Below are 111,606 nucleotides of genomic sequence, written 5' to 3'. Positions count from 1 at the left end.
GACATGAGCACGGTCGATGTGGAAACCGTGGACCATGTCCGTGCTGCATTTTCAAAGCGCGGCATCGCTTTCGGCGATGCCCCCGTGGGGCGGCTGGCCCTGCATGCCGACCGGGGCGAATCGCTGTTCATGCTGGGCATCGAAGAGCGCCATCTCGCCGCGGTGCAGCCCGTGCTGCGCAAGATGGGCACGACCGTCCACCACTGCGGCGGCCCGGGCAGCGGCACGCGCACCAAGCTCATCAACAACATGATGGTGCTGTGCTATTGCCAGATCAATTCCGAGGCGCTGGTGCTTGCGAAATCGCTGGGCCTGGACATCGCCAAGACCCTGGAGGTGCTGGTCAACACCACGGCCAGCAATGGCCAGCTCAAGGAAAAGTGGCCGAACAAGGTCCTGGCCAGCGACTTGTCGCCGGGCTTCGACATCGCGCTGGGCTACAAGGACATCTCGCTGGCCTCCCAGGCCGGTGCGGCCGCCCAGGTGGCGCTGCCGGTGTGCGATGCCACGCGCAACATCTTCAGGATGGCCCTGGCGGCCGGCAGGGCGGGGCAGGACACCTCCTGCCTCACCGACTTCTGGGCCGGCATCAACGCCGTCGAAAAGATCAGGCTCTGAGCCTGCACCGACCGAGGAGACACAACCATGCACCATCACCACAGGCGGACGTTCCTGCGGACTGCACTGGCCACGGGTGCGGCCCTGGCATCGGCCGGCGCGCTGGCCGCGGGCTATCCGGACAGGCCCGTGACCATCCTCGTGGGCTTTTCCGCAGGCGGGCCCACGGACATCGTCGCGCGGGTCCTGGCGGAAAGGCTCACGCAGAAATTCGGGCAGAGCTTCATCGTGGACAACCGTCCCGGCGCCAGCGGCGCCGTGGCCGCCAACCTGGTCAGGAAGGCCGCGCCCGACGGCTACACGCTGATGATCGGCAGCAGCAGCACGCTGTCCATCATTCCGGCCATCCACAAGGGCATCCAGTACGACGCGATCAAGGACTTCACATCGATCGCGCTGGTGGCCAGCTATCCCTATTACCTGGCGGTGCCTGCCGCGTCCCGGTTCAGGACCTATGGCGACCTGATCGCCTACGGCCGGGGAAAGGAACACCAGCTGACCTATGCCTCGGCGGGCAATGGGGCGGTCAATCACCTGGCCGGCGAATGGTTCAAGAGCGGAGCCCGCATCCATGCGCTGCATGTGCCCTACAAGGGCGATTCCGCCGCCATCGGCGACCTGATCGCGGGGCGCGTGGATTTCGCCTTTCTGGCCGGCGTGGTGGCACTGCCCCAGGCCCAGGCCGGCAAGCTGCGCATCCTGGCATCGGCCAGCGCCTCGCCGGACCGCGGCAGCCCCGGTATCGCGGTGATCGGGCAAAAGGAGTTTCCGGGTTTTGCGGCAGAACCGTGGAATGGGCTGATGGGGCCGGCCGGCATGTCCCCCGATGTCGTGCGGACCCTGAATGCGGCGGTCAACGAGATCATGGGCAGCGCCGAGGTCAAGGCCAAGCTGCTTTCGCTGGACCAGTACCCATTCACCGGCACGCCCGACCAGTTCAAGGAATACATCCAGCAGCAGTCCGCGCACTGGGCGGGAATCATCCAGACCACCCACATCGTTCTCGAATGATGGAGCAAGCGCCCATGGAGTATTCCCAATTCATCGACGGCCGGTTTTGCAGCGGAACGGGCGAGCCGGTCCTCGAGGTCATTTCTGCATCCACCGGCCAGTGCCTGGGCCGCCATGCCCATGCCAGCCCCGGCGACGTGGAGCAGGCCATGCGCTGCGCGCTGCGGGCCTTCCAGTCCTGGCGGCACAGCGGTGCCACCGAGCGCTCGGCGCTGTTGCGTGCCATCGCCGCCGAGATGCGTGCGGGCCGCGAGGCCATGGCGCGCCAGATCACGCTGGAGCTGGGAAAGCCCCTGGCCGAAGCGGACAAGGAGGTCGATGTGGCCGCCGAGATGTTCGAGTGGGCGGCCGAGGAGGCGCGGCGGCTGTATGGCCGGGTGATTCCCGCGCGCTCGCCGGGCATCCGGCAGATCGTGCAGCTGGAGCCGCGCGGCGTGGTCGCCGGCTTTGCCGGCTGGAATGCGCCGGCCATCACGCCGGCGCGCAAGATCAGCGCCGCGCTGGCGGCCGGTTGCGCCATCGTGCTCAAGCCGTCCGAGGAGACGGCCGGCGTGGCCTTGCTCATCGCGCGGGCCATGCAGCGCGCCGGGACACCGGCCGGCCTTGTGAACATGGTCTTTGGCGATCCTGCCGGGATCGCGCAGCAGCTGTGCGCGGCCGAGGCCATCGCCATGGTCACCTTCACGGGCGCGACCTCGGTGGGCCGGCAACTGGGCGCCATGGCGGCCGCCCACATGAAGAAGGCCACGCTGGAGCTGGGCGGCCATGCGCCGGTCATCGTCTGGGACGATGCGGACCTGGACCGTGTGGCGGCCGCCACCGTGGCGGCCAAGTTCCGCAACGCGGGCCAGGTCTGCACCTCACCCACGCGTTTCCTGGTCCATGAAAGCGTCTACGGGGCATTCTGCGACCGGTTCGTCGCGCACGCGGCCCGGCTGCGCGTGGGCGATCCGTTCGAGCCCTCCTGCCAGATGGGGCCGCTCAAGAACCCGCGGCGGCGCAGCGCCATCGCCGGGCTGGTGGCCAATGCCCGGGACGCGGGTGCCGGCCTGCTGCTGGGCGGCCAGGCCATCGAGGGCCCGGGCTTCTTCTACGAGCCCACGGTGCTGGCCGTGCGCGACAAGCGTGCCGAGGTCTCGCGCCTGGAGCCTTTCGGGCCGGTGGCGCTGATGATCCCCGTCCGTGATGCCGACGAGGCGCTGCACGAGGCCAACAGCCTGCCCTTCGGCCTGGCCGCCTATGCCTTCACCGAACACATGCAGCTGGCCCACCGCTTCGCCAGCGAGATCGACAGCGGCGTGGTTTGCATCAACGAGCTGCAGGCCTCGCTGCCCGAGACGCCCTTTGGCGGCAGCAAGGACAGCGGCCTGGGCTCGGAAGGCGGCATCGAGGGGCTGCGTGAGTTCCTGAAGGTCAAGTGCGTGCGCCAAGGAGGTCTGGCATGACGGTTCTGGGTTTCATCGGCGTGGGCGTCATGGGCGCGGGCATGTGTGCCCATCTCGCACGCAAATCAGGGGCCCGCGTGCTGGCCGCCGACCGCTGCATGGACGGCATCCACGCGCTGGCGGGCGAGGGCGTGCAGGCCAGCAGCCTCGCGCAGATCGCCCGCGAGGCGCAGACCGTGTTCCTGTCGCTGCCGTCCATAGCCCAGGTCGAGTCCGTCTGCCTGGGCGAGGACGGGCTGGCGGCCCATGCGGGCGCGCTGCGGACCATCGTGGACATGGGTACCAGCGACGTGGAGCGCACGCGGGCGCTGGCGCGGCAACTGGCACAGCGCGGCATCGACCTGGTCGATGCACCCGTGGCGCGCAGCCGCGAGGCGGCGGCCCACGGCACGCTGCTGATCACGGTGGGCGCCGAGCCCGCGCAGTTCGAGGCCTTGAAGCCCTGGCTGGCCTGCATGGGCAGCGATGTGCTGCACTGCGGCCCCGTGGGCTGCGGCCAGGTGGTGAAGATCATGAACAACATGGTGCTGCTCGACACCGTGCATGCCCTGGCCCAGGCCTTTGCCATCGCCGAGCGCGCGGGCGTCTCGCGCGCGCTGCTGGGGCAGGCGCTGGAGCTGGGCTCGGCCGCGTCGTTCGCGCTCAGGCTCACGGGTGCCAACCACCTGGCCAGGGATGTGTTTCCCGAGAAGATGTTCTCGGCCGCCTATGCGCTCAAGGACATGGGGCTGGCCCTGTCCCTGTCCGATGCCGTGGGGCTGCCCAACGAGATCTCGCAATCGACGGCCGCCCAGCTGCAGCGCTGCGTGGAGGCCGGCTACGCGCACAGCTACTACCCCGTCATGGTCCGCGTGATTGCGGGCCAGGGGCAGGAGACCGCATGAGCACCCCCATCCCCATCCCCGGCATCGACCCCTGGCTGCAGCACCGGGGCCGCCATGTGAATGGGGTCTTCATGCTGCAAAGCGGGGACGACGAGCTGCTGGTGGAGCTGCGCGATGGCCGCATCCACGCCCTGGCCCGGGGCCCCTTCGTCATGCCGCGCTGGACCTTCCGGCTCAGGGCCGATGCGCAGGCCCACGGCCCGCGATGAGGACCGATGGGAGACGCTGTGGCACTACATGCAGGCAGGGCCGGGCGTGTTCCAGGGCGATCTGCACTTCTACAAGGCCGAGGGCGACCTGCGCGAACGGGTGCAGGACATCGATACGCGCCAATGCCCGCTGCACCTGCTCACGGGCGAGTTCGACTACTCCTGCACGCCTGAGGACTCGCGCCAGCTCGCCGAGCGCATACCGGGGGCGGAACTGACCCTCATGAAGGGCCTGGGCCACTTTCCCATGAGCGAGGCACCGGACGCCTTCATCGCCCACCTGCTGCCGGTCCTGGACCGGATCATGGCCTGAACCGGCCGCCATCCCTCGCACAAGGAGACGGACATGAAACTCACGCATGCAGCAGCGATGGCCCTGGCCCTCGCAGGGGCGCAGGCGCCGGTCTGCGCGCAATCTGGCGCACCCCGGATCTCGGACGGCGTGGTGCGCATCGGCGTGCTCACCGACATCAACGGCCCGGTCATGGACAACGTGGGCAAGGGCTCGATCACGGCCACGGAACTGGCGGTCGAGGAGTTCGGGGGCAAGGTCCTGGGCATGCCCATCGAGATCGTGTCGGCCGACCACCAGAACAAGGCCGACATCGCCTCCACCCGCACGCGCGAATGGTTCGACCGCGACAAGGTCGATGCCGTGACCGAGCTGGGCAACAGCGCGGTGGCGCTGGCCGCCATGCGCATCGCCCAGGAAAAGGGCCGCATGTCCATCGTCACGGGCGCGGGCGCGCAGCGCATCAGCAACGAGGACTGCTCGCCCAACAATCTGCACTGGGTCTACGACACCTATGCGCTGGCCAAGGTGGGCACACGCTCGCTGGTGCGCAAGTAGGGCGGGGCAGGGCGGCCATGGAACCTGAATACGAGGTCTTTGCCATCCGCTACGCCAGCGTGCTGCGCGCGCGGCAAAGCAACTTCATCGACCCCGTGGAGGGGGATCCGCACGCGCCAATGGCGCTGGATTTCTTCGTCTGGCTGGTGCGTGGCCATGCGCAGCTGCTGCTGGTGGACACGGGCTTCAGCCCGGCGGCGGCGCTGGCGCGGGACCGCGGTTTCCTGCGCCCCGTGGCCGAGTCGCTGCGCACTTTGGGCGTGGAGCCGGGGCAGGTCGCGGATCTGGCCATCACCCACCTGCACTACGACCACGCCGGCGGTGTCGACCAGTACCCGCAGGCGCGCATCTGGCTGCAGGAGCGCGAAATGCAGTACGCCACGGGCCGCTGCATGTGCGAGCGCAGCGCCCGCCACTTCTTCGAGGTGGACGACATCGCCGTGGTGCTGCGGCGCATCCATGCCGGCCAGGTGCTGCTGGTCGACGGCCGGCACGAGATCGCGCCCGGCATCGAGCTGCACCGCGTCGGCGGCCATACCGACGGCCTGCAGGTGGTGCGCGTGCACACGCGCAAGGGCTGGGTCGTGCTGGCCTCGGGCGCGGCGCACTACGACGAGAACCTGCGGCGGCGCAATCCCTTCCCCGCCCTGCACAGCCGGCCCGACATGGAGCGCGGCTACGCGCTCATCGAAAGCCTGGCCGATGGCGCGGACCGCATCGTGCCCGGCCACGATCCGCTGGTGTGCCAGCGGTTCGAGCGGGTGGGGGGCGGGGATTCGCAGGTGTTCCGGATCGCGTGAGGCTGCTGCGCCAGCGCACTGGCAGGAGCTCGGCCATGTGCCTAAAATCGAGGCACGCCATCACGCAAGACCACCATGTCCGCTGCCTCGCTCATTGCCACCCACATGAATGCGCCCTATGGGCGCGTCCTGAGTGCGCAGGACGTGGTGGTCTCTTTGCAGCAAGGCCATCTGTCAGCCGCCTGCGGCGATGCGAACGACATCCTGGCGATGCTGTTCACCGAGGTCGATCCCAGCCTGATCCTGCAATGCGCGGCGCAGGAAAATGTCCCCTTGGCATCGGTGAACCGGCTCTATGAAGAAACCTTGTGCCTGGGGGGCATGAAGTCTGCTGCATGGGAGCAGACCGTGGGGGCCCTGGATTGAAGCCGGTCACGGCCGCCGACGTCCTGCGGCACAAGCACAGCGGCTCCTGGCGTGAACTGGAGCGTGTGGCACGCCTAGCCAACGAACGGGCCGCCAAGATGGCCAACACGGCTTTTCATCCCGCGCTTGGAGGGGGCACGCGCCTCATGCTGGCCATGGAGCACCGGATCAGCGATGACGTGGACTTGTTTTTCCATGATCCTCAATGGCTCGGCTATCTCACGCCCAGGCTGAACGATGCCATCGAGGATCTGGTGTCCGCCTACCACGAAGGCACTTCTTCGCTGAAGCTGGAGCTGGAGCTGGCGCAAGGGGAGATCGACTACATCGTCAGCACTTCACTGTTGGGTCTGCCCGAAGAGCACTCCTCTGATAGCTGCTTCGCGTTGGAGCCCGTCGCGGAAGTGCTGGCGAAAAAGCTGTTCTACCGTGGAGGCACGCTCACAGCGCGTGATCTGTTCGACTGGCGCATGGTCGAATTGCACCTGCCCCAGGCGGAACTCCATCTGGAAAAAATGGCCCTGGTCCTGGGGGACCGGCTCGATGGCATCGCCAGCGCGCTGCAGGCCTTGAGCCATGTGGCTGCGGACAATGCGCGCTGGACGGGCATTCGCACGCCATACCGCCTCGGTTTGCACGAGACCGTGGCCTGGGCGCAGGGGCGCGTGACCCATTTCAGATCAATCGTTGCCGACAACGGCTAGATGGCCTCCAGAAAGGATCTCACCAGCAGGCTGTCCCCGCGCTCGCGCATGCAGTAGACATAGGTCGTGGTACTGGCCGGGTCGCCCGCGATGCGCAGCGGGCGAAAGCGCGGGTCGGGAATGAATTCCGCCTCGGACACGGCACCCAGGCCCAGGCCGCGCGCCACGGCTTCGCGGATGGCTTCGCGGCTGCCGATCTCCAGGTCGGTGCGCGGCTGGATGCTTGCGGCCTGCAGCACGGCCTCCAGCGCGGTGCGGGTGGTGGAGCCATGCTCCCGCAGCAGCAGGGGCTGGCCCCGCAGCTCCTCCAGGGCGATCTCGCTGCGCTGCGCGAACGGATGGGCCACATGGGCGAACAGGATGATGGCGTGGCGCGCGTATTCCCGGGCCATCAGCTCGGGCCGCTCGTGCAGGCCGGCCAGCACGGCCACGTCGGTGGCATAGCGCTCCAGGTCGGACAGCACCTGTTGTGAATTGCCCATGCGAATCGACAGCCGCATGCCCGGGTGCCGGCTCCGGTAGGCGGCCACCATCTCGATCACATGGAACGGCCCGACGGCGCCGATCTTGAGCTCACCCTGGTGCAACTGGCCCGAGTCGCGCAGGAAGAACTCGGCCTCGGCTTCCAGCGCCATGATCTTCTGCGCCATGGCCAGCAGCCTGGTTCCCGCGCCCGTCAGCGTCATGCGGTAGCCACGGCGGTGGAACAGCTCGACCCGGCTTTGCCGTTCCAGCGTGGCGATCTGGGTGGAGATGGTGGGCTGGCTCACGCCCAGCGCGCGGGCGGCGGCGCTGAGACTGCCATGGTGGGCGACGGCGGCGAAGGCGCGGTAGCGGGCATTGCTCACGGGAGGTTTCTTCTCAAGGTTTCATCTATGGAAGCTGTGCCATCTGATTCTGGAACTTTCACATGGCAGAAATATGTCGTTCCTAGCATTCACCCATCGCACGGCATTGGGCTGGTGCGCCTGTTCGGATGCAAAGGAACCACTCCATGAAGATGACCCGCAAGACCTGGCTGCGCAGCGCCGCGGCCCTCGCCCTGGCCGCCACGGCACCGGCTTTTGCCCAGAGCGGCGAGCTGCGCGTGGGCCTGATCCCTTCCGAGGACGCGCAGGCCATGATCCGTGCCAGCCAGCAGGTCATGGACCAGCTGGCCGCCAGGACCGGCATGAAGGTGCGGCCCTTCGTGGCCAATGACTACAACGGCGTGATCGAGGCGCTGCGCTCGAACAAGATCGACATCGCCTTCCTGGGACCCTTCTCCTATGTGCTGGCCAGCCAGGTGGCGGGCGCCGAGGCCTTTGCCGTGGCCGTGACCCGAAAGACCGGCACCAGCGCCTACCGCAGCCTGGTCATCTCGCGCAAGGACAAGGGGCCGGCCGGCGTGGCCGATCTCCAGGGCCGCAGCTTTGCCTTCGTGGACCCGACATCGGCTTCGGGCCATCTGTTTCCCAAGGCCGGCCTGATGGCCGAGGGCTTCGATACCGACAAGGGGTTCTCGCGCGTGATCTTCTCGGGCTCCCACGACGCCAGCATCATGGCCGTGGCCAACGGCAAGGTGGATGCGGCGGCCGTGGCCGACCGGATCCTGGACTCCGCCGTGGGCAAGGGCCTGGTCAGGCGCGAGGATTTCCAGATCGTCTGGCGCTCGCAACCCATCCCTGAATCACCCATGACCTGGCGCAGGAACCTGGACGCGGCCACCAAGCAGAAGGTGGCCGCTGCCCTGGCCGAGATCAAGGGCCTGCCCTGGGGCGACCAGGGCGTGCTGGACGGCTTCGCGCCCACGGACGACAAGGCCTATGACGTGGTGCGCGAGACGGCCCGCGCGCTCAAGCTGGACCTGGGAAGCATGAAATGATCCACATCCGCCAATTGCGCAAGCGCTATGGCAGCAACCAGGTGCTGCACGGCATCGACCTCGATGTGCGGCCCGGCGAATTCGTGGCCCTGCTGGGGTTGTCGGGTGCGGGCAAGTCCACGCTGCTGCGCTGCATCAACGGGCTGGCGCGGGCCGACAGCGGCACGCTGCAGGTCGGCGGCATGGACCTGATGGCGGGCGGTGCGGGCCGGCGCCGCGAACTGGCCCGCCACGTGGCCATGGTCTTCCAGCACCACCACCTGGTGCCGCGCCTGTCGGTGCGCAAGAACGTGCTGACCGGGCGCCTGGGCCAGACGGGCACGCTGGCCTCGGTGCTGCAACTGTTCCGCGACAGCGATATCCGCCTGGCCGACCAGTGCCTGGAGCGCGTGGGCCTGGCCCACAAGGCGCTGGAGCGCACCGAGGCGCTGTCGGGCGGCCAGATGCAGCGCGTGGGCATTGCCCGTGCCCTGGCACAGCAGCCCCAGGTCATCCTGGCCGACGAACCCGTGGCCAGCCTGGACCCCAAGACCGCGCGCAGCGTGCTGCAGTACCTGCGCGAGGCCACGCGTGAGCTGGGCATCGCCGTGGTCTGCAACCTGCACCAGGTCGACTACGCCAGGGAGTTCGGCGACCGCGTGCTGGGCCTGGCCCAGGGGCGCATGGTCTATGACGGGGTACCCGAAGGCCTGGACGAGGCCGCGCTGGGCGCCATCTACCACCCGGCACCCCTTGCACAGGCAGAAGGCTGCGGGCCGCTCGATATTCAGGCGCCGGCGCGCGCCTCCTGGATGCAGGCCGGCGCGCCGGCGGGGGGACTGTGATGGCCATGGCGCAAGACAACGCCCCGGTGCGCGACGGCTGGCACTGGACGGCACCGCGCCCCGCGGGCGCCATGGGCTGGCTGGGCCATGTGGCCGCGGCCCTGGCCATCGCCTGGGTGCTGCACTGGAGCGCGGGCGGCGCGCAGATGAGCTGGGGGGAGCTGGCGGCAGGCATGCCGCAGATCGCGGACTTCGCCGCACGTTCGTTTCCGCCCGACTGGAGCATCCTGCCGCGCCTGTGGGCGCCGGCGCTGGAGACCGTGCAGATCGCCATCTGGGGCACGCTGCTGTCCGTGGTCCTGGCGCTGCCACTGTCCTTCATCGCGGCCGGCAACCTGCATGGCTGGCACTGGTTGCGCCGCGCCACGCGCCAGTTCCTGAACGTGGTGCGCAGCATCAACGAACTGATCCTGGCGCTGGTCTTCGTCTCGGCCGTGGGCCTGGGGCCGTTTCCCGGCGTGCTGGCCCTGGCGCTGCACGGCATGGGCATGCTGGGCAAGTTCTTCGCCGAGAGCATCGAGGAGATCGACGACGGCCCGCTGCAGGCCCTGCGCAGCGCAGGCGCCAGCCAGCTCCAGCTCATCGTCTTCGGTGTGATCCCGCAGGCCATCACGGCCTGGATCGCGGTCGTGCTCTACCGCTTCGAGGTCAACCTGCGCTCGGCCACGGTGCTGGGCATGGTGGGCGCGGGCGGCCTGGGGTTCGAGCTGGTCGGCAGCCTCAAGCTGTTCCGCTACCAGGAGACGGCCACCTGCATCATCGTCATCACCGTGATGGTGATCGCGGCCGATCTGGTCTCGCACGGGCTGCGCCGCCGCATACAGCAGGGCGCCCGCCACTGAACTGTCTCTGTTTCATTCCAAGGATCAATTTGTGTGGACCTATCACAACCCCGTCGCCATCCATGCCGGCCCGGCAAGCCTGGAGCGGCTGCCGGCCCTGCTGGCCGGACGGGACTGCCTGCTCGTGACCTTTCCCGAGGCCGGGCCCCTGGGGCTGGTGGACCGTGTGCGTGCGCTGCTGGGCAGGCGGCTGCGTGGCGTGGTCGACGGCATTGCTCCCCATCCCGATGTGCGCTGGCTCGCGCCGCTGTATGACCGGGTGCACCGCGACCATGCCGACGTGCCCTGCATCGTTGCCCTGGGCGGTGGCAGCGCCATCGATTCGGCCAAGGCCCTGATGTGCGCGACGCCCTCGCGCTCCTTTGCCGGGCTGCTGGGCGCGCTGCAGCTGGGGCTGGATCTGCCGGCCGGGCCCCACAAGGCCTTGATCGCCGTTCCCACCACGGCCGGTACGGGCAGCGAGGTCACGCCCTGGGCCACGATCTGGGACCAGGCCGGAGGGCGCAAGCATTCGCTGCACCAGCGCTGGACCTGGCCCGAGGCGGCGATCATCGACGCCGAACTCATGCGCAGCCTTCCGGCCGGGGCCACGCTGGCCTCGGGGCTCGATGCGCTGTCCCATGCGATGGAATCCCTGTGGAACCTGCACCGCAATCCCGTGTCCACGGCCCTGGCCGTGCAGGCCGCGCGCCGGATACTGGCCACGCTGCCTGCGCTGATGCAGGACCTGGACAGCCTGGCGCTGCGCGCAGCCATGGCCGAAGCCGCCCTGACGGCGGGCCTGGCTTTCTCCAACACCCGTACGGCGCTTGCGCATTCGCTGTCCTACGACATCACGCTGCGCCATGGCGTGGCCCATGGCATCGCGTGCTCCTTCAGTCTTCCCCAGGTGCTGGCGCTGGCCCTGGGGGCCGATGCCCAGGTGGATGCGGCCCTGCTGTCCATCTTCGACGTCTCGACCGGCGAAGCCGCCGTGCGGCGGTTGCGTGCCTTCCTGGAAGGCCTGGGCGTCGTCACCGATCCAGCGCACTACGGTGTGCCGCCGCAGGAGTGGCAGCAACTGCTGCACGCGGCGGCCAGCGGGCCGCGCGGCCGCAATTTCATACGCGCGCTGGAATGAACCGGCGCCACCGGCTCTCTTGACCCCCTCTCTTCCCTGCCAAGGCATTCCATGAACGACACCATCCTTTCCAACGCCACCACCGACCTTTCCCCGCTGCAGGCCGTCATCTTCGACTGGGCCGGTACCCTCGTCGACTTCGGCTCGCTCGCGCCCACGCAGATCTTCGTCGAGGCCTTCGCCAGCTTCGGCATCAGCATCACCCTGGCCCAGGCGCGCGGTCCCATGGGCCTGTCCAAGTGGCAGCACATCCATGAACTGCTGCAGGACGAAGGCATCCGTGGCCAGTGGCACAAGGCCTTCGGCCAGCAGCCCGTGGACGCCGACGTGGACGCCATCTACGCACGCTTCATGCCCATGCAGATCGCCAAGGTGGGCGAGTTCTCCGCGCCCATAGCCGGGGCCCCCGAGCTGCTGCAATGGCTGCGTGCCCGGGGCCTGAAGGTCGGATCGTGCTCCGGCTATCCGCGCGAAGTCCTGAACCAGCTGCTGCCCCAGGCGGCAGCCAGCGGCCTGGCGCCCGACCACGTGGTGGCCGGTGATGAAATGGCCGCCGGCGGCCGCCCCGGGCCCTTCATGGCCCTGGCCAATGTGCTGGCGCTGGGCATCGGCGATGTGCGCGCCTGCGTGAAGGTGGACGACACCGTGCCAGGCATCGAGGAAGGGCGCAACGCCGGCATGTGGACCGTGGGCCTGAGCCTGTCGGGCAACGAAGTCGGCTACTCCCCCGCCGAACTGGCCGCCGCCCCCGCCGAGGAAGTGCGCGAGCGCGTGGCCCGCGCCGAAGCCAAGCTGCGCGCGGCCGGCGCCCACCACGTGATCGCCAGCGTCAAGGACCTGCCGCAGGTGCTGGAGCGGATTGCGCAGGACATGCGCGCTGGCCATAGGCCAGGTTGAGGCACTCTGCCCTTCACCTGTTGGGCTCATCACCCTTTGAAACTGGCGCAGCCAAAAAAACAGGGACGCCGAGCAAGAGCCGCCTCGCGGCGGGGCGCCTAGCCGATGGCGTCGTCCCCCTCCCTTGCGAAGCAAGTAGAGAGGCGCCGTGCCACGGGGGGAAGGCGCGTAGCGCCTCAGGGGGTGTTCAACACCTCTGCATGATGGCGCAGATGATCATCAATGAAGCTCTGGATGAAGTAGTAGCCATGGTCGTAGCCGCCGTGGCGGCGCAGCGTCAGCGGCTGGCCGGCCTGGGCGCAGGCGGCCTCGAAGGCTTCGGGCAGCAGTTGCTTTTCGATCAGGAACTTGTCGGCCAGGCCCTGGTCGATGAGGATGCCGCCCGGGTAGGGGGCCTGCTGCTGCGCTGCCATCAGGCAGCTGGCGTCGTGGGCCTGCCATGCGCTGCGGTCCTCGCCCAGGTAGCCCGTGAAGGCCTTCTGGCCCCAGGGGCAGTTGACCGGGTTGGCGATGGGTGCGAAGGCCGAAAGGCTCTTGAACCGTCCCGGATGGCGCAGCGCCAGCGTGAGCGCGCCGTGGCCACCCATGGAGTGGCCGAAGATGCCCAGCCGCTGCGCGTCAATGGGCAGGCGTGCGGCGATCAGCGGCAGCAGCTCGCCCAGCAGATAGCTTTCCATGCGCCAGTGCAGTGCCCAGGGCTTGGTGGTGGCATCCAGGTAGAAGCCAGCGCCCACGCCGAAGTCCCAGGCATCGGCCTCGCCGGGCAGGCCTGCGCCGCGCGGGCTGGTGTCGGGGGCGATCAATGCGATGTTCAGTTCGGCGGCCAGGCGCTGGGCGCCTGCCTTGGTCATGAAGGTCTCCTCGGTACAGGTCAGCCCGGCCAGGTAGAGCACGGCAGGCACCTTCTCGCCGGCCACGGCCTTGGGCGGCAGAAAGACCGAGAATTTCATGTTCAGGCCGATCTCGGCGGAGAAATGCGCGTAGAAGCGCTGGGCGCCGCCAAAGCAGGCATGGGCGCTCTTGAGTTCCAGGGGCGGCAGTGCGGACATGGTGTTCCTCAAAAAGAAAAAGGGCTGCAGGCGCTCCGGCGGGAGCGCCTGCAGCCGGTGGGCCAGGGTCAGTACACGACCACGGAGCGGATGGATTTGCCTTCGTGCATCAGATCGAAGGCTTCATTGATTTCCGGCAGGCCCATGGTGTGCGTGACGAAGGGCGCCAGCTGGATCTCGCCGCTCATGGCCTGCTCGACCATGCCGGGCAACTCGCTCCTGCCCTTGACGCCGCCGAAGGCCGTGCCCAGCCATTTGCGGCCGGTGACCAGCTGGAAGGGGCGGGTGGAGATTTCCTGGCCCGCGCCGGCCACGCCGATGATGACCGACTGGCCCCAGCCGCGGTGCGCGCATTCCAGCGCGGCACGCATCACGTTGACGTTGCCGATGCACTCGAAGCTGTGGTCCACGCCCCAGCCCGTCATCTCGACGATGACCTGCTGGATGGGCTTGTCGAAATCCTTGGGATTGACGCAGTCGGTGGCGCCGAAGGTGCGGGCCAGGTCGAACTTGGACGGGTTGGTGTCGATGGCGATGATGCGGCCGGCCTTGGCCAGCTTGGCACCCTGGATCACGGCCAGGCCGATGCCGCCCAGGCCGAACACGGCCACGGTGTCGCCTTCCTGGACCTTGGCCGTGTTCTTGACGGCGCCCAGGCCCGTGGTCACGCCGCAGCCCAACAGGCAGACCTGTTCGGGGTTGGCGTCGGGGTGGATCTTGGCCAGCGAGACTTCGGCCACCACGGTGTACTCGCTGAAGGTCGAGCAGCCCATGTAGTGGTAGATGGGCTCGCCGTTGTACGAGAAGCGCGTCGTGCCGTCGGGCATCAGGCCCTTGCCCTGGGTGGCGCGCACGGACACGCACAGGTTGGTCTTGCCGCTCTTGCAGAACAGGCACTCGCCGCATTCGGCGGTGTACAGCGGGATGACGTGGTCGCCGGGCTTCACGCTGGTCACGCCTTCGCCGACCTCGACCACGATGCCCGCGCCTTCATGGCCGAGCACGGCGGGGAAGATGCCTTCCGGATCGTCGCCGCTGAGGGTGAAGGCATCCGTGTGGCAGACGCCCGTGTGGGTGATCTTGATCAGCACTTCGCCCTTCTTCGGAGGGGCCACGTCGATCTCGACGATCTGCAGGGGTTCTCCCGCCTTGAAGGCGACGGCGGCTTTGGATTTCATGGGCTTGTCTTTCGCTAGGGGTGGCACAGGAGCGGGCGGGGGCGCGCTCCGCGAAGCCTTGACTTTAGGCGATGCCGCCGCCGCCGGGCCATTTCATGTCCGCCGTCTCAGGTGATATGTCCGAATCCCATGGCTGGCAGGGGCTTCGGACGGGGTGGCGCAGCGCAAGGCGGGCGCCTTCCGTATAGTCCGTGCTCTTTGCCGAGCCGCCTTCTGCCCATTGCCACCCATGGACCACCGTCACGCCAGCGCCCACCGCATCGATCTCGTCGTCTACCCCGGCTTCAAGGCGCTGGAAGCCATCGGGCCGATGTCGGTGTTCGACTATGCCAACGTGCATCTGCGCGCACGCGGCCAAAGCGATGGCTATGAGGTGCGCGTGGCCGCGCAGAGCCGAGGTGCCGTGCGCTCGGACACGCTGATGGCGCTGGACGCCACGCACACCCTGGCCGAGCTGGAGGCCGCAGGCACGGGCTGCACCGTGGTCGTCGTGGGTTCGCGCCATATCGAGCAGGTGCTGGGCGGCTCGGGCGAGCTGGTGGCCTGGCTGGGCCGCGTGGCGCCGCGCGTGCAGCGGCTGATCGCGCTGTGCTCGGGCAGCTTCTTCCTGGCCGAGGCCGGGCTGCTGGACGGCCGGCGCGCAGCCACGCACTGGAGCGTGACGGCGCAGCTGGCCCAGCGGCATCCGCGCGTGCAGGTCGATGCCGATGCCATCTACCTGCGCGAGGAAATCCGCGACGGCGAAGGCTGCCGCCAGCTGTGGACCTCGGCCGGCGTGACGGCCGGCATCGACCTGGCGCTGGCCGTGGTCGAGGAGGATTTCGGCCATGCGCTGGCCCTGGAGGTGGCGCGCGACCTGGTGATGTATCTGAAGCGCCCCGGCGGCCAGTCGCAGTTCAGCGTGCCGCTGGCCGCCCAGGCCACGCAGCACGGCGGCGTGCAGGCCGTGCAGCAGTGGGCGATCGCCCATCTGGCCGAGCCGCTGACGCTCACGCAGATGGCGCAGCAGGCCCACATGAGCGAGCGCCACCTGCGCCGCGTGTTCCAGCAGGAAACCGGGCAGAGCCCCACGGCCTTCGTCGAGAGCGCGCGGCTGGAGGCCGCCAAGCAACTGCTGGAAAACCAGGCGCACCTGCCGCTCAAGACCGTGGCCGCGCGCGTGGGCCTGGGGTCGGAGCAGGCGCTGCGCCATCTGTTCGTGCGGCACCTGGGCATCACGCCCGTGGCCTATCGCGACCGCTTCGGGGGACGGGGCGGCGCCGGCTGAGTCTGCGCGCTCAAGGCTTCCTGGAAGCGGCCTCGGCCGCCAGCGCGCGCAGCTTGTCCTTCTTGCTGGGGCGGCGGCCCTTGATGCCGCCGTTGCCGTCCTGGGCCACGGGGGGCGGTGGCACGGGCTCGGTGGGCTCGAACCCGGGCAACTGCTCCAGCGCCAGGTCCAGCTGGTTGCGCTTGCAGATCAGCTTCCAGTGCGCCTGCTCGGCCGGCGTCACGAAGCTGACGGCCGTGCCGGCCTCGCCCGCGCGGCCCGTGCGGCCGATGCGGTGCACATAGTCGGCGGCCGAGCGCGGCAGGTCGTAGTTGACGACCAGGGGCAATTGCGCGATGTCGATGCCGCGCGCGGCCAGGTCGGTGGTGATCATCACCTGCCAGCGCCTGGCCTTGAAGTCCTCCAGCGCCTCCTTGCGTGCGCCCTGGCTCAGATCGCCGTGGAAGGCCGTGGCGAAGATGCCGGCCTTGTAGAGTTTTTCGGCCACCAGCTCGGCCGTGTGGCGCGTGGCCACGAAGACCAGGGCGCGTTGCAGCGTGGCCGGGTCGGTGCCCGGCGCCGTGTCGCGCTGTACCAGCTGGCGCAGCAGCTGGGTGCGGCGCGTGCGGTCCACGGCGATGGCGCGCTGCACGATGCTGGCAGGGCTGGCCGCGTCCTGCCCTTCGGCGGCATCGATGCGGGCCTGCACGGGGTCGTAGAGCAGGCCGGCCACCAGCGATTGCACGGCCTCGGGGTAGGTGGCCGAGAACAGCAGGGTCTGGCGCTGGCGCGGCAGCAGGGCAAGCACGCGTTGCAGCTCGTCCTGGAAGCCCAGGTCCAGCAGGCGGTCTGCCTCGTCCAGCACCAGGTGGCGCACGGCCGACAGGCGCACGGCATTGTGCTCCACCAGGTCCAGCAGCCGGCCCGGCGTGGCCACGAGGAAGTCGGCGCTGCCGCGCAGCATCATCATCTGCGGATTGATGGACACGCCCCCATAGACCACGGCCACGCGTGGCGGCCGGGGCAGTGGCTGTACCAGCTCGGTCAGCGTGGCGCCGACCTGCTGGGCCAGCTCGCGCGTGGGGGCCACGATCAGCGTGGACAGCGTGCGCACGAATCCGCCCTGGCCGCGCGGCGCCTGCATCCACCGCTGCAGCAGCGGCAGCAGGTAGGCGGCGGTCTTGCCCGATCCGGTGGGCGCGCAGGCCCAGAGGTCGCGGCCCGCGAGCACGGGGGCGATGGACTGGATCTGTATGGGCGTGGGATCGACGAGGCCCAGGTCTTGGAGTCGGGCGGCCAGCGTCGGGCTCAGGCCCAGGGAGGCAAAGGTCATGGGTGTGCAGCAGTGCGTAGGCGTGGGGCAGGGGGCGCATTGTCGGCGATAGCGCAAGGCCCGGCAAATGCGGGGCAAAGCGCGCAATGCGAAAAAGCCCGCGGGCGTGAACCCGCGGGCTTTCGATGGGGCGGTGCCGGGCCAGCGGCCCGGCCCTGTGATCAACGCTGGCCGATGGGCTTGACGTCGCGGGACACGGAGCCCGTGAACAGCTGGCGAGGACGGCCGATCTTGTACTCGGGGTCTGCCATCTGCTCGTTGAGCTGGGCGATCCAGCCCACCGTGCGGGCCAGGGCAAAGATGCCGGTGAACAGGTTGACCGGCACGCCGATGGCGCGTTGCACGATGCCGGAGTAGAAGTCCACGTTCGGGTAGAGCTTGCGCTGCACGAAGTAGTCGTCTTCCAGGGCGATCTTCTCGACTTCCTTGGCCAGGGCGAACAGGGGGTCCTTCTCCAGGCCCAGCTCGGCCAGCACTTCATTGCAGGTTTCCTGCATGAGCTTGGCGCGGGGGTCGTAGTTCTTGTAGACACGGTGGCCGAAGCCCATCAGCTTGACGCCGCTGTTCTTGTCCTTGACCTGCTCCATGAACTCGCCGACCTTGGCGACGCCGCCGTTGGCCTGCAGGTACTCCAGCATGTTCAGGCAGGCCTCGTTGGCGCCGCCGTGGGCAGGGCCCCACAGGCAGGCCACGCCGGCCGAGATGGCGGCGAAGGGGTTGGTACCCGACGAGCCGCACAGGCGCACCGTGGAGGTGGAGGCATTCTGCTCGTGGTCCGCGTGCAGGATGAAGATGCGGTCCAGCGCGCGCTCGACCACGGGGTTGACCTTGTACTCCTCGCAGGGGTTGCCGAACATCATGCGCATGAAGTTGCCGGCGTAGCTCAGGTCATTCTTGGGATACATGTACGGGGCACCGATGCCGTACTTGTAGGCCATGGAGACCAGCGTGGGCATCTTGGCGATCAGGCGGATCGCGGCGATGTCGCGGTGCTCTGCGTTGTTGATGTCCATGTTGTCGTGGTAGAAGGCCGACATGCCGCCGACCAGGCCCGTCAGGACGGCCATGGGGTGGGCATCGCGGCGGAAACCACGCAGGAAGAACTGCATCTGCTCGTTGACCATGGTGTGCTTGGTCACGCGCTCGACGAAGTCGGCCTTCTGCGCCTCGTTGGGCAGCTCGCCGTACAGCAGCAGGTAGCAGGTCTCGAGGTAGTCGCAGTTCTTGGCCAGTTGCTCGATGGGGTAGCCGCGGTACAGCAGCTCGCCCTTGTCGCCATCGATGTAGGTGATGGCGGACTGGCACGAGGCGGTAGAGAGGAAGCCCGGGTCATAGGTGAACATGCCGGTCTGCGCGTACAGCTTGCGGATGTCGACCACGTCGGGACCGACGTTGCCCTGGTAGACGGGCAGCTCGACGCTGGGAGCGCCGTTGCTGAAAGACAGCGTTGCTTTGTTGTCTGCGAGTTTCATTTCCAAACTTCCTTCTCTAGATTGCCTAGCCTACTTGCGGGACAGAGCCGGGCTTGCGCTTGCGCACCAGCTCCAGCACTTCCCTGATTTCTTGGGTATCGAGTTCCCCTTCCGGCTCCTTGCGGCGCAGGAAGAGGTCCATCAGGTCGTTGTCTGCCAGGTCCATCAAGGCAGACAGACCGCTCGCGTGTCTCCGCGTGAGCTGGTCTGCGTAGGTGGCGAAGAACTGCTCGATGAACAGGTCGTTCTCGACCAGGCCGCGCCGGCAGCGCCAGCGCAGCAGGGCCCGTTCGCGTTCGTCGAGCAGGGTATTCGTCATGTCCATCAGATGGCCCGACGGACCATCAGTTCCTTGATCTTGCCGATGGCCTGCGTGGGGTTCAGGTGCTTTGGGCACACGTCCACGCAGTTCATGATGGTGTGGCAGCGGAAGAGGCGGTACGGATCTTCCAGGTTGTCAAGGCGGTCGCCGGTGGCCTCGTCGCGGCTGTCCGCGATGAAGCGGTAGGCCTGCAGCAGGCCGGCCGGACCCACGAACTTGTCGGGATTCCACCAGAAGCTGGGGCAGCTGGTGGAGCAGCTGGCGCACAGGATGCACTCGTACAGGCCGTTGAGCTCTTCGCGCTCCTCGGGCGACTGCAGGCGTTCCTTCGTGGGGGACGCGAAGCTGTCGTTCTGCAGGTAGGGCTTGATCGAGTGGTACTGCTTGAAGAACTGCGTCATGTCCACGATCAGATCGCGGATCACGGGCAGGCCGGGCAGGGGCTTGAGAACGATGTCGCCGCTGAGGGTCTTCATGTTCGTCAGGCAGGCCAGGCCGTTCTTGCCGTTGATGTTCATCGCGTCGGAGCCGCACACGCCTTCGCGGCAGGAGCGGCGGAACGAGATGGACGGGTCCATCGCCTTGAGCTTGACCAGGGCGTCCAGCAGCATGCGCTCATGGCCGTCGAGTTCGACCTCCACGGTCTGCATGTAGGGCTTGGCGTCCTTGTCCGGGTCGTAGCGGTAGATCTTGAAAGTGCGCTTCATTTGTCTGTTCTCTCGTGGGCTGCTGGATTAGAACGTGCGGACCTTGGGCGGCACGCTGTCCACCGTGAGGGGCTTGAGGTTCACGGGCTTGTATTCCAGGCTGTTGGTGGCGCTGTACCACAGGGTGTGCTTGAGCCATTCCTTGTCGTTGCGGCCCAGCGGGAACTCTGCGTGGTCGGCAGGGTGCTCGTAGTCGTACACGGTGTGGGCACCGCGGCATTCGTGGCGGGCGGCGGCCGAGATCATGGTGGCCTGTGCCACTTCGATCAGGTTGTCCACTTCCAGCGCTTCCATGCGGGCGGTGTTCCAGACCTTGGACTTGTCCTTGAGGGTCACGGAGCCCACGCGCTCGCGGATGGCGTTGATCTTTTCCACGCCCTCGTCCATGCCCTTTTGCGTGCGGAACACGCCGGCATGCTGCTGCATGGCCGAGCGGATGTCGCCAGCCAGGTCCTGGGCGTAGGTGCCTTCCCTGGACTCGTCGAGCTGGTTCAGGCGCGCCAGGGTGCGGTCGGAGCCGTCGGCGGGCACGGCGGCATGGTCGCCGAAGCCGTTGACGAACTGCACGATGTGCTTGCCGGCCGACTTGCCGAAGACCAGCAGGTCCAGCAGCGAGTTCGTGCCCAGGCGGTTGGCGCCGTGCACCGACACGCACGAGCATTCACCCACGGCGTAGAGGCCGTTGACCACGTTGTTCTGCTGGCCGTCCCACACCACGACCTGGCCGTTGATGTTGGTCGGGATGCCGCCCATCTGGTAGTGGATGGTGGGCACCACGGGGATCGGCTCCTTGGTGATGTCCACGTTGGCGAAGTTGTGACCGATCTCTTCCACGGAGGGCAGGCGCTTGCGGATGGTCTCGGCGCCCAGGTGGTCCAGCTTCATCAGGATGTAGTCCTTGTTGGGACCGCAGCCGCGACCTTCCTTGATCTCCTGGTCCATGGAACGGGACACGAAGTCGCGCGGAGCCAGGTCCTTGAGCGTGGGCGCGTAGCGCTCCATGAAGCGCTCGCCTTCGCTGTTCAGCAGGATGGCGCCTTCACCACGGCAGCCTTCGGTCAGCAGCACGCCCGCGCCGGCCACGCCGGTGGGGTGGAACTGCCAGAACTCCATGTCCTGCAGCGGGATGCCCGCGCGTGCGGCCATGCCCAGGCCATCGCCGGTGTTGATGAAGGCATTGGTCGATGCCTGGAAGATGCGGCCCGCGCCACCCGTGGCCAGCAGCACGGCCTTGGCGTGCAACTCGTACAGGTCGCCGGTTTCCAGTTCGATGGCGGTCACGCCCACCACGTCGCCCTGGGTATTGCGGATCAGGTCCAGCGCCATCCACTCCACGAAGAAGTTGGTCTTGGACTTGACGTTCTGCTGGTACAGCGTGTGCAGCATGGCATGGCCGGTACGGTCGGCCGCGGCGCAGGCGCGCTGCACGGGCTTTTCGCCGTAGTTGGCCGTGTGGCCGCCGAAGGGGCGCTGGTAGATGGTGCCGTCGGGGTTGCGGTCGAACGGCATGCCGAAGTGTTCCAGCTCGATCACGACGTTGGGTGCTTCGCGGCACATGAACTCGATCGCATCCTGGTCGCCGAGCCAGTCGGAGCCCTTGATGGTGTCGTAGAAGTGGTAGTGCCAGTTGTCCTCGCTCATGTTGCCCAGCGAGGCGGACACGCCGCCCTGGGCGGCCACGGTGTGCGAGCGGGTGGGGAAGACCTTGGACAGCGAGGCCACGGACAGGCCGGCGCGCGACAGTTCCAGCGCGGCGCGCAGGCCGGAGCCGCCGGCGCCGACGATGACGACGTCAAACTTGCGCTTGGTGATGTTTGCTTTGGAGTAGCTCATTCTTAACCTTCAATCGTGGAGACCGCGTCTCTATCAGATACGCCACAGGATCTGGATGCCCCAGCCGGCGCAGCCGACGAGCCAGACCAGGGTGAAAACGTTCAGCGCCAGGCGCAGGCCCACGGGCTTGACGTAGTCCATCCAGATGTCGCGCACGCCGACCCAGACATGCCAGGCCAGGGAGATGATCACGGCGAAGGTCAGGAACTTCATCCACTGGGGAGCGAAGATGCCGGCCCACAGGTCATAGCCGATGGAGCCGGTGCTGAAGATCAGCTTGGCCAGCAGCACGATGGTGAACAGTGCCATCAGCACGCCGGTGACGCGCTGCACCATCCAGTCGCGGATGCCGTAGTGCGCACCGACCACGGTGCGCTTGGAGCCGTAATTCACGGACATGGTTCTTTTTCCTTATCGTGAGGGGAGATCGTGGATCAGTACAGGCCGAACAGCTTGGCGCCCAGGATCAGGGTCAGGCCGACGCTCAGCACCAGCACCACCAGGGCCGAGGTCTTGCCGAACTGCTTGTTGACGGCGTGGTGGTTCACGTCCATGAACAGGTGGCGCAGGCCTGCGCAGAAGTGGTGCAGGTAGCCCCAGATCAGCGCCAGGCACACCAGCTTGAGGAACCAGCCGAAGGGGCCCGCGAAGACCGAGACGAAGCCGTCGAAGGAGATCTCCGAGGTCAGCGACATGTCCATCATCCAGAGGACGAAGGGCAGCAGGATGAACATCATCAGCCCGCTGATGCGGTGCAGGATGGACACGATGCCGGCCGGCGGCAACCGGTAGGTGGGGAGGTCCTTGAAGAAGTTGATGTTGCGGAACTCTGGCCGCTTTTTGGCTTGCTCAGTCATGGCAGGGTACTTTCGTGGATGTAACTGCTTCGTAATCGCTCAGGGGCGGCGATGCAAAATTCTATTGCAATGCAATAAAAACAGCTTTGCCGGGAATTGCGTATTTTCGCCCGCTTCTCTGGGGAACGGAACGCTCAGCTCAGGGCGTTGCGGTAGTGATGGGTGTCGGTTCGGTACAGGCCGCGGCGTAACTCCATGGGAACATCGTTGTATGTGTAAGCGGTGCGCTCCACGCTCAGCAGCGGCGTGGTGCTGGGCACGTCCAGCAGCAGGGCCTGCTCCGCCTCGGGCAGGACGGCCCGGATCTTCTCCTCGGCACGCACCATGCGCACGCCATAGTCGAGCTCGAACATGGCATAGGTCGGTCCCTGGTAGGCCGACATCTGCTCGGCCGTGAGGCCCTTGAAGGCGTGGCCCGGCAGCCAGATGTCTTCCAGAATGGTCGGGATTGCGGAAAACGACAGCACGCGGCGCACATGCATCACGGCATCGCCGCTGCGCAGCGCCAGGCTGCGTGCCACGTCGGCCGAGGCGCGCAGGCGACGGCAGTCGATGATGCGGCGCTCGGCGCGGCCCTCGCCCTGCTGGTCACCTGCGTCGGGCTGCAGCTTGAGGAAGCGGTACTGCACATGCTGCGCCGCGTGGGTGGCCACGAAGGTGCCCTTGCCCTGGCGCCGCATCACCAGGTTCTCCGCCGCCAGCTCGTCAATGGCCTTGCGCACCGTGCCCTGGCTCACGCGAAAACGAGCGGCCAGCTCCATCTCGCTGGGGATCAGCTCGCCAGGGCGCCACTCGCCCGCTTCCAGGCTCTGCAGGATGAGTCCCTTGATCTGCTGGTACAGGGGCTGAAGGCCGGGGTCGACGCACCTGCGCCGAGGGTGGGGGCAGGGGTGTCTGAGGCGGTGGGAGGCAGGGCTGGCATGGGGAAGGATTCGGGGTGGGGAGGCTCCCGGCAACGCAGTTGAAAGACTTGGAAACAGGCGGCGATCATATCTTATATAAGACATAAGACAAATTGACCGGGCTTCGAAATCGGGGGTACACTTTCGCGTTGTTTGCGGAGCACGGGCTGCTGGTTTCTGACGCTGGTGCGACCTGGCGCCGATAACACCTGACTTTTTTCCATTTCTGGAGTTTCATCATGAGCAAGAAGCCCGTTCGTGTCGCCGTCACCGGTGCCGCCGGTCAAATCGGTTACGCCCTGCTGTTCCGCATCGCCTCCGGCGAGATGCTGGGCAAGGACCAGCCTGTCATTCTGCAACTGCTGGAGATCCCCGACGAGAAGGCACAGAACGCGCTCAAGGGCGTGATCATGGAGCTGGAGGACTGCGCGTTCCCGCTGCTGGCCGGCATCGAAGCCCACTCCGACCCCCTGCAGGCCTTCAAGGATACCGACTATGCACTGCTGGTCGGTGCCCGTCCCCGCGGCCCCGGCATGGAACGTGCCGACCTGCTGGCCGCCAACGCACAGATCTTCACGGCCCAGGGCAAGGCGCTGAACGCCGTGGCCTCGCGCAACGTCAAGGTGCTGGTCGTCGGCAACCCCGCCAACACCAACGCCTACATCGCCATGAAGTCGGCCCCGGACCTGCCGGCCAAGAACTTCACCGCCATGCTGCGCCTGGACCACAACCGCGCTGCATCGCAGCTGGCTGCCAAGGCCGGCTTCAAGGTGGGCGACATCAAGAAGCTGACCGTCTGGGGCAACCACTCGCCCACGATGTACGCCGACTACCGTTTCGCCACCGTCAACGGTGAAAGCGTCAAGAACAAGATCAACGACCAGGCCTGGAACAAGGACGTGTTCCTGCCCACCGTCGGCAAGCGCGGTGCCGCCATCATCGCGGCGCGTGGCCTGTCCTCGGCTGCCTCGGCCGCCAATGCCGCCATCGACCACATGCGCGACTGGGCCCTGGGCTCGGGCGGCGAATGGGTCACCATGGGCGTGCCCTCCAACGGCGAGTACGGCATCCCCGCCGGTATCGTCTTCGGCTTTCCGGTCACCACGGAGAACGGCGAGTACAAGATCGTCGAAGGCCTGGAAATCGACGCGTTCTCGCAAGAGTGCATCGACAAGACCCTGGCCGAGCTGCAAGGCGAACAGGACGGCGTCAAGCACCTGCTGTAAGGCGCCGGCAAGCCATGCTCGACTGGAATCCCGCGCTTTACCTGCGTTTCGCCAATGAGCGAACGCGTCCCGCAGCCGAGCTGCTGGCGCGTGTGCCCTTGGCCCAGGCCCGCCATGTGGTGGACCTGGGATGCGGGCCGGGCAATTCCACCGAGCTGCTTGCACGGCGCTATGCCGGTGCCACGATCACCGGCATAGACAACTCCCAGGCGATGCTGGCCACCGCGCGCCTGCATCTGCCTGAGGCCCGCTTCGTGCTGGCCGACATTGCTTCCTGGACGCCCGCCCCCGGCGAGAGCGCTCCTGACCTGATTTATGCCAATGCCTCCCTTCAGTGGGTGGGGGAGCATGAAACGCTGATCCCCCGTCTGTTCGCCCAACTGGCGCCAGGGGGCGTGCTGGCGATACAGATGCCCGACAACCGGCAGGAGGCCACGCACCGCGTGATGCGCGAGATCGCCAGCCTGCCCAAGTTCGCCGCCTACATCGGCGATGCCGCCAAGGTGCGTACCGACATCCTGCCCATCCGCAGCTACTACGACCTGCTGGCCGGCCCGCAGGAGCAGGCCGGGGTCGAGGCCGGCGCCGTCGATGTCTGGCACGCCGTCTACCAGCATCCGATGGACTCGGCCGGCGCCATCGTCCAGTGGCTGCGTGGCACCGGCCTCAAGCCCTTCGTCGAGGGTCTGCCCGAAGCCCTGCAGGCCGACTTCCTCTCCGAATATGAGAACCGCGTGGATGCCGCCTACGGCGTGCGCGCAGACGGCCGGCGCCTGCTGGCCTTCCCTCGCCTGTTCATCGTCGCCCAGCGCAAGCCATGACCGTCGCCACGTCCACTCCCTCTCGCGCGCACCCTGCCCAGGTGCTGCTCGATGCGCAGGGCGGTGCCCTGCACCTGCCCGTCTGCGACCACTACAGCGGCGTGGAAGCGCGCATGCGCAAGAGCCTGCTGCTGCAGGCCGAGATGATGGATGAGTTCGGCACCTGCGTGTTCGACGTCACGCTGGACTGCGAGGACGGCGCCCCCGTGGGCCAGGAGGCGGCCCATGCGCGCCTGGTGGCCTCGCTGGCGCGCGGTGCCGCGCCCGGCGCCCGCGTGGCTGCACGCGTGCATGCCGTTGACCACGCCAGCTTCGCCCAGGACCTGGACATCATCGTCGGCGAGGCCGGCGACCGCCTGTGCCACCTCATGCTGCCCAAGGTGGAAAGCGTGGACGACGTGCTGCTGGCCGAGCGGCATCTGGGTCGCCTGGGCTGCCGCGAACTGCCGCTGCATGTGCTCATCGAGTCGCCCGCCGCCGTGCACCGCGCCTTCGACATCGCGGCACACCCGCGCGTGCAGAGCATCTCCTTCGGCCTGATGGACTTCGTCTCGGCCCATGGCGGTGCCATCCCCGCCTCGGCCATGGGCTCGGCTGGCCAGTTCGAGCATCCGCTCGTGGTTCGCGCCAAGCTGGAGATCGCCGCCGCCTGCCATGCCCATGGCAAGGTGCCATCGCACTGCGTGGTGACCGAATTCAAGGATCCGCAGGCGTTGCAGGCTGCTGCCACACAGGCATCGCGCCGGCTCGGCTATGACCGCATGTGGAGCATCCACCCCGACCAGATCCGCCCCATCCTGGCCGCCTTCGCGCCGCAGGCCGACGAAGTGGCACAGGCGGCACAAATTCTTACCGCCGCCGAGGCTGCCGACTGGGCGCCCGTGAGCGTGGATGGTGTATTACATGACCGGGCGAGCTACCGCTATTTCTGGCAGTTGCTCGCGCGTGCCCACCAGACCGGCCAGGCGCTGCCCTTCGAAGTGCAGCCCTGGTTTGCATCAGAATCACTTGCTTAGCCCAGATAGGGAATTTGCAGGAGCCCAACGTATGAAGACAGTTATCGCCTCCATCCTGATCGCAGTCCCCTTGCTGGCCATCGGCCAGGGCGCCAGCGCCGCCGAGCCCGTGAAGAAGGCTCCGGCCAAGGCCGCCGCCAAGCCTGCGGCCAAGAAGACTCCCGCGAAGAAGGCCACCACGGCGAAGGCCGCGGCTGGTGCCGCCGCCGTGGGGGGCGCCGCCGCCGTGGCAGCCGCCGCACAGCAGCCGCTGGCTCCCGAGGAACTGGCCATTTCCGAGCGCGTGCACACCGGCCGCATCCCCTGCGAGCTGGGCGCCTACGTCAACGTGACGGCCGACCAGGCCAATCCCGGTTACTTCAACATCGATGGCAAGGGCTTCAAGTACCACATGGCGCCCGTCAAGACCTCGACGGGCACCGTGCGTCTGGAAGACAAGCATGCCGGTGCCGTCTGGCTGCAGATCGCCAACAAGTCCATGCTCATGAACCAGAAGGTCGGCCAGCGCCTGGCCGACGAATGCATGAGCCCCGACCAGCTTCAGGTGGCCGAGGCCATCAAGAAGAACCCGCCTCCCAGCCTGCTGGACGCACCCAAGCCCGCCGGCCAGTGACACTGGTCAGGACCTGAGCGTCCCGCAAGCAGCCCCACTTTAGAAAACCATGGAGAGAGAATCATGTTGAAAGCCTACCTTGACCACGTGGCCGAACGCGCCGCGCTCGGTATCCCCCCGCTGCCGCTGGACGCCAAGCAGGTTGCCGATCTGATCGAGCTGATCAAGAATCCGCCGGCTGGCGAAGACGCCTTCCTGCTGGACCTGCTCACGCACCGGGTGCCGCCGGGCGTGGACGATGCCGCCAAGGTCAAGGCCAGCTTCCTCGCGGCCGTGGCGCATGGCGACATCCAGGTGGCTCTCATCTCCAAGGCCAAGGCCACCGAGCTGCTGGGCACCATGGTGGGTGGCTACAACGTGCACCCCCTGATCGAGCTGCTGGACGACGCCGAAGTGGCGGGCGTGGCCGCCGATGCGCTGAAGAAGACGCTGCTGATGTTCGACTTCTTCAACGACGTGGCCACCAAGGCCAAGGCCGGCAACGCCAAGGCCCAGGAAGTGATGAAGAGCTGGGCGGATGCCGAGTGGTTCACCTCGCGCCCCGAAGTCGAGAAGAAGATCACGGTCACCGTGTTCAAGGTGCCCGGCGAGACCAACACCGACGACCTGTCGCCCGCACCCGATGCCTGGAGCCGTCCGGACATCCCGCTGCACTACCTGGCCATGCTCAAGAACACCCGTCCCGACGCGGCCTTCAAGCCCGAGGAAGACGGCAAGCGCGGCCCGATGCAGTTCATCGACGACCTCAAGAAGAAGGGCCACCTGGTCGCCTACGTGGGTGACGTGGTGGGCACCGGCTCTTCGCGCAAGTCGGCCACCAACTCCATCGTCTGGGCCACGGGCCAGGACATCCCCTTCGTGCCCAACAAGCGCTTTGGCGGTGTGACCCTGGGCGGCAAGATCGCTCCCATCTTCTTCAACACGCAGGAAGACTCGGGCTCGCTGCCCATCGAAGTGGACGTCTCCCGGCTGGAGATGGGCGACGTCATCGACGTGCTGCCCTATGACGGCAAGCTCGTCAAGAACGGCGAGACCGTGGCCGAGTTCCAGCTCAAGAGCGACGTGCTGTTCGACGAAGTGCGCGCCGGCGGCCGCATCAACCTGATCATCGGCCGCTCGCTGACGGCCAAGGCCCGTGAGTTCCTGGGCCTGCCGGCCTCCACCGTGTTCCGCCTGCCCCAGGCGCCCGCCGCTTCCAAGGCCGGCTTCACGCTGGCCCAGAAGATGGTCGGCCGCGCCGTCGGCCTGCCCGAAGGCCAGGGCGTGCGCCCCGGCACCTACTGCGAGCCGCGCATGACCACCGTGGGTTCCCAGGACACCACCGGCCCCATGACCCGCGACGAACTGAAGGACCTGGCCTGCCTGGGCTTCTCGGCCGACATGGTCATGCAGTCCTTCTGCCACACGGCCGCCTACCCCAAGCCCGTGGACGTCAAGACCCACCGCGAGCTGCCTGCCTTCATCAGCAACCGCGGCGGCGTGGCCCTGCGCCCCGGTGACGGCGTGATCCACTCCTGGCTCAACCGCCTGCTGCTGCCCGACACCGTGGGCACGGGCGGCGACTCGCACACGCGCTTCCCCATCGGCATCTCCTTCCCCGCAGGTTCCGGCCTGGTGGCCTTCGGCGCCGCCACGGGCGTGATGCCCCTGGACATGCCCGAGTCCGTGCTCGTGCGCTTCAAGGGCGAAATGCAGCCTGGCGTCACCCTGCGTGACCTGGTGCATGCCATTCCCCTGTACGCCATCAAGGCAGGCGCGCTGACCGTGGCCAAGGCCGGCAAGAAGAACATCTTCTCGGGCCGCATCCTGGAGATCGAAGGTCTGCCCGACCTCAAGGTGGAACAGGCCTTCGAGCTGTCCGACGCCTCGGCCGAGCGCTCGGCTGCCGGCTGCACGATCAAGCTCAACCCCGAGCCGATCAAGGAGTACCTGACCTCGAACATCGTTCTGATGAAGAACATGATCGCCGACGGCTACGCCGACGCCAAGACGCTGCAGCGCCGCATCGAGAAGGTCGAGGCCTGGCTGGCCAAGCCCGAGCTGCTCGAAGCCGACAAGGACGCCGAATACGCTGCCGTGTTCGAGATCGACCTGGCCGAGATCAAGGAACCCATCGTCTGCTGCCCCAACGATCCCGATGACGCCAAGTTCCTGTCCGAAGTGGCCGGCACCAAGATCGATGAAGCCTTCATCGGTTCGTGCATGACCAACATCGGCCACTTCCGCGCAGCAGCCAAGCTGCTGGGCGGCCAGCGCGACATCCCCGTCAAGCTGTGGGTGGCTCCGCCCACCAAGATGGACCAGAACGAGCTGATCAAGGAAGGCCACTATGCCGCCTTCGGCACGGCCGGTGCCCGCACCGAGATGCCGGGCTGCTCGCTGTGCATGGGCAACCAGGCCCAGGTGCGCGAAGGCGCGACGGTGATCTCCACCTCGACCCGCAACTTCCCCAACCGCCTGGGCAAGAACACCAACGTGTTCCTGGGCTCGGCCGAGCTGGCCGCCATCGCATCGCGCCTGGGCAAGCTGCCTACCCGTGAGGAGTACCTCAAGGAAATGGGCGTGATCGATGCCGACAAGGCCAGCGTCTACCGCTACATGAACTTCGACCAGATCGAGGAGTACGCGGACGTGGCCAAGGGCGTTGCCGCCTGAGGACGCTTCGGCGCCTTGAGCAAAGCCCGCTTCGGCGGGCTTTTTCTTTCTCCGGGCAAGGGCAGCGGCGCATGCCGCCGGTTTCACCTGGCGCCGCGCAGCCTCAGCGCATTGAAGATCACCGAGGCGGAGCTCAGGCTCATCGCCAGCGCCGCGATCATCGGCGACAGCAGCCAGCCTGTGAACGGATAGAGCAGGCCGGCGGCGATCGGCACGCCAATGCCGTTGTAGACGAAGGCGAACAACAGGTTCTGGCGCATGTTGCGCACCGTGTCCAGGGAGATCTGGCGCGCGGCGGCAATGCCGCGCAGGTCTCCCTTGATCAGGGTGATCTGTCCGCTGTTCATCGCCACGTCGGTGCCGGTTCCCATGGCGACTCCCACGTCCGCCTGGGCCAGGGCGGGGGCATCGTTGATGCCGTCGCCCGCCATGGCCACCACATGGCCTTGTTTCTGCAGCCTGTCGACCAGGGCCAGCTTGTCGGCGGGCTTGACTTCCCCGTGGACCTCGTCGATGTCCAGCCGTGCGCCGACGGCCTTGGCCGTGGTGAGTCCGTCGCCGGTGGCCATGACAATGCGCAGGCCGCTGGCATGCAGCGCCTCGATGGCTTCGTAGGTGCTTTCCTTGATCGGATCGGTGACCGCCACGATGCCTGCGAACTGCCCGTCGATGGCCAGGTGCATGATGCTGGCGCCTTCGGCGCGCAGCTGCTCGCCATCGGTCTTCAGGGAATCGACGCAAATGCCCTCCTGCTCCATCAAGGCCGTGTTGCCCAGCGCGAGGCGCCGGCCGTCGACGGTGCCGCGCACGCCGATGCCGCTGCCTGATTCGAAGTCGACGGGCTTGGACAGCTGCAGGCCCTTGGCCCGTGCCGCACTGACGATGGCTTCGGCCAGCGGGTGCTCGCTGCCCTGGTCCAGGCTGGCGGCCAGCTGCAGGATCTCGTCGGGCATGAAACCGGGGGCGGCGATGATGGTGTCGAAGGCCGGCTTGCCCAGCGTGAGGGTGCCGGTCTTGTCCACGATCAGCACATCGACTTCGCGCATGCGCTCGATGGCGCCCGCATCCCGGAACAGCACGCCTTGCGTGGCGGCGCGTCCCGTGGCCACCATCACCGACATGGGCGTGGCCAGCCCCAGCGCGCAGGGGCAGGCGATGATCAGCACGGCCACCGCGTTGATCAGTCCGAACACCCAGCTCGGCGACGGGCCGAACAGGCCCCAGACCACGAAGGTGGCCAGGGCCACCAGCACCACGGCCACGACGAACTTGCCCGCCACCACATCGGCCATGCGCTGCATGGGGGCCTTGGAGCGCTGGGCCGAGGCCACCATCTGCACGATCTGCGACAGCATCGTGGCCGCGCCCACTTTCTCGGAGCGCATCACCAGTGCGCCATGGGTGTTGAGCGTGGCGCCTATCAGCTTGTCGCCGGCCCGCTTGGCCACGGGCACGGGCTCGCCGGTGAGCATGGATTCATCGACCGAGCTGCCACCTTCGACGACGACGCCATCCACCGGGACTTTCTCGCCCGGGCGCACGCGCAGCAGGTCGCCGGCATGTACATGGTTGAGCGGCACGTCCTCCTCGCTGCCGTCGGGACGGATGCGCCGCGCGGTCTTGGGCGCCAGATCCAGCAGGGACTTGATGGCCGCCGAGGTCTGCGAGCGCGCCCTCAGCTCCAGGAGCTGCCCCAGCATGGTCAGGGAGATGATGACGACGGCCGCCTCGAAATAGACGGCCACGCGGCCCATGGACATGAACGAGTCGGGGAAGACGCCGGGCGCGAGGGTGGCCACCACGCTGTAGAGGAAGGCCGCTCCCGAGCCCAGCCCGATCAGGGTCCACATGTTGGGGCTGCGGTTCACCAGCGATTGCCAGCTGCGCTGGAAAAACGGCCAGCCCGTCCAAAGCACCACGGGCAGCGACAGCACCAGCTCGATCCAGGTCTGCGTGGCCATGGAGAACCAGCCCAGGAAATGGCCGAACATGGCCAGGGCCGACACGGCCACGGTCAATGGAAGAGTCCACCAGAAGCGTCGGCGGAAGTCGTCGAGCTCGCTGTGGTCTTCCTCGCCCGAGGGCACCATGGGTTCCAGCGTCATTCCGCATTTGGGGCAGTTGCCGGGGTGATCCTGCCGCACCTCGGGGTGCATGGGGCAGGTGTAGACGGCGCCGGCCTGCACCGCGGGAGGCGGTGAAGGCGCATGCGCCGGCGTGGCCTCGCCATGGCGGCCATGGTGTGCGCCGTGGCCTGGGTGCATGTCGGCCTGCACGGGCTGGCCCGGCCCCTGCGGCACCAGGTGCATCTGGCATTTCGGGCAGCGCCCGGGCCGGGGCTGGCGCACGTCCGCATGCATGGGGCACACGTACACGGTGCCCGTGTCGTCCATGGGGTTCAGGGGCGCCTGGCCTTGGGGAGGCTGGCCGTGCGTGGCCGCCGCAGCCCCGTCCTCGGGCCGCTGCTGCGGATGCTGTTGCTGGTTCATGGCAATCCTTTCAAGGGATTGCACGATTCTTCGGCTTCCTATTGTGTCAATGTCAAGCTTGGGTCCATGGCTTCGTCCTGGTCGCGCGGACCGGGGCTTCACACCCGCATTTGCGCCAGCAGCTCCCGGGTCTGCGTATCCGCCGGAAAGAACGACTCCACCGCCAGCTCCTGCAGCGTCACGTCCACCGGCGTGCCGAAGATGGTGATGGTGCTGATGAAGCTCAGGCGGCCGTGGTCGGTGTCCAGCGCGAAGGGAACGGCGATGTGGCTGGCGGGTGTTGCGCCGTGCGCGCCGGCTTCGTCTTCCTTGAACGGATAGCCTGCGATCTCGTCGTGCAGGGCCCGCAGCTCGGCATCCGACGTGGCGGCAATCTGCTGCTGCAGGCGGTGCAGCAGGTGTGCGCGCCAATGGGCCGCATTGGCCAGGCGCGGGCCCAGTCCTTCGGGATGCAGGCTCAGGCGCAGTACGTTGACGGGCGGCTCCAGCAACCAGGGCGCCACGCCGGCCAGCAGCAGCGGCACGATGGTGTTGGCGGCCACCAGGTTCCAGTGCCGGTCCACGGCCAGGGCGGGATTGGGCTCATGGCCCTTGAGCACCAGGTCCACGGCCTGGCGCGCGGCGGCCAGCTCCGGGTGGTCCAGCGGCCGGACTTGGTACATGGGGGCATAGCCTGCTGCCACCAGCAGCGCGTTGCGCTCGCGCAGTGGAACGTCCAGGCGCTCCACCAGGCGCAGCACCATCTCGCGGCTGGGCTGGGCGCGGCCGGTTTCCACATAGCTCAGGTGGCGCGTGGAGATGTCGGCCTCCAGCGCCAGGCCCTGCTGGCTCAGGCGGCGGTGCTGGCGCCAGTGGCGCAGGTGGTCGCCGAAGGGCGAGCGCGCGGTGGGTGGGTGGGCGGCGGAGCTCATGGGCTGCATCGTAGCGGCGGCCCGCGCGCGGCGGCCATGACCTGCGAGGTTATCGACCCTGTGCGGCACGCGGCCGACCATGCAGGCCATGGCATGCACGGTGCATGCCTGCTGACCCCAAGGAGACCGCCATGTCGATGTTCGCTTCCCCCCGTTTCCTTCCCCGTGTGATGTGGGCCGATGCCGCTTCCTGTGCCGCCACTGGCGCCTTGCAACTGGCGGCAGGGCAGCCGATGGCCGGGTTGACCGGCCTGCCCTCGGCCTTGCTGCAGGGAACCGGCTGGTTCCTGCTGGCCTATGCGCTGGCGGTGGCGTGGATGGCGGCCCGCTCGCCCATGCCCCGACGCCTGATCGGCCTGGTGGTCTTCGGTAATTTCGCCTGGGCGGCGGGCTGCATCGCCCTGCTGGCCCTGGGGGGACTGGCGCTGACTGCCTGGGGCGCTGCCTGGCTGCTGGCACAGGCCCTGGTCGTCGTGGTGTTTGCGGAGCTGCAATGGACAGGACTGCGCCGCACGCGTTCCGAGGCGGGCACCGTGCGTGCCGCGATGTCCTGATGCGGACGTCGGATCCCCGCTTCCTGTCGCGAACGCTGTGGGCCGACGCCCTGTGCTGCGCCTCTGCGGGTGCACTGCAATGGGCTCTTGTGCGGCCCCTGGCCGCCTGCACGGGGCTGTCGCGGCCACTGCTGCTGGGAACCGGGGGCTTTTTGCTGGCCTGGGCCTGCGTGGCTGCCTGGGGGGCGCTGCGCATGCCGCACAGCAGGAGATTGGTGGCCGTGGCCATCTCGGGCAACTTCGGCTGGGCCGCTGCCTGCCTTGTCCTGCTCGGGGGCGGCTGGCTGACTTCTCTGCCTGCGGGGCAGGCATGGGTGCTGGGGCAGGCCGCCATCGGCGCGGCGCTGGGCGGGCTGCAGTGCGCGGGGCTGTGGCGCAGCCGCTGGCCGGCTCGATGACAGGCGCGTGAAGGCGCGCCGTTTTTTCACGCGGACAACGTTGTCCGCGTGTGACTATCGCCAATGGCCCACAGCATTCCCGGGCACTTCTGGGCACAATGGAAATCAGAGTCTTGGAACATGTTCAGGATCGGGAAAAGGTCGCAGGCATGTTCCTTCCCAGAGTTTCATCCAGGAGTCTCACGATGCGCCACGAATACGAAAACACCCTCCAGTCCTTTGCTGCGGCGGGCGGCAAGAAGGGCAAGTTCTTCTCCCTGCCGGAGCTGGCTCGGCAGTATCCGCAGATCCGGCGATTGCCCGTGTCGCTGCGCATCGTGCTCGAATCCGTGCTGCGCAACTGCGACGGCAACAAGGTGACGCGCGCGCATGTGGAGCAACTGGCGAACTGGAAGCCCCAGGCCGAGCGCGTGGATGAGATCCCCTTCGTGGTAGCGCGCGTGGTGCTGCAGGACTTCACGGGCGTGCCGCTGCTGGCCGACCTGGCCGCCATGCGCAGCACGGCCGCGAAGCTGGGCAGGAAGCCCAAGGCCATCGAGCCGCTGGTGCCCGTGGACCTGGTGGTGGACCACTCCATCATGGTGGACTATTTCGGCACCAAGAAGGCGCTGGACCTGAACATGAAGCTGGAGTTCCAGCGCAACAAGGAGCGCTACCAGTTCATGAAATGGGGCATGCAGGCCTTCGACACCTTCGGCGTGGTGCCGCCGGGCTTCGGCATCGTGCACCAGGTGAACCTGGAGTATCTGGCGCGTGGCGTGCACAAGACCAGGGACGGCGTGCACTACCCCGACACCCTGGTCGGCACGGACAGCCACACGACCATGATCAACGGCATCGGCGTGGTGGGCTGGGGCGTGGGCGGCATCGAGGCCGAGGCCGCCATGCTGGGCCAGCCCGTGTACTTCCTCACGCCCGACGTGGTGGGCTTCGAGTTGTCGGGCCAGCTGCGCGAGGGCGTGACGGCCACCGACCTGGTGCTCACGGTGACCGAGATCCTGCGCCGCGAGAAGGTGGTGGGCAAGTTCGTCGAGTTCTTCGGCGAGGGCACGCGCAGCCTGGCGCTGCCCGACCGCGCCACCATCGGCAACATGGCGCCCGAGTACGGCGCCACCATGGGCTTCTTCCCCGTGGACGAGAAGACCATCGACTACTTCAGGGGCACGGGCCGCAGCAAGTCCGAGATCGAGGCCTTCGAGAACTATTTCCGCGCCCAGGAGCTGTTCGGCGTGCCGGGCGCCGGCGAGATCGACTACTCCCACGTCGTGCGCCTGGACCTGGGCACGGTGGCGCCCAGCCTTGCAGGGCCCAAGCGGCCGCAGGACCGCATCGAGATCGGCAACGTCTCGGCCCGGTTCGACGAGCTGTTCAGCGCGCCCGTGGCGCACAACGGCTTCAATCAGAACGCCGAACGCCTGGGCCAGCGCTTTCGCGTGGGGCCTGGTGAGGGCGAGGCCGCGCCGACCGACACACCGGCCCATCCCCCGGGAGCCCAGCGCTCTCTGGCCGAGATGGAGGCCAACAAGCCCCAGCTGGAGGCCGCACACAGCGAGGCGCCCGTCGAGCCAGCTCCCGCGTCGGCCAGTCAACTGAGCATCGCCAACGGCGACGTGCTGATCGCCGCCATCACCAGCTGCACCAACACCTCCAATCCCAGCGTGCTGCTGGCCGCCGGCCTGCTGGCCAAGAAGGCGGTGAAGGCGGGCCTGAAGGTGCAGCCGCACATCAAGACCTCGCTGGCGCCGGGCTCGCGCGTGGTCACCGAGTACCTCACCGAGGCCGGTCTGCTCCCCTACCTGGAAAAGCTGGGCTTTGCGCTGGCCGGCTACGGCTGCACCACCTGCATCGGCAATGCGGGTGACCTCACGCCCGAGCTCAACGAGGCCATCACGCGCAACGACCTGGTCTGTGCGGCCGTGCTGTCGGGCAACCGCAATTTCGAGGCACGCATCCACCCCAACATCAAGGCCAACTTCCTGGCCAGCCCGCCCCTGGTCGTTGCCTATGCGATCGCGGGCACGGTGCGCCGCGACCTGATGACCGAGCCCGTGGGCCAGGGCAAGAATGGCAAGGACATCTACCTGGGCGATATCTGGCCGACCAGCGACGAGATCCATGCGCTGATGAAGTACGCCATGAACGGCAAGGCCTTCCGCGAGAACTACGAGAAGGTGCGCACCGAGCCCGGCAAGCTCTGGGAGAAGATCCACGGCGTGACCGGCGCCACCTATACCTGGCCCGAGAGCACCTACATTGCCGAGCCGCCGTTCTTCGACGGTTTCCGGCTCGAGCTGGACGCGCCCGCCGCCGGCGCCGAAGGCTCCAACCCCTACGTGGTGCACGGCGCGCGCGTGATGGCGCTGTTCGGCGACTCCATCACCACGGACCACATCTCGCCGGCCGGCTCCATCAAGGAAAGCTCGCCCGCGGGCCAGTGGCTGCTGGCAAACGGCGTGCGCAAGGCCGACTTCAACAGCTACGGCTCGCGGCGCGGCAACCATGAGGTGATGATGCGCGGCACCTTTGCCAACGTACGCATCAAGAACCTGATGATCCCCGCGCTGGCCGATGGCTCGCGCGAGGAGGGCGGCCTGACGCTGTACCGCGACGGCACGGGCCAGGCCACCAAGATGCCGATCTACGACGCGGCCATGAAGTACCAGGCCGAAGGCCGCGCCACCGTGATCTTCGCAGGCGAGGAGTACGGCACGGGATCGAGCCGCGACTGGGCCGCCAAGGGCACGCAGCTGCTGGGCATCAAGGCCGTGGTGGCGCGCAGCTTCGAGCGCATCCACCGCTCCAACCTGGTGGGCATGGGCGTGCTGCCGCTGCAGTTCCTGGGCACGGACAGCTGGCAGACCCTGGGCCTGACGGGCGAGGAATTCGTGGAAGTGATTCCCGCCGCCGACCTGGCCCCGCAAAGCGAGGCGCAACTGGTGATCACGCGCGCCGATGGCAGCAAGCAGACCGTGGTGGTCAAGCTGCGCATCGACACGCCCATCGAGGTGGACTACTACAGGCACGGCGGCATCCTGCCGTACGTTCTGCGCCAACTCCTCGAGTAAGCCCCGCCTGCCGCTGCCGGCCGTTGCCTACTGCTGCTGCCCCAGCCGGCCCACGCTGTCGCGCAGGTGGGCCAGCAGCGATTCGACCAGGGGCTGCACATGGCCCGGGTGCCACATGGCCTGCATCTGCGACTGCGGGTGCCGGCCCTGGATGGGCACGAAGGCCAGCCCCGGAAAGCCCACGCGCTGCAGGCAGGACGGAACCAGGGACACGCCCTGGCGCAGCGACACCAGGGACAGCACGGACAGCCAGTGCCGCACCTCATGGTGCAGGTCGGGCGTGAAGCCCTCGCTCTGGCAGATCTGCCAGATCTGCTGGTGGTAGTCGGGCGAGACCTGGCGGGAGAACAGCACCATGCGCTCGCCCGCCAGCTGGCGCACCTGCAGCGTGCGCTGGCCGGCCAGCGCGTGGCTGTCCGGCAGGCAGGCCATGAACGGCTCGCTCACCAAGGTGTGTGATTGCAGACCGGGCGCGGGGCGCGTGGCGTGCAGCAGGCCCAGGTCCAGGCGCTCCTGCTGGAGCGCTGCGATCTGCTCGGCGCTGTTGAGCTCCAGCATGTCGATGCGCACCAGCGGGTGCCGGGCGCGAAAGCTCTCCAGTGCCTCGGGCAGCCCGCGGTAGATGGCCGAACCCACAAAGCCCAGCCGGATGCGGCCCTGCGTGCCTTCGGCGATGGCGCGCATGTCCTGCTTCACGCGCAGTGCCTGCTCCATGATCTCCTGGGCCTGGCCGCGCAGGTGCTTGCCGGCGGCCGTCAGCCGCACCTCCTTGCTGGTGCGCTCGAACAGCTGGGCACCCAGCTCGTCCTCCAGCTGGCGTATGGCCACGCTCAGCGGCGGCTGGGAGATGGCCAGCCGCTGGGCCGCGCGGCTGAAATGCAGTTCCTCGGCCAGCACCAGAAAGTATTTCAGTTGCCGCAGTTCCATGGTTTCTATCTGATTTGAATATTGATCAATACGTTATCAATATTTGACTCGAATAGGACTGTTTCCAAGAATGGGGGCATTCCCAGGGGCCATGGGCCCTCATGCACCAGGAGACAAACCATGAATGCAGACCCGCAGGCGCAGGCCGTGCTGCGCGCCGTTGCCGCCCAGGCCGTACCGGACCGCCACGGCAGCAATCTCTACACCACCGACGACCAGCTGGCGCCGCTGCTGGCGCTGTACCTGCCGCCCGAGGTGAACGCGCACCTGCAGCCCCATCTGGAGCGCATGGGCGCGCTGGCCGGCTGCGAGATCGACGAATGGGCGCTGACCGCCGACCGCAACCCGCCCGAGCTGGAGCACCGCGACCGCACGGGGCGCGATGCGCAGCGCATCGTCAAGCATCCGGCCTATGTGGAGATGGAGCGCATCGCCTACGGCGAGTTCGGCCTGGCGGTCATGTCGCATCGCACGGGGGTCCTCGGCTGGGAGGGCCGGCTGCCACCGCTGGCCAAGTACGCGCTGACCTATCTGTTCGTGCAGGCCGAGTTCGGCCTGTGCTGCCCGCTGTCCATGACCGATTCGCTGGCGCGCACGCTGCGCAAGTACGGCGATCCGGCCCTGGTCGAAAAGTACTGGCCGCGCATGACGCAGCTGCGCTTCGAGGACCAGGCCCAGGGCGCCATGTTCATGACCGAGCAGGCGGCCGGCTCGGACATCGCCAACACCCAGACGCTGGCGCGCCCGGCCGCCGACGGTAGCTGGCTTCTCACGGGCGACAAGTGGTTCTGCTCCAACCCCGATGCCGACTTCGCCATGGTGCTGGCACGGGTGGAGGGAGCACCGGCCGGCATGAAGGGGATCTCACTGTTCCTGCTGCCGCGCCGGCTCGATGACGGCTCGGCCAACCACTACCGCATCGTGCGCCTCAAGCACAAGCTGGGCACGCGCTCCATGGCCAGCGGCGAGATCGTGCTCGACGGCGCCGTCGCCTACCTCGTGGGCGAGCAGGGTCGCGGCTTCGTGCAGATGGCCGACATGGTGAACAACTCGCGCCTGTCCAACGGCGTGCGTTCGGCCGGGCTGATGCGCCGCGCCGTGGCCGAGGCCGAGCATGTGGCGCGCGAGCGCCGCGCCTTCGGCAAGGCCCTGCAGGACATGCCGCTGATGCAGCGCCAGCTCGACAAGCTGCGCATCTGGTCCGAGCAGGCCCGCACCATGGTGCTGCAGACGGCCCAGGCGCTGCAGCGTTCGGACGCGGGCGAGCCCGGCGCCTATGCGCTGCTGCGGATCCTCACGCCCATGATCAAGTTCCGCGCCTGCCGCGATGCGCGCAAGGTCACGGGCGACGCCATGGAGGTGCGTGGCGGCTGCGGCTACATCGAGGAATGGAGCGACCCGCGCCTGGTGCGCGACTCCCACCTGGGATCGATCTGGGAAGGCACCAGCAACATCGTGGCGCTGGACGTGATCCGCGCCATCAAGCGCGAAGGCTCGCTGCCCGTGCTGCGTGACCACGCGGCCCAGCTGCTGGCCCAGACCGAGGCGGCCACCGCCTTCAAGGCCGCGCTGTCGGCCAGCATGGACAAGGCCGCCGCGCTGGCCCTGCGCGCGGCCGAGGAGGGCGGCGATCGCCTGGCGCGCGCCGCTGCCTCGGGCCTGTACCACTGCTTCACGGCCACGGCCATGGCCTGGGAGGCATCGTGCACCGGCAGCGCCGAGCGCATGCGCTGGGCCCAGCTGGTGCTGCTGCACCGCGTGCTGCCGCGCGACCCCCTGTCGGCATCGGACCTGCCGGCCAGCTGGCAGGCCTGACGCCATCCCGCGAAGAACACATCCCGGCACAGGGATGAACATTTACCCATCGGAGACAGACAGCATGCCCCGCATTGACTCAAGACGCCGTTTCCTGACGGCCTGCGCGCTGGCCGCCAGCGCCGCGCTGCCGGCCCTGGCCTGGGCCGAACGCTTTCCCGAGCGGCCCGTCAGCTTCGTCGTTCCCTTCCCGCCCGGCGGGCCCACGGACGCCATGGCGCGCACGCTGGCGATCTCGCTGACCGAGACGCTGGGCCAGAGCGTGATCGTGGAGAACAAGGCCGGCGCTGGCGGCAACATCGGTGCCGACTTCGTGGCCCGCGCCAAGCCCGATGGCTACACCATCATGTTCGGCACCTCGGGGCCGCTGGCCATCAACAAGCACCTGTACCGCAAGATCAACTATGACCCGCAGACCAGTTTCGCGCCCATCATCCGCGTGGGTCACCTGCCCAACGTGCTGGTGGTCAACCCGGCCACCAAGGCGGGCACCGTGCAGGAGCTGATCGCCCAGGACAAGGCCAGGCCGGGCAGCCTGGACTATGCGTCCTCGGGCAATGGCGCCTCCTCGCACCTGGCCGGGGTGCTGTTCAACAAGATGGCCGGCACCTCGCTGCAGCACATTCCCTACAAGGGCACGGGCCCGGCGCTCAACGACCTGCTGGCGGGGCAGGTGAACATGACCTTCACCGACATCCTGACGGCCATGCCCTACATCAAGGCCGGCAAGTTCAAGGCCATCGGAGTGGCCACGGAAAAGCGCTCCCAGGCCATGCCCGACATCCCCACCATCGCCGAGCAGGGCCTGCCCGGTTACGACGTGAGCGTGTTCTTCGGCGTGGTGGCGCCTGCGGGCACCCCGGCCGACCGCATCGAGACACTGAACGCGGCCTTCCGCAAGGCGCTGGGCAGCGAACGCATCCGCAAGACGTTTGCCGACCAGGGGCTGGAGCCGGCATCGGATCTGTCGCCTGCGGGGCTGTCGACCTTCATCGCGCAGGAGGTGACCAAGTGGAAGGCCGTGGTCGATGCCTCCGGCGCCAAACTGGATTGAGGAAAGCACATTGATGACCACTTCCCACAGCATGGGCGCACTCCAGGGCATCAGTGTCCTCGATCTCTCCCGCATTCTTGGCGGCCCGCTGTGCGGCCAGATCCTGGGCGACCACGGCGCCGACGTGCTCAAGGTGGAGCCGCCGCAGGGCGACGATACGCGCGCCTGGGGGCCGCCGTTCCAGGACGGTGTGTCCTCCTACTACCGGGGCCTGAACCGCAACAAGCGGCTGCAGTTCCTGGACCTGTCCCAGGCCGAAGGCCAGCAGGCCGTGCTGGGGCTGATGGAGCAGGCCGACGTGGTGGTGGAGAACTTCAAGATCGGCACCATGGAGAAATGGGGCATTGGCTGGGAGCAGGTGCGCGCGCGCTTTCCGCGGCTGGTCTGGTGCCGCGTCAGCGGCTTCGGTGCCGATGGCCCGCTGGGCGCCTGGCCCGGCTATGACGCGGCCATCCAGGCCATGACGGGGCTGATGAGCGTCAACGGCGAGGCCGGCGGCGATCCGCTGCGCGTGGGCCTGCCCGTGGTGGACATGGTCACGGGCATGAACGGTGTCATCGGCGTGCTGCTGGCGCTGCAGGAGCGCCAGCGCAGCGGCCTGGGCCAGCTGGTCGATGTCTCGCTGTACGACAGCGGCATCTCGCTGCTGCACCCGCATGCGGGCAACTGGTTCATGAGCGGCAGGACGCCGGGGCGCTCGGGCAACGCCCATCCCAACATCTATCCCTACGACAGCTTTGCCACGGGCACCACGCCGGTCTTCCTGGCCGTGGGCAACGACCGCCAGTTCCGCCTGCTGTGCGAGCACCTGGGCTGCTCGCAACTGGTGGCGGACGAGCGCTTTGCCACCGCTGGCCAGCGTTCGCACCACCGCGATGCGCTCAAGCCGCTGCTGGAGCAGGCCTTGCAGGCCAGCGACGGCCCCGGGCTGGCCGATGCGCTCATGGCCATCGGCGTGCCCGCCGCGCCCGTGCTGGGCGTGGACGCGGCGCTCAACCACCCGCATACCCTGCACCGCAAGATGGTGGTGGAGATGGAGGGCGGCTACCGGGGCCTGGGCGCGCCCGTCAAGCTCAGCCGCACGCCGGCCAGCTACCGGCATGCGCCGCTGGCCGAGGGCGACAGTTTCGAGTGAGTTGCGTGGTGCGCTCAGGGGACGATGGGGCGCAGTTGCGCGTCAGCCATGCCCACCAGCAGCGCACGCCCGTCGGGCTCCACGCGGAACTCGCCGTAGCGGGCCTGCTCCCAGCGCTGGCCATCGCCTTCGCGGAAGTACCAGGCATCGGTCACCAGCGTCCACCGGCCGCCGCGCGGGGTGAGTTCAAAGCGCTGCTCGCCGGGCGCCAGCGGCTCGCTGGCCGTGCCGGTGCGCAGCCACTGCACCACGCCCTGTTCATCGAGCTTGCCGATGGCGTAGAGGCGTCCGCTGCGCAGGCTCTCTTTCTCCACGTCCCTGTCTTCGGAAGGCAGGCGGAAGTTCAGGCGCATGTAGTCGCCCTGCATCAGGGAGCGCGGGTCCACCGGCGCCAGTTCCACGAACACCTTGCGGCCCTGGGCGATGGTGCGCTCCTTCTGCGCAATGCCGATATTGGCCACCGCCAGCGTGCAGGCCGCCGTCAGCACCACCAGCCACGGCGCCCAGCGCTGCAGGGGCGCGGCGCCCGATGCGGCGGCGGTCTCCGCGCTGCCTGGCAGGGCTGCGGCGCGCGGCCCTGCCCAGGCCAGCAGGCCCAGCAAGGCGCCGCAGCCGGCCAGCACCATGGCCTTGGTGGCCAGTGGCCAGGCCAGCTGGTAGTAGATGCTGCCCACGATCCAGGCCGCAGCCAGGGCGGCCGCGGCGGCCTGCCGCCAGCGGCCGCTGGTGCCGGTCACCGCCAGCGCCAGCAGGCAGGCGCCCAGCCAGGGCAGGAAGGCACTCAGCACGGCCAGCACCACGGCAGCCACGGCGGCGCGTGGCTGCCGCAGCGTGGGCCATGCGCGCTGGGCGAACCAGGCGGCTGCCAGGGCCAGCACGGCCGAGCCGGCCTGCGTCAGAACGCCCATTGAGATGTTCGGCGCGGCTTCCTGCGCCAGCTCGCCCGCCAGGCCGCCGCCCAGCACGCCGGCCACCATGAAGCTCCTGCCGGACAGAAAGGCCAGGCCAGCCAGCACCGCCAGTAGCCAGCCCGTGGCAAAGGGCTCCAGCGCCGCCGCCATGCGGGTCTGTGCCGCAGACTGCCCCAGCGCGCGCCACTGGGCTGCCAGCAGCAGCATCCAGAGCAGCAGCGCCGAATGCACGATGACCCAGGTCGGCAGGCCAGCGTACAGGGTGGATGGATGGTTGTCAGGCCAGAGCATGGTGCAAAACAGCAGTGCGCAGGCGGCGCCCAGCAGCACGCGCAGCCAGGGCCTTGGAATGGCGGCCGTGCAGGCCAGCGCAATGGCCAGGCCTATCGCGCCCGCAGCCTGCCCCGACAGGTCGCGCGCCAGGCCAAAGCCCAGCAGGCCGGCGCCGGTCAGCATGGCAGGCAGGGCCAGCTGCTCCAGGAAGACGGGCAGCTCCTCGGCGCGCAGCACGGCCACGGCTGCGGCCAGCATCATGGCGCCGATCACATAGGTGCCGGCGCCGCGCTCTATCCAGTCGGACAGGGCAAACGCAAACAGAATCAGCAAGGGAAGAAGGGCCAGCCAGGCGCCCAGCGCCGTGAGCAGCACCACCGCCCAATGGCGTTCGCTGGCGGCAGGGCGGCGGTCCTGCAAGGCGGCAGGCGGCAGGATGCCCTGGTCCACGGCCTGGCGCAGCAGGGTGTCGTGTTCGTGGCTCATTGAAGGCCTCCTTCCGCGTTGCGTGACATTCGAAGCACCAGGCTGACCGTGGCCGCCAGCAGGCACGCAGCGCCCAGGCCGACGAGCAGCAGCATGCCCGTGAAGTCCGCCCCCAGTTTCTCCAGCAACAGATAGACCAGGCCGCACACCAGCAGCACGTTCAGGCCCAGCGCCGCACCGCTGAGCAGGAAGATATCGAAATGCCTGCGCAGGCCCGCCAGCGCCGCCGCGCCTGCCAGCAGCACCAGCCCCAGCGGGTACTGCGGCGCCACCGTGCTGTGGAACAGCCCGCTGATGGCTGTGGAGGTGATCATCGCCAGCGCCAGCGCACCCGCGCCGCGCAAGGCCCACAGCCCCGCGCCCGTGAAGCGCCGCAGGGCCGGTGCCATGACCGCGGTGACGGCAAGGGCGGCGCCCAGGGCCACGACGTGCACGCCCAGGTCGCGCGCCTGCACTTCCCAGAACTGCGGCGTATGGGCCTGCGCCCACAGCGCAATGCCCGTCATGGCAACCACCACCCAGGGCACCCAGACGCCATCGCTGCGCGCCGCCAGGGCCAGCGGCAGGGTCAGCGCTGCCCACAGCGCAAACAGCTGCCAGGGGTCCGCTCCCGTCTGGTAGGTCTGCCCGAAAAAGGCGAACAGCGCACCCGTGCCCAGCAGCGCCAGCACCGACAGCGGCACGCGCGCCGCCGCGCGCCATGCCGCGCCAAGACACATCACGAGCACGAAGCCCTGCAGCAGGGCAAAGCGCTGCATGCGGCCCATGCTCTCCCAATTGGCGGCAATCCACAGCACGATGCCCAGCCCGCCCAGCGCCGCGCCCAGCAAGGCCACCACGGGCCACAGGCGGGTTCCGAGCGCAGCCGGTTCCTGTCCGAATCCCGCCAGTGCGAACAACTGCACGGCGGCCTTGCGGTCCAGGCCATGCTGGCGGACGAGGTCATGCAATAAGGGGCGCAGGTTCATGGTGTGGATGTTCCTCGGGATGAGAGTCGGATGCCCGACTTTGCCAGAACCCGGCAGGGATGGCGCCATCTGATACGGTCGAATCCGCCGTATCTGCTGCTACCGCCAGGGCAGGGGGCTGGGCATAGTCCAGGCAGTCCCCGGCCATTCATGACAAGCCCGCATCAAGGGTGCACAGACCGGGGCGAAGGCCCCGCATGTCAGAACGACCGAAACCGCTCCCCGATGAACCCGCTACCGCCCCCAGGCAGCGGCCCGCAATGCGCAAGGTGATTCCCATCGCCGATGCCGCTGCCGACAGCCCCTTGTTCGAGACGCGCCGCAAGATCCAGCCGCGCTCCATCACGGGGCGCTTCACGAACTGGCGCTGGGCCATGGTCTGGCTCACCCAGCTGTTCTTCTATGGCGTGCCCTGGCTGCAGATCCATGGCCGCCAGGCCCTGCTGTTCGACCTGGAGCAGCGGCGCTTCTACATCTTCGGCTGGCTGCTGTACCCGCAGGACTTCATCTACCTGGCCGTGCTGCTCATCGTCTCGGCGCTGGCGCTGTTCCTGTTCACCACGGTGGCGGGGCGGCTGTGGTGCGGCTTCTCCTGCCCGCAGACGGTCTATACCGAGCTGTTCATGTGGGTGGAGCGCCGGCTCGAAGGCGACCGCAGCGCACGCCTGCGCCTGGACGCCAGCGGCTGGGGGCCGGAGAAGATCGCGCGGCGTGGCGGCAAGCATGCGCTGTGGCTGCTGATCTCGCTGTGGACGGGGCTGACCTTCGTGGGCTACTTCGTGCCCATCCGCAGCCTGCTTCCCGAGGTGCTGGCGCTGACCGGCGCCTGGCAGATCTTCTGGGTGCTGTTCTATGCGCTGGCCACCTACGGCAACGCGGGCTTCCTGCGCGAGCAGGTCTGCAAGCACATGTGCCCCTATGCGCGCTTCCAGAGCGCCATGTTCGACAAGGACACGCTGATCGTCACCTACGACACCGCGCGCGGCGAATCGCGCGGCCCGCGCCACAAGGGGGTGGACTACCGGGCCCAGGGGCTTGGCGACTGCATCGACTGCACGCTGTGCGTGCAGGTCTGCCCGGTGGGCATCGACATACGCGACGGCCTGCAGTACGAATGCATAGGCTGCGGCCTGTGCATCGACGCCTGCAACAGCGTGATGGACCGCATGCACTACCCGCGCGGGCTGATCCGCCTGTCCACGCAGAACGGCGTGGCCCGGGGCTGGCGCCAGAACGAGCTGGTGCGCCGCATCTTCCGCCCGCGCGTGCTGGTCTACGGCGCGGCGCTGGTGGCGATTTCCACGGCCATGGTGGCCAGCCTGGCGCTGCGCACGCCGCTCAAGGTGGACGTGGTGCGCGACCGGGGCACGCTGTCGCGCATCGTGGCCGGGGGCCAGATCGAGAACATCTACCGCGTGCAGATCGGCAATGCCACGGAGCAGGACCAGCGCTATGTGCTGTCGGCCTCGGGCATCGAGGGCCTGCGCGTGGCTTCGGAGACCGAAGTGGACGTGGGCGCGGCCCAGGACCGCTGGGTGGTGGTGCGGCTGCAGGCGCCCTACGGCGCGGCCGGACCTGGCTCGCACGGCGTGGAGATCACGGCCACGGCCGTGGGCGATGCGGGGTTGGCCAAGCGCGCGCAGACGACCTTCCTCGTCCCGCGCTGAGCACGCGGCCGATCCCAGGAGTACGGCGCAGTTGTTGTGCACGGTGTCCCGTCCGCTGCAGCGTGGACAGACACCGGTTTTGAGGCCCCGGGCTCGTACCGGGGCCCTTTTTTTTGTCGCCGACACGACTTGCGCAAGACACTTGCTGGTGTAAATGCTCATAAGAAAACGCGCGGAGCCCGCTATGGTGGGCGCCTGTTTCCCGGCCCGCGTATGAACAAGAAACCTGCTCCCCCCGACAACATCTTCTCCGAATCCAGCGCTTCCGCCTCTCTGGCCGACCCCGCCTCCGACCCCGCCTCCGGCACCGGCACAGCCGGCGCCCTCCCTTTCCGATCCGCGCTGATCCGCAGCGGCACCATCCGCGCCACCACGCGCAGCTTCCTGCACGCGCTGGGCCAGGACGACGAAGACATTGCACGCCCCCACATCGGCGTGTTCCACACGGGCGGCGAAATGAGCCCCTGCAACCTCAACCTGCGCGACCAGGCCCAGCATGCCAAGACCGGCATCTATGCCGGGGGCGGTACGCCGCATGAATGCCCGGTGGTGTCGGTCAGCGACGGGCTGACCATGGCGCATTCGGGCATGCGGTTTTCGCTGGTCTCGCGCGAGTTGATCGCCGACAGCGTGGAGGCCTCGGTGCGCGGCCACCAGTGGGATGGCATCTTCGCCATCGGTGCCTGCGACAAGAACCTGCCGGGCCTGATGATGGGCATGGTCCGCTGCAACGTGCCCAGTGTCTTCGTGCATGGCGGCTCGGCCCTGCCGGGACAGGCCCCCGGCGTGCACGGGCGGGACCTGAATGTGGTCGACACCTACGAGACCATCGGCCAGGTGCTGGCCGGCACGGCCACGGCGCAGGACCTGGAGGCCATGAGCCGCGCCTGCCTGCCCACGGCCGGCGCCTGCGCGGGCCAGTTCACGGCCAACACCATGGGCATGGTCAGCGAGGCCCTGGGCCTGGCGCCCATCGGCTCCAGCATGGTGCCCGCCGTGTTCAGCGAGCGCGCGCCGCTCATGCGCCGCGCCGCACGCCAGCTCATGCAGGCCGTGTGGGCCAGCGCCGAAGGCGGCGGCCCGCTGCCGCGCGACATCGTCACGCGCAAGGCGCTGGAGAACGCCTGCGCCGTGGTCAGCGCCACGGGCGGATCGACCAATGCCGCCCTGCACCTGCCGGCCATCGCGCACGAGGCCGGCATCCGCTTCCACCTGGACGACGTGGCCGAGATCTTCGCGCGCACGCCGCTGATCGCCGACCTGCGCCCCGGCGGGCGCTTCCTGGCACGCGACGTGTACTACATCGGCGGCGCCGGCGTGATCCTGCGCACGCTGATGGAGCAGGGCCTGGTCCACGGCGATGCGCTCACCTTCACGGGCCGCACCCTGGCCGACGAACTGGCCGATGCCGCGCCGCCCGACGGCGAGGTGGTACGCACGCCCGGCAATCCCATCACGCGCGACGGCGGTCTCACCGTGCTCAAGGGCAACCTCTGCCCCGATGGCGCGCTGCTGAAGACGGCCGGGCTCAAGACCCTGGTGCACCGTGGCCCGGCGCGCGTCTTCGAGTCCGAGGAACAGGCCCAGGCCGCCGTGCAGGCCATGCAGTACGCGGCCGGCGATGTCATCGTCATCCGCAACGAAGGCCCGCGCGGCAGCCCCGGCATGCGCGAGATGCTGGGCATCACCGCGCTGCTCTATGGCCAGGGCATGGGCGACAAGGTGGCCCTGCTGACCGATGGGCGCTTTTCCGGCGCCACGCGCGGCCTGTGCATTGGCTATGCAGGCCCCGAGGCGGCCGACAACGGCCCCATTGCCGCGCTGCGCGACGGCGACCTCATCGCCATTGATGCGCGCGCCGATGCACGCAGCATCACGGTGGAGATCGGCGAGGCCGAACTGGCCGCGCGTCTGGAACAATCAGCCGCCGCGCGCCGCCAGGCCCGGCCGCTGGGCGGTGTGCTGGAAAAATACGCGCTCACCGTGCGCCCGGCCCACCAGGGCGCGGTCACGCATTCGGGCCAGGTGGTCTGGCTGCGCGACGACAGTTGAAGCCGCCGGGCCGGCACGCATTTCCTCCACTGTTCCCCCACTGTTTTTTTCAGAGTTTCAATTTCAACCGGAGACATACGCATGAACATCGACCGCCGCCAATGGCTGGGCACCGCTGGAGCAGGTGCGCTGCTGGCCAGCCTGGGCCAGCAGGCCTGGGCGCAGGCCCAGGGGCCCATCGAGACCCTCAACATCATCACCGGCTTCGCGGCCGGGGGAACCTCGGACGCCATCTGCCGCCGCGTGGGCACCAAGCTGTCGGGCTATGCCAAGACCTCGGTGGTGGAAAACCGCACCGGCGCGGGCGGGCAGATCGCCATCAGCTACGTCAAGGGCCGGCCCGCCGATGGCGCGACCTTGCTGCAGACGCCCACGTCCATGCTGTCCATCTACCCGCACATCTACAAGAAGCTGCCCTATGACCCGATCGCCGACCTGGCGCCAGTCACGGTGGGCTGCATCTTCGACTTCGGCTTTGCCGTCGGCCCCGCCGTGCCCGCCAGCGTGACCACCGTGCCCGAATTCTTCGCCTGGGCCAAGGCCAACCCCGCAGGCGCCAACTTCGGCTCGCCCGCGCCCGGCTCCACACCCCACTTCATCGGCGCCCTGCTGGGCCAGCATGCCGGCGTGGACTTCAAGCACGCCGGCTACCGCGGCACCCAGCCGGCGCTGCTGGACATGCTGGGCGGCAACGTCTCCGCCGTCTGTGGCCCCGTGGGCGACATGCTGCAGCACCTGGCCGGCGGCAAGATGCGCATCCTGGGCGTCAGCGGCGCCAAGCGCAGCCGCTTCGCGCCCCAGGTGCCCACGCTGGTGGAGCAGGGCTACAAGGACATGGCGCACAGCGAATGGTTCGCCTTCTTCGTGCCCGCCAAGACCCCCGCCGAGACCGTGCAGCGCCTGAACGGCCACATGCGCAAGGCCCTGGCCACGCCCGACGTGGTGGACAGCCTGGCCACCTTCGGCCTGGACGCCCAATCCTCCACCCCCGCCGAACTGGCCGCGCTGCTGCAGTCCGAACTCGCCAAATGGGGCCCCATCGTCAAGCGCGTGGGATTCACAGCAGAGGGCTAAAAAGAACAAAACGGGCCGAGCGAAGCGAAGGCCCGAACCAACTCCCCGTATGTCAGCGCCTGCGTCGTGGCGGTTGCGGGGTTGCAAGCCTGCCGAAGGACAGGCTTGCTTCGTGATCTGACTCGCTGCGGTTGTCTGAGCGAAGTTCACGCAGTGAACGCAGCGAGTTCCGCAGCGAACCCCGCAACCGCCACGACGCAGGTTGCCCCGCAGCGCAGCGAAGGGGTCGCGGACATTCGGGGTCGCCTTCTTTGGCCACCTTTCTTGGCGACCAAGAAAGGTGGTCGGCTACCGGGCCGAGACCCGGTCTCGGAAAAACACCACCCGGCAGGGTCAAAAACAGACCCACGTAAAACAAAGCGTCAGAACGGCAACGTCCCCTGCACATACAACGTCCGAGGCATCCCCACATACTTGCCCCCGTTGTTATCCGTAGACCGCGTGTAGTACCTGCGATCAAACAGATTCTTGACCCCCACGGCCACCCGCAGATTGCTCAGCGACTTGCCAAAGTCATAGCCCGCACGCAGGCCCACGGTCGCAAACCCGGGAATATCACCCAGCCGCCCCGCAGCATCTTCCTGCGTCACATACTGCGTGCCCGACCCCGGGGAGCGCTGCTTCGATTGCGCGGCCAGGTCCGCATTCAGCGTCCACTGCCCCAGCGCATAGCGCGCCCACAGCTGGCCCGTGTGGCGCGAGTACAGCGGCAGGTCGCGCCCGGCGAAATCGCCAGCGCGCGAGACGGCCTCGGTATAGGTATAGGACACACCCGCCGTCAGCCCCTTGAGCGCGGCATTCCACTGGCCCAGGTCGTAGCGCAGCGAGGACTCGATGCCCCGGTGGCGCGTGGCGCCCAGGTCGGTCCAGATGCCGTCCACGCCCACGCGGGTCAGCAGCAATTCCTTGTCGAAATCGATGTTGAACAGCGTCAGCTCGGCGCTCAGGGCCTGGCTGTTGAAATGGGTGCCCACCTCATAGGTCTTGGCCGACTCGGGGTGCAGGCCGCGCTCGGTCTGGGCCAGCTGGGCGTATTGCTGGGGGCCGAAGGACTTGCCGGCATTGGCGAACAGCGACCACTGGCTGTTCATGCGGTAGAGCACGGACAGCGTGGGCAGGAACTCGCGCGCCTCGGCCTTGGGGAACAGCTGGCTGGTGACGGTCGTGCCATTGGCCGCCAGGTTGTCCACGTTGTTGAAGGAGTTGATGCGCTCGTAGCGCACGCCGGGCGTGATGGTCCAGTTGCCGATGTCGATGCGGTCATCGATGTAGAAGGCCTGGGCCGTGGTGCCGCCCTGGCTGGTCTGGTAGGGCGTGATGGGCAGGGCCATGGCGTTGGCCGTGGTGGCGGGGTTGTAGTAGGCGGTGCGCAGCGCGACCTCGGAGCTGCTTTCCTTGAGGTAGCGGTAGCCCACGCTGACTTCCTGCACCACGGAGCCGGTCTCGAACAGGCGCGAGTAGCGCGGCTCGATGCCGAAGTAGTGGTAGCTGCGCGGCGCGGCGGTCAGGCGGCGCTGGCTGGCGTTGTCCTGCTCGATGTAGCTGCCGCGGAACGAGTCCACGTAGTAGCCCAGCACCTCGAAGTGGTTGCGCCCGTCCTTGTGGTTGTACTTGAACGAGGCATCGGTGCGTCGGCCGTCGAAGCTGTCGTAGGAGCGCGTGGACTGGAACGGGTCGGCCGCGTACTGCGCCGTGGTCAGGCCGCCGGGCATGCGGCCCGAGCCCTCGAAGTGGTGCAGCGAGACGGCGATGTCGTCCCGGGCCGAGAGGCGGTAGGCACCCTTGACCAGGATGTCGTCGATATCGGTCTTGTCATTGCCTGCGCGCCAGCCGTCGCCATGCGTGCCCGAGTACAGCAGGGCCAGGCCCAGGCCGGATTCGTTGGTGCCGCCCACGAACAGGCTGGGTGTGGTCTTGGCGTTGCCGCCGTGGCTGTAGATCTCGGTGCCCACCGAGGCCTCGGCCGCGAAGGTCTTGGGAATGGCGCGCGTGACGAAGTTGATGATGCCGCCCACGTTCTGGGGGCCGTAGCGCACCGAGCCCGCGCCGCGGATCACGTCCACCGATTCCAGGTTGCCCAGGGATACAGGCGCCAGCGAAAGCTGGGGCTGGCCGTAGGGCGCGTAGGAGACGGGCACGCCATCCATCAGCACATAGGAGCGCGGCGACAGGCGCGCCGTCAGGCCGCGCACGCCGATGTTCAGCGACACATCACTGCCGCCCGTGCCGTTGCTGTCCTGCACCTGCACGCCGGGCACCATGCGCAGCACGTCGCGCAGGCTGGTCGAGCCGCTTTCCTCGATCCGTGCACGTTCGACGATGGAGCGCGCGCCCGCATGCTCCAGCACCTTTTCCTCGCTGGGGTTGTCCAGCCAGTTGCCGGTGACGGTGATGGTGGACAGGCCGGGTGCCTCGGGGGCGGTCATGGCGGGCTGCGCCTGGGCCGAGACCTGCAGCGACAGCAGGGCCGTGGCGACGGCGGCGGCGCAGCGCGTCAGCGCGGCGCAGTGGTGGCGGGAAACCATGGAAACTTCCTTCTTGCGTCTGGATTGGGGCAGCGCTGAAGGGTCGGTGACAGGCTGCAGGACGCGTGGCGGCGGGCGAGGCGGAAAGCAGAAGGCAAGGACCGGTCAGCATGCGTTGCGGCCATGCCGGTTCGGGGCGCGAGTCTAAATGAGAATCATCCATGCTGCATGAAGTCGGCAGCGTGTCATCGCGTGGCGTTGCCCTTGCGCGACAACGCTCCGGGCGCAGCGGGTGCTTACCCCGCAGCCTGGCGGACCAGGGCGCCCAGCGTGGCCATGGCCTGCTCGGCCTCGTCGTTCCAGTCATGGCCATAGTTCAGCCGCAGGCAGTGGCCGAAGGCCTGGGAGGCCGAAAAGATGGGCCCTGGCGCCACGCTGATGCCGCGCGCCAGCGCCTGGCGGTGCAGGGCCAGCGCATCGCAGGGCGCGGGCATTTCCACCCACATGAAGTAGCCGCCCTCGGGTCGCGTGGCATGCGTGCCTTCGGGGAAATGCCGGGCAATGGCGTCGGCCATGCGGTCGCGCTGCAGGGCCAGGGCCTGGCGCAGGCGGCGCAGGTGCCTGTCCACGCTACCGCCTTCCAGGTAGTCGGCCAGTGCCTGCTGCGTGGGCGCATTGGTGGCCAGCGTGGTGGTGAGCTTTTGCCGGGCCACGGCACGCGTGAAGCGGCCCGGCGCGGCCCAGCCGATGCGCCAGCCCGGTGCCAGGCACTTGGAGAACGAGGCGCAGTGCAGCACCCATCCCTCGGTGTCGAAGGCCTTGGCCGGGGGCGGGCGGTGCTCGCCGAAGTACAGCTCGCCGTAGACGTCGTCCTCGATCAGCGGCACGCGGTGGCGCGTGGCCAGAGCGACCAGGGCCTTCTTGCGCGCCTCGGGCATCAGGCTGCCCAGCGGGTTCTGGAAACTGGTCATCAGCCAGATGGCCTGGGGCCGGTGGCGCTGCACGGCGGCCTCCAGCGCGGCCAGGTCCATGCCTTCGCCCGGGTGCGTCGGGACCTCGATGGCCGACAGCCCCATGCGCTCCAGCGCCTGCAAGGCGCCATAGAAACAGGGGGATTCGATGACCACGGCGCCGCCGGGTCGCGTGACGGCAGCCAGGCACAGGTTCAAGGCTTCCAGGGCGCCATTGGTGATGACCAGGTCGGATGGCGACAAGGCCAGGCCGTCGGCCAGATAGCGCCGCGCGACCTGGCGGCGCAGCGCCATGGAGCCCGGCGTGAGATCGTCGATGGCGCTGCGCGGATCGGCCTGGCGCGCGGCGCGGGCCAGGGCCTGGCCCAGGCGCTGCAGCGGGAACAGGCGCGGCGATGGAAAGGCCGAGCCCAGGGGGACGACATCGCGGTCCATGGCCGATTCCAGCACCTCGAACACGCGCTCGCTGACATCGACCACGGCGAAGCTCTCGCCCTGGGGCGCCGATGGCCGGGTGGGCTCGGGCGGCGCGCTGCGGGGACGGGGTGCGACGAAGTAACCCGAGCGCTCGCGTGCCCGCACCAGGCCGCGCGCCTCCAGCAGGTAGTAGGCCTGGAACACCGTGGAGGCGCTGACACCGCGCCGCTCGCTGGTGTGGCGCACGGAGGGCAGCTTGTCGCCGGCGCGCAGGACACCCGAGGCGATGGACTCCTCGATGTCATCGGCGAGCTCCTGGTAGCGCGTCATGGCGCTTGGCACCGGAGACCTTGCTCAGCCCTGTTCGGCCAGCAGTTCCTGCAGCGCCTTGACCTGCTGGCGCAGGCGCTCGTTCTCGGCTTCCAGCTCGGTGATGCGCTGCTGCATTTCCTCGGGCGAGGCCGTCGCCGCCATGCCTTCGCCTTCGGCGGCATCGGCTTCGGGCTTGGTGGCCTTGGGCTTTTTCTTGGCGTCGCGCACGCGCTTGGCGGCTTGCTTGAGCTCATCGGCGCCGGCGGCGGCCACGGCCTGCTGCTCGTCCACGGGCAGGCTGGCGACCACGGCGGCCGTGTTCAGCGAGATGTCGCCCGAGCGCACGGCGGCCACCACTTCGGGGGCGGCCTTTTGCTGGATGGTCTCGATCAGCTTGACCTGGCTGCTGGACAGGCGGGCCACGCGGGCCAGGGCCTCGCGCGTGTCCAGGGCCTCGTCGGGCACCTTGGGGACGCTGGCCAGCGCCGCGGCGACCACGGGGTCGGTCTCGCCTTCCCAGGGCGCTTCGCCTTCGGGCTGGGCCGGGGCATCGGCCTTGGCGGCCATCACGGCGGCTGCGGCGGCAGAGCGGCGTGCGGCGATGATCTCGCGCTTGCGCAGCGCCAGCACGCCGCGCTGGAAGTCGGAGACGCTGCGGCGGCCCAGGTGCTGGTCGATCATCCACAGGTGCACGTCGTCCATGTTCTTGAACTGCGTGGCCTGCACGGTGTTGAAAGGCAGGCCGTGCTTCTGGCAGATGGCGTAGCGGTTGTGGCCGTCGATGAGCAGATCGTTCCAGAGCACCAGCGCATCGCGGCAGCCTTCGGCCAGGATGCTGCGCTCCAGCGCGTCGAATTCATCGGGGGTCAGCGGGTCGATGTAGGCCTTGAGTTCTTCGTTGACGACGATGTCCATGGCAATTCAAAAAAAGGGAATGAAAGAAATGGCGGCAGCCCCGGACCAGGTGTCTGGTCCCGGGCCACCGCAATGAAAAGGGCCGGGCCGCCGCCTCAGAGCAGGCGCGAAATCAGCGCGCCCTCGACCGGGCCTTCCAGCGGAATGCGTACGCGCACCGGGTTGCCCTGGGCGACCTGCACGGGCTCGCCGTCGAGGTTGAACATCTTCTCCAGCAGCACCTGGCGGTTGCCCTGGGGATGGATGATCTCCAGCGTGTCGCCCACCGAGAAGCGGTTCTTGGTCTCCACCTCGGCCAGGCCGTCGGCCCAGCCGCGCACCTCGCCCACGAAGTGGCTGCGCTGCAGCACCGAGTGGCCGGTCTCGTAGTTCTGGTAGTCCTGCGAGGGGCGACGCTCCAGCAGGCCGCCCGTGTAGCCACGGTTGGCCAGGCCTTCGAGTTCGGTGATCAGGTGCGGGTTGAAGGGGCGGCCGGCCACGGCATCGTCGATGGCGCGGCGGTAGACCTGGGCCGTGCGCGCCACGTAGTACAGGCTCTTGGTGCGGCCCTCGATCTTGAGCGAGTCCACGCCGATCTTCACCAGGCGCTCCACATGCTCCACGGCGCGCAGGTCCTTGGAATTCATGATGTAGGTGCCGTGCTCGTCTTCCATGATGGGCATCAGCTCGCCGGGACGTCCCTTTTCCTCCAGCAGATAGACCTGCTCGGCCTTGGGGTGGCGCCGGCCGTCGCCGCAGGTGCTGGTGAACTGGCTGTCGGCGTCCTCGCGGGCCTTCTCGAAGCTGAAGTCCTGCTCCATGGTCTGGGCCAGGGCCTCGCCGGTGTTGGGGTCCACGGCCGTGTCATGCGTCTTGTAGTCCCAGCGGCAGGCGTTGGTGCAGGTGCCCTGGTTGGGGTCGCGGCGGTTGAAGTAGCCCGACAGCAGGCAGCGGCCCGAGTAGGCGATGCACAGCGCGCCGTGCACGAAGACCTCGATCTCCATGTCGGGGCATTCCTGGCGGATCTTCTCGATCTCGTCCAGCGACAGCTCGCGCGACAGGATGATGCGCGAGACGCCCGCCTTCTGCCAGAACTTCACCGTGGCCCAGTTGGTGGTGTTGGCCTGCACCGAGAGGTGGACCTCGGTCTCGGGCCACTTGTCCTTGACCATCATGATCAGGCCGGGGTCGGCCATGATCAGCGCATCGGGCTTGCACTCGATCACGGGCGCTATGTCGCGGAGATAGGTGCGTACCTTGTCGTTGTGGGCGATCAGGTTGCTGGTGACGAAGAATTTCTTGCCCCGCGCATGCGCCTCGGAGATGCCTTGGGCGATCTGTTCGAGACGGAATTCGTTGTTGCGTGCGCGCAGGCTGTAGCGGGGTTGCCCGGCGTAGATGGCATCGGCGCCAAAGTCGTAGGCCGCGCGCATCTTGTCGAGCGAGCCGGCCGGCAGCAGCAGTTCGGGGGCTTTGAGGGTCATGATCCCCGTATTGTCCTGCATCGGCCTTTCCAATGCGGTGCGCTATGGCTCCGCCACGGCCTGGCCCTGCAGATGCTCCAGCAGCAGCCGGGCATGGGCCGGCAGGCGTTCGGGCAGGGCCGTGCACAGCAGCAGCCGGCGGCTGGCCCAGGCATCGGACAGCGGCACGGCGCGGGCGCCGCTGGCCGATGCCAGGCGCAGTGCGGCGGCAGCGGGCATGACGGCCACGCCCACGCCCTGGCCGACCAGCTGGCACAGGCTGTCCAGGTGCTGCAGCTGGGCGCGCCAGCGCAACTGCCCGCCCAATAAGGCGGCCTGCTGGCGCACCAGTACCTGCAGGGCGGCATCGTGTGGCAGGCCCACCCAGTCCTCGGCCAGCAAATCCTTCAATGCCAACCGGGCGCGCCGCGCCAGCCGGTGGCCTCGGGCCAGCACGGCGACCAGCGGGTCGGGGCGCCAGGGCTCGGCCAGCAGGCCGCTGCTGTCCTGGGCATCGCTGGCGACGCCGATGTCGCACAGGCCCTGCCGAATGCGGTCCAGCACCTCGGCGCTGCCATGCTCCTGGATGTCCAGCGCCACGCGCGGATGGCTGCGCAGGAATCCGGCCACGGCCAGCGGCAGGTGCTCGCCCACGGCCGAGGTGTTGCCGCACAGGCGCACGTGCCCGGCCAGGCCCGCGCCGTACTCGGCCATGTCGCCGCGCAGCCGCTGCATGCGCGCCAGCACATCGCGCGCATGCTGGCCCAGCGTATGGCCGGCCGCCGTGGGCCGCACGCCGCGCGCCTGGCGCGTCAGCAGGGCGCAGCCCAGCTGTGCTTCCATGCCGCGCACGCGCTCGCTGGCCGACGCCAGCGTCATGTGCGAGCGGGTGGCCGCGGCCGTGAGCGTGCCGCAGTCGAGGATGTGGACGAACAGCTGCAGGTCGGTGAGGTCGAAGCGCATGGCTGGCGAGTGGAAGGCTCAGGTATGGGCTGAGCCTTGGTTTGGCGATCCCTGATTGTGATTCATGGGGCATTGCGCGACCATGCCGTGGCACAAGACTCAGGAATGGCCTGAGTCCCAACCGAATGCTTCAGGGAGCTTGCGATGTGGGATGGGGGGTGGATGCTGGGGGCGGCGGTGGCCGTGTTCGCACTGGCCGGGGTGGTCAAGGGCGTGGTGGGCCTGGGCCTGCCCACGCTCTCCATGGCGCTGCTGGCGCTGTTCATGCCGGCCGGGCAGGCCGCCGCCTGGCTGCTGCTGCCGTCGCTGGTGACCAATGTGGTGCAGATGCGACCCCTGCCCGCGCTGTGGCCCCTGCTGCGGCGCCTGGGCTGGATGCAGCTGGGCATCGTCATCGGCACCGTGGGCGGCATGCTGTGGTGGGGCCCGGTGGGCGAGGCCGCCATGGCGCGCACGGCACTGGGCGTCGCGCTGGTCCTGTATGCGCTGTGGGGCCTGTGGGGACCCAGCCTGCAACTGCCCGAGCGGCACCAGGGCTGGCTGGGCCTGGCCTGCGGCCTGCTGACGGGCGCCATCACGGCGCTGACGGGCGTGTTCGTGGTGCCGGCCGTGGCCTTCCTGCAGTCGCTGGCGTTGTCGCGCCAGGCGCTGATGCAGGCCATGGGCCTGTGCTTCACGGTGTCCACACTGGCGCTGGGTGCGGGCATGGCGCTGGCGCGCGGGGCGGAGCATGGCGCCCTGGCCTGGGGCAGCACGGCGCTGGTATCGGCGCTGATGCTGCTGCCGGCCCTGGCCGGCATGGCGTGGGGCGAGCGGCTGCGCCAGTCGCTGTCACCCCAGGTCTTCAAGCGCGTGCTGATGCTGAGCCTGCTGGCGCTGGGCATCTACATGTGCGCCAGGGGCTAGGCACGGAACACCTTCACGGGACCGCCGCGCTCCACCCGCCAGTGCTGCTGGCTGCGCTCACGGCGCGCCTGGCCCTCGCCCTGGGCGTTGAGGCGTGCCAGCCTGAGGGCCAGCAGCTCGCGTGCCAGCCGCTTGTTGGCATGCTGGCTGCGCTCGCTCATGACCTTCACCGAAATCCCGCTGGGCACATGCAGGGCATGGACGGCGGAATCCGTGGTGTTGACATGCTGGCCGCCCTTGCCCGAGGCCTTGCAGGCCTGGAAGACGATCTCGCCATCGGCCGGCAGCTGCCGCGGCGGTTCGCACTTCTGCACGGCCACGAACCAGTTCCGGCGCGGGTGGTGGGGCCGCAGGGGACTGTCGAAGATCCACTGGATGGTGCCCAGCCAGCCTTGCAGCGGGCCCGTGTCGCCCTCGCAGCGCAGCAGCACGGATTTGTAGCCGGCCGGCGTGGGCGCTTCCTCCAGCACGTCCACGGCGATGCCGCGCGCGGCGCAGTCGCGCAGCAGCTCGCGCAGGGTCAGGCGCACGGCGTGCTCGCACTCGGCGGGGCCGTGGGATGCGGTCAGCTGGATCAGCAGCATTGCATGGCTCCCTTCTTGTAGGTCAGCAGGGGGCGCAGCCGCGCCACCAGTTGCACCAGGCCGGCTTCCTGCAGGCTGGCGACGACGGAGTCCACGTCCTTGTAGGCCTGGGGGGCCTCCTCGTAGACCAGTTCGCGGTCGGCGCAGACCACGGCGCTGCCGAATTGGGTGCGCAGCAGCTCGTCCAGCGTGAAGCGCGGGCGCAGCCGGCCCATGCAGTCGGTGCGCGCCCATTTGCGGCCCGCGCCATGCGCCAGCGAGTGCAGGGCCTCGTCGCGCCCGGCCACGGGCCGCACGAGGTAGCTGTAGTCGCCGCGCGAGCCCGGGATCACCACCAGACCCTGGTCGGCCGGCGTGGCGCCCTTGCGGTGCAGGAAGCCGTCCTCGCCGCGCCAGTGGTGGGCAATCACATGGTTGTGGGTGATGTCCAGCAGGGCTTCGCCGCGCGTGCGCAGGGCGCGCAGCAGGCGTGCCGCGATGCTGGCGCGGTTCAGTTGGGCAAAGGCGATGGCGGCCGCGTGCTGGCACAGGTACTGTGTCGCGGCATCGCTGCCTGCGGCCAGGCCGTCGTGGCTGAAGGCCTCGACATGCGCGCGCAGGATGGCGCCGCCCAGCCCGCGCGAGCCGCTGTGCACCATGAGGTGCACGCGTTTCTTGTCGAGTGCGCCTTCCTCGTACAGCGTGTCCACCAGCTGCAGTTCGGCAAAGTGGTTGCCGCCGCCGATGGTGCCCAGGCTGTCTTGCAGATACGCCAGGTCGGCCACACCGCTGGCCTGGGCGATGTGCTCCAGTTGCTGCATGTCCACGGCGTCCAGCAGTTCCTGGGGCAGGGGGCCGTCGATGTTGCCCACGGCCTTTTCCAGCTTGGGGGCCGAGGTCTTGTGCGCCGCCAGCTCGGTGGCGTACAGCGACATGCCGCAGCCGATGTCGCCACCGACCAGGGCCGGGTAGAAGCGACCGGTGGAGAAGAACGCCGCGCCTACCGGATAGCCCCGGCCGGGGTGCAGGTCCGGCAGGCCTACGGCCGCGCGCATGCCGGCCAGGTTGGTGGCCGTGGTGCGAAGTTGCTGGATGGCGGCGTCTTCAATCCAGACGCCGCGGTTGGCGAACACCTCGATGTAGGTGTCCGAAAGGGAATTGCCCATGAATGGCTTTCGATCGAGTGCTTGGGGCACATTCCGGCAGACGCGGAATGCGCGATGGGCAGTCGCCGCAAGCTCGATGGACAGGCATCAGGAAAAGCGCACGCGCAGCCGAAAGCCGGGCTCCATACGGGGCCGGGAATCGGGTCTGCAGCGTGGCCTGGAGGCGCCAGGGCTTCAAGCGTGCACGACTGCAAAGGGACGTGTCGAATGGGACATGGGTTCTCTCCTTTGCGTTGGTGGACGGGCCGCGAATGCGGCAAAGAAAGGCATGCTAGGGACAAGTGTCGGCCCCTGCAAGCGCTGTGGACGGTGCGTGGCGAAATGCATACGGCAAAAAGCCCCGCAGGCATGTACCGGCGAGGCTTTTCGTTGAGGGGTCTGTGCCCGCTCAGTCCTGCGGGCGGAAGCCGATGACCAGGTCCGAAGGCACGCGGCCATCGATGTCGCGCGGCAAGGTCTCGGTCTTTTGCAGCGCGCGGACGACGGCGTCGTCCCAGGCCTTGTTGCCGCTGGACTTGGCGATGGTGATGCCGGTGATGGTCCCGTCGGGCGCCGCGCGCACGCGCACCTCGGCACGCGGGTTGCCGCTGATGGCGTCGGGGTAGACGATGTTGGGCTTGACCCGCGCGGCCACCTTGGCGCCGTAGCCCGCCGAGGGGCCGCCGGCCGAGCTGCCGCTGCCGCCGCTTTTGCTGCCGCCCGACCCCTCGCCGGCCGAGCCGCCGCTGCCGGCAAGGCCCTGCATGCGGCGGATGTTTTCCTGGCGGCGCGCCTCGGCTTCCTTGGCCTCGCGCGCCTCCTTGGCAGCCTGCTCCTTCTTGCGCCTTTCCTCGGCGGCCTTCTTCTCGGCTTCGGCCTTGGCGGCCTTTTCCTTCTCCGCCTTCTCGGCTTTCTCGCGCTCGGCCTTGTCCCTGGCGGCTTTTTCCCGCTCCGCCTTTTCCTTTTCGGCCTTGTCCTTCCTTTGCTGTTCCAGGCGGTCCTTGCGGTCCTGCTCGGCCTTGTCCTTCTTTTGCTGTTCGAGCTTTTCGCGGCGCTCCTTTTCGGCTTTCTCGGCCTTTTCCTGCTTCTCGCGCTCAGCCTTCTCCTTCGCCGCCTTCTCGGCCTTTTCCTTGTCGAGGCGCTCCTGGCGCTCCTTCTCGCGCTGCTCGCGCGCGGCCTGTTCGGCGCGCTCCTTCTTCTGCTGCTCGATCTTGCGCTTCTTCTCCAGCGCGATCTCGGCCTCGCGGTCGTCATCGACGGCCTGCGGCCTGGGGGGCGGCGGGGGCGCGATCACGGGCGCGGGCGGCGGTGGGGGCGGCTGGGGATGGGTTCGGGTGCAGGTGGCGGGGGGGGGCGCTGGCACGGGCAGGGCGGGGCCGGGGCGGCCGTGGACCAGAACTCGGCCTCCACCATGGGCTCGTCGGCCTGCTTCGGGGGGCGCACGGTCCACAGCATGGCGGCCACGAGCAGCAGTGCGCGGCCACGGCCATGGCCCACGAGCGCGTGCGGCCGCGCGTGCGCGGCGGGGCAAACTGGTCGTGGTCTTGCAGGTTGGGCATGGAGTCGGAGGCGGGCGGCGCTGCTTACTGGGAGGACTTGACGCCGAAGGCCACGCGCTTGACGCCGGCGGTCTGCAGCTCGGACATGGCGGCCATCACGGTCTCGAAGGGCAGCTTCTTGTCGGCGGAGATCAGCACGGCGCTGTCGTCGCTTTGCTGGTCCTGCCAGTCCTTGGCGGCCGTGCCCAGCTCCTTGAGCGTGACGGCCTTGTCGATGCTGCCCGCCTTGATGCGGATGGCGCCATCCTTGTCGATCATCACGTCAGCGCGCTTCGGGGGCGTGCGCGCGGCCTTGCCCGCGCTGGGCACGTTGATGGAGCCCGGCGTGAGCATGGGCGCCGTCACCATGAAGATGATGAGCAGCACCAGCATCACGTCGATGAAGGGCACCATGTTGATCTCGTTGACGGTGCGGCGGCTGCGGCCACCGCGCGAGGCTACTGCGGGCATGGGCTCACTCCTTGCAAAGGCTCAATGGCCGGAGGGGCTGCCCGAGGATGTGGCGCCCACATTGCGTTGCAGGATGTTGGAGAACTCTTCGATGAAGGTTTCCTGCTGGCTGGCCACGCGGTCGATCTGGTGGGCATAGCGGTTGTAGGCCGTGACGGCCGGGATGGCCGCGAACAGGCCCATGGCCGTGGCCACCAGGGCTTCGGCGATGCCGGGGCCACGGTGGCCAGAGTGATCTGCTCCATGTTGGCGAAGCCCGTGAAGGCATGCATCACGCCCCAGACGGTGCCGAACAGGCCGACGTAGGGGAGACCGAGCCCACGGTGCCCAGGAAGGACAGGCCCGATTCGACCTCGTCCATCTCGCGCTGGAAGCTGGCGCGCATGGCGCGGCGCGTGCCGTCCATGAGCTGGTTGACGTCGGCGATGCGACGCTCGCGCAGCTTCTGGTATTCGCGCATGCCGCTGGCGAAGATGCGCTCCATGGGACCACCCTGCTTGGCGTGCTGGGCGGCGGAGGCGTAGAGGTCGTTGAGGCTGGTGCCCGACCAGAAGTCCTGCTCGAAGCCGTCGTTGAGCGAGCGCACGCGCTTCAAGGTCTGCGACTTGCGAAAGATGGTGGCCCAGCTGGCGACCGAGGCGCCCACCAGCAGCAGCATGACGAGCTGCACGACCCAGCTGGCCTGCAGCACGAGGCTGAGTATGGACATGTCATGGGAGTTCATGAGAGTTGCTCCAGGATGCGGTTCGGAATTCTTGCGGGGCGCATGGTCGTGCCATCCACCCATCCAATGCGTATCGTGCCTTCGCACAGCAGGGGCTGCGGCGCGGTGCCATCACTGGCGGATGCCAGCAGCGCCTGCTGGCGTATTGTCAGCGAAGCGCGGCCACTGCTTTGCAGCGCGGCGGTAACAAGGAGTTGGTCATCGAGCCGGGCCGGCCGCAGGTATTGCAGCTGGGCCTGGGTTACGACAAACATGCCGCCCGTTTGTTCCCGAAGCCGCTGCTGCTCGATGCCGAGGGCGCGCAGCCACTCGGTGCGGGCGCGCTCGAAGAACCTGAGGTAGTTGGCGTAGAACACGATGCCGCCGGCATCGGTGTCCTCCCAGTAGATGCGGATCGGAAACTCGAAGGCCATGTGCGGCGTGCCTCAGGCCAGGAGCCGTTGCAGGCGCCGAACGGCCTCCTGCAGCTGCTCCATCGAATTGGCCGTGGAAAAGCGCACGAAGTCGGCGGTCTCGGCGGTGCCGAAGTCGCGTCCCGGCGTGATCGCCAGGTGGGCGCGCTCCATGACGGCATAGGCGAAGTCCCAGCTGCCCCTGACGCCCAGCTTCGCGGCGGCGGCGCGGCAGTCGGCCCAGGCATAGAAGGCGCCATCGGGCTGCACGGGCACGGGCAGGCCCAGCGCCTGAAGGGCAGGAATGAAGAAGTCGCGCCGGGCCTTGAACTCGGCGCGGCGGCGCTCGTACTCGGCAATGGACTCGGGCTCGAAGCAGGCCAGGGCGGCGCGCTGCGAGACGGTGCTGGCGCAGATGAACAGGTTCTGGGCCACGCGCTCGACCACCGGCACCATGGCCTCGGGCACGACCATCCAGCCCAGGCGCCAGCCCGTCATGTTGAAGTACTTGCTGAAGCTGTTGATGCTGATCACGTCCTCGCCCAGGGCCAGCGCCGTCTGGCCGAAGGCCTCGTCATGGGACAGGCCCAGGTAGATCTCGTCGATGAGGGTCAGTCCACCGCGGGCGCGCACCACGTCGAGGATGCGGCGCAGTTCCTGCGGCGCGATGGAGGTGCCCGTGGGGTTGGAGGGGAGGCCAGCAGCACGCCGCGCGTGCGCTCGTTCCAGGCGGCCTCGACCTTGTCGGCGCTCAGCTGGTAGCGCTCGGCCGCCGTGGTCGGGATCAGCACGGCCTTGCCCTCGGCGGCGCTCACGAAGTGGCGGTTGCAGGGGTAGCTGGGGTCGGGCATGAGGATTTCGTCGCCCGCGTCGATGGTGGCCAGGCAGGCCAGCTGCAGGGCCGCCGAGGCGCCGGCCGTGACCACGATGCGCCGCGCGGGCACGTCGACACCGAAGCGCTGCGCGTACCAGTGGCTGATGCGTTCGCGCAGCTGGGGCAGACCCAGGGCCGGCGTGTACTGCGTGGCGCCGTCCTGCACGGCGCGTGCCGCGGCCTGCTGTACCAGCGGCGGCGCGGTGAAGTCGGGCTCGCCGATGTTCAGGAAGATCATCGGCGTGTCGCTGTCCGCGCAGCCGCGCGCCATCTCCTGCGCCGCCTTGGCGATCTCCATCACGTAAAAGGGCTCAATGCGGTCGGCGCGGGTCGAAAACTTCATGGCGATGAGGGACGAAATCCTGGAGAAAGCGCCCGCACCCGGTGAGGGGCGGGGCGGGCCATGGTGGCCGGATGCGGCGGGGCGGGGCCCCTGTGAGGTGCGGCCCGGGCTTCAACCGGCCTGGCTGGCGGATTCGTCCGCCGCGCCGGGGGCAGAGGCCGCCTTGGCGGCACGGTCATGCGCGACCTCGTCGGCACGCAGCGCCGGTGCCAGGCCGTTGAGCACGGCGTTCACGTACTTGTGGCCATCGGTGCCACCGAATTCCTTGGCCAGCTCGATGCACTCGTTGAGCACCACACGCCAGGGCACGTCGGGGCAGTGCTGGAATTCGTACACGCCTATCCACATGCTGGCGTGCTCGATGGGCGAGATCTCGGCCATGGTGCGGTCCAGCTTGGGCGCGATCAGCGCGTCCAGGTCGGCCTGGGCCGTGATGCAGCCGCGCAGCAGCGCATCGTAGTGCACCGAGTCGGCCTTGTGGAAGCCCGACAGGTCGCGCGTGAAGCGGTCGATGGCCTCCACGTCGTTGCCGCTGACGATGTGCTGGTACAGCGCCTGCAGTGCAAACTCGCGCGCGCGGCTGCGGTTGGACTTGGAGGCGGCCTTGCGCGCGCCGGTGCTGGTCAGGCCCGTGCGGCTCTGGCGCGGGGGGCGGCCGGAGGCCGGTGTGGATTGTTCGTCGCTCATGTTCGGACCATGGTTTGGAGCAGGTTGGCCATCTCCACGGCGACCCGGGCCGCATCGCGCCCCTTTTCGGTCTGGCGTGCGATGGCCTGCTCGGTGTTTTCGGTGGTGATGATCGCGTTGGCGATCGGCAACTGGTAGTCCAGGGCCAGGCGCGTCACGCCTGCGCCCGATTCGTTGGCCACCAGCTCGAAGTGGTATGTCTCCCCACGGATGATGCAGCCCAGCGCCACGAGGGCGTCGTACTCGTCGGTCTCGGCCAGCGCCTGCAGCGCCACGGGTACTTCCAGGGCGCCGGGCACGGTCACGTGGGCTATGTTCTCTGCCTTCACGCCCAGGGCCAGCAGCTCTTCGCGGCAGGCCTGGGTCAGGCTGTTGGTGATGCTTTCATTGAAGCGGGCCTGCACGATGCCTATGCGCAGTTCCGCGCCGTCCAGGTTCAGGGCCTGGCCCTTTTCTGCGTTCAACATGTCTTATTCCTTGGGGATGTAGCCGCTGATCTCGAGGCCGTAGCCGGCCATGCTGGGCAGGCGGCGCGGCTGGCCCATGAGCTGCATCTTGTGCACGCCGCAGTCGCGCAGGATCTGCGCGCCCACGCCATAGGTGCGCAGGTCCATGCGGCCACGCTCGGGCGCCTGGGCCGCGCGGGCGCTGCCGTCGAACTGGGCCAGCAGCTGGTCGCCGCTTTCTCCGCAGTTGAGCAGCACGGCCACGCCATGGCCCTGGCGCGCAATGTATTCGAGGCTGGAGTCCAGGCTCCAGGAGTGCAGGGTGCGGCCGGTCTCCAGGGCGTCGAGCACGGACAGCGGCTCGTGCACGCGCACGGGCACGGGGGTCTCGGGATCCCACTGGCCCTTGACCAGGGCCAGGTGCACGGACTGGCTGGGCAGGTCGCGGAAGGCATGGGCGATGAATTCGCCGTGCGCCGTCTGCAGGGCGCGCGAGCCGACCTTGCTCACCAGGGATTCGTTGCGGCTGCGGTACTGGATCAGGTCGGCGATGGTGCCGATCTTCAGGCCGTGCTCGGCCGCGAACAGCTGCAGGTCCGGCAGGCGGGCCATGGTGCCGTCGTCCTTCATGATCTCGCAGATCACGGCGGCGGGCGTGCAGCCGGCCAGGGCGGCGAAGTCGCAGCCGGCCTCGGTGTGGCCGGCGCGCATGAGCACGCCGCCATCGACGGCCTGCAAGGGGAAGATGTGGCCGGGCTGGACCAGGTCGGAGGGCCTGGAGTCCCTGGCCACGGCGGCCTGCACGGTGCGCGCGCGGTCGGCGGCGGAAATGCCCGTGGTCACGCCCTCGGCGGCCTCGATGGAGACGGTGAAGGCCGTGCTGTACACGGTGCCGTTGCGCGCGGCCATGGGGGGCAGCTTCAGGTATTCGCAGCGCTCGCGCGTGAGCGTCAGGCAGATCAGGCCACGGCCGAAGCGGGCCATGAAGTTGATGGCCTCGGGGGTGACGTGATCGGCGGCCAGCACCAGGTCGCCTTCGTTCTCGCGGTCTTCCTCATCGACGAGGATGACCATGCGGCCCGCGCGCATGTCGGCAATGATGTCTTCCACCGGCGAGATGGGCACGGGGGACTTGGAGTTGTTCATGGAGTGCCTTCTGAGGAGGATCCGGGTCCGACGGGCGGCGGCGCGGCACACGCCCCGTCTTGCGCGGCCCGGTGGGCATCCGAAGAGGGCTTCCAAAGAACGTGTGGCGCGGCGCGGCCGCTGTCGGCAATCGGCATGACCCGGAATGACCTTGCGAAAGCACCCATTCTATTCCAGCGGGCACCGGCCGCGGGCGGCTCGGGCTTTGGCCGGAATCAGCCTTCGGGGTCTTGCAGCACCACATCGCCCTCCGGATAGGCGATGCAGGGCAGCACACAGCCTTCGGCGCGCTCCTCGCGCGTCACGCCGGGCCATTCGATCTCGTAGCGCACGCTGCCCGAGACCAGGTGTCCGATGCAGGTGCGGCAGGTGCCGTTGCGGCAGGAACTGGGCCAGTCCACGCCGCCTTGCTCCAGGGAGTGCAGCAGCGGCTGGTCGGCCCAGGCATCGACCTGCAGGCCGCTGGGTGCCAGCCGGGCAATGAAGAAGGGCGGGGCGAAGGGGGAGTCCTGGCTCATGGGGCGTTTGGAAGGAGATGGGCAAGCCCTCGGTTGTATGCGATTCGCGGGGCGGCTGCGGCGGTGCCGGGAGATCGTGACTGCCTGTTTTTTGAGCGGTCATGATGCTTTCTTTTCAAATCAATGACTTGGCGTGGGAATTTGGGACTTGCGGCAGCTTGTCCACATGCTTGTCCAGCCGAAGTGGGGGTAAATGGGGACATGCGGCCTGCAAAGTGGATAACCACGGCGCGGGCAGAAAACCGGTCGTTTTTTGCCTGTTTTTTAGGCGATTCATGTTTTCTTGTTTGAAATCAATGACTTGTCTTGCTTATCCCGCGCGCGGTGGAAGTTGTTCACAGGATTGTTCAGGGAGGGGCTGGATAAGTCGGGCAGCCGACTTGTGGATTTGATGAAAAAATGGGCATATCGGATAAATTCATTGAAAACAATGACTTGCGATTCAAGTCCAGTGCTTGCACACGGTTTTCCACAGGCTTGTCACGAAATCGTGGGGAAAAACAGAACCTGGTGTCGCGCAGTCGCGTCTGCAACCGGAAACGCACGGGCATCCGTCTACAGTGCGGGTGGCTCGCCGCCCGGCCATCGTGGGCGGCAGGCAGATCCAATCAAGCAAAGGGAGCGAATCCATGGCGATCGAGTTTGAAGGCCGCGTGGCCATCGTGACGGGGGCCGGCGGCGGCCTGGGGCGTTTGCATGCGCTGGCGCTGGCCGCACGCGGGGCCAGGGTGCTGGTCAACGATCTTGGCGGGGCGGTGGATGGCAGCGGCGGCTCGGCCTCGGCGGCGCAGGCCGTGGTGGACGAGATCCGCGCGGCGGGTGGACAGGCCCTGGCCAACGGCGCATCGGTCACCGATTTCGAGGCCGTGCAGGCCATGGTGCAGCAGGCCGTCGATGCCTGGGGGCGCGTGGACATCCTCGTGAACAACGCCGGCATCCTGCGCGACAGGAGCTTCGCCAAGATGACCGCCGAGGACTTCCGCCTGGTGGTCGATGTGCACCTCATGGGCGCCTTCCATTGCTGCAAGGCCGTGTGGCCGCACATGCAGGCGCAGAACTATGGCCGCATCGTGATGACCACATCCTCCACCGGCCTGTACGGCAACTTCGGCCAGGCCAACTATGGCGCGGCCAAGCTGGCCCAGGTCGGCCTCATGCAGACCCTGTCCATCGAGGGCGCCAAGTACGGCATCCATGTGAATGCGCTGGCGCCCACGGCGGCCACGCGCATGACCGAGGGCCTGATGCCCGAGGCGGTGCTGGCCGCCCTGCGGCCCGAGGCCGTGGTGCCGGCCATGCTGGTGCTTGCGCATGAGAGCGCGCCCACGCGCACCACGCTGTGCGCCGGCGCCGGGGGCTTCGAGGCCGCCCACATCACGTTGACCGAGGGCGTGTACCTGGGGCAGGGTGAGCAGGTGCCCGAGCAATTGGCCGGGCAGCTGGCCCGGGTGCTGGAGCGCGGTGGCGAGCAGGTGCCGGCCAGCGGCGCGGCCCAGGGCTCCCTGGAGGTGGGCAAGGCCATGGCGGCGCGCGGCTGATTGCCCCGGCGCAAGGCGGCGCCGCAGCAGCGGGCGAAACTCTGACATATTCCTTTCGCTCGTGGTGCCGCCCTATGGGGCAACAGGCCAAAACGCGTGGTTAAGCGGACGGCCGCCATCGCTTTGCCTGCTGTTTCTCTATCATTCGGCGTCCGGGCCCGGTCTCCCCGCAAACCTGTCGGTTTCCTTGGGGCTGGTGTCCATCAACGAATCGGTACACAAGAATGAAAACATCGCAGGCATCCATGGCGGTTCCCGGTCCCGAGCGGCTCAAGGGCATTCGCCGTGGCATAGAAAAGGAGGGCCTGCGCGTGCTGCCTTCCGGGGGGCTGGCGCTGACGCCCCATCCGCAGGCGCTGGGGTCGGCGCTCACACACCCGCACATCACCACCGACTACAGTGAATCGCAGATCGAGCTGATCACGGGCGCGCGCCTGGGTGTGCAGGAATGCCTGGACGAGCTGTTCGAGATCCACCAGTTCGTGCTGCGCAGCCTGCGCGATGCGGGCGGCGAGATGCTGTGGTCCTCGAGCATGCCCTGCCAGTTGCCCACGGACGAGACCATACCGCTGGCGCGCTATGGCTCCTCGCACTCGGGCCGCTCCAAGAGCGTCTACCGCATGGGCCTGGGCCACCGCTACGGCCGGCGCATGCAGACCATCTCGGGCATCCACTACAACTGGTCCCTGCCCGGCGTGGGCAGCGACCAGTACTTCGCGCTGATCCGCAATTTCCGTCGGCATGCCTTCGTGCTGCTGTATCTCTACGGCGCCTCGCCGGCGCTGTGTCCCTGTTTCGTCGAGGGCCGCGAGCACCGGCTGCAGCCCCTGGGTGATGCGGGCCAGGCCTTGTTCCTGCCGCATGCCACCTCCCTGCGCATGGGGAGGCTGGGCTACCAGAGCGATGCACAGGCCAGCATCAATGTCAGCTACAACGGCCTGGACGGCTACGCCGATTCGCTGTACGACGCACTCACCCGCCCCTATCCGGCCTACGAGACCCTGGGTGTGCGCAACCCCGGCGGCGACTACAACCAGCTGGGCACGGGCCTGCTGCAGATCGAGAACGAGTTCTACGGCACCATCCGTCCCAAGCGCACGGTCAGCCGTGGCGAGCGCCCGCTGCACGCGCTGCGCGAGCGCGGGGTGGAGTACGTGGAAGTGCGGCTCATGGACCTCGATCCCTTCGAGGACGTGGGCATTGCCGCTGCGACCATGCGCATGCTCGACGTGTTCCTGCTGCACTGCCTGCAGTCGGACAGTCCCCCCGATACGCCGGCCGAGATCGCCGAGCTCAAGCACAACCAGCACCTGACGGCAGAGCGCGGCCGCGAGCCTGGCCTGCAACTGTTGCGCGCCGGCCGTGAAGTGGCGCTGCGCGACTGGGCCCATGAGGTTCTTGACCAGTGCCGGCCCTATGCGCAGGCGCTGGATGCCGTTCACGGCACGCAGGATTACAGCACGGCGCTGGCCCAGGCCTTCGAGCGCCTGGCGCAGCCCGAGCGCACGCCTTCAGCCCATGTGCTGCAAGAGCTCACGGGTCGCTTTGGCGACAGCTTCTCGCGTTTCACGCTGGCGCAGTCCGAGCGCGCCCGCGATTCGCTGCTTGCCCTGCCCTGGAGCGAGGCACAGCAGCAGCGCTTCGAGCAGTGGGCGCTGCAATCCGTGCAGGAGCAGCGCGATATCGAGGCCGCCGACACGCTGTCCTTCGAGGAGTGGCGCCAGCGCTACATGTCGCCCGAAAACCTGCGTTGACGCACCGCGCGCTCAGGCGCTGCCGTCAGGCAGCGCCTGCTCGGCGTCCTCGCACCAGAACAGCACGGCATCGTAGAAGCCCTCCCAGACGCAGCCGTTGCAGCCCCGGCCGCAGCAACTGGTGGGCTGGGGTGGGGTCTCCCGCAGCGTGATGCCGGCCGCCCGGGCACGTTGCTGCCACAGGCGCATGCGCGACAGCGCCTGCTCCAGCGGGCCGGACTGGGCCATGCTCAAGGCCGTGCCCTGCCGCGGCGCACGGCGAACAGCACGATGAAGGCCGCGCCCAGCACCAGGGCGAACCAGCCCACCAGATAGGACTGGGCCATCATCTGCACGATGCCGCCCGGTGCCATGAACTGCGGTGCCAGCAGGATCACCAGGCCGATCACGGCGCAGGTCACGCCCTTGATGAGCAGTTCGATATCGGCCTTGCGCGAGGCGGAGCGGGAAGAGGGGGTATCGGGCAAGGGCATAGGCAGTGGAGCAGGTGGGGAAAGCGGGAGACAATTATCCTTGCGCCCCCGCCAGTTCTCCCGCTCCTCAGAAAGTAATCCCCATGGCCATACAGTGGTTCCCCGGTCACATGAATCTCACGCGCAAGGCGATCACCGAGCGCGTCAAGGACATCGATGTGGTCATCGAAGTGCTGGATGCGCGCCTGCCGGGGTCCAGCAGCAATCCGTTGCTGCGGGAGCTGACCGGCCACAAGCCGCGGCTGCAGGTGCTCAACAAGCAGGACCTGGCCGATCCCGCGCGCACGCCGCTGTGGCTGGACTGGTACAACGCGCAAAGCGAGACCCGCGCCATCTCCCTGGATGCTTCCGAGCCCGCGCCCACGCGCCGCCTGATCGAAGCCTGCAAGCTGCTGGCGCCGCAGCGTGGCGGCATGTCCAAGCCCATGCGCGTGCTGATCTGCGGCATCCCCAATGTGGGCAAGTCCACGCTGATCAACTCCATGAGCGGCAAGACGCAGGCCAAGACCGGGGACGAGGCCGGCATCACCAAGCTCGAGCAGCGCATCGTCCTGGCTGACGACTTCTACCTGTGGGATACGCCCGGCATGCTGTGGCCGCGCATCATCGTCGAGCAAAGCGGCTACAACCTGGCGGCCAGCGGTGCCGTGGGCCGCAACGCGTATGACGAGGAACTGGTGGCGCTGGAGTTGCTGTGCTACCTGCAAAGGAACTACGCCGACCTGGTCGATGTCCGCTACAAGCTCGGGCTGGGCAGCGAACGCATTGCCGCCTTGCACGACGACGAACTGCTCGATGCCATCGGCCGGCGTCGCGGCGCCATGATGGGAGGAGGGCGTGTCAATGTGCAAAAAGCCGCCGAGCTGGTGCTGACGGACTTCCGTGGCGCGGTCCTGGGCCGGATCACGCTGGAGACCCCCACCGAGTATGAGCAGTGGCTGGCCGTGGGCCAGGCGCGCGATGCCGAACGCCTGGCACGCAAGGAGGCCGGCAAGGCGCGCAAGCGTCCGTCCCGCCAGCGGACATAGGCGTTGCCGACCCGGCCGGCATCACCTGTTTGGTGCAGGCGCGCGTCCGACCGGGCCGGTGGCACAAGCACCACAGCCGCTGGCACCATGGGCCGCTAGCATGTCGGTTGTTCTTTCTTTCCAGGGCTTGTTTCATGCGGCGTCATCGAGTCGAGGCGGAAACCTATTTGTCCATGCGCCGCGTCGTCTGGGTGGGCAGCATCTGGATCTGCGGCCTGACCGTCCTGCTCGCCATGGCGCTGTTGACACAGGAGCCCGTGCCTTGGCGCAGCGTGCAACTGAACCTGCTGGCCGCGGCCGTGGGCTTCGGCGCCGTGCTGCTGGGCTGGCGCAGGCACTGGCGCATGGCGTCCAATGTCCTTGTCTGGGGAACCTGGATGGCGGCCGTGACCGTGGTGGCCGCCACGGGGGGCGTGCAAAGCAGCTCGGTGCTGGCCTTTCCCGCGTTGCTCATCATGTGTGCCTGGGTACTGGGTGTTCGGGCCACGCTGGCCATGCTGGGGCTGTCCGTGGCGGTCATGGCAGGCTTCTGGGTGGCGGGCGGCCAGGGTGCCGGCTGGATAGGGCAGCGCGAGACATCCGCGGTGTTCTCCATGCTGTACTTCGTGGGCATGCTGGGCCTGACGGGCACGGTGACCCTGATGGCCCGGCGCAGCCTGATCCGCCGAGCCCAGGAACTGCAGGACACGCTGGCGGCGCTGGAGCAGCATCAGGATGACTTGCGCAAGTTCTACCGGGCCGTGGAGCAGAACCCGGAGAGCATCGTCATCACCGATGTGCACCAGAACATCGTGTATGTGAACGAAGCTTTCCAGCAGCGCACGGGCTACTCGCGCAGCGAGGTCATGGGCCAGCCCACCCACCGCTACTCGACGATGGGGCTGGATGCTCCTGCCTGGGACGAGGCACTGCGCCAGCTCGGCCGCGGTGCCCTGTGGCGCGGCCAGATGACCAACAAGACGCGGCAGGGCGAGGACCTGCCGGAGACCGTGCTGGTGGCGCCCATCCGCGCCTCGGACGGGAGCATCGTCAACTATGTGGAGCTCAAGCAGGATCTGTCCGAGCGCATGCGCGCCGAGCGGCAGATCCACGCGCTGGCGCATTTCGATGCGCTCACCGGCCTGCCCAACCGACTGACGCTGACCCAGAGGCTGCGTGCGCTGGCGCGCGAATTCAGGGAGGGCGGCAAGGAGGGGGAGCCACGGCACGGGCTGCTGCTGCTGGACATGGACCGCTTCACGGCCTTCAACGACGTGCGTGGCACGGTGCGCGGCGATGCCCTGCTCAATGCCCTGGCGCAGAGGCTGTCCGAAGCCCTTCCCGAGGGAGTGCTGCTGGCCCGCATGGGGGCCGATGAATTCGCGGTACTGCTGGAGGCCGCCGGCGTGGATCCGTCCGAGGTGGAGCAGCGCATGCGCGGCCTGGCACAGGTACTGCAGGATGCGCTGGAACGGCCGCTGTGGCTGGAGGAGACGGGCGAGGAGGTCCAGGCCAGCTGCAGCATCGGCGCGGCCAGCTTTTCGGCCTCGCGCACCGACAGTGGCGGACACGACGTGCTGCGCCGCGCAGGCGTGGCATTGCACCAGGCCAAGCAGGGCGGGCTGGGCCAGGTGGTCATGTTCCAGCCGGGCATGGCGGAGGCCGTGGGCAAGCGCTTTCGCATCGAAAAGGATTTGCGGCGCGGTATTCCCGCGGGCGAGCTGCAGCCCTATCTGCAGTCCCAGGTGGACCGCCGGGGACAGTGCGTGAGCGCCGAAGTGCTGGTGCGCTGGAACCATCCGCGCCTGGGCCTGGTCGAGCCGGGCGACTTCATCGCCGTGGCCGAGGAGTCGGACCTGATCGTGCTGCTGGGCGACTGGATGCTGGAGCAGGCCTGCCGGCTGCTGGCCCGGCCCGAGTTCGCGGAGCAGGGCTGGCGGCTGTCGGTCAATGTCAGCTGGCGGCAGTTCCGCCAGCCCGACGTGGTGGACAAGCTCAAGCGCATCCTGGGCGAGACCGGGGCCGATCCGCGCCGGCTGACGCTGGAGATCACCGAAAGCGTGGTCATGCGCGACGTGGACGAGGCGCGCGATCGCATGGTGGAGCTCCAGGGCCTGGGCGTGGAGATGGGGCTGGATGACTTCGGCACCGGCTACTCATCCCTGGCCTACCTGCAACGGTTGCCTTTCCAGGAGTTGAAGATCGACAAGTCCTTCGTGCAGGATTGCCATGCCTCGCCGGGCAATGCCGCCATGGTCGAGGCCATCTTGCTCATGGCCGGGCGCCTGGGCTTGCGCGTGGTGGCCGAGGGCGTGGAAACCGAGGCCCAGGCCGACACGCTGCGTGCCTGGAACCAGGGTGTGCTGTTCCAGGGCTACCACTATGGCCGGCCGCTGCCCGTGGGTGAGTGGCTGGACTTGCAACTGGGGACGCCGGCGGGCGTGTGAGCCCGCTCAGTCCCCGGCCTGCTCGAACCATCGGCGTGCCAGCAGGTCCCAGAAGCGTGCGCCGCGTCCCAGGTTGTCGTCGTTGAAGTCGTAGCCGGGGTTGTGCAGGCCCACGCCGGGTTCCCCGCTGGCGGGACCGTTGCCGATCCAGCCGTAGGCGCCCGGAACGGCCTCCAGCATGAAGCCGAAGTCCTCGGCCGTCATGGCGGGCGGCACATCGGTGTGGGCCTTGCCGTCGCCGACGGCTTCGCGCATCACTTCGCCCATGAAGCGGGCCTCGCGCTCATGGTTGGTGGTGTTGGGGTAGCCGGGCTTGAGGATGAACTCGGCGCGGCACAGATGGGCTGCCGCCACATGCTCGCTGATGCGTTGCATGCCGTCGATGAACATCTGCTGGGTATCGGTCCTGAGGGCCCGCACCGTGCCGAAGATGCAGGCCTCGTCGGGAATGATGTTTTCCACCGTGCCACTGGTGATCTTGCCCACGGTGAGCACGGCGCTGTCCAGCGGGTCGGTGCTGCGCGAGACCAGGGTCTGGAGCTGGCCGACGATGGCGCAGGCCACGGGGATGGGGTCCAGCGTGGCGTGGGGCATGGCCGCATGGCCGCCCTTGCCGTGCACGCGGATCTCGAAGCGCAGGGTCGAAGCCATGATGGGGCCGGCGCGCACGGCCATCTCGCCGGCGGGCAGCGCGGGCCAGTTGTGCAGCGCGAACACGGCCTCGCAAGGGAATTTTTCGAACAGACCGTCTTCCATCATGGCCTTGGCGCCGGCACCGCCTTCCTCGGCGGGCTGGAAGATCAGGTGGACCGTTCCATCGAAATCCGGTTGCTGCGCCAGCAATGTCGCCGCGCCCAGCAGCATGGTCGTGTGGCCGTCATGGCCGCAGGCGTGCATGCAGCCGGGGTTGCGGCTGGCGTGCCCGAAGACGTTGAGTTCCGTCACCGGCAAGGCATCCATGTCGGCGCGTATGCCGATGCTGCGGCCCGGCTGGGCGGCACTGCGCCCCCGGCCATGGATGGATGCCACCACGCCGGTCCCGCCCAGTCCGCGATGGACCTGCAGCCCCAGCGCGCTCAGATAGGCAGACACCTTGTCGGCGGTGCGGTGCTCCTCGTAGCGCAGTTCGGGGTGGGCATGCAGGTCATGGCGGAACTTCAGCAACTGACCGAGATGGGGGGTGATATCGGGTGTGGGTCGCATACGCGGGCCGCGGCGGCCTGCACGCCCGGCGGGTCCACAGGCGGCCGCAGCAATTCAATGACAAGGCGGACATGATAGGTCCTGGGCCTTTCCTATGGCGTCCGCTGCGGTGATAGGCCTTGCGCGGCCGAGGCTTTGCGCTACGTTCTTTGATAGTCCGCGCAGCAAGCCAACGGCCTTGGCGCTGTGGCACATGCGGGGAATGGCCGCAGGACCGACAATCGCCCCCATCATGAAAAACACCATCCTGCCCCTGCAGCTGTTCGTGCGCCCCGAGCATGACGACCCCCGCCCCCTGATCCTCTACCATGGCCGCCGCTGCCCGGACGGCTATGGCGCTGCGCTGGCGGCCTGGCTGTTTTATGGTGGCCAGGCCGAATTCCGGGGCCTGGACCATGGCGAGATCCAGGCGGCGGACGATCTGGGCGAACTGCAGGGCCGCGCGGTCTATGTTCTGGACTTCGCCTTCGAACCGGATCTGATGGCCGAGATCGAGGCGCGCGTGGCCAAGCTCGTGGTGCTGGACCACCACAAGAGCGCGGCCGAGAGGCTCACCGGCTACCAGTGCCGATGCGGCGTCGTGCACTTCGACATGAACAAGTCGGGGGCACGCCTGGCCTGGGAGTTCTTCCAGGCCGACAAGCCGGTGCCCGGCCTGATCCGCTACATCGAGGACCGCGACATCTGGAAATGGGAATTCGCCGAGAGCGCGGGCTTCCTCGCGGCGCTGGACATGGAGCCGCGCAGCTTCGAGCGCTGGGCCGAGATCGCGGCCTTCACGCCCGAACAGGAAGCCGCCTTCATGGCGCGCGGCGGCGCCATGGACGAGAAATTCCAGAAGCTGTGTTCCGACATCGCCGAGGCCGCCCAGCCCCTGGTCTTCAACGGCATGCAGGGCCTGATGGTCAACTGCCCGGGCATGTTCCACAGTCAGGTCGGCGATCTGCTGGCGCGCCAAAGCGGCAGCTATGCGCTGATGTGGCACGCCAGCACCAAGGGCGTGAAGGTCGGCCTGCGCTCGCGCACGGAATTCAACTGCATTCCGCTGGCCGAGAGCTTTGGCGGCGGTGGCCATGCCCAGGCCTGCGGCTTCAAGATGGGCAATGAGCGCCTGGTCGAGCTCCTGTCGGGCGTGCTCAAGGCCGATGGCTCGGCCGACTACGCCTACGTGGCCGCGCCGGGGCTGGAGCAGCCGGAAATGGGCGAGGCGGGCGAGCCCGCCGCAACGGCAGCCAGGTAAGGCGCGACGGACGGCGGCAGGTCCGCGCATGCCTGCCAGCCGGGCAGGGCGCACAGCGCCTGCCAGTGCTGCACATCGGGTTCCTGCGCCAGGTCGCGCCAGTCGGCCCTGAAGTGCAGCGGCTCGCCCGTCATCGGGTGGGCCAGCTCCAGGGCATGGGCATGCAGCCACAGCCGCTGCAGGCCCAGCCGTTCGGCCCACCAGCGGTTCAAGGGGCCCTTGCCATGCGTGGCGTCGCCGATGATGGGGTGGGCCACGTGCTTGAGGTGGCGGCGTATCTGGTGGCGCCTGCCCGTGGAGGGCCGCGCCTCGACCAGGGAAACCCGCGTGGCCGCGTGCCGGGGATCGAAGGACTCGGGCCATTCGAGCCGGGCCAGGCAGCGCAGCGAGGTCCGTGCCGGCTGGGCCGGCGCGCCCTCGGGGGCATCGTCGGGCCTGAGCGCGTGATCGACCTGCACCGCGTCCGGCAACCAGCCGCGCACCAGGGCCAGGTACTGCTTGCGCATCGCATGGCCCGCAAAGGCCTCGCCCAGGCGCTGTGCTGCCTGGGCGTGCAGGGCCATGACCAGCACGCCGCAGGTGCCCTTGTCCAGCCGATGGGCGGGATGGACATGGCAGCCCAGCTGGTCGCGCAGCGTCTGCAGCACGAAGCGCGTCTCATGCGCATCCAGCCCGGTGCGGTGCACCAGCCAGCCGGCGGGCTTGTAGACGGCGACCAGGTGCTCGTCGCGCCACAGGATGCGCAAGGGAGCTTCTGCGGCGCAAGGGCCGGGGGGGAGGACAGGGGATGGCAGAGACATGAGGGCGTGAGTGTAGGGGGGCCGGCCACTACCTGTATCGAGATCAACGCAGTGCTGCGCCCGGTGGCATGACTGGCGGCTGCGCAGCGGGGCAATATCGCGCCTGGATCACACTACAAAGGCGCTACCGCATGGACCATCGCAGCACACCGGACTCTCCCGCCCGCATCCGCATCGCCATCGTCGGCCACGGCAACCTCGGCCGTGGCGTGGAAGCGGCCATCGCCAGGAATGCCGACATGGTGCTGGAGGGCATCTACACGCGCCGCGATCCCGCCCGGATCAGGCCCCTGTGCACCGAAACCTCCGTGCTCGGCATGGCCGATCTGCCGGCACGGCGCAGCGGTATCGACGTGCTCGTGCTGTGCGGCGGCTCCAAGGACGATCTGCCGCACCAGTCGTCCGAGCTGGCCGCGCATTTCTCCCTGGTGGACAGCTTCGATACCCATGCGCGTATTCCGGAGCATTTCGAGCGGGTGGACGCGGCGGCCCGGGCCGCCGGGACCACGGCGCTGATTTGCGCGGGCTGGGACCCGGGCATGTTCTCCCTCCAGCGCGTCATGGGCGAGGCGCTGCTGCCCGATGGCGCGACCTACACCTTCTGGGGCAAGGGACTGAGCCAGGGGCATTCGGATGCCATCCGCCGCATTCCCGGCGTGGCGGGCGGTGTGCAATACACCATCCCCGTGGAGGAAGCCGTGGAGCGTGTGCGCGGCGGCGAGCGGCCCACATTGTCCGCGCGTGAGGCGCACCGGCGCGAGTGCTTCGTCGTGCTGGAGCCCGGCGCCGATGGTGACGGCATGCGTGAGCAGGTGCGCCAGGCCATCGTCGGCATGCCGCACTACTTCGATGCATACGACACCACGGTGCATTTCATCAGCGCGGCGCAGCTGGAGCGCGAGCACGGAGCCATGCCGCATGGCGGCTTCGTGATCCGCAGTGGCAGTACGTCGGATCGGCACCACCATGCCATCGAATACCGGCTGCGGCTGGACAGCAATCCTGAGTTCACGGCCAGCGTGCTCGTGGCCTGTGCGCGTGCCGTGCACAGAATGCAGCAGTCCGGTCAGACGGGCTGCAAGACCCTCCTCGATGTGGCGCCCGGCCTGCTGCATCCCAAAAGCGCGGCCGAGCTGCGTGCCGCACTGTTGTAGGCGCAGGCGGCGCCTGCCTCAGCCCTGGCCGACGCGGGCCGCGTCCTCCAGCCGGTCGACGTCGCGCAGCGGCTTGAACAGCGCCATCCAGCCGCCGACCACGCCCAGCGTGCACAGGCTGCCCAGCACGGCCGCAGGCACGGCGCCCAGCCAGGCGGCGCTGGTGCCGGCGCGGAACTCGCCCAGCTCGTTGGACGAACCGATGAACAGCATGTTCACCGCGTTCACGCGCCCGCGCATGGAGTCGGGCGTGGAGAACTGCACCAGGGCGGAGCGGATGTAGACGCTGACCATGTCGGCCGCACCGGCCAGCATCAGGGCCGCCATCGACAGCCAGAACCAGTGCGACAGCGCGAACACCAGGTTGGCCACGCCGAAGATGGCCACGGCACCGAACATCACGCGGCCCACATGGCGCTGGATGGGGCGGGCCGACAGCCACAGCCCCATGGCCACCTCGCCCACGGTCATGGACGAGCGCAGCAGACCCAACCCCTCGGGACCGACCTTGAGCACCTCGTGCGCGTAGACCGGCAGCAGGGCCACCACGCCGCCCAGCAGCACGGCGAACAGGTCCAGCGAGATCGTGCCCAGGATGATGGGGCGCGTGCGGATGAAGTGGATGCCTTCACCGAAGCGCAGCCACAGGGAGCCGCCGGCCGGTGCCATGGCTTCGGCAAAGCGCACGGGAACGGCGCCCAGCAGCAGCACGGCCAGCACGAGGGAGACGCCGCAGACCGCATAGGTCAGCACGGCGCCGCCCCAGGCATACAGCAGGCCGCCCAGCACGGGCGCCGCGATGGCGGCCGTGCGCATCAGCATGCTGTTGGTGGCCAGCGCCTGGGCCAACTGCTCGCGCGGCACGATCTGCGGCAGCAGGCTTTGCAGTGCCGGCCCCGTGAAGGCGCGGCTGCAGCCGAACAGCACCAGCACGCCATAGATCCAGTGCACGTCATGGGCGGCCGCGCCCTCGTACCAGGACAGCCACAGCAGCAGCAGCGAGCACAGCGCGGCCACTGCCCAGCTGCCCGCCAGCAGGCACTTGCGGCTCATGCGGTCGCTGAGGTCGCCGGCCGGGATCAGCAGCGCCAGCATGGGCAGGAACTGGGCCAGGCCCACATAGGCCAGGGACATGGGATCGCGCGTGAGGTCATAGACCTGCCATGCGACGACCACGGCCTGCATCTGCTGGGCGAACATGGACAGCATGCGCGCCATGACGAAGGGGACGAAGGCGCTGTGGCGCAGGCCGGACGCCGCAGCGTCGGCCGATGAGGGGGGGAGCGGGGAAGAGGGCAAGATCGGATATCCGTGGACGGGCCCGCGCAGTATCTGCGAAATGCCGCCGCCGTGCAGGCCGTGCCGCATGCGCCACGCTGCCGACGAAGGCATGCGGCGCGTTCCCACAAGCACGGGCAGGGCGTGGCGCGAATATGCGATCACGGGCCGCGCCAGGGCCCGGCGCAGTCGAGGAATCCAGTTCCCGCATCCAAGGAGCACACACCATGTCCATGTTGTCCCTGCAATATGCCGGCACCCTGATCGGACGCGAAGCCGTCATCGACTTCCCCGACAGCAAGGCCGATGTGCGCTATACCCCCCAGGGCCAGATGGTCTGGCATGTGGTGGACTCCCAGGGCCATGTGTCCGACGGCTGTGAGCGGCTGAGCTACCTGCAGGTCAGCGACAGCCTGCATTTCCTCAACTGGATAGAGAAGACGGGGTTCACCGTCAGCCAGGTCATCGACACGGCGCAGGGAACGGTGCAGGCCTTCTGGTCCTTCGCGGATCCGGACAGCGAAGGCGGGCATCGTTCCTCCATGTTCGTCGAGGGACGTTTCCGGTTTCGCTGATATCTGTCTGCCTCGCGCGTGAAACATTGCGGCAGTGCCGCAATGTGCCTGTTTTTTCAGCGCCCGTGGCAAAGCCATGGCCGGCGCGGCAATGCCGGGTTGTCCCGAAGCTTGTCCACAGGCAGGCCCACAGCCGGTGGGCATAACCGTCACGGCAGGGTCATCTTGCGCAAAGGGCCGATGAGAGAGGGTGAGTGTGGGTGGACACTCTCGGCGAGGGAGTGATGGCTGCTATTGACCCTGGATTCCATGGCCCGTGGCGGCGAGGGTGTGGCAAACCTTGCACGGCGCCGGACACGCATGCGGAGCGTGAAACATCGGGCAGGGCGGCATCGGGCCGCTTGTATGCTTGACGCATGACCTGGCTGCTTCTGGCTCTGCACTGTCTGCTCATCCTGGGGTTCGGCCTGCGCATCCTGCTGCGCGACGATGTGCGTCCCGATGTCCGCATGGGCTGGCTGACGGTCATCGTGCTCCTGCCCTATGTGAGCTGCGTGCTGTACTACCTGTTCGGCGAGGTCGCGTTGCGCCGCCGCGGCCGCGCGCGGTACCGGCGTGTACAGGACTTTGCCGATGCACCGGATCCGGGCCACACCGACGCACCGGTACCCGAGGCAGGGCCGCAGATCGCGGCGCAATGGCAGGCCGCGTTCGGTTACGCGGCCTCCATCAACCGCTTTCCCGTGCAGCCGGGCCACTGCGCGCAGCTGATGGCCGACGGTGCCCAGGCCCGGGCATCCATGCTCGCGGACATGGATGCCGCGCGCCACGAGATCAATGTCCTCTACTACATCTGGCTGGCCGACCGCACGGGAACGGACGTCGCACAGGCACTGATGCGGGCGGCGCGCCGTGGCGTGGTCTGTCGGGCGATGGTGGACGGAATGGGGTCGCGGGCGCTGGTGGGGTCTGCGCTGTGGCAGGAGATGGCCCAGGCCGGCGTGCAACTGGCGGTGGCTCTGCCCGCCAGCCACCCGCTGCGCGTGATGCTCACCAGCCGCCTGGACCTGCGCAACCACCGCAAGATCACGTTGATCGATGGCCGCATCACCTATTGCGGCAGCCAGAATTGCGCGGACGAGGCCTTTGCCGTGAAAGCCCGCTATGCGCCCTGGGTGGACATCATGCTGCGTCTGCAGGGGCCGGCCGTGGCGCAGATGCAGCAGGTGTTCGCCAGCGACTGGGTGCAGGCCAGCGGCCAGTCGCGCGGGCCGTGTGTTGCCCCTGCGCACGAGGTTCGCGCGCCCCGGACGTCCCATGGCTTCGCTGCCGTGGTGATCGCCGAAGGGCCTGCCGAGCGGCCGCGCTGCACATCGCAGCTGGTGTCCACGCTGCTGGCCTGCGCACGGCGTGAGGTCGTGATCTCCACCCCCTACTTCCTTCCCGATGCCACGGTGCTGGAGGCGTTGTGCGCCGCCGCCTGGCGCGGCGTGCGGGTGACGCTCATCGTGCCGGCGCGCAACGACTCCTGGATCGTGGGAGGCGCCAGCCGCAGCACCTACCGATACCTGCTGCGGGCCGGCGTCATCCTGTACGAATTCCGCCCCGGCCTGCTGCATGCCAAGACCCTGTGCCTGGACGGACAGGTGGCCCTGGTCGGTTCCACCAACCTGGACCTGCGCAGCTTCGACCTGAACTTCGAGAACAACGTGCTGCTGCAGGACGAATCCGTGGCCCGGGCCATCCGCCAGCGGCAGGACGAGTACATCGGTCATTCCGACCAGGTGCTGGCCGCGCAGGTCCATGCCTGGCCATGGCGCCGTCGCATCTGGAACAACCTGCTGGCCATGTTCAGTCCGGTGCTGTGAGGCATGGGCGGGACAGGAAAAAGGCCTGCGCAAGGCAGGCCTCGGTCAAGGGCTGGTGGCGGTGCGCTCAGCGGCCCACGCGCTCGCTCTCGACCACCATGTCCAGCACATAGGCGTAGGCCGATGCATCGGCCGGCACGTTCTGGCGCTTGTAGCGCTGGATGCGCAGCACATTGCGGATGCCCGGCTCGTGCTTGTAGCCCTCGATCTCGCTGTAGAAGTTCTCCCACTCGCCGGTGGAGGTCTTCACGCCGTTGTCGCCATAGCGGATCTCGCGCACGCGCAGGCACTGGAAATCCTTGATCAGCGGATGGCTGCAGGCCGCGCGCTGCGGAGCGACCTCCAGGAAGATGCGTTCTCCGGCGCTGCCGTACTGGGTCTGGGCCGTGGGCGAGCCCTCGAACTGCCAGCGCGTGCCGTCGATGAAGGTCAGCGTCAGGCGTGGAGGCTGCTGGCCTTCTCCCAGCTGCACGGCCCATTGCTTGGCCGTGGGCAGGATGCGGGCGACTTTTTGCTCCAGCGCCATCAGCTGGTCGTCATCGCAGGCCATCAGCGTGCTGGCCGCGCGCTGCGTGGAGATGCGGTTGCCCTCGGTGCTGTAGCCCGTGGTCACGACGTTGCACAGGTTCTTGACGGCCAGGCGCCGGTCGGCGAAGTCCAGCTGCAGCGGCGGCTTGCGCGAGCCGGCGGTCAGGAACCAGCTCTGGTCCTCGCCGCCCTGCGGCGTGAAGGCCTGGCGCAGGTTCCAGTGGTAGGCGGTGAGCGACCTGGCATCGCCGGCCGGTCCGGTGGGCGCCGGCTGTGCCTTGCTGGCGGCATCGGCCTTGCCGCCGTTGTCGAGATGGCTGCAGGCGCCCAGGCCCATGGTGACGATCAGGGGCAGGCACCAGGTCCAGCTTGGCTTCATGTTTTCTTCCTCGGTTGAATGGACAGACGCAGGCACGGCGGGCTGTGCAGCCCGTTGCGCGGCGCGGGGCCGCGCCGGCCAATGGCGAACCCGGGCACGATAACGCAGATGCGCGCCACCGCCTGTCAGATCGGGGCGCTATTCACATTCGTTTGCATCAATTTGATCCAGGAAGAAGGCCGATTGCTGCGAAGATGGCAACCGATGCGCAGCGCGCAGGTGAAAATAGCCGGCCAGCCGCCATGCCATCCTCAGGCGGTGCCGCAGCAAGGAGCAGGTTCGTGGTTCGACGTTGGAGTGCAGCAAACAGGGTGCGTGGCAGGCGCTGCGCCGGGATCTTGGCCGTCATCGCGGTGCTTGCGGGCTGCGGCTCCACGATTCCGCAGCATGTGCCCGTGCAGGAGAGCTTCGGCTCCACCGAGACCTTTTCGCGCATGTTCGATGCCTCGCCGGCACAGACCTGCGAGGCCGCGCGCCGCGCATTGCTGAGCCAGGGCTACATCGCCAATGCGCGCACGGCCGAGCTGATCGAAGGCAGCAAGAGCTTCCAGCCCGATCCCGAACTGAATCTGCAGATGAACATCCGCGTGGTCTGCGTGCCCGAGACCGCCGACGGCCAGGTCAGCATAGGCTTCGTCACGGCATTGCAGGACCGCTACACGTTGAAGAAAAGCGCCAACTCGGCCAGTCTGGGCGTGGGCGCGCTGGGCTCGGTGTCGCTGCCGTTCTCCTCGGGCAGCGACTCCATGGTCAAGGTGGGCAGCGAGACGATTGCCAAGAGCGGTTTCTACGACAGCTTCTTCGAGCTGGTGTCGCGCTATCTGCAGCAGGACCGCGAGTCCATCGCCACGCCCACGCCCGTGGCGCCCCAGGGCTCCCTGCCCTCGGCCCATCACTGATCCGCACCGGACGGCGGGCGCCCAGGGATCCTGGCTCAGGCCGCCAGGAACAGCGCCGGGTCCACCATGCCGCGGTTGAGCATCACGCCCCAGTGCAGGTGGGGCCCGGTGACGCGGCCCGTGGCGCCGACCTTGCAGAAGGCATCTCCCGTCTCCAGCCGGTCGCCGACCTTGCACTGCACGCTGCTCAGGTGGCAGTACATGCTCAGCAATCCGCCGCCATGGTCCAGCCAGACGGTACCGCCGTTGAAGAAATAGTCACCCACATCCACGACCTTGCCCGGCAGTGGCGCGACCACGCTGGTGCCGGTGGCCGCGGCGATGTCCATTCCGCTGTGGGGATTGCGCGGCTGGCCGTTGAACACGCGGCGCAGACCGAAGCTGCTGCTGCGCCGCCCCGGCACGGGTTGGCGCATGCGCAGGTCGCCAAGGCTGGCAGGCGGTTCGGTGAACAGCTCCATGATCGTCTGCTGGTGGATGCGTTCGCGCTGGTAGCGTGCCTCGTCCTCGGGTGAGAGATCCACGGTCTTGGGCGATACCTTCAGGCGCTGCTCGGTGTATTTCTTGTCGCGGACCTGGTAGGGCAGGGCGCGGGGGGCGCCTTCGCCCTTGACCGTCACGCTGTGCGCGCCTGGCGTGGCTGAAAGAGGGATGCCCACCACAGCCGTCCATTCGATCATGTCGCCCGTCACCAGCACGGGCACATCACCGGCCAGCACCTGGGGCCGCTGGCCCGCGGGACCCAGCGACAGGCGGGCCACGCCGCCGGGCACGCGGCTGTCACGGGGCCAGGGAGATTCGCTGGAGGGCGCCGCGGCCTTGGCGGCCCAGGCCGGAACCATCAGGCCTGTGCCCGAGGCGCACAGGGAGTGCACGAACAGTCGGCGGGAGCGGGGATTCGTCGTCGGTATCTGCATGGTGGAACTGGGGGTGGAGCCGTTGTCTTGCGCCCCATTGTCCGTCATGCCAACCCGCCGCCCGCCCGTTCAGCGGTCCCTGCGTTCGTCGCGTCCGCCGCGCCGTTCCTGTGGCCGGGAGGCATTGGCCATGCGCTGCTGCTGGGCGGCCTCGAACTGCTGCTGCCTTTGCTGCTGTGCCTGCCGATCCTGCATCTGGGCCTGCCTTTGCGCTTGCTGCTGTGCCTGTTGTTGCGCCTGCATCCTGGCCTGCATCTGCTGCTGTGCACGGGCTTGTTGCTGCTGTTGCTGCAACTGCTGTTGACGGGCCTGGTCCTGTGCGCGTTGCTGGAAGGCCTGGCGATCACGCTCCGCTTGCTGGCGCGCCTGCATCTGTGCCTGCTCGCGTGCCTGATCCCTGGCCTGGGCCTGCATCTGGGCCTGGCGTTGCGCTTGTCGCTGCCGTGCCTGTTCCTCGCCACGAAGGCGGGCCGTCTGCATCTCCATCTGCTGCTGCTGCTGGCGCATGCGTGCGGCATCGGCCATGGAGGAGCCGTGGTCCTGCCTGTCCTGCGACCGCATTCCCTGCCGAGTGGCTGCGGAGGACCAGGACGGCAACCTGGCGTCCCGCCCTCTTTCTCCCGCCTGGGCGGCCGCGGGAATTGCCGGTGCCGGCCGCTGCGTCACGCCCGGTTCGGGAGATTGCGGCCATTTACCGGCCTGCCCGAACTGCCCCGGCTGTGAAGCCGGCACTGGGGCCATCCTGGGCTGCAATCTTGCCTGTGGCCTGTCATCGGGCCGCAGTCCGGGGTGTCCGCGGTCCATGCCGTCATGCTGTGCGAACCCTTGCGCGGTGCCGGGCGCGAGCATGCCCTGGGCGGACCCTGCCGGCCCTCCCTGCGGCGGCCTCAGGCCCAGTCGATGCGGCATGCCCGGTGCCGGACCGGCTGTGCCGGCCATGTGTGCCGCACCGGCCATGCCTGCAGCCCCTGCCAGGGCCGCTGCCGCCATGGCGCCCGAGCGCGGGTCGCCGCCTTGCGGCCGGTGGTCGTCATGGCGTGGGTCCCGGCGCCCGTCATTGGCGATGTAGCTGACGTTGGTGTTGTGTATGTTCTGCACCACCGTCGTCGACCGTGAGACATAGGTGTTGTTGTTGTAGACCACGGCCGGTCGGCGCGAGGGCGGTGGCGGCGGTTCGTTGCGATGCCAGCGGTAGCCGGGCTCGCCCCAGCGCATGCCCCAGGAGTTCCAGCCCCAGGGTCGGCGGTCCACGGCCTCGGCCAGCACCACGCCGGCGCCAAAGCCGATCAGCCCAGTGACCAGCGGCGTGGCGGTGCTGCCTACAACCACCGGCTGCGGCGCCACGATGGGGCGGTAGCCGCCGTAGACCGGCAACGGCTCGCCATAGACCACACCAGGGTCGTACTGGGGCACATAGACGGTGTCGGGCTGCGCGGGCGAGATCTCGATGAACTGCGGCGGCGTATCGATCACGGGCACCGGCAGCATGGATGACAGGGATTCTCCCGCCGGTGGCGGTGCGGGAGAGGGGGCGTCGGGCGTGGCGACCGCCACCTTGAGCCGGCTGGAGTCCCTGAGCGTGCCGGCCTTGTAGGCGCGCTGGCGCATCACCTGGATGGCATTCATCACGTCGGCCGGATCGTTGTAGTAGGCCTTGCCCAGGGCCGTGGTCCAGGGAATGTTGGAGGCCAGCTGAGCCAGCACATTGGGAAACAGCGCCAGCGACTTGACCGAGGGGTCCCAGTCCTGGCCGTTGACGGCGCCTTGCAGGGCCTCCGGCTGGAGGCCGGGGTTCTGGCCCAGCCAGACCTCGGCGGCGCCGACCTGGTCGGGATAGGTGGAGGCGGCGAGCACCTGGGCGACGAGCTTGTCGGGGTACAGCGCGATGGGCGCCACCATCTGGTAGAGCGTCTCGGCCGGGGGCGGCGCATAGGCGGCCGGCGTGGCGGCGGGCTGCGCACTTTCCGTCGCCGACGGCAGCGGAGCGCTGGCGGCCTGGGGCGGCTTGTCCCCGGATTCGTTGCAGGCGCTCAGCGCCACGGCGGCTGCCAGGCCCAGCACCGTCAGGTGCAGGCCAGGGGTGGGGATGCGTGCGAACGGCACGGCGGAATGCAGCATTGCGTTCTCCTGGGCAGGAACGCCTTGCACGCCGTGGCGGCAAGGCCTGTGCCATTTGAACGCCATGGGGCCTGCCGCGTTGACGAGGACCTGTCAGTCGATGCCGACAGCGCGCGCAACTTGTGTGACGCAGTGTTCGCCGGTCGCGTATCAGGCCGTGATCAGGCGCGCCTCGTAGCTCTCGGTGCCCCTGGACCAGGCCAGCAGGCGGTCGATGTTGGGATGCTTGCCCGGGAAGGCGATGGCGTCCTGCGTGTGCTCGGCATACCACTCCAGGCCCAGGCCGGCGGCGGCCGGCGTGATGCGGCCGCCGTACAGCGCGGCCAGTGCATGGTAGACGGCCAGAGAGCCGGTCTGGCCGGGCCTGTTCTCGATGGTGGCCACGATCTGGCCCTGGGCGTCGGCCAGTTGCAGCGAGGCGAGATGGGTGACGGCAGGCAGTTGCTGCAGGCGTGCGGAGAAGTTCATGTCGAAAAAGAGAAGGGGAAGAACGTGGATGGGAAAGGAGCGATCCGGGACCGCGCTCATGCCTTGAAGGCGATCCAGGCACACCAGAACAGGCTGGAGAAAAAGCGCCTCGGGGCCCTGAAGCCGGCCTGGGCCAGCATCTGCTCCACAACCTCCTCGGAGGCGGGGGGCACCGCGCCCTGCCGGATCTTTCCGAGTTTCGCATGGACGGCGGCCTCGTCGGCGCCTGCCATGCGCCAGCGCATGGCCCAGGCGTCGAGGAACAGCGGTTCGCTGTCGTAGCGGTGGCGGTTGCAGGCCAGGATGAAGGGGGCGCCGGGCGCAAGCCGGGCCGACAGGGTGTCGAGCAGGCGCTGCTTGTCCGTGTCTTCGGGGATGTGGTGCAGCACGCCGATCAGCGTGGCCGCGTCGAACACCGTATCGGGCGCGAGATCCTCGACCGTGCAGGGCACGGCCTGTACGCGGTCCGACAGCCCTGCCGCCGCGATGCGGTCCATGGTCTGTCCGAGCATGGGGGCGGAGGGATCCACGGCCGTGAAGCGCCACCGGGGCCGGAGGCCGGCCGTGGCCAGGATTTCCCGGCCCGTGCCGCCGGCGCCTCCCACCAGCACCGATTGCGGCTCCTCGCCGAGGCTGGCGGCCAGCAGACAGGCCGCCAGATCGTGGCAGGCGTCATAGCCGGCCAGGGCGATGCGGCTTTGCGTCTCGTACTCGGCTGCGCGGGAGGTGTCGAACTTGGCGGCGGATGCGGGTTGGTTCATGGCCAAGCATTGTGCGCAGGCCCGCCTTCCCGCAAAAGCGCCGATGCGCGATGGCCCACCCCTGCGAAGCAGGAGGGGCCGGGAACGCTCACTTGCCCCAGGAGTCCTTGAGCCCCGTCACGCGGTTGAAGACCGGTTTGCCCGGTGCGTGGTCCTTGCGGTCTGCCACGAAGTAGCCGAAGCGCTCGAACTGGAACTTGTCGTCAGGCTGGGCGTTGGCCAGCGAGGGTTCTACATAGGCCGTCACGACCTTGAGGCTGTCGGGGTTGAGCAGGGTCAGGAAGTCCTTGCCGCCCGCGTCGGGCTGAGGATCGGTGAACAGGCGGTCGTACAGGCGCACCTCGGCCTGCACGCCATCGGCCACGCCCACCCAGGTGATGGCCGCCTTGACCTTGACGCTGTCCGCGCCCGGCGTGCCGCTCTTGGTGTCGGGCACCACCGTGGCCAGCACCTTGGTCACGTTGCCATCCGCATCCTTCTCGCAGCCTGTGCACTCGATCACATAGCCGCCCTTCAGGCGCACCTTGTTGCCGGGGAACAGGCGCTTGTAGCCCTTGGGAGGCACTTCAGCGAAGTCCTCGCGCTCGATCCAGACCTCGCTGCCCAGCGTGAAGCGGCGCACCGGCACCTGCTGGCCCTCGGCGCCGTGGGGCAGGGCGGGCAGTTCGCAGGCCTCCAGGTGGTCGGCGCTGCCGAAGACCTCGGCCCAGTTGGTCAGCTCCAGCCTGAGCGGGTCCAGCGCGACCATGCCGCGATGGGCCTGGTTTTCCAGGTCTTCGCGCAGGCAGCCCTCCAGCGTGGAGTAGTCGATCCAGGCGTAGTCCTTGGTCACGCCGATGCGTTCGCAGAAGGCCTGGATGCTCTGGGGCGTGTAGCCGCGCCGGCGCAGACCGACGATGGTGGGCATGCGCGGGTCGTCCCAGCCGCTGACGATGCCGTTGTCCACCAGGTGCTTGAGCTTGCGCTTGCTGGTGATGACGTAGGTCAGGTGCAGGCGCGAGAACTCGTACTGGCGTGGCTGCGGCGCGGCGATCAGGCCGCCTTCGCGCAGGTGGTCCAGCAGCCAGTCGTAGAACGGGCGCTGGTCCTCGAACTCCAGCGTGCAGATGCTGTGGGTGATGTGTTCCAGCGCATCCTCGATGGGGTGGGCGAAGGTGTACATCGGATAGATGCACCACTGGTTGCCGGTGTTGTGGTGTTCGGCATGGCGCACGCGGTAGATGGCCGGGTCGCGCAGGTTGATGTTGGGCGAGGCCATGTCGATCTTCGCGCGCAGCACGGCCGCGCCATCGGGCAGCCTGCCGTCGCGCATCTCGCGGAAACGCGCCAGGTTCTCGGCCACCGTGCGGCCGCGGAACGGGCTGTCCACGCCGGGGCGCGAGAAGTCGCCACGGTTGGCCTTCATGTCGTCGGCACTTTGCTCGTCCACGTAGGCCAGGCCCTGTTCGATCAGGTACTCGGCGGCGCGGTACATGAAGTCGAAGTAATTGCTTGCGTAGTAGAGGTTCTCGTGGCCGTCTGCTTCCTTCCAGCCGAAGCCCAGCCAGTGCACGGCGTCGATGATGCCGTCCACGTATTCCTGGTCTTCCTTCTCGGGGTTGGTGTCGTCGAAGCGCAGGTGGCAGGCCCCTTCGTAGTCGCGCGCCAGGCCGAAGTTCAGGCAGATGGCCTTGGCATGGCCCACATGCAGGTAGCCGTTGGGCTCGGGCGGGAAGCGCGTGCGGATCTTCGCCACGTCCACCTGGCCCTGGTTGTGGTGGGCGCCGTCACCGGGGCTGCCCCCCCAGCGGCGCTGGGTATGCGTGCCGTTGGCCAGGTCGGCCTCGATGATTTGGCGCAAGAAGTTACTCGGTTTGACCGGATCTTTGGAGAGTTGGGAGGCGTCAGCAGAGCTCATCTGCGCATTGTAGGCGCCTGCCTGTGGCGGCGTTCCGACAGGTATTCAGGCACTGTTGGCGGCCAGGGGCTGAGGCATTTGGAAACAATCTTGTAGGCGGCCATGCCATCCGTTGACCCCCGTCGCGCGTTGAGAATGCAGGGTGTGTGTGCCGTCTCCCGCCAAAGTGCCGGGGGGCGGACTTCGGGGCAATGCCTGCCACGCCAGTCCAACTTCGAGGAGAGACACCATGACAACGACAGCTTCCCCGTGGGTTGCAAGAGCAGCGGCGGCCGGCCTGGCACTGGCCGCGCTGATGGCCTCGGGCGCAGCCCAGGCCCGTGGCGACGTGCAGTGGTCCATCAGCCTGAATTCACCGGGCATGTACGGCCCGCCCGTCTATGTGGCACCGCCGCCGGTCTATGTGGCTCCGCCGCCGCCCGTCTACTATGCGCCGCCGCCGCCGGTCTACTACGCGCCGCGCGCCGTCTACCGCGCGCCACCGGTGGTGGTCATGCCCGGCTACGGATATGGGTACGGCTACCGGGGGGGATATCGCGGCGAGTATCGCCATGGTCACGGCCATGGGCATGGCCACTGGCGCCGCTGAGCGCCGGGCTCGCGTTTCCCGCCTGATTCCTCTTGCGCCGCCCTTCGGGGCGGCTTTTCCCGTGGTACCTGCCTTGCGGCGGGTAGGGGGATGGCCCGCATAATCCTGGCCGTTGGAAACCTGGAGTGCCTCCGCCGTGAAAACCGTCTATGTCCTCAATGGCCCGAACCTGAACCTGCTGGGCCTGCGCGAGCCCGCCATCTATGGCTCCCAGACCCTGGCCGATGTGCGCCAGCTGTGCGAGGCCGCCTGTGCCCGCCACGGCCTGGCGCTGGAGTTTCGCCAGAGCAACCATGAGGGCGAGCTGGTGGACTGGATCCACGAAGCCGGCCGCGTGCATGCCGAAGGCCGCCTCGCGGGCCTGGTCTTCAATGCCGCCGCCTACACCCATACCAGCGTGGCCCTGCTGGACGCCGTCAAGGGCACGGGCGTGCCGCTGGTGGAACTGCACATCAGCAATGTCCATGCGCGCGAGAGCTTTCGCCACCACTCCTACCTGTCGGCCGCTGCCCGGGCCGTGATGTGCGGCTTCGGCGTGGCGGGCTATGGCCTGGCCATCGACGCCGTGGCGCAGTGGTGAGCGTTCCTGCCGCCATCGAACGCCTGCGCGGGCAAGCGCGTCGGCTGACCACGCCGCTGGTGGCCGGCAGGCCTGGGGACGGCCATATCGTCTGGCATGTCTGGGGCGAAACCCGTTCGGGCTCGCTGCCTGTGGTGATGCTGCACGGCGGCAGCGGCAGCTGGACGCACTGGCTGCGCTGCATGGATGCGCTGCTGGCCCAGGGCAAGCAGCTGTGGCTGCCCGACCTTCCCGGCTTTGGCGATTCCGATGCCGTGCCTGGCGGCCAGGATGCCGATGCCCTGATCGAACCACTGCGCCAGGGGCTGTACACGCTGATGGCCGAAGGGCGTGCTCCCGGCGCGCCGCTGTGCGATCTGGTCGGCTTTTCCTTCGGCGGCATGACGGCCGGCATGCTGGCCGCGGCCGACGGCAGGCTGGCGCGGCGCCTGGTGCTGGCCGGCGCGCCCGGCATGGGAGTGGGCAAGGGGCTGGCCGTGCGGCTCAAGGGCTGGCGCCACCTGGCCACGGCCCAGGCCCAGGGCGCGGCGCACCGCTACAACCTCCAGGCCCTGATGCTGCATGACGCGAGCCTGATCGACGAGGACACGCTGGCCCTGCATGTGCTCAACGTGGAGCGCGACCGCCTGCCGCGCCGGCGTTTGTCGCACACCGATGTGCTGGCCCGTGCCCTGGACGCCGTGGCCTGCCCTGTATGGGCCATCTATGGCGAGCACGATGCGCTCTACCCCGGGCCCATGATGGCCGAGCTGGCCCATGCCTTCGCACGCCATGCGCGCGATTTTCGCGGCCTGGCCCTGGTGCCCGGCGCAGGCCACTGGGTGATGCACGAGCGGCCCGAGGCCTTCGTGGCCGCGCTGTGCGCAGCGCTCGATGGCTGAACGCATGAAGCCCATCGAACTGCACGAGGTGCAGTGGACGGCCATGCGGGCGCAGGGGGCGGGCGGGCAGAACGTGAACAAGGTCTCCAGCGCCGTGCATCTGCGCTTCGACGTGCGCGCCTCGCGCCTGCCCGAGGCCGTGCAGCAGCGCCTGCTGGCGCTGCGCGACGGGCGCATCACCCAGGAGGGTGTGGTCGTGATCAAGGCCCAGCAGTACCGCACGCAGGAGCAGAACCTGCGTGCGGCGCTGCAGCGGCTCAATGCGCTGGTGGCCGCAGCCTACCCCGAGCCCATTCTGCGCCGCGCCACCCGACCGACCCTGGGATCGCAGCGCCGGCGTCTGGAAAGCAAGAGCCGCAACGGCGCCATCAAGGCCCTGCGGGGCCGTCCGCGCGACGATTGACACCGCCAGCGCAACAATGTGTGCCGCCATGGGTGGCTTGGCGCGGCGGGTGGGCGTCCCTACATTAATGGCATGCAAGATTCCCACGTCTCCACCAGCCCTGTCGCCGGCACGCGGCTGCCCGTGCTCTATGTCTCCCATGGCTCGCCCATGTTCGCGCTCGAACAGGGCGAGACCGGCCCCGTGCTCACGCGCTGGGGCCGCTCCCTGCGCCAGTCCCACGGGCCGCTGCGTGGCGTGGTGGTGATGTCGCCGCACTGGATGGCGCGTGGCGTCGAGGTCATGACGGGCAGCGTTCCCGCGACCTGGCATGATTTCGGCGGCTTTCCCCCCGCCCTGTACGAACTGCAATACCCGGCTCCCGGCGCGCCCCGGCTGGCGCAGGAAGTCATCGAGCGCCTGCGCGGCGCGGGCATCGCGGCCACGCCCAATGGTGAGCGGCCCTTCGACCATGGCGCCTGGGTGCCGCTCATGCATGTGCTGCCCGAGGCCGACGTGCCCGTGGTCCAGGTCTCGCTGCCCGCCTCGGCAGGCCCGGCCGAGACCCATGCGCTGGGCGCGGCCCTGGCCGGGCTGCGCGACGAGGGCGTGCTCATCGTCGGCTCCGGCAGCATGACGCACAACCTGCGCGAGTTCCGTGGTGGCACGGGCGAGAAGCCGCTGGCCGTGGACCAGGCCGTGCAGGCCCTGCAAGAGGCCTTGGGCGACGACGCCGTGCGCGCCGATGCCGCCGTGGGCGGCAGCAGCGGATCGCTGCCCTATGTGCAGGATTTCAGCCGCTGGATCGAGGCACGCATGCGCAGCCATGACCTGCCGGCCCTGCTCGACTACCGTGCACAGGCACCGGACGCGCAGCGCGCCCATCCGACCGAGGAGCATTTCCTGCCCCTGTTCTTTGCGCTGGGCGCGGCAGGCATCCAGGCGCGGCCCCGCTATCTGAGCCGCGAGGTCCAGTACGGGATCCTGGCCATGGATGCCGTGGTCTTCGATGAGGCCCTGGCCGACAGCCCTGCATGAGGTTCATCTGCCCGGACTGCCGTGCCGACAGGCCACAATGGCGCGTGGGCCCGGGCGCGCAGAGGCGCGGGGCATGAAGAACCGACAACAAGGAGTCCGCAATGATCGATCTGCCCCTGCTGGCGCTGGAGCGCCCCGCACAACCCGCGCCGGGACAGCAGCCGTGGCTGCTGGTGCTCATGCATGGCGTCGGCAGCAATGAACAGGATCTGTTCGGTCTGGCGCCTTTCGTGCCGCCGCAGTTCCATGTGCTGAGCCTGCGCGCGCCCTTCGACATGGGCCCCAGTGCCCATGCCTGGTTCCAGTTCACCGTGGATGCCGACGGGACGCGCCACATCCACGCGGCCCAGGAGGAACGCAGCCGGGCCCTGGTGGCCCAGGCCGTGCAGTCGGCCGGCTTGCAGCTGGGCATTCCCGCGCAGCGCACCGTGGCCGGCGGCTTCAGCCAGGGCGGCATCATGGCGCTGAGCCTGCTGCTGACCCAGCCCGCGCTGCTGCGCGCGGCCATGTGCTGGCACAGCCGGCTGCTGCCCGAGGCGCTGCCACGGCAGGCCCCCGATGCGGCGTTTGCTGGCAAGTCGCTGTGGGTCAGCCATGGCAGTTATGACAACGTGATTCCGCTGACCAGTGCCCATGCCATCCGCAGCCACGTACAGAGGCTGCCCCTTCAGCTGAGCTACCACGAGTACCCGAGCATGCATGAGATCCGCCCTGACGAGCTGCAGGCGGCCATGGGCTGGCTGGAGCAGTTGGGGGCGTCGGCCGGGTAACGCGGGTAACGCGGGTAACGCGGGTAACGCCATGTTGCCCGGTGCGAGGCGAGGCCCGGTGCGGCAGCGGGACGGGCTTGTAAACAGGCAGGGCGTGGCGTCAGCAAAGCGAGGGAACCCCCGCTGAGCTTTGCTGTCGCACAACTCAGCGGCAGCCGCGCTGCCCTTGTGTCTGCCCGTCAAGCCAAAGGACTCCCGCCATGCCTGAACGCGATCCCCAAGATTTCCGCCCGCGCGCCACATCCTCCGGCACCTCCCATTCCGGTATCGCAGCGGCCGTGCTGGTGGCTGCCGCGGCAGCGGGCGCGGCCTGGTGGTACTGGTGGCGTCCCGCGCCGGTGCCCGAGGCTGCGCCTGTCGTGGCGCAAGCTCCCACGCCACCGGCCGAGCCGGCGCCCGCGCCTGAAGTCTCAGAACCCCAGCACCCCATCGATGCGCTGGAGCCGCCGTCACCGGCACTGCCCGCGCTGCAGGACTCCGATGCCCATGTGGCCCAGGCGCTCGATGGCCTGCTGGGTCGCGACAAGGTGGGCCGTTTCCTGCAGACCGATGGCTTCGTGCGCCGCGCCGTCGCCACGGTGGACAACCTGACACGCTCCCAGGCACCGGCGCGCCTGTGGCCCGTGCACCCGTCGCCCCAGCGCTTCCAGGTGGAAGGCGCCGAGGATGCCCAGACCATCGCGCCCGCCAATGCCGCGCGCTACCAGGCCTTCGTGGCCTTTGCCGAGGCCGTTCCCCTGGATGCGGCGGCCAGCCTGTATGTCCGGCTGTATCCGTTGTTCCAGGCCGCCTATGAGGATCTGGGCTATCCGCGCAGGTACTTCAACGATCGCCTGATCGATGTGATCGACCACCTGCGTGCCGCGCCCGAGCCGGCCGACCCGCTCCAGGTTCGGCTGACCAGGGTGGAGGGCGAGGTGCCTTCGGTCCAGCCCTGGGTGCGCTACGAGTACGCTGATCCCGGGCTGCAGTCCCTGTCCAGTGGACAGAAGATGCTGGTGCGCGTGGGCCTGGACAACGAGCGCCGCCTCAAGGCCGTGCTCGGCGAGTTCCGCCGCCGCATCGCCACTGGCGAAATGGACAAGTCCGCACGCTGAGGCGCGGACTTCAGGCCGCGCTGGGCAGGGGCAGGGCGGTCTTGTAGCGCACCTGCTTGAGCGTGAAGCTGGACCGGATCTTCTCTATGCCCGGGATGGGGGTCAGTTGCTCGACGATGAAGCGCTCCAGCGCGCCGATGTCGGCCAGGGCCACGCGGATCAGGTAGTCCGCGTCGCCGCTCATCAGGTAGCACTCCATGACTTCGTCATGCTCGGCGATGCGGCGCTCGAAGTCGGCCAGCGATTCCTTGGCCTGCGACTTGAGACTGATGTTGATGAACACATTGAGTCCCAGGCCCAGGGCCGCTGCATTGGCCAGGGCCACATAGCGCGCGACCACGCCCGCCTTCTCCAGCGCCTTGACGCGCGCCAGGCATGGCGAGGGCGACAGGTGCACGCGCCGCGCCAGCTCCACATTGGAAAGCGAGCCGTCGGCCTGCAGCTCGGCCAGTATGCGCAAATCGATTGTGTCCAGTTTCATATGCTGAAGTTTATGAAAAATGAGGCATGAAATGCCGGGATATGGCGTTTTCCTGATCCAGGAACGGCTGCTCATGCCGCGGCGCAAGCCCTAAAGTGGCAGCCATGAACGCACCCACGCCGCTGGCCGCGCTGGCCGATATCGATACCGATCCCCTGGAAACCGCCGAATGGCGCGACGCTTTCCTGGCCCTGGTCGCCACCGAGGGGCCGCAGCGCGCGCGCTTCGTGCTGCAGGAGCTTGCACGCATGGCGCGCGAGCAGCGGCTGGGCTGGCAGCCCGACCTCAATACGCCCTATCTGAACAGTGTCGCGGCCGAGGCGCAGCCGCTGTTTCCCGGCGATCTCGCGCTGGAGGAGCGGCTGGCGTCCATCATGCGCTGGAATGCCCTGGCCATGGTGGTGCGCGCCAACCAGGCCTATGGCGAGCTGGGCGGCCATATCGCCAGCTATGCGAGCGCGGCTGACCTGTTCGAGACCGGCTTCAACCATTTCTTCCATGCACGCGAGGGCCTGGCGCCGGGCCAGCACCGGGGCGACCTGGTGTTCTTCCAGCCCCACAGCGCACCCGGCGTCTATGCCCGGGCCTTCCTCGAGGGGCGCCTGAGCGAGCAGGACCTGCAGCATTACCGCCAGGAGATCAGCGCACCCGCCACCGGCGCCCAGGGGCTGTCCAGCTATCCGCACCCCTGGCTGATGCCCGACTTCTGGCAGTTCCCGACGGGCTCCATGGGCATAGGTCCCATCAGCAGCATCTATCACGCGCGCTTCATGCGCTATCTCACGCACCGCGACCTGCTGGACTGCCAGGAGCGCAAGGTCTGGGGTGTGTTCGGCGACGGCGAGATGGACGAGCCCGAAAGCATGAGCGCCCTCACGCTGGCTGCGCGCGAGGGCCTGGACAACCTTGTCTGGGTGGTCAACTGCAACCTCCAGCGGCTGGACGGCCCGGTGCGTGGCAACGGCCGCATCGTCGACGAGCTGGAGCGACTGTTCGCCGGCGCGGGCTGGAACGTGGTCAAGCTGCTGTGGGGCAGCGACTGGGACGGCCTGTTCGCACGCGACCTCACCGGCACCCTGGCTCGCACGCTGGGTGGCACGGTGGATGGTCAGATGCAGACCTTCGCGGCCAAGGACGGGCGCTACAACCGCGAGCATTTCTTCGGCCAGAACCCCGAACTCGCGGCCCTGGCCCAGGGCCTGACCGACGAGCAGATCGACCGCCTGAAGCGCGGCGGCCATGACCTTGTGAAGATCCACGCCGCCTATGCGGCGGCCGCCGCCCATCGCGGCCAGCCCACGGTGATCCTGGCCCACACCAAGAAGGGCTACGGCATGGGCTCGGCCGGGCAGGGCAAGATGACCACGCACAGCCAGAAGAAGCTGGACGAGACCGACCTGATCGAGTTTCGCAATCGCTTCAACCTGCCGCTGAGCGACGAACAGGCCAAAGGCCTGGCCTTTCACCGGCCCGCCGAGGACAGCGCCGAGATGCAGTATCTGCGCACGCGCCGCGCGGCCCTGGGCGGCGCGCTGCCGCGCCGCGAAACCGTGTGCGACCGCGTGCCCGTGCCCGCCCTGGATCAGTACGCGCAGTTTGCGCTGGCGCCTGCCGGCAAGGAGATGAGCACCACCATGGCCTTCGTGCGCATGCTGGGCTCCCTGCTCAAGGATGCGCAGCTGGGCCCGCGCATCGTGCCCATCGTGGCGGACGAGGCGCGCACCTTCGGCATGGCCAACCTGTTCAAGCAGGTGGGCATCTACAGCAGCCTGGGCCAGCGCTATGCGCCCGAGGACATCGGCTCCGTGCTGTCCTACCGCGAGGCGCTGGACGGCCAGATCCTGGAGGAGGGCATCAGCGAGGCCGGCGCGATCGCCAGCTGGACGGCCGCGGCCACCAGCTACAGCGTGCACGGCCTGGCCATGCTTCCGTTCTACATCTACTACTCCATGTTCGGTTTCCAGCGCGTGGGGGATGCGATCTGGGCGGCCGCCGATCAGCGCGCGCGGGGCTTTCTGCTGGGCGCCACCTCGGGGCGCACCACGCTGGGCGGCGAGGGCCTGCAGCACCAGGACGGGTCCAGCCACCTCGTGGCCGCCACCATCCCCAACTGCAAGGCCTACGACCCGGCCCATGCGGGCGAGCTGGCCGTCATCCTCGACGCCGGCATGCGCGAGATGCTGGTCGAGCAGCGCGACGTTTTCTACTACATCACCCTGATGAACGAGAACTACGCCCAACCTGACCTGCCTCCGGGTGCGGCCGAAGGCGTGCTGCGCGGCGGCTACGTATTCGGCCGCTTTGGCGATGCGGGCCGTGCCACGCAGCATGTCACCTTGCTGGGATCGGGCGCCATCCTCACCGAAGTGCTCAAGGCCGCCGAGCAATTGGCCAGCGAGGGCATGGCCGCCACCGTGGTCAGCGTGACCAGCTGGAGCGAGCTGGCGCGCGATGGCGTGGCTTGCGAGCAGCGCATGCTGGCGGGCGAGGCACCTGGCCAGCCCTGGATCGCGCAGTTGCTGCACGGCACGCAGGGCCCGGTGATTGCCGCCACCGACTATGTGCGCGCCGTGCCCGAGACCGTGCGCGCCTTCCTGCCCGCAGGCAGGCGATTCCTCACCCTGGGCACGGACGGCTTTGGCCGAAGTGACACGCGTGCCGCGTTGCGCGGCCACTTTGGCGTGGACGCGCACAGCGTGGCACAGGCGGCGCACCGCTGCAGCCAGGCGGCCTGAGCCCGGCGGGCGAGCAGCCACCCGATACACCGGCAGTGAAATCAGCGGCCCCTTGCGGGCCGCTTTTTCGTGCGCGCCCGAGGCGGCTGCGCGCGCTTTTTCCTTGCATTGATTAAGCCCGCGTTAAATGCGCTATTAGCTTATCGTTTTCATCGGTTTGCATGAAAAAATAAGCGGATACCACTAGAATTTGTATATATAAGAAGATCTTGTACAAAGAGATGATCATTTGCTGCAATGGCTGCAGGCGTTGGGTTGAATATCTCGTCAATATCCGTTTTGCCTCTTTAAATAATAATTCATTTCAGTGGATCGAAGACGATGAAACTCTCGCTCAAGCAAGGCTTGCTGTGCGTGGCCGCGCTGTCGGCCGCCGCCTGGCAACTGGCCATTTCGGCGCCGGCGCCCGGAGTGGACCATGCGCAAATACCGCAAATCATTGATGACCTGCCCGCCGATTACGCGGCGGACCTGACGGCGGAGCAAAGAACCCTGGTCGATCGCGGCCGATATATCGCACGCCTGGGTGATTGCGTTGCCTGTCATACAGGAAACAAATCACAGCCCATGGGCGGTGGGCTGGCGCTCGAAACACCTTTCGGCAAGATCTATTCCACCAATATCTCGCCAGATGCCGATACCGGCATGGGCAAATACAGCTTCGAGCAGTTCGACCGGGCCATGCGCAAGGGCGTGGCGGCCGATGGCCGCAACCTGTACCCGGCCATGCCCTATCCCTCCTACGCCAAGATGACGGCCGAGGACATGCAGGCCTTGTACGCCTATCTCATGCAGGGCGTGGCGCCCGTGAAGGCCGCCAACAAGGCGTCCGGCCTGGGCTTTCCGTTCAACCAGCGCTGGGGCCTGGCGCTGTGGAACTGGGTGTTCCTGGATGACACGCCCTTCCAGGCCAGCGCCCAGCAAAGCGCCCAGTGGAACCGCGGTGCCTATCTGGTACAGGGCCTGGGGCACTGCGGCGCCTGCCATACGCCGCGCGGCGTGGGCTTCCAGGAAAAGGCCATGTCCGGCGAGGGCCGCAAGGGCGCGTATTTCCTGGCCGGCGAAACCGTGGAGCACTGGCGCGCCCTGAGCCTGCGCAACCTGTGGACTCCCGAAGAGACCGCGCAGCTGCTCAAGACCGGCCGCAACAGCCATGGCACGGTCTCGGGCAACATGGTCGATGTCGTCCAGCACAGCACCCAGTACATGAGCGACGAGGACCTGCTGGCCATCGGCACCTATCTCAAGTCGTTGCCCGCAGGCAAGAACGACCTGCCCATGCAGGTCGCACAAGGGCCTGCTCCGGCCATCGCACCACACACTTCGCGCGCGCCGGTGGCAGCATCCTCCGATGTGCCTGCCGATCTCTACGCCAGCCGTGGCGGCCTGGGCTATCTGCAGTTCTGCGCCGACTGCCATCGCGCCGACGGCGGCGGCGTCAAGGATGTGTTTCCCCCGCTGGCTGGCAATTTTTCGCTGCAGTCCCAGGACCCCTCCACCCTCATTCACCTGATGCTGGTGGGCTGGAAGGCGCCCGTCACGCAAAGCCATGCGCGGCCGCTGACCATGCCGGCCTTCGCACAGCTCGGGGATGCGGAGATCGCCGACATCCTCAACTTCGCGCGCAAGAGCTGGGGCCGCACCGATGCGCGCCAGATCCAGGCCAGGGACGTGAAGACCCTGCGCAAGGAACTGGATGCCAGGGGCGAGAACACCCGTCCCTTCGAGACGCCCCGCCTGGCGGCCATGCTCGATGAGAAGAACGCCAGCCAGCTGGTCTACGGCGCACGCCTGAACATCGAGACGCGCGAGCTGCTGCCCAGGAATGTCGGCAATGCGCTCAACTGTGCCAGCTGCCACTTGAACGCGGGTACCGTGGCCGATGGTTCGCCCTATGTCGGCGTCTCTGCCTTCTTTCCCGGCTATGCACCGCGCGCCGGCCGCGTCATCACGCTGGAGGACCGCATCAATGGCTGTTTCCTGCGCTCCATGAACGGCAAGCCGCTGCCGCTGGAGTCCGAGGAGATCAAGGCCATGGTCGCCTACTTCGACTGGATGCGCCGCGAGACCCGGCCCGAGGACAAGGTCGAAGGCCGGGGCGTGGGCAAGATCAGCCGTGACATCGTCCCCGATGTGGACAACGGCAAGAAGGTCTATGCGGCCCAGTGCGCCGTCTGCCACGGAAGCGAGGGCGAGGGCATCAAGAACGCCCGGGGCCAGTGGGTCTATCCGCCGCTGTGGGGCGACGCGTCCTTCAACATCGGCGCGGGCATGGCGCGCACCTATACGGCGGCGGCCTTCGTCAAGCGCAACATGCCGATCGCGTTCCATGGCAGCTTCCCGCTGGGCCAGGGCGGCCTGAGCGACCAGGAGGCCGTGGACGTGGCCGAGTACTTCAGCCACCAGCCGCGCCCGGACTTCGCCAGCAAGCACAAGGACTGGCCCAGGGACAGGAAGCCGGCAGATGCCCGGTATTGAGCGAGGCCCGGGTGAGGCAGGGCCGGGCACGGGCTCGTTGCGCGCCGGACCAGGTGCCTTCTGCGTGCGGATGCCTGCGCGGGGCTGCTGCTTCGGTCCGGCGCGCGCTCAGGCCCCGCGCCGGAACAATACCGGCACCGACGAGGCCAGCAGCGCCGCGCCCGACAGGCACAGCAGCCCCAGCACGATCTGCCGAAAGCGCGCCTCGCTGATGCCGATGTAGAGCCTGGAGCCCAGCAGCGAGGGAATCACCATGGCGGGTGCCACGATGGCGAAGAGCGGCAGCATGCTGCGTGTGACCATGCCCGTGGCCAGGTAGGTGCCCATGGTCACGGCGAGCATGGACAGGTTGAAGTTCTGTATCACCGAGCGCTGCACGTCCTTGGGATAGCCGCGCAGCGTGCACCACAGCGTGGGCAGGGTGCCCGTGAAGCCTCCCAGCCCGCCCATCACGCCGCCGCCCAGGCCCACCGTTGCGTCGGCCAGCTTTCCGCCGCGCGCCAGCCGGGGCAGCCTGCCGGACAGCAGCATCACGGGGCACCACAGCACCAGCATGCCACCCAGAAGTGCCTTGAACCAGGCCATGTCCAGGTGCGGCAGCAGCATCACGCCCAGCGGAATGCCCGCCAGGCCGCCCAGGATGAAGGGCAGCAGCCGGGACAGCTCGAAGCCCCGGCGCACGGTGATGGCCGAGATCACCTGGCCCACCAGGGAGCCGAACACCGCGAGCGCCGCAGCATCCTGGGGCTGCAGCACCCAGGCCCAGAACGACATGGCCACCATGCCGAAGGCAAAGCCTGACAGGCCCTGCACGAAGCCTGCCGCTGCCGCGCCCAGCGCAATGACCAGATGCAAACCATCCATCTTCCTGCTCCGCCTTTCCGCATTTGTGCTGCCGAATGCGGAAATTCTGAAGGGCATGCATAAGAAGAAATTCGTTTGTTTTTATTGTTCAATATGGTTTTTCTTATGAGTGATGCCATGCCGGAACCCTCACCCCCTACCAGTGCCAGCCTGCTGGCGCACCGCATGGCCACACGCCTGAAGATGAAGCATCTGTCGCTGTTGCGCTCCATCAGCGAGCAGGGCACGCTGACCCGCGTGGCCGAGCGCATGGCCACCAGCCAGCCGGCCGTCACGCAGGCCCTGGCCGAACTGGAGTCACTGTTCGGTGCGCCCCTGTTCCTGCGTTCCTCACGTGGCATGGAGCCCACGGATCTGGGGGAACTGGTGCTGGCACGTGCCCGGGGCATGCTGGCCGATCTGGACCACTGGGCGCAGGATATCGAGGCCGTGGGCCAGCAGCGTGCGGCGCATCTGCAAGTGGGTGTCATCCCCTTCCTGCCCGCCCGCATGCTGGCCGATGCGATTGGCAGGACCCGGCCCCGGGGCCGGCGCATCACCGTGACGCTGCATGAGGACACCAGCGACCGCCTGCTGCAGAAGCTGCGCGCACATGAGCTCGATTGCGTGATCGGACGCACCTCCGCCGTGCTCGACATGACAGGCATGCGGCACAGCGTGCTCTATGAACAGGAGCCGCGCTTGATCGCCCATCGCGGCCTGGCCATGCGGCTGGGGCGCCGGCCGCTGCAATGGGCCGAGCTCACCGGCCTGGACTGGGTGCTGGGCCAGCGCCGCACGCCCATGCGCGAGCAGATCACCGACTTTTTCCTGCGCGCCGGCGTGGAGCCGCCGCCGCCGTTCGTGGAAACGCTGTCGGCCAAGGTCATCGGCGAGCTGGTGGCCGCCAATGAGCGGGCCGTATCCATCGTGCCTGCCGACATTGCCGAGGAACTGGTGCGCATCGCTGGCGTAGGCATCGTGCGCCACCGCTTCGGCTGGACTTTGCCACCCATCACCTTGTTCGAGCGCCAGGCCGGAGGGCAGTATGAGGAACAGCGCCTGTTTGCCCAGGCCCTGAGGGAGGTCTGCGCCGGTCAGGCACCCGCAGGCTTGAATAGCGCGGCCAGCAGCGGCGCCAGCGTGGGAAATTCCTGGGCGAAGCGCAGCCGGTCCACGAAGAAGGCCTCGCAGGCCACGGCGAAGAATTCGGCGGGTGCGGTGGCGCCGTAGTCATCCAGCCAGGGCCATTGGCCGCCGAAGCGCTCGGCGATGGTGACCTGCTCGCGGAAGGCGTCATAGGCCGGTGCCCAGGCGGCCTGCCAGATCTCGCGCGCCTGGCGAGCCGAACTGCTGCCCATGAAGCCTGGGGGCAGGGGCGGGCAGCCATCGGCACCGCCGTTGCGCATGTCGATCTTGTGGGCGAATTCGTGGATGACCACATTGGCGGGCTGGCCGCCATGGCCGTGGTGGCCTGCATGGGGGCCGCGCCCAGCGCCTATGGCCTGCCAGCTCAGCATGACAGGGCCGCCCTCCATGGCTTCGCCCATGAGGACTTCGTCGTAGTGGTGGATCACGCCCGCTTCGTCCATGCTCTCGCGCCGTGCCACGGCATCGCCGGGATGCACGACGATGCCCACGAAGTCGTCATACCAGGCCAGGGCGCGCTGCGGTTCTCCCCAATGCAGCAGCGGCAGGCAGGCCTGGGCGGCGATCTCCAGCGCCATGGCATCCGTGACTTCCAGCCCGTGCGCGCCGTGAAAGCGCTTGCGCTGGAGGAAGGCGGCGGCCAGTGCCCGCAGCCTGGACTGCTCCTCCAGCGTCAGCGAAGCGAGGAAGGGATAGGCGGCCAGCGTGGACAGCCACAGCGCGGCGGGGATCTCGGGCAGCGGGGCGACGGTGGCCCGTGCACGGCGGCCCAGCCGCCGGGCCCAATGGCCCAGTTGTCGCCACAGGCTCATCGTGCCGCCGCCTGTTCGAGCACCCGGGCCAGCGGCAGGCGCCGCAGCCCGTGGCCGCGCTCCCAGCGCAGCACCTCGGCGCGCGGCACGCGCGCGCAAAGGTCCCAGTCGCTGAGCACTACCCGCCGCAGGCCGTCGCCCAGGTCATGGTCGGCGGGACGGTGCGTGTGGCCGTGGATCAGTGTCTCGGCCCCGGCGGCGCGCAGCCAGCTGCGCGTGGCCTCGGCATCGAGGTCGGCGTACGTGGGCATGCCGGCATCGTGCCCACCCGTGTTCCCGCCGGCCCCGCGCTTGCGGGACTCGCTTTCTTCGCGGATGCCGCGTGCCTGCGCGCGGCGCTGCGCCAGGGGCTGGGCCAGGAAGGCCTCCTGCCAGGCCGGCGACCGGGCCATGGAGCGAAAGCGCTGGTAATCCACATCGTCCAGGCACAGTGCATCGCCATGGCTGAGCAGCAGGCGCTGACCGCCGCAGTCCAGCACGGTGGGGTCGGCCAGCGTGACCGTGCCGCACAAGGCGTCGAACTGCGCGCCGGTGAGGAAATCGCGATTGCCCTGCATGAAGAACAGCGGGCGCCGGCGAGCGGCCCCGCGCAGCATGGCCGCGCATGAGGATTCGAAGCTGCCGGGCTCCAGCAGCGCGTCGTCGCCCACCCAGACCTCGAACAGGTCGCCGAGAAGGAACACGGCGTTGGCCTGCGTGGCGCGCAGATAGCGCTGAAACGCCTCGACGGTGGCGGATTCGTCGGCCTGCAGGTGCAGGTCGGAGATGAAGTCCAGCGTGTTCCATGGCGCGGGAACCTGCCGTTCGGCCACGGCGGGCAGGGCGGGACAGGAGCGGGGCGCGGCGGTCATGGCGTGGTAGGGCCGCATCCCGAGGGGCGGCTGTGTGGACTGTTGCCCATGGACACGGTGCAGGCCATGCCCATGGGCAACAGGGCGGCCGGCGGCCGCCCTTCGCGGCGCGTATTAAAGGGCCACGGCCTTTTCGATGACCACATCATCCTTGGGCACATCCTGGTGGAAGCCGCTGCGGCCGGTCTTCACGCCACGCAGCTTGTCCACGATCTCGGCGCCCTTGACCACCTTGCCGAACACGGCGTAGCCCCAGCCCTGGGCGCTGGGGGAGGTGTGGTTCAGGAAGCCGTTGTCGGCCACGTTGATGAAGAACTGTGCGGTTGCCGAGTGCGGGTCGCCGGTTCGGGCCATGGCGATGGTGTACTTGTCGTTCTTCAGGCCGTTCTTGGCCTCGTTCTCGATCGGGGCGTCCGTGTCCTTTTGCTTCATGCCGGGCTCGAAGCCGCCGCCCTGGATCATGAAGCCATCGATGATGCGGTGGAAGATGGTGTTGTCGTAGTGACCCTTGTTCACATAGGCCAGGAAGTTCTCGGTGCTCTTGGGCGCCTTGTCGGCGTCGAGTTCGAGGGTGATGACGCCGTGGCCGGCGATGTGGAGTTCGACTTGGGGATTGCTCATGGCCGTTCCTTGTTGGGCTGAGGGGAGGGGCGCGCCGCGGCAGGCGTGGCGCGCGGTTGACGGATTACTTGACTTCGGTGGCCGAGACGATGGTCACCGGCTTGGTGGGTACATTCTGGTGCATGCCCTGGTTGCCCGTGGCCACCGTGCGGATTTTGTCCACCACGTCCATGCCCTGCACCACACGGCCGAAGACCGCGTAGCCGTGGCCATCGGGCTTGGGCGCATTGAGCATCTCGTTGTCCACCACGTTGATGAAGAACTGCGAGGTGGCCGAGTTGGGATTGGATGTGCGGGCCATGGCGATGGTGCCCCGGTCGTTCCTGAGGCCGTTGCCGGCCTCCAGGGGAATCGGCGCACGCGTGGGCTTTTCCTTGAGGCTGGCATCCATGCCGCCGCCCTGGATCATGAAGCCGTCCATCACGCGATGGAACACCGTGCCGTCGTAGTGCTTTTCGCGCACGTACTGCAGGAAGTTGGCCACGGTCTTGGGGGCCTTGGCTTCATTGAGCTCCACCACGATGTCCCCCATGCTGGTCTTGAGCTGCACCTTGGGCATGGCGTTCTGTGCCATGGCGGGCAGGGCGGTGAAAAGGGATGCGGCCAGGGCCATGCCGGCCAGGGAAAGCGATGCCGTGCGGCGTGTGGTCATGCGAGTCTCCTGAGAAAGCCAAAGGGCTGGGGAAATGGAGTGGGAAAAACCGGCGAGGTTCCGGCGTGCCCGGCCAGGGGGAGAGGGGCCCGGCGGGTCCGGGCCCGCGTGGGCTGGCAGAAGGTTTACCGGGTGGTGCCGGCGACCGGTGCCTGAAGCAATTCGCGCAGCAGCTTGAGTTTGGGGCGCACGCTGGCGGCCCGGCCATCCAGGCCCTGGGCCTTGGCATAGGCCTGGTAGGCCAGGCGGGCATGGATGTCGCCCAGGTTCTCGTAGGCCACCCCGTAGCCGGGGTTGTTGCGCACGGCGGACTCCAGGGCGGAGCGGGCCTTGTCCAGCTGGTCCCGGCCCGCGTAGATGACGGCCAGATTGTTGTAGGGCTCGGGCAGCTCGGGATAGTCCTCGATGAGCTGGTTCAATGCCGCGATGGCCTCGTCGGTCTTGCCGCTGTCGGTCAAGGCCACGGCCCTGAGAAAGCGCATCTGGGGATCGCGCGCATTCTTGGCCAGGTAGGTGTCGGCGCGCTCCAGCGCCTGGCTGCTCTTGCCGTTGCGCAGCAACTGGTTCACATCCGTGTAGTCGTCGGCATGGGCGTGGCCTGTGGCGAGCAGGGCCGCCATTGCCGCAAGGCGCAGGGCGGAGCGAAACGAGTTGCGTAGAGGCATGTAGGTGCTTTCAGGGCCTCGGGGGAACGCCCCGCGGCGCGGGCTTATACTGCGGTCAATTGTAGCTGAGGGGTGTGCTGGGTCACACGGGCTCCGCGCCTGCCGCTCCTGCTCCCCGCGAGCATGCCTGCATTGGCGCCAAGGGTCCGGTGGCGTGCGCAAAGCGCCCTCCTGCAGCGGCCCTCTCTCCCCTGATAGACACCCATGAGTTTGCGTATCTACAACACGCTGTCGCGTGCATTGGAAGCGTTTTCGCCGATCGAACCGGGCCATGTGCGCATGTACGTGTGCGGCATGACCGTCTACGACCTGTGCCACCTGGGACATGCGCGCTCCATGATCGCCTTCGACGTGGTTCAGCGCTGGCTGCGTGCCAGCGGGCACAGGGTGACCTATGTACGCAACATCACCGACATCGATGACAAGATCATCCGGCGCGCCGTCGAGAACGGCGAGACCATCCGATCGCTGACCGACCGCATGATCGACGCACTGCACCAGGATGCCGACGCGCTGGGCATAGAGCGCCCCACGCACGAGCCGCGTGCCACGGAGTACGTGCCTCAGATGCTGTCCATGATCCGCCGCCTGCAGGACAAGGGCCTGGCCTACCAGGGCACGGACGGCGACGTCAATTTCGCGGTGCGCAAGTTCCCCGGCTACGGCAAGCTGTCGGGCAAGTCTCTGGACGAGTTGCAGGCCGGTGAACGCGTGGCCGTGCAGGACGGCAAGCAGGATCCGCTGGACTTCGTGCTCTGGAAAAGTGCCAAGCCCTCCGAGCCCGAGGAGGTCAAGTGGTCCAGCCCCTGGGGGACGGGCCGCCCCGGCTGGCACATCGAATGCTCGGCCATGGGGTGCGAGATGCTGGGCGAGAGCTTCGACATCCATGGCGGCGGTGCCGACCTGCAGTTCCCGCACCATGAAAACGAGATCGCGCAAAGCGAAGGTGCGACCGGCAAGCCCTTTGCGCAGGTCTGGATGCACAACGGCTTCATCAACGTGGACAACGAGAAGATGTCCAAGTCGCTGGGCAACTTCTTCACCATCCGCGACGTGCTCAAGGAGTACGACGCCGAGACGGTGCGCTTCTTCGTCGTGCGCAGCCACTACCGCAGCCCGCTGAACTACAGCGACGTGCACCTGAACGACGCGCGCAGCGCGCTCAAGCGCCTGTACACGGCGCTGAGCCTGGTGGCGCCTGCCGAGACGTCCGTCGACTGGAGCCATCCCCTGGCAGCTCGCTTCAAGGCCGCCATGGATGAGGACTTCGGCACGCCCGAGGCGGTGGCCGTGCTGTTCGAGCTGGCCGCCGAGGTCAACCGCAGCCAGAGCGCCGAGACGGCGGGCCTGCTCAAGGCCTTGGCAGGCTGCCTGGGCCTCTTGCAGGGGGATCCGCAGGCCTTCCTGCAGGCGGGCGCATCCGATGTGGATGCCGCGGCCATCGAGGCGCAGATCGCCGCGCGCGCAGCCGCCAAGGCCGCCAAGGACTGGACCGAGGCCGACCGCATCCGCAAGGCCTTGCTGGAGCAGGGCATCGTCCTGAAGGATTCCGCCGCAGGCACGACATGGGAGGCAGCCGCCAAAGGCTGATCCGTATGCCTTGCCTGATGAGCCGCGCCAGGTGCGGGGAGGTCCTTTGATGGCCTCCGCCAAACCCCTGGACACCATGGATTTCGAGCAATTGCCCCTGGTGGCAGACCTGCCCGTGCCCGAGCAGCAGCCCGCTCCCCTGCCGGTGGTGACGCTGGGGGCGCGCACGGGTTCCGCCCCTGCGGCCGCGGCAGCCTCCAAGGCCAAGATCTCGCTGCCTGCGCCTCCCGAGGGGGCGCCGGCCTACTGGGCCGAGGCCTGCCGCCAGCTCGTGCGCCGCGACCGGGTGATGAAGCGGCTGATCCCGCGCTTCGCCCACCTGGCCATGCAACCCGGCGGCGATGCCTTCGCCACGCTGGCGCGCTCCATCGTGGGTCAGCAGATCTCGATGAAGGCCGCGCAGAACCTGTGGAACAAGTTCTCCAGGTTGCCCGCGCAGATGACGCCTGACCTGGTGCTGCGGCTCAAGGTGGACGACATGCGCGCGGCGGGCCTGTCCGCGCGCAAGGTGGACTACCTCGTGGACCTGGCCATGCACTTCACCGAGCACCGGCTGCACCAGGACGACTGGCAGGGCATGAGCGACGAGGCCATCGTTGCCGAGCTCATGTCCATCCGCGGCGTGGGCCGCTGGACGGCCGAGATGTTCCTCATCTTCTACCTGCAGCGGCCCAACGTGCTGCCGCTGGACGATGCGGGCCTGATCTCGGGCATCAGCCAGAACTATTTTTCGGGCGATCCCGTCAGCCGCAGCGAGGCGCGCGAGGTGGCCGAGGCCTGGAAGCCGTGGTGCACCGTGGCGACTTGGTATATTTGGCGCTCGCTCGAGACGCAGCCGGCGGCCTGAAGACAAACCGATCACATCCGATCATCCCCCCGTTTTCCGGCCCGAATGCATGCACCGTGCCTGGCTGGGACAAGGAGAAACAAGTTGGCGAAAAAGAACTTTCTGGATTTTGAGCAGCCCATCGCCGAGCTCGAATCCAAAATCGAGGAACTGCGCTACGTGCAGACGGAAAGCGCGGTCGATATCTCGGAAGAGATCGAGCAGCTCAGCAAGAAGAGCCTGCAGCTGACCAAGGACATCTACAGCGACCTCTCACCCTGGCAGATCACCAAGATCGCGCGGCATACCGAGCGTCCCTATACGCTGGACTATGTGCGCGAGTGCTTCACCGACTTCATCGAGATGCACGGCGACCGGCACTTCGCCGACGACCAGTCCATCGTCGGCGGCCTGGCGCGCTTCAATGGCACGCCCTGCATGGTCATCGGCCACCAGAAGGGCCGTGACACCAAGGAGCGCACGCTGCGCAACTTCGGCATGACCCGTCCCGAGGGCTACCGCAAGGCCCTGCGCCTCATGAAGACGGCAGAGAAGTTCGGCCTGCCCGTGTTCACCTTCGTGGACACGCCGGGCGCCTTCCCCGGCATCGATGCCGAGGAGCGCGGCCAGTCCGAGGCCATCGGCCGCAACATCTATGAGATGGCGCAACTGCAGACGCCCATCATCACCACCATCATCGGCGAGGGCGGATCCGGTGGTGCGCTGGCCATCGCCGTCGCCGACCAGGTGCTGATGCTGCAGTACGCCGTCTACTCCGTGATCAGCCCCGAAGGATGCGCCTCCATTCTCTGGAAGACCGGGGAAAAGGCCGAGGACGCGGCCGATGCCATGGGCATCACGGCCCACCGCCTCAAGGCCCTGGGCCTGGTGGACAAGATCGTCAACGAGCCAGTGGGTGGCGCGCACCGCGACCCCAGGCAGATGGCCACCTTCCTCAAGCGCGCGCTGGGCGATGCCTATCGCCAACTGGCCGACCTCAAGCCCAAGGAGTTGCAGGACCGCCGCTACGAGCGCCTGCAAAGCTACGGCCGCTTCGCCGATACCAAGGCGGACAATCGCTGAACGCCCCGCGCTCTGGCACACTGGACGGCTCCTCGGGGAGCCGTCTGTCGTTGAGGCAAGGCGGATTCCTCCGTTACCCGAGCCCAGTCCGTGACATCGAACATCGACCAGCCAAACCCGGCGCCGGGCGCTGCCCTGGATGAGGCCATGCGGCGCTTTGCGCCGGCTCTGCCGCTGGCCATTGCCTTCAGTGGCGGGGCCGACTCCACGGCCCTGCTGCTGGCGTGCGCCCGGCGCTGGCCGGGCCGCGTCGTCGCCATCCATGTCCACCACGGCCTGCAATCCGCGGCCGAGGCCTTTGCGGCCCGTTGCGAGGCGGTCTGCGCGCAGCAGGCCATCGCGCTGAAGATCTGCCGCATCGACGCCCGCCATGCGCCGGGCCAGAGTCCGGAAGACGCTGCGCGCCAGCTGCGCTATGCCGCGCTGATCGAGGCCGCGCAAGGGCCCTGGCCCGCGCTGGCCGGGCCTGTGCGCAGCATCGCGCTGGCCCAGCATGCAGATGACCAAGTCGAGACCCTGCTGCTGGCGTTGTCCAGGGGGGCGGGAGTCGCCGGATTGGCCGCCATGCCGGCGCGCTGGGGCCGGGCGGATCTCGAATGGCATCGTCCCTTGCTGGAGGTGCCGGGCCCGGCGCTGCGCGACTGGCTCGTGGCGCGTGACCAGGCGTGGGTGGAAGATCCGAGCAACGCCGACGCGCGCTACACGCGCAATCGCATTCGGGCCCGGTTGCTGCCCGCGCTGCAACAGGCCTTCCCGCAGTTTCGCGCCACCTTTGCCCGCAGCAGCCGGCACTGCGCCGAGGCAGCCGAGCTGCTGGTGGAGCTGGCCGAGGCCGATCTCGCCATGGTGGGCTGCCCGCCACGCATCGCCGGTTTGCAGGCCCTCAGCCGCGCCCGCCAGGCCAACGTGCTGCGCCACTGGCTGCGCAGCGTGCATGCCACCACGCCCAGTGCCGCGCAGCTGGAGCAACTGCTCTCGCAGATCGGCGTTTGCCGTACGCGAGGTCACCGCATCCATCTCAAGATGGGGCGTGGTTTCGTGCGGCGGCAAGGGGCCGTGCTCGATTGGTACAATTGACAGGTTTTGGTCCAACTTTGCACGAAAACCGGCGGCGCGCCAAAACCAAACGACTTGCGCAGGACGGGGTCAGGCAGGGCATCCACGCTTCATGCGTGGTCCTTTCGCTCCCCGGCTTGCACAGGCACTTCCTTGTCGTACAGCGCCGTGGCAAGCAGTTTCGTCACCCTGATATCCAATGGCACTGATCGTTCATAAATACGGCGGCACCTCGATGGGCTCTACAGAGCGCATTCGCAACGTTGCCAAGCGCGTGGCCAAGTGGGCTAGGGCCGGTCACCAGATGGTGGTCGTTCCCAGCGCCATGAGTGGCGAGACCAACCGCCTCCTGGGCCTGGCCAGCGAGCTGGCCCCCAGTTCGGCCAAGACAGCCTATTACCGCGAGCTCGACATGCTGGCCTCCACGGGCGAGCAGGCATCGTCGGCCCTGCTGGCCATTGCGCTGCAGGCCGAGGGTCTGGAAGCCATCAGCTTCTCGGGC

99 protein-coding genes and 6 pseudogenes (2 of these 105 only partly in view) are annotated in these 111,606 nt (G+C 68.1%); 55 read left to right on the top strand and 50 right to left on the bottom strand.

Going from position 1 to position 111,606, the window contains the following annotated elements:
• The 10 genes and pseudogenes from L1Z78_RS19840 to L1Z78_RS19795 form a co-directional block, all read left to right on the top strand.
• Nucleotides 1–618, top strand: partial view of an NAD(P)-dependent oxidoreductase gene (locus tag L1Z78_RS19840; RefSeq protein WP_234638067.1) — the 3' portion only. Its footprint begins 273 nt before the window's first position; only the last 618 of its 891 coding nucleotides appear in the window; the start codon falls outside the window, past its left edge; it ends in the stop codon at nt 616–618.
• Between the two features lie 27 nt (nt 619–645).
• Nucleotides 646–1,629: a Bug family tripartite tricarboxylate transporter substrate binding protein gene (locus tag L1Z78_RS19835; RefSeq protein ID WP_234638066.1), complete on the top strand. Its 984-nt coding sequence runs from the start codon at nt 646–648 to the stop codon at nt 1,627–1,629.
• 14 nt (nt 1,630–1,643) lie between these two features.
• Entirely contained in the window at nt 1,644–3,074 is a 1,431-nt protein-coding gene (locus L1Z78_RS19830; protein ID WP_234638065.1) for an NAD-dependent succinate-semialdehyde dehydrogenase, read from the top strand.
• Complete coding sequence (locus L1Z78_RS19825) at nt 3,071–3,958, top strand: NAD(P)-dependent oxidoreductase (RefSeq protein WP_234638064.1); 888 nt, start codon at nt 3,071–3,073, stop codon at nt 3,956–3,958. Before L1Z78_RS19830 ends, L1Z78_RS19825 begins: the two co-directional genes overlap by 4 nt.
• The gene (locus tag L1Z78_RS19820) at nt 3,955–4,167 is read left to right on the top strand and encodes a hypothetical protein (protein ID WP_234638063.1); all 213 of its coding nucleotides are present in this window, start codon (nt 3,955–3,957) and stop codon (nt 4,165–4,167) included. The genes L1Z78_RS19825 and L1Z78_RS19820 overlap by 4 nt, the downstream gene beginning before the upstream one ends.
• Nucleotides 4,151–4,480: pseudogene (locus tag L1Z78_RS19815) on the top strand (alpha/beta fold hydrolase); the annotation flags it as partial. The gene L1Z78_RS19820 and the pseudogene L1Z78_RS19815, both read left to right, overlap by 17 nt.
• Nucleotides 4,481–4,513: 33 nt before the next feature.
• On the top strand, nt 4,514–5,017 hold the full coding sequence (locus L1Z78_RS19810; protein WP_234638061.1) for an ABC transporter substrate-binding protein: 504 nt from the start codon (nt 4,514–4,516) through the stop codon (nt 5,015–5,017).
• A 17-nt stretch (nt 5,018–5,034) separates the two neighbouring features.
• Complete coding sequence (locus L1Z78_RS19805) at nt 5,035–5,817, top strand: N-acyl homoserine lactonase family protein (protein ID WP_234638060.1); 783 nt, start codon at nt 5,035–5,037, stop codon at nt 5,815–5,817.
• Between the two features lie 75 nt (nt 5,818–5,892).
• Nucleotides 5,893–6,183 carry a hypothetical protein gene (locus L1Z78_RS19800; protein WP_234638059.1) on the top strand — a complete coding sequence of 97 codons (291 nt, stop codon included), beginning with the start codon at nt 5,893–5,895 and terminating at the stop codon, nt 6,181–6,183.
• The gene (locus L1Z78_RS19795) at nt 6,180–6,887 is read left to right on the top strand and encodes a nucleotidyl transferase AbiEii/AbiGii toxin family protein (protein ID WP_234638058.1); all 708 of its coding nucleotides are present in this window, start codon (nt 6,180–6,182) and stop codon (nt 6,885–6,887) included. The genes L1Z78_RS19800 and L1Z78_RS19795 overlap by 4 nt, the downstream gene beginning before the upstream one ends.
• On the opposite strand, the gene L1Z78_RS19790 is transcribed toward L1Z78_RS19795, so the two are convergent.
• The gene (locus L1Z78_RS19790; RefSeq protein WP_234638057.1) at nt 6,884–7,735 is read right to left on the bottom strand and encodes a LysR substrate-binding domain-containing protein; all 852 of its coding nucleotides are present in this window, start codon (nt 7,733–7,735) and stop codon (nt 6,884–6,886) included. The two genes, L1Z78_RS19795 and L1Z78_RS19790, sit on opposite strands and share 4 nt — an antisense overlap.
• A 146-nt stretch (nt 7,736–7,881) precedes the next feature.
• On the opposite strand from L1Z78_RS19790, the gene L1Z78_RS19785 reads away from it, so the two are divergent.
• Genes L1Z78_RS19785 through phnX form a run of 5 tightly spaced genes read left to right on the top strand, consistent with a single transcriptional unit; the run spans nt 7,882 to nt 12,434 of the window.
• Nucleotides 7,882–8,751, top strand: coding sequence for a phosphate/phosphite/phosphonate ABC transporter substrate-binding protein (locus L1Z78_RS19785; protein ID WP_234638056.1), 870 nt, complete (start codon nt 7,882–7,884; stop codon nt 8,749–8,751).
• Nucleotides 8,748–9,575 (top strand): phosphonate ABC transporter ATP-binding protein, encoded by an 828-nt coding sequence (phnC, locus tag L1Z78_RS19780; protein ID WP_234638055.1) that lies wholly within the window; start codon nt 8,748–8,750, stop codon nt 9,573–9,575. Before L1Z78_RS19785 ends, phnC begins: the two co-directional genes overlap by 4 nt.
• A gap of 5 nt (nt 9,576–9,580) precedes the next feature.
• Entirely contained in the window at nt 9,581–10,417 is an 837-nt protein-coding gene (phnE, locus tag L1Z78_RS19775; protein ID WP_418921638.1) for a phosphonate ABC transporter, permease protein PhnE, read from the top strand.
• Between the two features lie 31 nt (nt 10,418–10,448).
• Nucleotides 10,449–11,537, top strand: coding sequence for an iron-containing alcohol dehydrogenase PsrA (gene psrA / locus L1Z78_RS19770; RefSeq protein WP_234638054.1), 1,089 nt, complete (start codon nt 10,449–10,451; stop codon nt 11,535–11,537).
• A 51-nt stretch (nt 11,538–11,588) separates the two neighbouring features.
• Nucleotides 11,589–12,434, top strand: coding sequence for a phosphonoacetaldehyde hydrolase (gene phnX / locus L1Z78_RS19765; protein WP_234638053.1), 846 nt, complete (start codon nt 11,589–11,591; stop codon nt 12,432–12,434).
• A 176-nt stretch (nt 12,435–12,610) separates the two neighbouring features.
• On the opposite strand, the gene fghA is transcribed toward phnX, so the two are convergent.
• Both fghA and L1Z78_RS19755 read right to left on the bottom strand, forming a co-directional pair.
• Nucleotides 12,611–13,483: an S-formylglutathione hydrolase gene (gene fghA / locus L1Z78_RS19760; RefSeq protein ID WP_275444452.1), complete on the bottom strand. Its 873-nt coding sequence runs from the start codon at nt 13,481–13,483 to the stop codon at nt 12,611–12,613.
• A gap of 68 nt (nt 13,484–13,551) precedes the next feature.
• Nucleotides 13,552–14,661 (bottom strand): S-(hydroxymethyl)glutathione dehydrogenase/class III alcohol dehydrogenase, encoded by a 1,110-nt coding sequence (locus L1Z78_RS19755; protein WP_234638052.1) that lies wholly within the window; start codon nt 14,659–14,661, stop codon nt 13,552–13,554.
• Nucleotides 14,662–14,890: 229 nt separating this feature from the next.
• On the opposite strand from L1Z78_RS19755, the gene L1Z78_RS19750 reads away from it, so the two are divergent.
• The gene (locus L1Z78_RS19750; protein WP_234638051.1) at nt 14,891–15,928 is read left to right on the top strand and encodes a GlxA family transcriptional regulator; all 1,038 of its coding nucleotides are present in this window, start codon (nt 14,891–14,893) and stop codon (nt 15,926–15,928) included.
• 10 nt (nt 15,929–15,938) lie between these two features.
• Here L1Z78_RS19750 and L1Z78_RS19745 read toward each other — a convergent pair whose 3' ends face one another.
• The 8 genes and pseudogenes from L1Z78_RS19745 to L1Z78_RS19710 form a co-directional block, all read right to left on the bottom strand.
• Nucleotides 15,939–17,240 carry a DEAD/DEAH box helicase gene (locus L1Z78_RS19745; RefSeq protein WP_234638050.1) on the bottom strand — a complete coding sequence of 434 codons (1,302 nt, stop codon included), beginning with the start codon at nt 17,238–17,240 and terminating at the stop codon, nt 15,939–15,941.
• Nucleotides 17,241–17,401: 161 nt separating this feature from the next.
• The gene (locus L1Z78_RS19740) at nt 17,402–18,712 is read right to left on the bottom strand and encodes a citrate synthase (RefSeq protein WP_234638049.1); all 1,311 of its coding nucleotides are present in this window, start codon (nt 18,710–18,712) and stop codon (nt 17,402–17,404) included.
• 25 nt (nt 18,713–18,737) lie between these two features.
• Nucleotides 18,738–19,037, bottom strand: coding sequence for a succinate dehydrogenase assembly factor 2 (locus L1Z78_RS19735; protein ID WP_234638048.1), 300 nt, complete (start codon nt 19,035–19,037; stop codon nt 18,738–18,740).
• Nucleotides 19,037–19,741 (bottom strand): succinate dehydrogenase iron-sulfur subunit, encoded by a 705-nt coding sequence (locus L1Z78_RS19730; RefSeq protein WP_234638047.1) that lies wholly within the window; start codon nt 19,739–19,741, stop codon nt 19,037–19,039. The genes L1Z78_RS19735 and L1Z78_RS19730 overlap by 1 nt, the downstream gene beginning before the upstream one ends.
• A 27-nt stretch (nt 19,742–19,768) precedes the next feature.
• Entirely contained in the window at nt 19,769–21,574 is a 1,806-nt protein-coding gene (gene sdhA, locus L1Z78_RS19725; protein WP_234638046.1) for a succinate dehydrogenase flavoprotein subunit, read from the bottom strand.
• A gap of 33 nt (nt 21,575–21,607) precedes the next feature.
• The gene (gene sdhD, locus L1Z78_RS19720; protein WP_234638045.1) at nt 21,608–21,973 is read right to left on the bottom strand and encodes a succinate dehydrogenase, hydrophobic membrane anchor protein; all 366 of its coding nucleotides are present in this window, start codon (nt 21,971–21,973) and stop codon (nt 21,608–21,610) included.
• A 35-nt stretch (nt 21,974–22,008) separates the two neighbouring features.
• The gene (gene sdhC, locus L1Z78_RS19715) at nt 22,009–22,431 is read right to left on the bottom strand and encodes a succinate dehydrogenase, cytochrome b556 subunit (protein WP_234638044.1); all 423 of its coding nucleotides are present in this window, start codon (nt 22,429–22,431) and stop codon (nt 22,009–22,011) included.
• A gap of 134 nt (nt 22,432–22,565) precedes the next feature.
• Nucleotides 22,566–23,353: pseudogene (locus L1Z78_RS19710) on the bottom strand (GntR family transcriptional regulator).
• A 219-nt stretch (nt 23,354–23,572) separates the two neighbouring features.
• On the opposite strand from L1Z78_RS19710, the gene L1Z78_RS19705 reads away from it, so the two are divergent.
• The 5 genes from L1Z78_RS19705 to acnB all read left to right on the top strand — a co-directional run bounded on the left by L1Z78_RS19705 (nt 23,573) and on the right by acnB (nt 29,664).
• The gene (locus tag L1Z78_RS19705; RefSeq protein WP_234638043.1) at nt 23,573–24,559 is read left to right on the top strand and encodes a malate dehydrogenase; all 987 of its coding nucleotides are present in this window, start codon (nt 23,573–23,575) and stop codon (nt 24,557–24,559) included.
• Between the two features lie 14 nt (nt 24,560–24,573).
• The gene (tam, locus tag L1Z78_RS19700; protein WP_234638042.1) at nt 24,574–25,380 is read left to right on the top strand and encodes a trans-aconitate 2-methyltransferase; all 807 of its coding nucleotides are present in this window, start codon (nt 24,574–24,576) and stop codon (nt 25,378–25,380) included.
• Nucleotides 25,377–26,396, top strand: coding sequence for an HpcH/HpaI aldolase/citrate lyase family protein (locus tag L1Z78_RS19695; protein WP_234638041.1), 1,020 nt, complete (start codon nt 25,377–25,379; stop codon nt 26,394–26,396). Before tam ends, L1Z78_RS19695 begins: the two co-directional genes overlap by 4 nt.
• Before the next feature lie 31 nt (nt 26,397–26,427).
• On the top strand, nt 26,428–27,009 hold the full coding sequence (locus tag L1Z78_RS19690) for a hypothetical protein (RefSeq protein WP_234638040.1): 582 nt from the start codon (nt 26,428–26,430) through the stop codon (nt 27,007–27,009).
• 63 nt (nt 27,010–27,072) lie between these two features.
• The gene (gene acnB, locus L1Z78_RS19685) at nt 27,073–29,664 is read left to right on the top strand and encodes a bifunctional aconitate hydratase 2/2-methylisocitrate dehydratase (protein ID WP_234638039.1); all 2,592 of its coding nucleotides are present in this window, start codon (nt 27,073–27,075) and stop codon (nt 29,662–29,664) included.
• A gap of 83 nt (nt 29,665–29,747) precedes the next feature.
• Here acnB and L1Z78_RS19680 read toward each other — a convergent pair whose 3' ends face one another.
• Both L1Z78_RS19680 and L1Z78_RS19675 read right to left on the bottom strand, forming a co-directional pair.
• Entirely contained in the window at nt 29,748–32,153 is a 2,406-nt protein-coding gene (locus L1Z78_RS19680) for a copper-transporting P-type ATPase (RefSeq protein WP_418921637.1), read from the bottom strand.
• Nucleotides 32,154–32,251: 98 nt separating this feature from the next.
• A complete protein-coding gene (locus L1Z78_RS19675) occupies nt 32,252–33,064 on the bottom strand; it encodes a helix-turn-helix domain-containing protein (RefSeq protein WP_234638038.1) in 813 nt (270 codons plus the stop codon).
• A 131-nt stretch (nt 33,065–33,195) separates the two neighbouring features.
• On the opposite strand from L1Z78_RS19675, the gene L1Z78_RS19670 reads away from it, so the two are divergent.
• From L1Z78_RS19670 to L1Z78_RS19660, 3 genes are all read left to right on the top strand, one after another.
• Complete coding sequence (locus L1Z78_RS19670; RefSeq protein ID WP_234638037.1) at nt 33,196–33,618, top strand: hypothetical protein; 423 nt, start codon at nt 33,196–33,198, stop codon at nt 33,616–33,618.
• A complete protein-coding gene (locus L1Z78_RS19665; RefSeq protein ID WP_234638036.1) occupies nt 33,618–34,016 on the top strand; it encodes a hypothetical protein in 399 nt (132 codons plus the stop codon). The genes L1Z78_RS19670 and L1Z78_RS19665 overlap by 1 nt, the downstream gene beginning before the upstream one ends.
• A 185-nt stretch (nt 34,017–34,201) precedes the next feature.
• The gene (locus L1Z78_RS19660) at nt 34,202–37,081 is read left to right on the top strand and encodes an aconitate hydratase (RefSeq protein ID WP_234638035.1); all 2,880 of its coding nucleotides are present in this window, start codon (nt 34,202–34,204) and stop codon (nt 37,079–37,081) included.
• Nucleotides 37,082–37,108: 27 nt separating this feature from the next.
• Here L1Z78_RS19660 and L1Z78_RS19655 read toward each other — a convergent pair whose 3' ends face one another.
• Nucleotides 37,109–38,008, bottom strand: a complete 900-nt coding sequence (locus L1Z78_RS19655; protein ID WP_234638034.1) for a LysR family transcriptional regulator — start codon at nt 38,006–38,008, stop codon at nt 37,109–37,111.
• Nucleotides 38,009–38,128: 120 nt separating this feature from the next.
• Here L1Z78_RS19655 and L1Z78_RS19650 point away from each other — a divergent pair, with 120 nt between their 5' ends.
• The 3 genes from L1Z78_RS19650 to L1Z78_RS19640 all read left to right on the top strand — a co-directional run bounded on the left by L1Z78_RS19650 (nt 38,129) and on the right by L1Z78_RS19640 (nt 42,012).
• Nucleotides 38,129–39,823, top strand: a complete 1,695-nt coding sequence (locus L1Z78_RS19650) for an acyl-CoA dehydrogenase family protein (RefSeq protein WP_234638033.1) — start codon at nt 38,129–38,131, stop codon at nt 39,821–39,823.
• A 64-nt stretch (nt 39,824–39,887) separates the two neighbouring features.
• Complete coding sequence (locus L1Z78_RS19645; RefSeq protein WP_234638032.1) at nt 39,888–40,877, top strand: Bug family tripartite tricarboxylate transporter substrate binding protein; 990 nt, start codon at nt 39,888–39,890, stop codon at nt 40,875–40,877.
• 13 nt (nt 40,878–40,890) lie between these two features.
• On the top strand, nt 40,891–42,012 hold the full coding sequence (locus L1Z78_RS19640; RefSeq protein ID WP_234638031.1) for a CaiB/BaiF CoA transferase family protein: 1,122 nt from the start codon (nt 40,891–40,893) through the stop codon (nt 42,010–42,012).
• A gap of 14 nt (nt 42,013–42,026) precedes the next feature.
• Here the strand turns inward: L1Z78_RS19640 and L1Z78_RS19635 are convergent, their stop codons facing one another.
• Together L1Z78_RS19635 and L1Z78_RS19630 are read right to left on the bottom strand one after the other, a co-directional pair.
• Nucleotides 42,027–43,682, bottom strand: coding sequence for a GDYXXLXY domain-containing protein (locus L1Z78_RS19635; protein ID WP_234638030.1), 1,656 nt, complete (start codon nt 43,680–43,682; stop codon nt 42,027–42,029).
• On the bottom strand, nt 43,679–44,650 hold the full coding sequence (locus L1Z78_RS19630) for a DUF2157 domain-containing protein (RefSeq protein WP_234638029.1): 972 nt from the start codon (nt 44,648–44,650) through the stop codon (nt 43,679–43,681). Before L1Z78_RS19630 ends, L1Z78_RS19635 begins: the two co-directional genes overlap by 4 nt.
• 197 nt (nt 44,651–44,847) lie before the next feature.
• Between L1Z78_RS19630 and ccoG the strand changes: the two genes are divergently transcribed.
• From ccoG to L1Z78_RS19615, 3 genes are all read left to right on the top strand, one after another.
• Entirely contained in the window at nt 44,848–46,317 is a 1,470-nt protein-coding gene (gene ccoG, locus L1Z78_RS19625) for a cytochrome c oxidase accessory protein CcoG (protein ID WP_234638028.1), read from the top strand.
• A 213-nt stretch (nt 46,318–46,530) separates the two neighbouring features.
• The gene (gene ilvD / locus L1Z78_RS19620) at nt 46,531–48,369 is read left to right on the top strand and encodes a dihydroxy-acid dehydratase (RefSeq protein ID WP_234638027.1); all 1,839 of its coding nucleotides are present in this window, start codon (nt 46,531–46,533) and stop codon (nt 48,367–48,369) included.
• Nucleotides 48,370–48,450: 81 nt separating this feature from the next.
• Nucleotides 48,451–49,443, top strand: a complete 993-nt coding sequence (locus L1Z78_RS19615; RefSeq protein ID WP_197956953.1) for a Bug family tripartite tricarboxylate transporter substrate binding protein — start codon at nt 48,451–48,453, stop codon at nt 49,441–49,443.
• A 362-nt stretch (nt 49,444–49,805) separates the two neighbouring features.
• Here the strand turns inward: L1Z78_RS19615 and L1Z78_RS19610 are convergent, their stop codons facing one another.
• From L1Z78_RS19610 to L1Z78_RS19590, 5 genes are all read right to left on the bottom strand, one after another.
• Nucleotides 49,806–51,968, bottom strand: coding sequence for a TonB-dependent receptor family protein (locus L1Z78_RS19610; protein ID WP_234638026.1), 2,163 nt, complete (start codon nt 51,966–51,968; stop codon nt 49,806–49,808).
• 236 nt (nt 51,969–52,204) lie between these two features.
• Nucleotides 52,205–53,626: a PLP-dependent aminotransferase family protein gene (locus L1Z78_RS19605; protein WP_234638025.1), complete on the bottom strand. Its 1,422-nt coding sequence runs from the start codon at nt 53,624–53,626 to the stop codon at nt 52,205–52,207.
• A gap of 24 nt (nt 53,627–53,650) precedes the next feature.
• Nucleotides 53,651–54,523, bottom strand: coding sequence for a plasmid replication/partition related protein (locus L1Z78_RS19600; protein ID WP_234638024.1), 873 nt, complete (start codon nt 54,521–54,523; stop codon nt 53,651–53,653).
• Nucleotides 54,524–54,618: 95 nt separating this feature from the next.
• A complete protein-coding gene (gene yegQ, locus L1Z78_RS19595; protein WP_234638023.1) occupies nt 54,619–56,007 on the bottom strand; it encodes a tRNA 5-hydroxyuridine modification protein YegQ in 1,389 nt (462 codons plus the stop codon).
• A 21-nt stretch (nt 56,008–56,028) separates the two neighbouring features.
• The gene (locus tag L1Z78_RS19590; RefSeq protein ID WP_234638022.1) at nt 56,029–56,928 is read right to left on the bottom strand and encodes a LysR family transcriptional regulator; all 900 of its coding nucleotides are present in this window, start codon (nt 56,926–56,928) and stop codon (nt 56,029–56,031) included.
• 144 nt (nt 56,929–57,072) lie between these two features.
• Here L1Z78_RS19590 and L1Z78_RS19585 point away from each other — a divergent pair, with 144 nt between their 5' ends.
• Complete coding sequence (locus L1Z78_RS19585; protein ID WP_234638021.1) at nt 57,073–57,834, top strand: sulfite exporter TauE/SafE family protein; 762 nt, start codon at nt 57,073–57,075, stop codon at nt 57,832–57,834.
• Here the strand turns inward: L1Z78_RS19585 and prfH are convergent.
• From prfH to L1Z78_RS19530, 11 genes and pseudogenes are all read right to left on the bottom strand, one after another.
• Nucleotides 57,831–58,418 (bottom strand): peptide chain release factor H, encoded by a 588-nt coding sequence (gene prfH / locus L1Z78_RS19580; RefSeq protein WP_234638020.1) that lies wholly within the window; start codon nt 58,416–58,418, stop codon nt 57,831–57,833. The genes L1Z78_RS19585 and prfH overlap by 4 nt on opposite strands.
• On the bottom strand, nt 58,409–59,563 hold the full coding sequence (locus L1Z78_RS19575; RefSeq protein ID WP_234638019.1) for an RNA ligase RtcB family protein: 1,155 nt from the start codon (nt 59,561–59,563) through the stop codon (nt 58,409–58,411). The genes prfH and L1Z78_RS19575 overlap by 10 nt, the downstream gene beginning before the upstream one ends.
• Nucleotides 59,564–59,951: 388 nt before the next feature.
• Nucleotides 59,952–61,101: pseudogene (gene tolA, locus L1Z78_RS19570) on the bottom strand (cell envelope integrity protein TolA).
• Between the two features lie 24 nt (nt 61,102–61,125).
• Entirely contained in the window at nt 61,126–61,551 is a 426-nt protein-coding gene (locus L1Z78_RS19565) for a biopolymer transporter ExbD (protein WP_234638018.1), read from the bottom strand.
• Nucleotides 61,552–61,572: 21 nt separating this feature from the next.
• Nucleotides 61,573–62,011 (bottom strand): annotated as a pseudogene (locus L1Z78_RS19560) (MotA/TolQ/ExbB proton channel family protein).
• A gap of 260 nt (nt 62,012–62,271) precedes the next feature.
• The gene (ybgC, locus tag L1Z78_RS19555) at nt 62,272–62,688 is read right to left on the bottom strand and encodes a tol-pal system-associated acyl-CoA thioesterase (RefSeq protein ID WP_234638017.1); all 417 of its coding nucleotides are present in this window, start codon (nt 62,686–62,688) and stop codon (nt 62,272–62,274) included.
• 12 nt (nt 62,689–62,700) lie between these two features.
• Nucleotides 62,701–63,884, bottom strand: a pseudogene (locus L1Z78_RS19550) (pyridoxal phosphate-dependent aminotransferase).
• Between the two features lie 111 nt (nt 63,885–63,995).
• A complete protein-coding gene (gene nusB / locus L1Z78_RS19545) occupies nt 63,996–64,571 on the bottom strand; it encodes a transcription antitermination factor NusB (RefSeq protein ID WP_234638016.1) in 576 nt (191 codons plus the stop codon).
• Entirely contained in the window at nt 64,568–65,038 is a 471-nt protein-coding gene (ribH, locus tag L1Z78_RS19540; protein ID WP_234638015.1) for a 6,7-dimethyl-8-ribityllumazine synthase, read from the bottom strand. Before ribH ends, nusB begins: the two co-directional genes overlap by 4 nt.
• A 3-nt stretch (nt 65,039–65,041) precedes the next feature.
• Nucleotides 65,042–66,163, bottom strand: coding sequence for a bifunctional 3,4-dihydroxy-2-butanone-4-phosphate synthase/GTP cyclohydrolase II (ribBA, locus tag L1Z78_RS19535; protein WP_234638014.1), 1,122 nt, complete (start codon nt 66,161–66,163; stop codon nt 65,042–65,044).
• A gap of 215 nt (nt 66,164–66,378) precedes the next feature.
• Nucleotides 66,379–66,681 carry a 2Fe-2S iron-sulfur cluster-binding protein gene (locus tag L1Z78_RS19530; protein ID WP_234638013.1) on the bottom strand — a complete coding sequence of 101 codons (303 nt, stop codon included), beginning with the start codon at nt 66,679–66,681 and terminating at the stop codon, nt 66,379–66,381.
• Nucleotides 66,682–67,310: 629 nt separating this feature from the next.
• Between L1Z78_RS19530 and L1Z78_RS19525 the strand changes: the two genes are divergently transcribed.
• Complete coding sequence (locus tag L1Z78_RS19525; RefSeq protein WP_234638012.1) at nt 67,311–68,219, top strand: SDR family NAD(P)-dependent oxidoreductase; 909 nt, start codon at nt 67,311–67,313, stop codon at nt 68,217–68,219.
• A gap of 224 nt (nt 68,220–68,443) precedes the next feature.
• Complete coding sequence (gshA, locus tag L1Z78_RS19520) at nt 68,444–69,973, top strand: glutamate--cysteine ligase (protein WP_234638011.1); 1,530 nt, start codon at nt 68,444–68,446, stop codon at nt 69,971–69,973.
• A gap of 12 nt (nt 69,974–69,985) precedes the next feature.
• On the opposite strand, the gene L1Z78_RS19515 is transcribed toward gshA, so the two are convergent.
• Nucleotides 69,986–70,201, bottom strand: a complete 216-nt coding sequence (locus L1Z78_RS19515) for an oxidoreductase-like domain-containing protein (RefSeq protein WP_234638010.1) — start codon at nt 70,199–70,201, stop codon at nt 69,986–69,988.
• Nucleotides 70,202–70,203: 2 nt separating this feature from the next.
• Entirely contained in the window at nt 70,204–70,446 is a 243-nt protein-coding gene (locus tag L1Z78_RS19510) for a hypothetical protein (RefSeq protein ID WP_234638009.1), read from the bottom strand.
• 83 nt (nt 70,447–70,529) lie between these two features.
• Between L1Z78_RS19510 and ylqF the strand changes: the two genes are divergently transcribed.
• Nucleotides 70,530–71,474, top strand: a complete 945-nt coding sequence (gene ylqF, locus L1Z78_RS19505; RefSeq protein WP_234638008.1) for a ribosome biogenesis GTPase YlqF — start codon at nt 70,530–70,532, stop codon at nt 71,472–71,474.
• 134 nt (nt 71,475–71,608) lie between these two features.
• Entirely contained in the window at nt 71,609–73,900 is a 2,292-nt protein-coding gene (locus L1Z78_RS19500; protein WP_234638007.1) for a putative bifunctional diguanylate cyclase/phosphodiesterase, read from the top strand.
• 6 nt (nt 73,901–73,906) lie between these two features.
• Here the strand turns inward: L1Z78_RS19500 and L1Z78_RS19495 are convergent, their stop codons facing one another.
• On the bottom strand, nt 73,907–75,103 hold the full coding sequence (locus tag L1Z78_RS19495; protein WP_234638006.1) for a M20 aminoacylase family protein: 1,197 nt from the start codon (nt 75,101–75,103) through the stop codon (nt 73,907–73,909).
• A gap of 232 nt (nt 75,104–75,335) precedes the next feature.
• Between L1Z78_RS19495 and L1Z78_RS19490 the strand changes: the two genes are divergently transcribed.
• Nucleotides 75,336–76,343, top strand: coding sequence for a DHH family phosphoesterase (locus L1Z78_RS19490; protein WP_234638005.1), 1,008 nt, complete (start codon nt 75,336–75,338; stop codon nt 76,341–76,343).
• Here the strand turns inward: L1Z78_RS19490 and L1Z78_RS19485 are convergent.
• Entirely contained in the window at nt 76,268–77,143 is an 876-nt protein-coding gene (locus L1Z78_RS19485; protein ID WP_234638004.1) for a pseudouridine synthase, read from the bottom strand. The two genes, L1Z78_RS19490 and L1Z78_RS19485, sit on opposite strands and share 76 nt — an antisense overlap.
• Before the next feature lie 131 nt (nt 77,144–77,274).
• Between L1Z78_RS19485 and L1Z78_RS19480 the strand changes: the two genes are divergently transcribed.
• Nucleotides 77,275–78,297, top strand: a complete 1,023-nt coding sequence (locus L1Z78_RS19480) for a diaminopimelate dehydrogenase (protein WP_234638003.1) — start codon at nt 77,275–77,277, stop codon at nt 78,295–78,297.
• An 18-nt stretch (nt 78,298–78,315) separates the two neighbouring features.
• Here the strand turns inward: L1Z78_RS19480 and L1Z78_RS19475 are convergent, their stop codons facing one another.
• Nucleotides 78,316–79,689 (bottom strand): MFS transporter, encoded by a 1,374-nt coding sequence (locus L1Z78_RS19475; RefSeq protein ID WP_234642218.1) that lies wholly within the window; start codon nt 79,687–79,689, stop codon nt 78,316–78,318.
• A 113-nt stretch (nt 79,690–79,802) separates the two neighbouring features.
• Here L1Z78_RS19475 and L1Z78_RS19470 point away from each other — a divergent pair, with 113 nt between their 5' ends.
• Together L1Z78_RS19470 and cls are read left to right on the top strand one after the other, a co-directional pair.
• Complete coding sequence (locus L1Z78_RS19470) at nt 79,803–80,150, top strand: MoaF-related domain-containing protein (RefSeq protein ID WP_234638002.1); 348 nt, start codon at nt 79,803–79,805, stop codon at nt 80,148–80,150.
• 356 nt (nt 80,151–80,506) lie between these two features.
• A complete protein-coding gene (gene cls, locus L1Z78_RS19465) occupies nt 80,507–81,958 on the top strand; it encodes a cardiolipin synthase (RefSeq protein ID WP_234638001.1) in 1,452 nt (483 codons plus the stop codon).
• 67 nt (nt 81,959–82,025) lie between these two features.
• On the opposite strand, the gene L1Z78_RS19460 is transcribed toward cls, so the two are convergent.
• Nucleotides 82,026–82,865: an META and DUF4377 domain-containing protein gene (locus L1Z78_RS19460; protein WP_234638000.1), complete on the bottom strand. Its 840-nt coding sequence runs from the start codon at nt 82,863–82,865 to the stop codon at nt 82,026–82,028.
• A 389-nt stretch (nt 82,866–83,254) separates the two neighbouring features.
• On the opposite strand from L1Z78_RS19460, the gene L1Z78_RS19455 reads away from it, so the two are divergent.
• Entirely contained in the window at nt 83,255–83,764 is a 510-nt protein-coding gene (locus L1Z78_RS19455; protein ID WP_326491985.1) for a DUF2242 domain-containing protein, read from the top strand.
• A 35-nt stretch (nt 83,765–83,799) separates the two neighbouring features.
• On the opposite strand, the gene L1Z78_RS19450 is transcribed toward L1Z78_RS19455, so the two are convergent.
• From L1Z78_RS19450 to L1Z78_RS19430, 5 genes are all read right to left on the bottom strand, one after another.
• Nucleotides 83,800–84,729, bottom strand: a complete 930-nt coding sequence (locus L1Z78_RS19450; RefSeq protein WP_418921636.1) for a peptidoglycan DD-metalloendopeptidase family protein — start codon at nt 84,727–84,729, stop codon at nt 83,800–83,802.
• 21 nt (nt 84,730–84,750) lie between these two features.
• Nucleotides 84,751–86,799, bottom strand: coding sequence for a DUF3300 domain-containing protein (locus L1Z78_RS19445; protein ID WP_234637999.1), 2,049 nt, complete (start codon nt 86,797–86,799; stop codon nt 84,751–84,753).
• A 150-nt stretch (nt 86,800–86,949) separates the two neighbouring features.
• Nucleotides 86,950–87,267: a DUF2322 family protein gene (locus tag L1Z78_RS19440; RefSeq protein WP_234642215.1), complete on the bottom strand. Its 318-nt coding sequence runs from the start codon at nt 87,265–87,267 to the stop codon at nt 86,950–86,952.
• A 56-nt stretch (nt 87,268–87,323) separates the two neighbouring features.
• Nucleotides 87,324–88,028: a class I SAM-dependent methyltransferase gene (locus L1Z78_RS19435; protein WP_234637998.1), complete on the bottom strand. Its 705-nt coding sequence runs from the start codon at nt 88,026–88,028 to the stop codon at nt 87,324–87,326.
• Between the two features lie 88 nt (nt 88,029–88,116).
• Nucleotides 88,117–89,925 (bottom strand): glutamine--tRNA ligase/YqeY domain fusion protein, encoded by a 1,809-nt coding sequence (locus L1Z78_RS19430; protein WP_234637997.1) that lies wholly within the window; start codon nt 89,923–89,925, stop codon nt 88,117–88,119.
• A 229-nt stretch (nt 89,926–90,154) separates the two neighbouring features.
• Between L1Z78_RS19430 and L1Z78_RS19425 the strand changes: the two genes are divergently transcribed.
• The 7 genes from L1Z78_RS19425 (at nt 90,155) to L1Z78_RS19395 (ending at nt 95,262) form a co-directional block, all read left to right on the top strand.
• The gene (locus tag L1Z78_RS19425; RefSeq protein ID WP_234637996.1) at nt 90,155–90,514 is read left to right on the top strand and encodes a hypothetical protein; all 360 of its coding nucleotides are present in this window, start codon (nt 90,155–90,157) and stop codon (nt 90,512–90,514) included.
• A gap of 136 nt (nt 90,515–90,650) precedes the next feature.
• Nucleotides 90,651–91,094, top strand: a complete 444-nt coding sequence (gene aroQ, locus L1Z78_RS19420) for a type II 3-dehydroquinate dehydratase (RefSeq protein WP_234637995.1) — start codon at nt 90,651–90,653, stop codon at nt 91,092–91,094.
• Nucleotides 91,091–91,975, top strand: a complete 885-nt coding sequence (locus L1Z78_RS19415) for an alpha/beta fold hydrolase (RefSeq protein WP_234637994.1) — start codon at nt 91,091–91,093, stop codon at nt 91,973–91,975. The genes aroQ and L1Z78_RS19415 overlap by 4 nt, the downstream gene beginning before the upstream one ends.
• Nucleotides 91,968–92,378, top strand: a complete 411-nt coding sequence (gene arfB / locus L1Z78_RS19410; protein ID WP_234637993.1) for an alternative ribosome rescue aminoacyl-tRNA hydrolase ArfB — start codon at nt 91,968–91,970, stop codon at nt 92,376–92,378. Before L1Z78_RS19415 ends, arfB begins: the two co-directional genes overlap by 8 nt.
• Nucleotides 92,379–92,450: 72 nt before the next feature.
• Nucleotides 92,451–93,395: a DODA-type extradiol aromatic ring-opening family dioxygenase gene (locus L1Z78_RS19405; RefSeq protein ID WP_234637992.1), complete on the top strand. Its 945-nt coding sequence runs from the start codon at nt 92,451–92,453 to the stop codon at nt 93,393–93,395.
• Nucleotides 93,396–93,496: 101 nt separating this feature from the next.
• Nucleotides 93,497–94,165 carry an alpha/beta hydrolase gene (locus L1Z78_RS19400; protein WP_234637991.1) on the top strand — a complete coding sequence of 223 codons (669 nt, stop codon included), beginning with the start codon at nt 93,497–93,499 and terminating at the stop codon, nt 94,163–94,165.
• A 200-nt stretch (nt 94,166–94,365) separates the two neighbouring features.
• Nucleotides 94,366–95,262 carry a DUF3014 domain-containing protein gene (locus tag L1Z78_RS19395; RefSeq protein ID WP_234637990.1) on the top strand — a complete coding sequence of 299 codons (897 nt, stop codon included), beginning with the start codon at nt 94,366–94,368 and terminating at the stop codon, nt 95,260–95,262.
• A gap of 10 nt (nt 95,263–95,272) precedes the next feature.
• Here the strand turns inward: L1Z78_RS19395 and L1Z78_RS19390 are convergent, their stop codons facing one another.
• Complete coding sequence (locus L1Z78_RS19390; RefSeq protein WP_234637989.1) at nt 95,273–95,743, bottom strand: Lrp/AsnC family transcriptional regulator; 471 nt, start codon at nt 95,741–95,743, stop codon at nt 95,273–95,275.
• A gap of 104 nt (nt 95,744–95,847) precedes the next feature.
• Between L1Z78_RS19390 and mdeB the strand changes: the two genes are divergently transcribed.
• Both mdeB and L1Z78_RS19380 read left to right on the top strand, forming a co-directional pair.
• Nucleotides 95,848–98,478: an alpha-ketoglutarate dehydrogenase gene (gene mdeB / locus L1Z78_RS19385; protein WP_234637988.1), complete on the top strand. Its 2,631-nt coding sequence runs from the start codon at nt 95,848–95,850 to the stop codon at nt 98,476–98,478.
• 321 nt (nt 98,479–98,799) lie between these two features.
• On the top strand, nt 98,800–100,956 hold the full coding sequence (locus tag L1Z78_RS19380) for a c-type cytochrome (RefSeq protein ID WP_234637987.1): 2,157 nt from the start codon (nt 98,800–98,802) through the stop codon (nt 100,954–100,956).
• Between the two features lie 108 nt (nt 100,957–101,064).
• On the opposite strand, the gene L1Z78_RS19375 is transcribed toward L1Z78_RS19380, so the two are convergent.
• Nucleotides 101,065–101,820, bottom strand: a complete 756-nt coding sequence (locus L1Z78_RS19375) for a sulfite exporter TauE/SafE family protein (RefSeq protein ID WP_234637986.1) — start codon at nt 101,818–101,820, stop codon at nt 101,065–101,067.
• A 117-nt stretch (nt 101,821–101,937) separates the two neighbouring features.
• Between L1Z78_RS19375 and L1Z78_RS19370 the strand changes: the two are divergent.
• A pseudogene (locus L1Z78_RS19370) lies at nt 101,938–102,900 on the top strand (LysR family transcriptional regulator); the annotation flags it as partial.
• Here L1Z78_RS19370 and L1Z78_RS19365 read toward each other — a convergent pair.
• The 5 genes from L1Z78_RS19365 to L1Z78_RS19345 form a co-directional block, all read right to left on the bottom strand.
• The gene (locus L1Z78_RS19365) at nt 102,897–103,760 is read right to left on the bottom strand and encodes a zinc-dependent peptidase (RefSeq protein WP_326491952.1); all 864 of its coding nucleotides are present in this window, start codon (nt 103,758–103,760) and stop codon (nt 102,897–102,899) included. The pseudogene L1Z78_RS19370 and the gene L1Z78_RS19365 sit on opposite strands and share 4 nt — an antisense overlap.
• A complete protein-coding gene (locus L1Z78_RS19360; RefSeq protein WP_234637984.1) occupies nt 103,757–104,611 on the bottom strand; it encodes a UDP-2,3-diacylglucosamine diphosphatase in 855 nt (284 codons plus the stop codon). The genes L1Z78_RS19365 and L1Z78_RS19360 overlap by 4 nt, the downstream gene beginning before the upstream one ends.
• Before the next feature lie 114 nt (nt 104,612–104,725).
• Nucleotides 104,726–105,232: a peptidylprolyl isomerase gene (locus tag L1Z78_RS19355; RefSeq protein WP_234637983.1), complete on the bottom strand. Its 507-nt coding sequence runs from the start codon at nt 105,230–105,232 to the stop codon at nt 104,726–104,728.
• A 64-nt stretch (nt 105,233–105,296) separates the two neighbouring features.
• Nucleotides 105,297–105,884 (bottom strand): peptidylprolyl isomerase, encoded by a 588-nt coding sequence (locus L1Z78_RS19350; protein WP_234637982.1) that lies wholly within the window; start codon nt 105,882–105,884, stop codon nt 105,297–105,299.
• A 125-nt stretch (nt 105,885–106,009) separates the two neighbouring features.
• Complete coding sequence (locus L1Z78_RS19345) at nt 106,010–106,549, bottom strand: tetratricopeptide repeat protein (protein ID WP_234637981.1); 540 nt, start codon at nt 106,547–106,549, stop codon at nt 106,010–106,012.
• Between the two features lie 204 nt (nt 106,550–106,753).
• Between L1Z78_RS19345 and cysS the strand changes: the two genes are divergently transcribed.
• The 5 genes from cysS to L1Z78_RS19320 all read left to right on the top strand — a co-directional run.
• The gene (gene cysS / locus L1Z78_RS19340) at nt 106,754–108,139 is read left to right on the top strand and encodes a cysteine--tRNA ligase (RefSeq protein WP_234637980.1); all 1,386 of its coding nucleotides are present in this window, start codon (nt 106,754–106,756) and stop codon (nt 108,137–108,139) included.
• A gap of 49 nt (nt 108,140–108,188) precedes the next feature.
• On the top strand, nt 108,189–108,986 hold the full coding sequence (locus L1Z78_RS19335; protein ID WP_234637979.1) for a DNA-3-methyladenine glycosylase family protein: 798 nt from the start codon (nt 108,189–108,191) through the stop codon (nt 108,984–108,986).
• 84 nt (nt 108,987–109,070) lie between these two features.
• Nucleotides 109,071–110,048 (top strand): acetyl-CoA carboxylase carboxyltransferase subunit alpha, encoded by a 978-nt coding sequence (locus tag L1Z78_RS19330; protein WP_234637978.1) that lies wholly within the window; start codon nt 109,071–109,073, stop codon nt 110,046–110,048.
• A gap of 147 nt (nt 110,049–110,195) precedes the next feature.
• Nucleotides 110,196–111,125, top strand: coding sequence for a tRNA lysidine(34) synthetase TilS (gene tilS / locus L1Z78_RS19325; protein WP_234642214.1), 930 nt, complete (start codon nt 110,196–110,198; stop codon nt 111,123–111,125).
• A 178-nt stretch (nt 111,126–111,303) separates the two neighbouring features.
• Nucleotides 111,304–111,606, top strand: partial view of an aspartate kinase gene (locus tag L1Z78_RS19320; protein WP_234637977.1) — the beginning only. 963 nt of this gene lie beyond the right edge of the window; 303 of the gene's 1,266 nt are visible here — the first part of the coding sequence; it begins with the start codon at nt 111,304–111,306; the stop codon falls past the right edge of the window.

Source organism: Delftia tsuruhatensis, assembly GCF_903815225.1.
Taxonomy (GTDB): Bacteria; Pseudomonadota; Gammaproteobacteria; order Burkholderiales; family Burkholderiaceae_C; genus Comamonas; species Comamonas tsuruhatensis_A.
This window is presented reverse-complemented; position numbering and strand designations above follow the sequence as displayed.

Bases quoted from the DNA above. Each gene is read 5' to 3' on its own strand.
- L1Z78_RS19475 (WP_234642218.1), bottom strand. From the start codon at position 79,689: ATGCCTTCGTCGGCAGCGTGGCGCATGCGGCACGGCCTGCACGGCGGC.
- L1Z78_RS19525 (WP_234638012.1), top strand. From the start codon at position 67,311: ATGGCGATCGAGTTTGAAGGCCGCGTGGCCATCGTGACGGGGGCCGGC.
- prfH (WP_234638020.1), bottom strand. From the start codon at position 58,418: ATGCTGCTGATCCAGCTGACCGCATCCCACGGCCCCGCCGAGTGCGAG.
- L1Z78_RS19655 (WP_234638034.1), bottom strand. From the start codon at position 38,008: ATGGAACTGCGGCAACTGAAATACTTTCTGGTGCTGGCCGAGGAACTG.
- L1Z78_RS19480 (WP_234638003.1), top strand. From the start codon at position 77,275: ATGGACCATCGCAGCACACCGGACTCTCCCGCCCGCATCCGCATCGCC.
- ccoG (WP_234638028.1), top strand. From the start codon at position 44,848: ATGTCAGAACGACCGAAACCGCTCCCCGATGAACCCGCTACCGCCCCC.
- L1Z78_RS19695 (WP_234638041.1), top strand. From the start codon at position 25,377: ATGACCGTCGCCACGTCCACTCCCTCTCGCGCGCACCCTGCCCAGGTG.
- L1Z78_RS19510 (WP_234638009.1), bottom strand. From the start codon at position 70,446: ATGCCCTTGCCCGATACCCCCTCTTCCCGCTCCGCCTCGCGCAAGGCC.
- L1Z78_RS19660 (WP_234638035.1), top strand. From the start codon at position 34,202: ATGCGCCACGAATACGAAAACACCCTCCAGTCCTTTGCTGCGGCGGGC.
- L1Z78_RS19635 (WP_234638030.1), bottom strand. From the start codon at position 43,682: ATGAGCCACGAACACGACACCCTGCTGCGCCAGGCCGTGGACCAGGGC.
- L1Z78_RS19405 (WP_234637992.1), top strand. From the start codon at position 92,451: ATGCAAGATTCCCACGTCTCCACCAGCCCTGTCGCCGGCACGCGGCTG.
- L1Z78_RS19470 (WP_234638002.1), top strand. From the start codon at position 79,803: ATGTCCATGTTGTCCCTGCAATATGCCGGCACCCTGATCGGACGCGAA.
- tam (WP_234638042.1), top strand. From the start codon at position 24,574: ATGCTCGACTGGAATCCCGCGCTTTACCTGCGTTTCGCCAATGAGCGA.
- L1Z78_RS19585 (WP_234638021.1), top strand. From the start codon at position 57,073: ATGTGGGATGGGGGGTGGATGCTGGGGGCGGCGGTGGCCGTGTTCGCA.
- yegQ (WP_234638023.1), bottom strand. From the start codon at position 56,007: ATGCAGGACAATACGGGGATCATGACCCTCAAAGCCCCCGAACTGCTG.
- L1Z78_RS19445 (WP_234637999.1), bottom strand. From the start codon at position 86,799: ATGCTGCATTCCGCCGTGCCGTTCGCACGCATCCCCACCCCTGGCCTG.
- L1Z78_RS19750 (WP_234638051.1), top strand. From the start codon at position 14,891: ATGGACCACCGTCACGCCAGCGCCCACCGCATCGATCTCGTCGTCTAC.
- L1Z78_RS19425 (WP_234637996.1), top strand. From the start codon at position 90,155: ATGACAACGACAGCTTCCCCGTGGGTTGCAAGAGCAGCGGCGGCCGGC.
- L1Z78_RS19380 (WP_234637987.1), top strand. From the start codon at position 98,800: ATGAAACTCTCGCTCAAGCAAGGCTTGCTGTGCGTGGCCGCGCTGTCG.
- ilvD (WP_234638027.1), top strand. From the start codon at position 46,531: ATGAACAAGAAACCTGCTCCCCCCGACAACATCTTCTCCGAATCCAGC.
- acnB (WP_234638039.1), top strand. From the start codon at position 27,073: ATGTTGAAAGCCTACCTTGACCACGTGGCCGAACGCGCCGCGCTCGGT.
- L1Z78_RS19800 (WP_234638059.1), top strand. From the start codon at position 5,893: ATGTCCGCTGCCTCGCTCATTGCCACCCACATGAATGCGCCCTATGGG.
- L1Z78_RS19785 (WP_234638056.1), top strand. From the start codon at position 7,882: ATGAAGATGACCCGCAAGACCTGGCTGCGCAGCGCCGCGGCCCTCGCC.
- fghA (WP_275444452.1), bottom strand. From the start codon at position 13,483: ATGTCCGCACTGCCGCCCCTGGAACTCAAGAGCGCCCATGCCTGCTTT.
- sdhA (WP_234638046.1), bottom strand. From the start codon at position 21,574: ATGAGCTACTCCAAAGCAAACATCACCAAGCGCAAGTTTGACGTCGTC.
- L1Z78_RS19680 (WP_418921637.1), bottom strand. From the start codon at position 32,153: ATGAACCAGCAACAGCATCCGCAGCAGCGGCCCGAGGACGGGGCTGCG.
- L1Z78_RS19755 (WP_234638052.1), bottom strand. From the start codon at position 14,661: ATGAAATCCAAAGCCGCCGTCGCCTTCAAGGCGGGAGAACCCCTGCAG.
- L1Z78_RS19515 (WP_234638010.1), bottom strand. From the start codon at position 70,201: ATGGCCCAGTCCGGCCCGCTGGAGCAGGCGCTGTCGCGCATGCGCCTG.
- L1Z78_RS19530 (WP_234638013.1), bottom strand. From the start codon at position 66,681: ATGAGCCAGGACTCCCCCTTCGCCCCGCCCTTCTTCATTGCCCGGCTG.
- L1Z78_RS19665 (WP_234638036.1), top strand. From the start codon at position 33,618: ATGCGGACGTCGGATCCCCGCTTCCTGTCGCGAACGCTGTGGGCCGAC.
- L1Z78_RS19670 (WP_234638037.1), top strand. From the start codon at position 33,196: ATGTCGATGTTCGCTTCCCCCCGTTTCCTTCCCCGTGTGATGTGGGCC.
- L1Z78_RS19345 (WP_234637981.1), bottom strand. From the start codon at position 106,549: ATGCCTCTACGCAACTCGTTTCGCTCCGCCCTGCGCCTTGCGGCAATG.
- mdeB (WP_234637988.1), top strand. From the start codon at position 95,848: ATGAACGCACCCACGCCGCTGGCCGCGCTGGCCGATATCGATACCGAT.
- L1Z78_RS19450 (WP_418921636.1), bottom strand. From the start codon at position 84,729: ATGACGGACAATGGGGCGCAAGACAACGGCTCCACCCCCAGTTCCACC.
- L1Z78_RS19435 (WP_234637998.1), bottom strand. From the start codon at position 88,028: ATGAACCAACCCGCATCCGCCGCCAAGTTCGACACCTCCCGCGCAGCC.
- L1Z78_RS19565 (WP_234638018.1), bottom strand. From the start codon at position 61,551: ATGCCCGCAGTAGCCTCGCGCGGTGGCCGCAGCCGCCGCACCGTCAAC.
- L1Z78_RS19500 (WP_234638007.1), top strand. From the start codon at position 71,609: ATGCGGCGTCATCGAGTCGAGGCGGAAACCTATTTGTCCATGCGCCGC.
- phnX (WP_234638053.1), top strand. From the start codon at position 11,589: ATGAACGACACCATCCTTTCCAACGCCACCACCGACCTTTCCCCGCTG.
- L1Z78_RS19735 (WP_234638048.1), bottom strand. From the start codon at position 19,037: ATGGACATGACGAATACCCTGCTCGACGAACGCGAACGGGCCCTGCTG.
- L1Z78_RS19820 (WP_234638063.1), top strand. From the start codon at position 3,955: ATGAGCACCCCCATCCCCATCCCCGGCATCGACCCCTGGCTGCAGCAC.
- ribBA (WP_234638014.1), bottom strand. From the start codon at position 66,163: ATGAACAACTCCAAGTCCCCCGTGCCCATCTCGCCGGTGGAAGACATC.
- L1Z78_RS19630 (WP_234638029.1), bottom strand. From the start codon at position 44,650: ATGAACCTGCGCCCCTTATTGCATGACCTCGTCCGCCAGCATGGCCTG.
- nusB (WP_234638016.1), bottom strand. From the start codon at position 64,571: ATGAGCGACGAACAATCCACACCGGCCTCCGGCCGCCCCCCGCGCCAG.
- L1Z78_RS19485 (WP_234638004.1), bottom strand. From the start codon at position 77,143: ATGTCTCTGCCATCCCCTGTCCTCCCCCCCGGCCCTTGCGCCGCAGAA.
- L1Z78_RS19395 (WP_234637990.1), top strand. From the start codon at position 94,366: ATGCCTGAACGCGATCCCCAAGATTTCCGCCCGCGCGCCACATCCTCC.
- L1Z78_RS19810 (WP_234638061.1), top strand. From the start codon at position 4,514: ATGAAACTCACGCATGCAGCAGCGATGGCCCTGGCCCTCGCAGGGGCG.
- ribH (WP_234638015.1), bottom strand. From the start codon at position 65,038: ATGTTGAACGCAGAAAAGGGCCAGGCCCTGAACCTGGACGGCGCGGAA.
- L1Z78_RS19645 (WP_234638032.1), top strand. From the start codon at position 39,888: ATGCCCCGCATTGACTCAAGACGCCGTTTCCTGACGGCCTGCGCGCTG.
- L1Z78_RS19440 (WP_234642215.1), bottom strand. From the start codon at position 87,267: ATGAACTTCTCCGCACGCCTGCAGCAACTGCCTGCCGTCACCCATCTC.
- ybgC (WP_234638017.1), bottom strand. From the start codon at position 62,688: ATGGCCTTCGAGTTTCCGATCCGCATCTACTGGGAGGACACCGATGCC.
- L1Z78_RS19690 (WP_234638040.1), top strand. From the start codon at position 26,428: ATGAAGACAGTTATCGCCTCCATCCTGATCGCAGTCCCCTTGCTGGCC.
- L1Z78_RS19495 (WP_234638006.1), bottom strand. From the start codon at position 75,103: ATGCGACCCACACCCGATATCACCCCCCATCTCGGTCAGTTGCTGAAG.
- arfB (WP_234637993.1), top strand. From the start codon at position 91,968: ATGGCTGAACGCATGAAGCCCATCGAACTGCACGAGGTGCAGTGGACG.
- cls (WP_234638001.1), top strand. From the start codon at position 80,507: ATGACCTGGCTGCTTCTGGCTCTGCACTGTCTGCTCATCCTGGGGTTC.
- L1Z78_RS19825 (WP_234638064.1), top strand. From the start codon at position 3,071: ATGACGGTTCTGGGTTTCATCGGCGTGGGCGTCATGGGCGCGGGCATG.
- ylqF (WP_234638008.1), top strand. From the start codon at position 70,530: ATGGCCATACAGTGGTTCCCCGGTCACATGAATCTCACGCGCAAGGCG.
- L1Z78_RS19390 (WP_234637989.1), bottom strand. From the start codon at position 95,743: ATGAAACTGGACACAATCGATTTGCGCATACTGGCCGAGCTGCAGGCC.
- L1Z78_RS19650 (WP_234638033.1), top strand. From the start codon at position 38,129: ATGAATGCAGACCCGCAGGCGCAGGCCGTGCTGCGCGCCGTTGCCGCC.
- L1Z78_RS19705 (WP_234638043.1), top strand. From the start codon at position 23,573: ATGAGCAAGAAGCCCGTTCGTGTCGCCGTCACCGGTGCCGCCGGTCAA.
- L1Z78_RS19640 (WP_234638031.1), top strand. From the start codon at position 40,891: ATGACCACTTCCCACAGCATGGGCGCACTCCAGGGCATCAGTGTCCTC.
- L1Z78_RS19460 (WP_234638000.1), bottom strand. From the start codon at position 82,865: ATGAAGCCAAGCTGGACCTGGTGCCTGCCCCTGATCGTCACCATGGGC.
- cysS (WP_234637980.1), top strand. From the start codon at position 106,754: ATGAGTTTGCGTATCTACAACACGCTGTCGCGTGCATTGGAAGCGTTT.
- L1Z78_RS19350 (WP_234637982.1), bottom strand. From the start codon at position 105,884: ATGACCACACGCCGCACGGCATCGCTTTCCCTGGCCGGCATGGCCCTG.
- sdhC (WP_234638044.1), bottom strand. From the start codon at position 22,431: ATGACTGAGCAAGCCAAAAAGCGGCCAGAGTTCCGCAACATCAACTTC.
- L1Z78_RS19400 (WP_234637991.1), top strand. From the start codon at position 93,497: ATGATCGATCTGCCCCTGCTGGCGCTGGAGCGCCCCGCACAACCCGCG.
- L1Z78_RS19600 (WP_234638024.1), bottom strand. From the start codon at position 54,523: ATGGACATCGTCGTCAACGAAGAACTCAAGGCCTACATCGACCCGCTG.
- L1Z78_RS19605 (WP_234638025.1), bottom strand. From the start codon at position 53,626: ATGACGCGCTACCAGGAGCTCGCCGATGACATCGAGGAGTCCATCGCC.
- L1Z78_RS19360 (WP_234637984.1), bottom strand. From the start codon at position 104,611: ATGACCGCCGCGCCCCGCTCCTGTCCCGCCCTGCCCGCCGTGGCCGAA.
- L1Z78_RS19375 (WP_234637986.1), bottom strand. From the start codon at position 101,820: ATGGATGGTTTGCATCTGGTCATTGCGCTGGGCGCGGCAGCGGCAGGC.
- L1Z78_RS19335 (WP_234637979.1), top strand. From the start codon at position 108,189: ATGGCCTCCGCCAAACCCCTGGACACCATGGATTTCGAGCAATTGCCC.
- L1Z78_RS19740 (WP_234638049.1), bottom strand. From the start codon at position 18,712: ATGAAACTCGCAGACAACAAAGCAACGCTGTCTTTCAGCAACGGCGCT.
- L1Z78_RS19675 (WP_234638038.1), bottom strand. From the start codon at position 33,064: ATGAGCTCCGCCGCCCACCCACCCACCGCGCGCTCGCCCTTCGGCGAC.
- L1Z78_RS19615 (WP_197956953.1), top strand. From the start codon at position 48,451: ATGAACATCGACCGCCGCCAATGGCTGGGCACCGCTGGAGCAGGTGCG.
- L1Z78_RS19745 (WP_234638050.1), bottom strand. From the start codon at position 17,240: ATGACCTTTGCCTCCCTGGGCCTGAGCCCGACGCTGGCCGCCCGACTC.
- sdhD (WP_234638045.1), bottom strand. From the start codon at position 21,973: ATGTCCGTGAATTACGGCTCCAAGCGCACCGTGGTCGGTGCGCACTAC.
- L1Z78_RS19830 (WP_234638065.1), top strand. From the start codon at position 1,644: ATGGAGTATTCCCAATTCATCGACGGCCGGTTTTGCAGCGGAACGGGC.
- L1Z78_RS19610 (WP_234638026.1), bottom strand. From the start codon at position 51,968: ATGGTTTCCCGCCACCACTGCGCCGCGCTGACGCGCTGCGCCGCCGCC.
- L1Z78_RS19430 (WP_234637997.1), bottom strand. From the start codon at position 89,925: ATGAGCTCTGCTGACGCCTCCCAACTCTCCAAAGATCCGGTCAAACCG.
- L1Z78_RS19355 (WP_234637983.1), bottom strand. From the start codon at position 105,232: ATGAGCAATCCCCAAGTCGAACTCCACATCGCCGGCCACGGCGTCATC.
- phnC (WP_234638055.1), top strand. From the start codon at position 8,748: ATGATCCACATCCGCCAATTGCGCAAGCGCTATGGCAGCAACCAGGTG.
- L1Z78_RS19805 (WP_234638060.1), top strand. From the start codon at position 5,035: ATGGAACCTGAATACGAGGTCTTTGCCATCCGCTACGCCAGCGTGCTG.
- phnE (WP_418921638.1), top strand. From the start codon at position 9,581: ATGGCGCAAGACAACGCCCCGGTGCGCGACGGCTGGCACTGGACGGCA.
- L1Z78_RS19730 (WP_234638047.1), bottom strand. From the start codon at position 19,741: ATGAAGCGCACTTTCAAGATCTACCGCTACGACCCGGACAAGGACGCC.
- gshA (WP_234638011.1), top strand. From the start codon at position 68,444: ATGAAAACATCGCAGGCATCCATGGCGGTTCCCGGTCCCGAGCGGCTC.
- L1Z78_RS19575 (WP_234638019.1), bottom strand. From the start codon at position 59,563: ATGGGCAATTCCCTTTCGGACACCTACATCGAGGTGTTCGCCAACCGC.
- tilS (WP_234642214.1), top strand. From the start codon at position 110,196: ATGCGGCGCTTTGCGCCGGCTCTGCCGCTGGCCATTGCCTTCAGTGGC.
- L1Z78_RS19590 (WP_234638022.1), bottom strand. From the start codon at position 56,928: ATGCGCTTCGACCTCACCGACCTGCAGCTGTTCGTCCACATCCTCGAC.
- L1Z78_RS19490 (WP_234638005.1), top strand. From the start codon at position 75,336: ATGAAAAACACCATCCTGCCCCTGCAGCTGTTCGTGCGCCCCGAGCAT.
- L1Z78_RS19835 (WP_234638066.1), top strand. From the start codon at position 646: ATGCACCATCACCACAGGCGGACGTTCCTGCGGACTGCACTGGCCACG.
- L1Z78_RS19365 (WP_326491952.1), bottom strand. From the start codon at position 103,760: ATGAGCCTGTGGCGACAACTGGGCCATTGGGCCCGGCGGCTGGGCCGC.